Origin of the sequence: Phocaeicola faecalis (genome assembly GCF_021730445.1) — a bacterium.
Lineage (GTDB): Bacteria > Bacteroidota > Bacteroidia > Bacteroidales > Bacteroidaceae > Phocaeicola > Phocaeicola faecalis.
The window spans coordinates 1-115,126 of record NZ_JADNRM010000013.1 but is presented as its reverse complement, the minus strand read 5'-3'; the positions used below and the strand labels follow the sequence as shown (position 1 = coordinate 115,126).

The window sequence follows — 115,126 nt, the reverse complement described above, 5'->3', positions numbered from 1 at the left end:
ACCCCCTCGCGTGTGAGGAAGGAGCGGGAGCGGAGCGTCTGAAGCGAATAGTTCTTGCCGTAATATTTGGCTATCATACGCAGGCAGGTGGGGCCACAGTCCATCGCATCCAACTGGAGGTAGTGGGGGAAGGTCTTCATGCGTTTTTAGGGTTTTACATGACAAAGATTGGGCTTTCCTATTACCAACTCATAATTGGAGGGAGAAGGGCATAGATAACGAAATAGACAATCTTTGCATGGCGATACTTTATCACGTGTTAAAAACCATGCCTTTCCATTTTTCATTTCTTTAAAAACGAGTTCACTGATTTTTTCTTCACTATCTCCGATAGATTCCATGTTGGCATTAGAATATACTTTTCCGTCACAATCAATTTGTAAATGCCCAAAAAAATGAGTATTAATTTGCTGATTGGCAAAAATATTCTTTTTATTTCTATGTAGACCTGAAATATCTTCTTCCTCTTGATATACATACTCTTTGAAGAAAGATTGATTTGTATGAGTGTAAAAAGGTAAAATAGAACCCTTCAAGTGGAATTTTTCTATCATAGAACTAGCATAGTTGAAATCATTAATGGATGATACTGGAAAGCAGTAAGATATTTGTTCTTTTTCTATACTCCAAAGTAGGCTTTTTTCTATTTCCTCTTCTTTTGTGTTACAATTCGCAAGTAAACATATATGTAGTAGCTTATTTAGATGGAAATATTCCATGAATTTCGATAGGCTATTAATATGCTGTATGTTTACGTAGAATGTTATCTTGAAAGGAAAGCTATTGATTAATAATAATAATTCCTTTAAATGGGGATAAAGAGTGATATCGCCACCGATAAATTGAACATGTGTGACACCTGAATAAGTTAGTTGAGTTAAAATATCATCAATTCGTTCTATTGATAATATACCGTTTGCCTTTTTACTACACCAGTTAAATTGCTTTTCATAAGAAGTACAATATTTACATTGGTTCTTACATTCACTGTTAAGACGAATGGTCATCGTATGTAAATTGTTAGCAATATGTTTTCCGAAGAATTGGAAATCATTGGAATCTCCTGTAATAAGTTTTAAATTTTCATTGACATTGACAACTGGAACGATAACTAAAGGCTTTTGTGAGAATGCCGATTGTGGCAATAAGTCACATATAAATTCATTTCTTAGTTGATTGATAAATGAAGAAATTTCTTTCTGTATCAATTGCTGTTCTGTAATTTCTGTGCAGTAGAAATTATCTTTATCTATTAATTGATCAATAATCTCTTTTACTATTGGGGTGATATGGAAAAATGAACTTTTACCTGACAAAGTATTGTAAAACAGTGCATTATTTTCATTTGCCCAAAAGAATATATATGATTCTATGAATAGCCAATATTTTTTCATTATGCAAAAACCATTTTATTAATTTCAATATACGAATCGGGGTTCACCTCTAAATATGATATCATATCTGTTAGGTAATTTTGGAACTCCTCTTTACTCATCATAGAATTGCAGAAAGGAATTCCATCTTTTAACTCAAATTGCATAAAACAAGCTCCACAAGAATCGGCATTGTAACAATGCATACATTGTTTGGCTATAGCACTGTAGAAGCTATTGTATTTCTCAGCAACTTGTTCGTAGTTAATATTCATATTTTCCGTTACTTTTCCAAGAATATGTTTAAAACCTATTCGCTCACAGGGATAAATTCCACCACTTGGAGTGATAAAGACTTTCCTTGAAAAAGGCAAACAGGTTCCTGTCGGGAGTCTTGGTTGATTTTCATTTTTAGAGATTATTAAGTCAATGTAATGAGAGTAGGAATTTCCCATGTGATAATAGAAAAAAAAGCCGATATCTTTTAACTCACGAGAATTTCGTTTCCGATTTTGTTCAGTTTCGATAGGTAATATATAAGGGCGGTATAGCTCTTTAAACAGTTGTTTTTTTTCTTTTTTAATTCCGGCTGATGCAATCTGCTCGATGCCTGTATTTTTACCAAATTCATCAAAAATGAATTTTTGTACAGAAATAACATCTGAATTATTGTTTAGTACGGAGTTGAATTGTACTTGTTTCTCAAAGTATATAGGATATTTTTCTTTTAAGGATTTAATATTATGAAATACTTTATTAAATGATGGATTTCCCTGTTTATCTATACGATAGCTATTATGAACTTGGTTACCATCTAAACTTATTAATAAATTGACCTTGTATTTTTCTAAATAACTCATGTATTTGTCTAGTAGCATGGCATTGGTTGTCATGTTATACTTGAATATTGCACCGTTTTTAAGATGAAGTGATTGAGTATATTCGATTATCTGTTGGATGAGTGAGAAATTAGTTAAAGGTTCACCGCCATAAAAACCTATCATTATATCACTATTCTGAGAAATATTCATTTCAGAATTCCACCTTTCATATAAAAAGTCAAGGACCTTTTTTGCGCGTGAAAAATCCATCACATTGCAGCTAACGTCTCTGTCTGTATTTTCATACATATCTCCATAGCAGCAGTATGTACAGTTTAAATTGCACAAATTTGTGACTTGAAATACGACAACACTCACATTGGCAAGTTGAACTTTTACTGTTTCAGCAGAAATCTTACCACTCAAGTATTGTTCCATATCAATATCTGTAAATAATCCATTTGATTTAAAGAATTGATATTTTGAATAGTAATATTCAATATCATTGAAAGAAAACTCTGGATATCTATTCTTAATTTGTTGAAATAATTCCGTAGTGTCATTATTGTGCTGAGATAATTCAAATATAGTTTGAATTACCGGATGACAATTAATCATACACGAGTGTCTATTATCATAGAGATATCCGTTTCCTTTTTTTGTCTGAAGATAAATAGTGGAATCCATTGCTGTTATTTTTTTAAATATGCCATGATTAATACAGGGTTGTCGTCTTCTTTCAATCCGTCGGCAAACGCTACTAGTTTCTCGCTTACCCATTCGCCCTTTTCTTTCTGTTGGGCGATATACTCTTTCAGTTCATAAGGCCATATCCAGCTGACGATGGCACCATTGTGTACTCCCAGTCTTAACTCAAAAGGTTTTCCACCGTCAATGTCATCAGTCAGATGTTCTGATATGGCAAAAGTATTTCCGTTGGTCTTATCAAGGAAGGCTAATAAATAAGGGGAATGTTTTTTTCGTACGCCTTCATAGGCAATAATGTTCATCCATTGCATCACTACATAGCGTTCGGATTCGTATGCATTGAGTATCCTTTTTTTATTGTCTACCAGTTTGGCATACTCACTGTTTTCAGCAAGAAGTANATATAGTCATTCAGGAAAGCACGTTTATCCGGCCCTAAATCTTTCATATCAAATTTCCATCTCACTTTTAGTCCATTATCAGTTACTGTGTACATGCAATCGGTGAAGAAATTATAGAATAAGGTATGTCCGTCGTAGTCTGAAAACTCATATTGGATACCTTGAGCATAAACATTGGCCGGCTGATGCAAACAACTGTCTAACGGAATACGCCCTCTATACACAATGTCGAGATTCGTATTCATCCAATATACAGAATCGGGATAATTGACAAGCATATATAGGCTGTCGGCTGTAACCATACCTGCCAGACCCGTCAAGGAACCGCCACTAATCATGCCTCCGCTTGTATATTGTATCGTCTTTTCTACTCCTGTAAACTTGCCATTCCTGTCATATTGTATGATTTTGTTTCCCTGTGTATAGAATAAGCCACGCTTTTCGTCATAGGTAACCATATAGCCCCATGGACTGGTATCTTCTCCCGGTCCGCCTCCCAGTTTTCCTATTTGTTTGACATATTTTCCTTTAGCATCGAATAAGCGTCCGGGATAGGCACACCAATACGGCTTTACATACTGTAGTAATCCGTTGGTCAAATATACTTTTGTTTCCAAAGGTACATATACGATACTGTCCACCACTTCGGATAATTTCATGGAGGGCAGGGCCTTTTCAATGGCATCGCCGATTCTGATGGTGGAATCCAAGACAAATGCTGCCTCTTCACTTTCATCACTTTGTTTTTTCGACTGGCTTGTGCAACCTGACAATGCAAGTATACACAATATCAATATAATGTTTCTCATAATATTTAAGGTTATATTGTTATCATTCTGGATGAAATAAGAAGTAACGAAATTAACATGCTTTTGAACTGTGTTTTCAATACTATATTATTTCATCCAGAAAGGCTTTAGATAGTTTTCATATAAATTAAAGAAGCTGTATAAGAGTCTTTATTAATCTTACATAAAGTTCAGATTATTTTATCATAGAAAACTTTAGGATGACATTCCCAAATTTGTTTCATCGTTTAGAAGAATAATACAAAATTAATCTTCTTCATCCTTTTAATTCAGCAGCGTCTTTACTAAGTCCACTGGAGTAGTTGGAGGGATCGTCATATACACCACATGCGCATGAACATTTTTCAGCTTCATAATTTGCGTGAAAATTTCTGTTTCCAAACATACAGAAAGTACCACCTTTTAGTGCTTCTTCTTCCTTTTGCTTAAGGACTTGATGTTCAAGATTCCCTAGCTTTAAAACTTTAATCTTTTTCATGTCTTTATTATTTAAAATTAAACATATTTATATGGGCTTTAAATAACCCATAATTCCTGATTTATTTGATTCAAGGCAGACAACGAATATTTTTTTAAATATAATTCTCTGCTATGTTTCTTCATTTTGCTTATTTCCATATCAGACATTGTGATGAATGCCTTTAGCTTCTCGTAAATTTCTTCAATAAATTGTTGAGAACCGAATTGAGCGTATATTTTAGTTCCATTTTCTTTTTCATGTATCATTTCTGATAATCCTGAAGTATTTGTAGCAATTAATGGAATTCCATACATCATCATTTCTATCATAACGTAACTACATTGTTCATATATGGAGGGTAGAACACCAATATCTGTTATTTGATATAAATCATATAATCTATTCTGAGTTATTTTACCCGTGAATACTACTTTTGCTGCTATGTCACTAGCTTCACAAATACAGTCATCGTATTCTCCGCCTCCCACTATCACTAGTCTTATATTTTTAATATCGTTTAAAAGCTTACGAAAAGCTTTTAATAAAAAGATGATGCCTTTATTACTCTCTAGACGTCCAACAAACAATATTATTTTTTCATTGTCGTGAAAAAACATATTTTGCTTTTTCTTATTTCGTATTTCATTATTTGGAAAAACTGCATTATCGGGTAATTTGTTGTATGATAGATGTATCATCTCTTTGTTTAAATGATATAGATTTAGAAGAATATATTTGCAATATTCCGACAAACAGATTATTCGGTCTGCAAAGTGAAAAAAGGAACCATTAATTGTGAAGAGTCGTAAAATACCTTTTTCTTTAAGGGTGCATTCTGATATATTCTTATTAAGAATCTTTTCCATCTTTGATAAATCATTTCCTATGTCTAGTCCCCAATCAAAGTAATGTATAACAATTATGAACTTACACGATGGCATCATTTCTTTGATATTATTAAGAAACATAGAATGACGGAAGAAATTTATTTGAATAATGTTCTGTTCGGCTTCAGACATACAAGTAGTAAAAGCGGAAGCCAATTCTTTACAATATTCCTCATAATGTATTTCATTCTCTTCATCTTCTTTAGGAATCCAAAGAAAACGAATACCTTCCGACCAAGTCTCTATAATATCATTATCTGAACCATTCATTTTGACTACTGTTAATTTTCCTTGTGGAGAAGATTTCCATGAAGCAATAATCTGAGTTATGTATGTTTTTACACCATAACACGAAGCTTGAGCAATATTATCAATTATATACAGATGTTTCATAGTATCTCATCTAAAAATTTGAGATGTAGTAGAAATATAATAATATCTACCTTTTCCTGTTTTTATCATCGATAAATGCATATTTAGTTTTATTCTATATGAATAGAGCCAATAAGGTAATTGCTTGCTTCTATCATTTGTATAGTGTAATCTCCTTTTCCAAAGTCCGTAATGTCAATGGAATAGGTAGTGCATTCGGGGATGGTAGTAACATTATAATAAATAACATTGCCCAAAGAGTCTTTTATTATCACTTCCAAATCATTTAATTCCTTTTCGGAATAGATATAGATGTTCTGTCCGTCTATGGATAGTTGAGGGACAAATGAAATAGAACGATCATTTTCAATATTCCATCCATCTTCAATAGAGATTACTTTATTCTCCGCCATTAACTTATATGGAAAGAGAAGAAGAAAAGCTGCTAATACTAATACTGCGTTTTTCATATTTTGCATTTCGTTTTAAAGTTTAGGCAAATATGAAAAAAAGATTTTAATGTATCATCAAAAACTAGTACACTTTTAGTACACAGATGACTTCTTGTACTTTCTAAAGTACACAATTAGTACACTACAGGTTATAATCTACTGTAAATCAGAGATAAAAGTATCCAGTTTTTCGGTAGAGTTTTGTTCTCCCAGTAGTCTCTTTGCAAGGCGGATGCGAGCGTTACTTATGGCAGCTTTGGTGCGATTGGTGAAAATGGCAATATGGGTTGGTGGAATTGAAATCTTCATTAGATAGCATATTTGCAGTTCGACGACTGATAATTTGGGATATAACTCATATAGACATTTGCTGAAGTTGGGATAGGCAGTATCAACCTCTTTTTGTAGCTCTGACCACTTCTCTTCAGTTATTTTGCTGTCTGCCTTGGTACATGCCTGATGAAAAAAATGATAGATGGAAGTCTGACGCAGGGAGTCTTGTAAAACTCTTTGTGTTTTTAGGCTGGCGATAATTTCTTGGTTTTTAGCTTCCAGTTGCTCTTTTTGAGCAAGGAGCAAGTCTTGCTGGGCTTTTGCTTGCTCTAATTCTTCCTTTTGCGCATTCAATAGTGTATTCTTTTCTGCTATTTCTCTTTCTTGCTTGACTGATTTTTGCTCTAATTCTTTTACTCGTGGTTCTGTTTCTCTTTGTTTTTGCTCTAATTCTTTTATTTTGCGGATGTTTTCTTCATGGGCTTTCATGCTCATTGCTTCTTGTTCTTCTTGTAGTTTTCTATACTTGTACGTTTGTAAGCGAGTAGCTTGTACTTTCTTTCGGTAATAGAAATAGATGCCGACAGCTACCCCCGTGACGGCTAGGGATATACAGCCAAGTATCCAAGAGAGAGCATTCTTCTTTTCATTTTTCAGTAGGAGTGTATAGTTCTCTTTTTGAATATGTTGATAATTATACAATGAGTTTATTTGGGCAATCGCTTCTGTTCGGGTAATCTCCTTAATGGAGTCTGCCAACAGTTGAGCCCGCTGGATATAGGTTATGGCTTGAGGATAATTGTGTTTTTGAATCTCAATGGATGATAAATGTCGGTAGGCACTATGCTGTTTGTAAATATCACCATATTCAATGGCTTGATGCAGGTAATAACAGGCGGAGTCCCATCGGTTTTCACCCCGATAGACATCGCCTAACACCAATAGGGCGTTTGCCATGCCTGGTTGATGCTTGAGGGCGGTAATAAGCATTTGTTTGGCGGAATCGGCTTTTGTCAAGTTATAATAATAAAAGCTGCCTAATTCTCCTAAAATAACGTATGCTTTATGAGGACTGTGAACGGACAATGCAGTGCGGTATGCTTTTTGATAATAATGAAGCGCGCTGTCTTTTTGATGCTTGGCATCATACATGCGCGCAATATCTCTTAATGCATAGGAGATTTTGCCTTTTTTTCCTTGTGCCAGATAACAGTTTACCGATTCTCTGTTGGCCTGCAATGATTCATCGTAAAGCCCTTGATAAGCAAACAAGGTTCCCATTTGATTATAGGTTCGTGCCATTAAATCGGCGGATTGCTTCTTGCCGGCAGACGACAGTTCCTTGCTCCGGCTAATCACTTCATGAAAGGCGTCCAAAGCACTCGGGGCATCATTCATGTCGCGATATACACTGCCTTGATAATAGTATGCCTCTATCTGTTTGTTCTTATCGCCATACTTATTATAGAATTTCACAATAAGATTGATAAGCGAATCGGAGGTATGGCGGGTATATAATTTGTCTTTTGCCTTGATGGTGAGCAAATGATAGTACATTTGCGTTTCTTCGGGTTCACGCCGGATGCTGTCTTTCAGTAAAGAAAGGTAATGCAGGGCGCTGTCGGGAGCTGTTTCCATGCAGCTTTGGGCTTGCTCCATGAAAAGCGGATAAGGCCGGTGGCGCGAACACCCCAATGACAGACTTACCCCAATAAATAATATGAAAACTAAATGTGCTTTCATCAGGGGCAAAGATACGAAAGTTTTATTAAAAGCAATTTTTTTCTTCAAAAAACTTTATCTTTGTCCAAATGAAAATTCAATAGACTGAAATACATAAAATTATGGCAAAAGAATTAGAATTAAAGTATGGCTGCAATCCCAATCAAAAGCCGTCACGCATCTTTATGCAAGAAGGAGAATTGCCCATCGAAGTATTGAACGGACGCCCCGGATATATTAATTTTCTGGATGCATTCAATAGCTGGCAGTTAGTAAAGGAACTCAAAGAAGCCACCGGACTACCTTCGGCTGCATCTTTCAAACACGTCAGCCCCGCCGGAGCTGCTGTCGGAATAGAAATGAGTGAAACACTGAAGAAAATTTATTTTGTAGACGACCTTCCTCTCACCCCATTGGCAACAGCATACGCGCGTGCACGAGGCGCCGACCGTATGTCTTCTTACGGAGATTTCATTGCTTTAAGTGATACATGCGACGAAGCAACCGCACGGCTCATCAACCGTGAAGTATCGGATGGTGTCATTGCTCCCGACTATACGCCTAAAGCGCTCGAAATCTTGAAAAACAAACGTAAAGGTACTTATAACGTCATCAAGATTGACCCGTCTTACCGTCCTGCTCCCATTGAGCACAAGGATGTGTTTGGTATTACTTTTGAACAAGGACGTAACGAAATCAAACTGGACGAAAGCTTGCTGACTAATATTCCGACAAAGAGCCAACACTTCACGGAAGAGGCTAAACGCGACCTGATTATCGCCCTTATCACCTTAAAATATACACAAAGTAATTCTGTGTGTTATGTGAAAGACGGTCAAGCTATCGGTATCGGTGCCGGACAGCAAAGCCGTATCCATTGCACCCGACTGGCAGGCAACAAGGCTGACATCTGGTATCTGCGCCAACACCCGAAAGTAATGAATCTGCCATGGGTAGAGAAAATCCGCCGTGCCGACCGTGATAATACTATTGATGTGTATATCAGCGAAGACCACGATGACGTATTGGCTGACGGAGTTTGGCAACAATTCTTTACCGAAAAACCTGAAGTACTGACGCGTGAAGAAAAACGCGCATGGCTGGATACAATGAAAGGAGTTTCACTGGGTTCGGACGCTTTCTTCCCATTTGGCGACAACATAGAACGCGCGCATAAAAGCGGAGTGGAGTACATTGCACAGGCCGGAGGTTCCGTACGCGATGATCATGTTATCGATACTTGTGACAAATATGGAATTACCATGGCATTTACAGGTGTCCGCTTGTTCCACCATTAATAATTTATCGAAAAGCCGGTCGGAAGAGTTTCCCTTGAACATCCGGAAAGGCTAATGAAAGGGGCGTATCATTACTCAAAACGGAGTTTGATACGGCCCTTTTAAATGTTATAGTTACAATCTGTAACATCTAATAATTAACAAGACGCTAACTATTTTACTTCCCCTTATGGCGATTGGCACGTTTCTTACGAATATCTGCTTTCATCTTGGCCGAGCCCGAACCATGAAGTCCGGTGATATAACTTTTCTTCTTCGCCTTCGTTTTCACTTTTTCTTCATTCTTTCCATTGGGCGACTTTCCGCCTTTGAAAACGATTCCATCGGTAATTGCTTTTTCTATGTCCATCGTCTTATTGTTTATTTATCAATTTAGGTTTTACCGTTATTCTGTTGCCGAGCTTTGTACAGATGAGTTCATCTTTACGCAAGGTACGTTCTTTTAAATCAAGAACAAGATTGGGATTAAAGTGTTGGCCGTCTATCCGAAACTCCAGATGAAGATGTTCCGTGGTGGCTCTCCCTGTTCTGCCGGTAAGAGCAAGAGGTGTTCCGACTTTTACTACGTCTCCCGATTTCACCAGATTCTTTGCGTTATGACTATAAATACTTTCCAATCCGTTGGCATGGCGCACTACAATCACATTTCCATAAGCCGCATAGGGTTTTGCCATTCTTACAACCCCATCGAATATGCACCGAATCGTGTCATTCGCTTTTGTCTTGATATCAGTTCCACTGTGACCGCGACGTCCTCCGTAAGAAGAAATGACCTTCCCACCCGGAAGCGGAAAGCAGAATTCACTTCCTTGCAGGCTGTCCAAATGGAGACTAATGCTTTTCCGCCCAGAGAACAAACCCGGTGTCTTTACGCGTATATGGTTAATTTCCATAGCAGTAAAGTTCTTTGCAGGCTCCCCTCCCCAAGCCGCAATGGTTAGGATGAATAATAGTAGGATGAATGCGCCTCTTTTCATGGTTTATTTTAGTATTTAAAATTCAATCTGTTCGATATCTTCTGCCGATGCAAATTCTTTTAGCAACTCAACCATATAGTCGGCAGCATCCCGAAGTCCTTCCTTCCCGCTATAACCATTAATAATGGTAAGCAAATGAGTTGTACCCAATTCTAGTTTTGTACGTTCGTTATCACTGGTGGGTGTCCCGATTCCACCGGCAGCATCACGATAAACAGGCATCCCCTCTATGTTCAGTTCTCCACGTCCAATGCCCTCATAGGGTTCTCCGGCCTTACCGATGCCCAGAATAAGGGTATCGCCGACTATCTTATCCGCATCAAAACCTCCAATAGAATAGCCAAAACGAATAGATACCAAATTAATAAGGTCTACCAATGTATCTATCTGATATAGTGCGAGTCCGCGAAGTATCCTGCGACATAGCGCTTCTCCTGAAGGACGATAGCGGCTGGGATCTTTGCCACACTTCTTGTAAGCCTCGCGGGTGGCATGGATAGTCGTCATATCCTTGATGGAATCCGTCGTGTACATTTCACGATAACGGACAGTAAACTCATTTATCTTCTGCCACAGTTCTTCATTGTATGCCGTATTCACCACTTTAGCAGAGATGGCAACTCCGGCAAAAGCCGGACAAGCTGTTCTTATTTCAGATGATACTTCTATTTTCATAATCCATTTTCTTTTAGATTTCAATCTTCTGCCATATCAGCGATGCAACATGATGCCCGATAAAATTCGCCCGGAGTGAATCCCTAGGCGACGGGCTGAAAAGAAATCGCGGTAATTTTGATAGGTACAAATACCCGCTACCTCTATAGCCTCCTCTTTTACACCGTGGTCAAGCAACTGCAAACGGTTGGCTTCCCACAAATCAAGATGCCATTTTTCTTCTTTACGGGCGATGCGCTGCATATCAAAACCGGCAGCACAAAAGGCCTCATACACCTCATCGCCTACTTCAAAAGCGGCAAGTGAGATGCCCGGACCGATACAAGCCTTTATGTCCTGCCCTTCCGAAGCATACCGCTCCTTCATTGTCGCAAGAGTTTTTGCCACAATCTTGCCCACCGTGCCTCGCCAACCGGCATGGACAGCAGCAATAACCTTTTTTGTCGAGTCATAAAGCAACACAGGGATGCAATCGGCTGTCGAAATGCAAAGGCAATAGCCGGGAAGTTGCGTTACGACAGCATCAATATCTTCCAACGCCTCCTTTCCGTACATTCCGATACAAGTATCATCAATTACACAGATATTGGTGCTATGCGTTTGATGAGGAATGATTAATTTTAAAGGCTTCTGTGGCAAAAGTTCACACAATATGTCACGATTCCTCTGCACATGTCCTGCCTCATCCCCACAGTATCCGGTGCAATTAAAAGAGGCATAATTACCCTCACTACACCCTCCATGGCGTGTAGTAGAAAAACAAGAAATGTTGGGATATGCCTTCATCAGCTCATATCCCAACATTTTATTATCTGATGTCAGCCGTTTCATTTCTCTTCTTCGTCCCAGTCTTCTTCCTCATATTCATAGTCAAAGTCATCATCGTCATCGTCTTCATATTCGAACTCAAAGTCTTCGTCTTCACCCATAGCCTTTAACTCTTCTTGCAGTTTGGCCACATCTTTGGCACGATGGACAATCGTTTCGGTACGAACACCTTCCAAGCGGTTACTGTCCTTATTCAGTTCTGTCCACAGCATATCCTTCAGTTGTTGGATACCCATGCCTGTGACAGAAGATATAAAGATATGAGGAACGTTATCGGGAAGGGTCGGTTCAAGCATATTAATCAACTCCTCATCCAGCATATCGGATTTGGTGATAGCCAATACACGTTGCTTGTCCAGCATCTCGGGATTGAAGGTAGCCAACTCATTCAGCAATATATCATATTCTTTGCGGATATCGTCTGTATCTCCGGGCACCATGAAAAGCAATAACGAGTTACGCTCAATGTGTCGCAAGAAGCGAAGTCCCAACCCTTTACCTTCACTGGCTCCCTCAATAATACCGGGAATATCTGCCATAACGAAAGATTTTCCTTCGCGATAAGACACAATACCCAAATTGGGTTCAAGCGTAGTAAAGGGGTAATTGGCAATCTTGGGACGTGCAGCCGACACAGTGGAAAGCAATGTCGATTTACCTGCATTCGGAAAACCTACCAAACCGACATCCGCCAATAATTTTAATTCAAGAATGACCGTAAGTTCCTGCATCGGTTCTCCCGGCTGTGCAAAACGCGGCGCTTGACGGGTAGCTGTGCGGAAATGCCAGTTGCCCAGACCTCCTCGCCCGCCTTTCAGCAAAACAACTTCTTGTCCGTCTTCAGTAATATCGCAAATATACTCACCGGTCTCGGCATTGTAAACCACTGTACCACAAGGCACTTCAATGGTTTTGTCTTCACCATCCTTACCAAAGCTCTTATTTTTAGAACCGTTTCCACCGTGAGTGGCAAACACATGACGGTCATATTTCAAGTGAAGCAATGTCCAGTAATTGCGGTTACCCCGCAAAATAACATGACCTCCTCTACCACCATCGCCACCATCGGGGCCACCATTGGGCACGTATTTTTCACGACGCATGTGCGTAGAGCCTCGTCCGCCTTTTCCCGAACGGCAATATATCTTCACATAATCAACAAAATTCGATTCAGCCATTTTCTTCTACAGTTTGAGATAATGAGTGCAAAAATAGTGATTTCAGTCGATTTCCTCAAGTTTTTTAACAGAAACAAGTATTTATTCTTTTTCCATTTCTTGGCACACCTTATTTATATGCTCTACAAACGTATCGGAAAAGACATACGTATCTGCCTTAACTGCCGCTTCATTGTAACGACGGATAAAAGCAGGAAAATCACAGAAACAGTCGATGGCAGCCTGCAAACCCAATTGATCACGGATAAGAAAGACCATGAAATCTCCGGTAGTATGTCCACCAAAATGGGCACACTGACGAGCTTCTTTATATTGTTTTTCGGTAATTTTTCCGGCAAGGTAATCGCAAGTCAAATTGTCAAGCTGTTTTAATACTTCAGGGGAAGCATTATAATCATCATTATAAATCTTTACAATCATAGGCCCATAAAGTCCCATTTTTTCAACTGGCATTTTCTGCTTGTTAATGATGTCGGCAGTACCTTCCTGCTGGTTGACAATAATTGCCCAAAGAGCTGCATCTTTGGGATCTTTTTTGAACCGGTCCTCCAGCAAAGCCCCCATATAATGATGATGAAGTTCGTGTGCCATAACGTTTATCAAACCTTCTTCCCCATCTTCATAACAAGTATTTAAATCAAAATAAATGCCATTGCTCCATGTTCGGTCTTCAAAATCCCAAGAAAGAAAATAAAATTTTGTAAAGGTAGGATGCAGGTCATTGATGCGTGCGGGTAAGTATTGAAGAGCTTTTGCATGAGCTTTATGTAACAGCATACTGAAATCTGTATCATGAATGAAGGTATTCAGAACATCAAGCCGATTCTTCAAAGAATTAAAATTCACTATAAAGTTATTCAGAAAAGGGCCGTTTCCATTAAGAGGTTGACTAACGACACTGTCGAGTCGGGCTTGTTGTGACTTATCAAACACCACTTGAAACGCTGTCCTTATATTTTGTTGCCATTCTAATGAATCACGACAAGCCGAAAAGAAACAATGGTAACCTTCCGTAGCAAATAATTGCCTCCATGCTTCATCGTCAGGCAATATGCCGTTTTGCGCTTTTTCTGCCATTTCCATAAAGTGCACAGCAGACTCTATGGAATAGTTTTTGCAAGCAATCTGGATATTTTTATCTTGTTGGGCGAATAGAGTGTTCGAGAGGAATATCAAGAAGAAAAATTCCACTAACAATGATTTTGTTTTCATACGTATTTAAATTAAAGGTTCATAAAATAAAGAAGCTCAACAAAAGATATTTTCAATCTATTGTTGAGTCTCTTTTTATTCTATACGATAAGATATAACTTACTTCACTACATCAACAGCTTTACAAATATCCTGCGTAATTGTCTCCAAATCACCCAAGCCATTAATATGCTGGTATTTACCTTCCTTTTTATACCAGTCAATCAGCGGAGCTGTCTGAGAATGGTAAACAGTAAGGCGTTTCTTGATTGTCTCTTCATTATCGTCTGCACGGCCTGACTCCTGTCCACGTTTAATCAAGCGAGTCATCAGTTCGTCTTCGGGAACATCAAGATCCAACATAATAGAAACTTCCTGTCCGCGTTCCGACAACATCTGCTTCAACGCTTCTGCCTGAGCAATCGTTCTGGGAAAACCGTCGAAAATAACACCTTTGCTATCCTTGAAACCATCCAATGTGCTAGCCAGAATGTCGATAATCAGCTCATCAGGAAGTAACTGACCCTGGTCAATATAACCTTTAGCAGTTTTACCCAGCTCTGTACCATTCTTGATTTCTGCACGAAGCACATCTCCTGTTGAAATGTGATTAATACCGAATTTCTCTACAATACGTTCACTCTGAGTACCTTTACCTGAACCCGGAGCACCGAAAATTACAATGTTCAACATCTTGTTTTACCTTTTATTTTTATATTTAGTTGTATAATTCTTACTCTATTACAGTATAGATATCACGATAATTGCGTCCCAACCCATCATAATCAAGGCCATAACCGACAATAAAATCATTAGGAATACGCATAGCTATATAATGTATATCCAAATCTACCGTCAGCTTATCGGGCTTCAACAACAATGTGGCGATACGGATTTCCTTCGGGTTCTTTGCTTGAAGTGTCTCTAACAAATGCTTCATTGTCACTCCCGTATCTACAATATCTTCTACAATCACCACTGTACGGCCTTCGATATCATCATTCAAGCCAACCAATTCCTTCACTTTTCCGGTAGACGAAGTACCGGCATACGAAGCCAGTTTCACAAAAGATATCTCACTGGAAATGGTAAGGTTACGCATTAAATCGGCTGCAAACATAAACGAACCGTTGAGCACACTTAGAAACAGGGGATTCGTACCTTCTAAATCCCGGTTAATCTCACTCGCTACCCGTTCTACTTCTCTCAATATCCGTTCTTCTGGAATGAAAGTCGTGAAGCGCTTGTCTTTTATCTGAATGGTATCCATAACCGTATTTTTATTAAATTGGTGCAAAAATAGTGTTTTAATTCGATTTTATGAAATCTAACAGCCGTTTTGTGAGGAGGATTACGAGTCAGCGTATGAAGGGATTATGTTCTGTCAGCAAAGGTATGCCTCAATAAAAAAGAGGATGCCGGAAACCAATGTTCACGACATCCTCTTTTATTATTCAGAGGAATTCAAATGAAAGTCTTAGATTTTTTCAAAGACTTTCAGATATGAAACCTGACAAGTGTTATTCGATGTATTGGTTTCTGTTATTTCCAAACGAATATAACGGGCAACCACCGGTGAAGGCAATACAACTTCTTCATAAGCCGGAATCAACGGACTGGTAAAGCCGGTTACTACAGTTCCGTCGGGTGCAGTCCATGGCAATGAGAATGTAAATCCACCGACTTTTTCGAAGTTCTCATTATCGGTGCTGACATAAATATTCATATTCTTAACAGTACCGTAATTGTTACCATTTGAATAATATCTTCTACCAATATGGAACATAGCACATTCTTGTTCTTCTTTCATATCAATTTCCAAGATATAAGGAAGAGGAACTGAATAGCTGTACGGACTGTGCCAGAATGTTGCACGGTTTTCATTAAACAAGCTGGCATATCCACCACCGTCACCGGCTTCAACACCATTACCGGTAGCTGTCCAACGAGTCCAGTCATACTGCAAAAATTCTTGTCCGTCATATTTCTGCAATACAGTGAAAGTAGTCTGGCGATAGCCGGATCTTACACTGACAGTAGCAGTACGATAATTGCTGTCTGTATTGGCAGAAGTTGCAGTCACAGTAATCTCCTTACCGTTTACTGACACCTGACACCAATCTGCATCTACATTGTCAACGACAATGGCAGAAGAGATATCTGTATCTGCGGTTACAGTAGCACTGGAATTGGCAGCAGCGTCCAGCACGGCACGCTCTACAACGATATAACCGACATACGGTTGCTCATATTCGGAACATCCGCAAACAATGGCCGATAAAAAGAGCAAAAGTAAATATGATATTTTTTTCATTTGTATATCCATTTTAAATTAGTAAATCTGTTTTGTTAGGGGTTCTGTTCCAACTTGTAAGGATAAGCATCATACTGAAGCTGTGGAATGAACTCACATACCGATGGCGAGTTATACGGAATTTCATAGAATTTATCACCCTGAGCTATGGTATGTCCTCCCGGATATCTTCTATCCATAGTGTAGCGCCAACGGAATACGTCGAAACGGCGATGACCTTCCCATGCAAGTTCCAGCATGCGTTCTTCTTCAATAATCTTATGAACATCTTTCGGACTTCCATTTTCAGCAGTAGCTATGTTTGTCATTGTCCATTCAGGTATACCTGCTCTATCACGAAGAATATTGATATCATCCAACGTAGCTTGTACGGAACCACCCTTTTCATAATTAGCTTCGGCACGTATCAGATACATTTCGGCCAAACGAGAGATGATGGGCGACCACAAATGTTTGCTCTGTTCCTGATAAGAACATTTGTTGATAGCATAAACAAGGAAAAGAGAAGACTTACCACGCTTAGTGGAAGCATCAAACACTTTAGGTTCGATACGGCCTATATGCTTGTTACCGTCCTGACCTACGACATAGTAACGAGTACCTGTATTGTAGGCTTCTTCTTGGATGGTAGCACTTTGGAATTTAGAAGCGTCTTTGGTAATAAGGAATGTACCGTCAGCCTGCTTTTCTACATCCAACTGTTTGTATTCATAGTTGGCTGTGTTAGCTTGCTTAACAGCATAAGCAAATGTCCAGTCTTCGTATACATTGTTGGGATATCCAACTGGAGTATAGTCGCCTACGCCATCTTCTACATATCTCTTCACAATAAATTTGCTACGCAAGTCCTGAGGCATATTGTTATCATTCAAATGCAGCTCCAACAGTTCCAAATATCTTGAAGAAGGAGACATTTCTTCCCAACCGGAACCGTCGATGCGGATGTACATACTACCCATACGGCTGTATCCATCGTCATCTTTGTCAAGTGTACGACGTACTGCAAAAATGGTTTCCTTGTTGTCTTCAGGAATGAGTTGTGAATAAGTAGCAAAGCGGTTTCCTCTTTCCAACTCAAAACGTCCTGATGTAATTACATTGTTAGCCATTTCCCATGCACCGTCCCAATTCTCCATATAGAGATAGACTCTAGCCAACAGAGCTTCAGCAGCTTCTTTAGTAGCATAGATGTTTGATTTGGGAGTCTCTCCTTGCTGCAGTGTCAGATAAGTGATAGCATCCTTCAAGTCGAGAACCACCTGATCATAAACTTCGGCAACAGTAGAACGACTTTGAGGCAAATCATTCGGGTCACTTGTCAATTTCAAAGGCAAGCCGGGATTCTGTGTCGGATTATTAGAATAAGGCTGTGCAAACTCATTAACCAGCAAGAAGTAGCTCAATGCACGCAAATAATAGTTTTCACCCATCATGATGGTTTGCTCACGAGTGCTTTCATTACCCAATCCTTGAACAATTTCAATAATCTTATTACAGTTACCGATTACACGATAACCGAGCTCCCAAGTATATTCTGTGGTAGAGCTGGCAATGTTTCGGCTATAATCATACAATTTAAAAGTTGCACCGGTTGAAGTTCCGTTCCAAGTAACATCATCAGCACCGAAAGCCCAAAAATAGTATCCGTTGTCAATCAATCCACCGTCATTTTTCAACAAGCGATAACTTCCCTGAGACAGTTCAAGGAGGTTCTTATTGTCGAATTGTTCCTCCATCACACCATCATACATGGTAATGTCCAGGTTGCATCCGGTCATTCCGAACGCCATTCCCATGGCACCTAGTATATATTTTATTTTCATAATGTTTTCATTTAGATATTAGAAATTAGAATTGAACACTCAATCCTAAAGTAAAGCGTCTTACTGTAGGATAGCCGAAGCTTCCGGCACTACCATTATAATCTGAAGAGTACAGGATTTCCGGGTCTTGTCCTGAGAAGCTGGTAATGGTAAACAAGTTCTCACCACCGACACTCAAATTAGCAGACTTCACGCCCAATGGTTCCAACCAACGTTTCGGGAAGCTATAAGCTAAAGAAAGAGATTTCAATTTAAAATAGTCACCGTTTTCCAAATAGCGTGTAGATTCTCTATCGGCACCGTTATTACCACCATCAATCAACTGAGGATGTGTAGCGATATCACCCGGTTTTTCCCAACGGCTCCATCCGTCTTTCAATTTCATAGGCGGCTGAGAGTTACGTCCGCAGTCACGGTCAAGTGCACCGGCACGCTGTCCATTGTAAATCTTAGCTCCGGTAGCAAATGTAAAGTTAGCGTTCAAAGTGAAACCTTTCCATGTCAAGTTCGTGCTGATAGCACCATTAAATTTAGGAGTAGGCACTTCATCCAACAATACACGAGTTGCCTGGTTGTAATCACCGGTAACTGTCTTATTGCCTTCTTCATCTACCTTAAACCACAATGGAGTTCCCGTTTGTGAATCCACACCTGCCCATTCGCGCAAATACCAGTTTCTGTAAGGATAGCCCACAGCAGTTGCCTGTGATGTAAGTTCATCACCGTCAGGAAGGTAAGTAATCTCATTCTTATTATAGCCTAAGTTGAAGCTAACATCCCAATAAAGGTCTTTCGTTCTGATGATTTCAGGAGTAACAGTCACTTCAAAACCTTGATTCGTCATTTTACCATTATTGGCAGTCTGACGGTTATAACCTGTTACAGCAGGCAAGTGTTTCAAATAAATAAGATTCTTTACATCTTTGTGATAGTAGTCAAATACAATGCTTAAACGATCAAACAAACGTACATCCAAACCGAAGTCTAAAGTAGCTGTTTCTTCCCAAGAGAGGTCGGGATTTCCCAAGTAATTGGAATACAAACCCACTTTGCTACCATATTGTGTAGTACTAGCCAGCATGGTAGCCCATTCATAAGCACCATCAGGTAAGTTACCGGAAATACCATAAGAAATACGGGGTTTCAATTCATTCACCCATTTAAGATTACTCATGAATTCTTCCTTATGCATACTCCAACCACCACCGACAGACCAGAAAGGAGCCCAACGTTTGTTAGAACCAAACTGTGATGAACCGTCTACACGGAACATTACCTGAAAGAGGTATTTATTATCGTAAGAATAGTTACCGTTAAAATAATAAGCGGCATTTTTCTTCTCAACTTTAGTACCGCCCACTTTAGGATTAGCCACACCACCGTTCAGAATTTCATTACCTTGGAACATCTGTGAAGCCTGACCGGTCATGCTATAATAACGATATTCATCGTAGTCATAACCCAAATACGCGTTGATTTCGTGTACATCATTGAAAGTCTTTAAGAAACGAAGCAACTGGCTGGTATAAATGGTACGGACATTAGAATTACTGTTGTAGATAGTACCCTGGAGTGATTCTTGTCCCACTGCCATCGGGTCATAGTAATTCTCACCATAACTATTGCTCAATCCCACTTTGTTATTAGAAACAAAAGTCAACCAATCAAAAATCTTATAGTCGAAACCGACACCGATATCCATAGCGTTAGAACGTGACTTACCCCAGTTCAAACGATTGTTGTACAGCCAGTTGGAGCTTCCGTCAGAATACCAGTAATCACGTGGGTCTGCAGTTGCAGCATCTTCTTTACTCGGTCGGCCTTCTGTTCCGATTTTTACATTGCCCTGAGAGTCATAGGGAGTATCCCATGGAGTATAGCTAGTGTGAGACAAACCATACTGCTGATCGAATGTCTCCTTATAGCTGGTAGACAATTTGGCTCTCAATGTCAAACGGTCATTAACAATATAATCAGTGTTCACTCTCAACGTGAAACGGTCATAATCATATCCTTTGATAGCACCTTCTTCTGTATAATAGTCAGCAGAAATATAAGATTTTATTCGGTCATTACCATACTTATATCCGATGTTGTAGTTCTGTGTCAGAGCATTCTGTGTAGCAAAATCCCACCAGTCAAAATTCTGTTCCTTCAAATAAGGCTGAAGCCACTGTTGGTCTTGTAATGTTCCGGCATTGGTATAAGCGGTAACCAGATAATCATAATATTCGGCACCGTTCATCATTTCAAGGTTACCCTTTTGCAATTGAGAAATACCGAACTTCACAGAAGCATCAAAAGAAGAGCCACCGGTAGTGGCACGTTTAGTAACAACCTGTACTACACCGTTAGCACCACGAGAACCGTAAAGTGCCGTAGCCGAACCGTCTTTCAAAATAGAGATACTTTCAATATCATTCGGGTTCAAATCAGCCATGGCATCACCTACTACACCATCAATAACCCAAAGAGGCTCTGTATTACCACGAAGTGAACCGGTACCACGTACCCGGATACTTACACCGGCACCCGGTCGACCGGAAGTAGGTGTAACTACTACACCGGCAACTTTACCCTGCAACATATTGGCCACACTTGGAGTAGTAACCGTCTTCAATTTGTCTGATTTTACAGAAGCGATAGAACCGGTGATAGAACTTTTGCGTTGTACACCGTAACCTACTACCACTACCTCATCCAAAGTCTCGGTATCTTCTTTCAAAATCACTTTCATCGGCTTGCCGTCCCACACAATCTGCTGTTCTGCATAACCCACAAACGAGATAACGATTACATCGCCTTTCTTCACGTTAGAAATGATAAAATCTCCGTCTATACCAGTAATACCTCCATTGGTTGTTCCTTTTACAACGACTGAAGCTCCGATAACGGATTCACCATTTTGGTCCAATACAACACCTGTACAGGTATTGTCCTGCTGCACGATAGATACTCCTGTAGCTGCTGCGTGAGGCGCTGCCTGCATAAATCCGGTAGAAAAACCAGATAAAAGTAGTATCGCACTTACTAATTTAAGTTGCTCTCTTCTCATAGATTTTAATTTAAGGATGTGTTTACTGTTAATTGAATAGAATGCGTTTGTCCACGCCTGCCCTGTAGTAAGTTTTTGCCTTTACACATGTTTTAAAATTAATAAATTGATTATTTTTTAAGTACAATTATATTTTGGATGCAAATATACGAATACAAATACTAAATCCAGCACATTATTGATATTTTTTGTAAAAAGGTAATAACGAACATCTAAGGAAGAAGGCAATCATCACGTAGGTTCATTTTTATAACAAGCCGAAAGCAAAGGATATATGGATATTAAAAGAAAATATTTATCTTTGCCGAAATTAGAATGCTTGGTTCCAAGCAAAAGGACTAAAATAGTTATTATTAAAGCATTGATAACTAATGCTGTTTACAAACTTAGTATTTTTATTCTAAGTATCGAAGTTTTCTCACAACCTCTTTCTGTAAATAGTGTTATCTTTGCACATCCAAACAAAAGAGATTGAATATGAAAATTATTTCGAGTACCCATCTAAAAGAGCTGGACAAATACACTATAGCCAATGAACCCATAGCCTCCATTGACTTGATGGAACGAGCTGCCCATGAACTGACACGTGCCATTATGCGCCGTTGGAATAATTCTTTCCATATCGTCGTTTTTGCCGGCCCCGGAAACAATGGAGGAGATGCATTAGCCGTAGCACGACTGCTGTCACAACAGAACTATCGGGTAGAGGTTTTCCTGTTCAATACCAAAGGAGAATTATCCGAAGAGTGCCAAATCAACCTTGCCCGCCTGAAAGAATGTGGCTCTGTCTACTTTACAGAAGTAAGTACAAAATTTGATCCTCCTGTACTGACAGAAAAGCATCTGGTAGTAGACGGACTATTCGGTTCCGGCCTCAACAAGCCATTAAACGGAGGATTTGCCGCGGTAGTGAAGTATATAAATGCTTCCAAATCGCCGGTAGTAGCCATCGATATTCCCTCAGGATTAATGGGAGAAGACAACACCTATAATATAAGGCAAAGTATCATGCGTGCAGATGTGACGCTTAGTATCCAATTGCCCAAACTTTCGTTTTTCTTCCCTGAAAACGAAGATATTGTAGGCGAATGGGAATTATTGAATATCGGATTGAAGACTGAATTTATAGAAACGGTAGAAAGTTCTTTCTTCACCACGGAAGAAGCAGAGATACGTAACCTTATCAAACCGAGAAAGCGGTTCGCACACAAGGGAACATTCGGTCATGGACTATTAATTGCAGGTTCTTATGGCATGGCCGGAGCTTCTATCTTATCGGCCCGTGCATGTCTGCGATCAGGTATCGGACTGCTGACAGTGCATGTTCCTATCCATAACCATGATTTAATGCAATCTACTGTACCCGAAGCTATTGTACATACCGATATACATGAACGTTATTTTGCTGAACCGACCGATATTGACCGCTATCAAGCGATAGCCATCGGTCCCGGACTGGGGCAAGAAGAAGATACCGCCCTCGCTATGATGGAACAGATACAGAACTGCCCGCTACCGTTAGTACTGGATGCTGATGCCCTGAATATTCTAAGCACCCACCGCAGTTGGTTAAGCCGACTGCCGAAACGCTGTATCCTCACTCCCCATTTAGGTGAGTTGGAACGCCTTATCGGAAAGTGTATGGATACCTACGAACGCTTAGTCAAGACTAAAGAACTTGCCGCTTATCTGCAAAGCTACATCGTAGTAAAAGGTTCCTGGAGTGCCGTGGTAACCCCGGAAGGGAATTGCTATTTCAATCCGACCGGTAATCCCGGTATGGCAACAGCCGGAAGCGGTGATGTATTGACCGGTATCCTACTTTCACTATTGTCACAAGGATATTCGCAAGAAGACGCTTCCCGACTGGGTGTCTATGTACATGGCTTAGCAGGAGACATTGCCGCTCAGCAAAAAGGAGAAATAGGTATGACTTCAAGTGATATCGTAGAAGCACTTCCTGCTGCTTGGAAGAAATTAAGCGAAACAAAAGCCGGATTTACAAAAGAATAGCTATATTTGCCCTTACCTATATAAGAAAAGGAAATTATGAAAAGAGGATTAATAATTGCAGCAGGTATACTGATTTCATTGAGTAGTGCTGCACAGGATTTCAGTAAATATACTCCGGGAACCATGGGAGAAGGTGTCGTTTATTACTTGCCCAAAACCGAAATAGAACTGGAAGTACTGGCTACCAAAGTAACCTATACACCGGGAGAATTATGCCAGTATGCCAACAGGTATCTGCGCATGACGAACATCTCGGCCCAACCAGAAACCTACTGGGAAATAAAAAGTATCAAAGCGAAAGCTATCGGTGTCCCCGACCCGGATAATGCATATATAGTGAAACTGAAAGATAAAAGTGCCGCTTCGCAAGTGGAACTGACCAACGACGGTATTATCAAAGCTATCAATACGACTTCACCGATAGAAAAAGCGCCGGCAACTCCGATTGCAAATACAGCCAAAAGACGTATAGATCCGCGCAGCTTTATGACTGAAGAGATTCTCAGCACCGCTTCTACTGCAAAGATGGCCGAACTGGTAGCTAAAGAAATCTACAATATCCGAGAAAGCAAAAACAGCCTTACCCGCGGACAAGCAGATTATATGCCCAAAGACGGTGCGGCACTGAAACTGATGCTGGATAATCTGGACGAACAAGAACAAGCCATGACGCAAATGTTTGCGGGCATAACCGACCGTGAAGATAAAACCTTTACTATCCGCATAACTCCCACAGAAAGCATGAAAGATAAAATTGCTTTCCGATTTTCAAAGAAATTGGGTGTAGTAAGTGATGAAAACCTGGCAGGAGAACCTATCTATTTATCTGTCACCAACCAAGAAACGTTACCTCCGGCAGACGAAAAGGCAAAGGACAAAAAGAAAGTGGACGGTGTTATCTATAATATCCCGGGCAAGGCATCAGTCACTGTTACCAGCCCCACCAAACGATACTTTGAAGGTGAGCTCCTCATTACACAGTTTGGAACCACCGAAGTATTAGTGGATAATTTATTTAATAAGAAAATAAACACACGAGTACTTTTCGATCCCAATAACGGAAAAATTGTAAAAATAGACAAAGACTGACAGCTTCGATTTGCTCCAATCATACATACTGCCTTTATCCATTCACCGCATACTGCCCCATGGATAAAGGCAGTATTTTGTTCTATAGAAAAAGCCCCATATACACTTGTTAATAGTTGATATAAATAAGTTTAACGAGTTTTTTTTGAACAGTATAAAAGCCATTTAGGACAGTAAACTACCAGAATAATTGCTGATTTTTGCAATAACAAAACAACTGAAAAGATATTAGTTTTACTAACTTAATAAAATGAAAGTATGAATACAACTACTCAGACAGCAAGCCTTGGAAATGTGAAGAAGGTATTTATGATGGCCACAGCAGCCGAAGCCGTTTTTATTCTATTGTTGACTGCATTCTTTGCATAAGACCGACAGGCTGAAAAAAGAAGCTGCTGCAATCGATTGACAACACAATCCTTTGCAGCAGTTTTCTTTTGGGAGTTTTTAAATAATGAGGGAGAAACCCTATTTCTTTATGTTGGCTTCTTCCAATCCATATCCTTTTTTCTTATTTTCCGCTTTCAACCAAACCGCAAAGAGTAAAGCCGCTACACCAAAACAAGCAAAAATGCACATTGGCAACGTATAATCATAAGTCTGCATACCATCTACAACCGGGCCTTTGCAATATTCATTCAGCACATAGCCAATCAAAGCAGGAACACCCATCAATCCCCAATTCTGCACCCAGAAAATAAGAGCATAAGCAGTACCCAATTGTTTTTCGGGAATAATTTTAGGAACAGAAGGCCACATAGCCGACGGAACCAATGAGAAACCAATCCCCAATACAATCATCACAATAGTAGCAAACCACCAAACATTGAGTACCGGCAATGCAAACATGGTATGTACGAAAATTAAAAGAACAGAACCGATAATCATCAGGGTAGCCCCTTTGCCGATACGATCGTATATATTACCGAAGAATGGAGTCAAGAACAAAGTTCCCAAAGGCAAAAGACTTGGAATTGTTCCGGCAAGTTCTGGATCTACATGGTATTTCTGTACCATCAAATCAGTGGCATATTTCAAGAAGGGGAACACGGCAGAATAGAATAACACACAAAGCATGGCAATCAGCCAAAAGCCCTTATTAGTGATAATCAGCCAAATATCTTTCATACGGAAAGGCTCTTCCGGTTCTGCGCCCTCTTCTTCTAACGAAGCATCCAGTTTCTTATCATAAAAGGTGTAAATAAAGAAAGCTATCGTACCAATACAAAGCATGATGAGACAAAGTAGCAACGGAGCCGGAATATTGGGATGGAAAGTACCATCAGCATCAGTAATTCCAAAAAAAGTAGCAATAGGAACCGTAACGGCTAATGCCAACATGGTACCCAAACGAGCTGTAGCCATTTCCATTCCCATAGCCAAAGCCATTTCTTTACCTTTAAACCATTTTACTATGATTTTTGAGACAGTGATACCGGCAATTTCCACACCTACCCCGAAGATGGCATATCCTAAAGCGGCTAAACCAACCTGTGTCTTCATACCAAAAAATGTATCACCGACAGGGAAAGTAGTTGAAATGGCGTAATATTTTAATCCGCAACCCAGCACCATCAGAACACAGGCTCCCATTCCGGTGAAACGAACTCCCATCTTATCAAGGATAATACCTCCGATAATCAGCATGAAAGCGAAAACATTAAACCAGCCATACGCACTTGTAAAGATGCCGTAATCAAGGCTGTCCCATAATAGTTCTTTTTCAAGCATCGTTTTGAGAGGCGACATTACATCCGTCAGGAAATAACCGCATAACATGGTGAAAGCCACCAGCACCAACACACCCCACCGAAGTGCTTTAGAGTCGTTGAGCTTTTTTTGAATCTGTTCTTTCATTTCTTTTATAAGATTTTTGATTAATAGTTTTTCATATTCGAATGGACAAAGATACAGATTTTTAAGAAGAGAAGAACATTTCCATAAAAAAGTTCTATCTTTGCAAGATGAATAGTCCCGGATTATCATCGGGAAAAAGACTTTTATAAACTTAACTTATGTAATTATGAAAAGAAATAAAACATTGGTTGTTTGTGCCATGCTGGGTGGAAGCATCATGTTTTCATCATGCATCGGTTCTTTTGGATTATGGAATAATCTGAAGGATTGGAACCAAGGAGTCAGCAACAAGTTTGTAAACGAACTTATTTTCGTTGCTTTCCACATTGTGCCCGTTTACGAAATCGCTTACCTGGCGGACGTTTTGGTACTCAACTCCATCGAGTTCTGGAGTGGTTCCAACCCTACGGCTTCTATTGGTGAAGTGAAAGAAGTAAAAGGCGAAAACGGTGAATATTTGGTGAAGACAAACACAGATGGTTACACCATCACTAAAAAGGGAGAAGAAAAATCTGTTGATTTGGTTTACAACAAGGACAACAATACCTGGAATGCTGTAGCCGACGGACAAAGCTTCGAACTGGTAAAAATGAACGAAGACGGAACTGCAACTGTCAGTATGCAAAACGGTACCTCAATGACTGTCACTCCCGATGCTCAGGGTGTAGCAACTGTAAGAGTAGCAGCCGGAAGTTCTGTATTCTTTGCTGCCCGCTAATACAACTTTTTTTATAGTAAGAAGGGGTTGTGTCAAAACGTGGATAATGCTGTCGTTTCGTTCGTAGGGGCGAGGTTCGCTCGCCCGAAAACAGTTTACTTTGTGTCTTCGGGCAGGCAAACCCTGCCCCTACAGCTGACGATGGGATAGGCCGGTTTAGTTTTGACACACTTCTTTTTCTTTTTAGTTACCCCAAATACCATGAAAAAGCAAATTATCTTAAGTGCTGTGCTCCTGTTATTACTAGGTTCCTGTGCACAACCAAGTCAAACCAACGATTCAAAAGCCATTGACATCGCCGGCAGTATTGAACAGCTCACCGAATTAAAGGTGTCTCAATTAGGAAAAAACATCCGTTACGTACCGCTGGAAACGACTGATTCTTCTTTAATAGGAAACTCATACTCCATCAAACTCCTAAAAGATAAAATCTTGGTGACAACCGGCTCTCGCTGTCTCGCATTCGACAAACAGACAGGAAAATATTTGTGCAGTATAGGACACAGAGGAAATGACCCGGAAGGATACAGCAATGCAATGTACTACGTCCATCCCCAAACCGGAACTCTTTACTTTCATCGCCAACCAAATAAATTGCTCAAATACAGTCAAGAAGGCACATTCCTGGGAGAAGTCACACTGCCCAAGAACCTGGCACAAGGATTTTGCGCCACTTTTACCGATTCGCTTATTATCGGCCATTATGGGGAAGCCATTGGAATTCCCTCTTCCAACAATAAGTTGGTATGGTTTAACGAAAAAGGGGAAGCAAAAGACTCTATAAACAACAGCAACCCTTATGTTGAGCAAACTATCACTCCCAATGATATTGCATCCATCTCAGTTCTTCATGGAAAAACAGGGAAAAAAGCCTTCGGAATGTTAGGCTACAATGGGGTGATTATTTTAGAATCTAAAAATGGAAAGAAATACTATATGCCGGTAAATTACCCCACCGTATGGAATAGCGGAAATGATATCCATTTCAGAGAAGCATTGAAAGACACCATCTTTACGATAAAAGGGAATGAAATGCAACCCTATCTCACATTTAATATAGGCAAATGGACTTTGCCGACTGATAAGATTGGAGACAAAGAAGGTACGGAAGAATATATTACCGTTTCATATGTCATGGAGACTCCGCAAAATATCTTATTCCAATGCATACAAGGAATATATAGTCGGAACATACCTTTCACCGGAATCTATGATAAGACAACCGGAAAGACTTATATGAATAAAAACGAAGCCGGATTAACTGATGACTTGAGCCGGTTTATGCCTTTCTTTCCAGAAACACACTCGGAACAAGGAGAATACGCCTCTTTACAGGAAGTTGGAGATATCCAGAAATGGCTGGATGAACATCCTGAAACTGCCCAAGAAGGGAAACTGAGTTTTTTGAAGGATATAAATGAAGATTCCAATCCGGTTTGCATCATTGTAGAACCATAAATAAAATATAATAAGGCTGCCTATAAGTATCACTACTTCGGCAGCCTTTCTTTCTTCATCTCTATGAAGATTACAGTATGCTAAATTTTAATCACGTCCTCCACCTAATGCCTGATAGAGGTTTATCATACCTTGCATCTCTGTAAAGCGATTCGCCACTTGGCTCAATTGCGCACTGAGCAATGTTTGCTGAGCCGTCAATACTTCCAGATAAGTAGTATTCCCATGTTTCATCAACAGAGAAGTGCTCTCAAGAGCTTTATTCAGCGATATAATTTGTCTATCATAATAAGCCGACTTCTCCTGCGCTGTCTGATACTTCACCAATGCCTCATTGACTTCACTTCCCGCATTCAACAAAGCCTGTTGAAAACTTAACTTTGCTTCTTCCTGTTGGGCTCGGGCTATCTTCAGCTGTGCAATATTCGCACCTTTATTAAATAATGGTTGCGTCAATGAGCCAATAGCTGTTGCTATAAATTTGCCCGGATTAACAATCATACTTCCAGCAGAGTTTGTCCATCCGGCACTTCCACTCAACACAATAGAAGGATAGAATGCAGACCGTGCCTGATTAGTAGCATAGAAAGCCGCCTCCAGCGAACGTTCCGCACTACGTACATCGGGGCGGTTGGCAAGCATCTGTACAGGAATACCTACTGATAGGTTCTTCGGTAAACCCTTGGGACTATTCCATGTATCCGCCCCAACGAGTAAACCGCGCTGAATAGCATGAGGAGCTTCTGCCAATAACAGCGAAAGACTGTTTTCTACCTGATTAATCTGTTCTTTCAAGTCGAGAACAGAAGTGCATATAGTATAGTATGTAGCTTCCATTTGTGAAACGGCCGCCTCATTCGCCAGTCCCGCCTCCATCAAGGCACGGGTAGCATCTACGGTTTCTTTCCATGACTGTTCTGTCCGGATAGAGATTTCCAGTTGGTTGTCCAGCATCAGCAAAGTATAGTAAGTATTGGCTATACCGGCTATCAGCTGGGTCTGGACAGCCTGCTTGTAGTCACGACTCTGTTCGAGCAACGCCTTTGCCTGACGTTTCGCATTACGGATACGCCCGAAGATATCTATTTCCCAACTTGCCGTAACCGGTAAAGTATAGGTTTGCACAGCCTTTCCTTTATCAAAACTGCTAGCTGTTCCCTGTGGTGACAAAGCGAAAGAAGGCAGATAGGCCAATTTAGCTGAAAGCATGGTAGCTTCCGCCTCCTTCACACACCATTGTGCCGACTGCAAATCCGTATTGTTCTGCAATCCCTGCTCTATCAGCCCCTGAAGCTGCGGATCGGTAAAGACCTCCCTCCAGCTCAGATTGCCGATATTATCCAACGTATCAACAACCACAACCTCTTCCCCATACAAATTATCGGGCACCTCGGTTGCAGGTTTATAGTTGGTATATATGCCGCAGCTACTCAGTGTGAGGGCTGCGACAGTTGATATAATGATTTGTTTTTTCATTCTTATACTATTTAATTATGCACACATCCGGGCGGTGTCAAAGCTAAAACAACCTATCATATTGTCATTCTGAGCATCACCCTACGATGTTAATGCTTTCCTTTTTCTTCAATGTGGTGCTGTCTTTCTTCTCTTGCTTCTATACATTCTTCCTGAATCTGCCAATCGGACGCCGGCTGAAACTGAATAGGACGTACCTTTTCCTGCAAATATTGGAATACGATAAACAAAGAAGGTACAATAAACAGTAACGCCAGCGTACCAATCACCATACCGCCCACAGTACCTGTACCCAGTGAACTGTTACCATTAGCACCTACCCCACTGGCAACCATCAACGGGAACAAACCGAAAATCATGGTCAAAGCAGTCATCAAAATAGGACGCAAACGAGCCTTGGCGGCAGAAAGTGCGGCAGAAGTCAGACTCATACCTGCCTTGCGGCGCTCAGTAGCATACTCGGTCAGCAAGATGGCAGTCTTGGCAAGCAAACCAATCAACATAATCAAACCGGTCTGCAAATAAATATTGTTTTCCAGCCCCATCATCTTCGCAAACAGGAAGCTACCCATCAAACCGAACGGCACGGAAAGCAATACGGCAAACGGAATAAGGAAACTTTCATAAAGCGCACTCAAGATGAGATAGATCATCAGGAAGCAAATACCAAAGATGATAATAGTCGTGCCTCCCTGGTCGGTCTCTTCACGAGTAATACCACCGAAATCATATCCGAAACCTTTCGGAAGTGCTTGTACGGCAGTCTCCTGAACAGCATGGATAGCATCACCGGTACTATACCCTTCAGCAGGCATCGCGTTCACAGCAATGGAGTTGAACATATTGAAACGGCTCAATGATTCTGCGCCATAACTGCGGGTCAATGTCACAAACTGGCCGAGGGGAGCCATCTCGCCATTCGACATACGCACAAAGATATTGTTCAACGAGCTTTCGTCCACACGATATTTAGGATCAGCCTGAATCATTACCTTATATACTTTAGAGAAACGGTTGAAGTTGGAAACATACTGTCCGCCATAGTAGCCCGACAACGTACTTAACACCGCATCCGGAGTGATGCCGGCGCGTTTACATTTAGACGCGTCCACCTCCACCGTCCATTGCGGATAACGGATATCAAAGGTAGAATAGGCCATCGCAATTTCGGGACGCTGGTTCAAAACGCCCAGATATTGCTGGGTAGTATTGAAGAAAGTCCCCACATCACCACCTTGTTTATCCTGCATGTGGAGTTCCAACGCATTACCCATACCATAGCCCGGAATCATACCCGGAGAGATGGCAAACACACTGGCATCCTTGATGTCTGCGGTACGGCCATATACCTGCCCGATTACCGCCTGTACATCATTCTCTTTTCCTTCACGCTCATCCCAAGGTTTCAGCTTCAGGATCAGCATACCGAAAGAGTTACCCTGACCTGCCAGCAAACCATAACCGGCCACACGCTGCACATGCAATACCTGCGGAATATCCATCATACGCTTTTCGATACGCATCATTACGTCATTGGTCGTTTTCAATGAACTACCTGCCGCCGTACTGACATTGACAAACACAACCCCCTGGTCTTCATCGGGCACCAAACTGGTTTTGGTGGTATTCATCAAGAACGCCAACAATACTACCGAAGCCGTGAGAAGTGTCCATACCATCCATTTGCGTTTGATAAAGAACAACACCCCTTTCTTATATCTTTCAATCATCACATCAAAAGCCGCATTGAACGCTTTACGGAAACGTGCCGCAAAGTTGTTGTTCACCGTACCGTCTGCATTGATATACGGTTTCAGGAACAAAGCGCACAGTGCCGGACTCAGCGTCAACGCATTGACGGCAGATATACCTACAGCAACCGCCATTGTCAAACCAAACTGTGTATAGAAAGTACCGGAAGTTCCGCTCATGAACGAAACCGGAATAAACACCGCCATAAATACCAATGAAGAAGAGATAACCGCATTACTGATACCCTTCATGGCATCGATACTGGCCATATAAGAAGAGCGGTAGCCCACATCAAAACGTGCCTGCACCGCCTCGACGACGACTATGGCATCATCTACCACCGTACCGATTACCAATACCAAAGCAAACAGGGTAATCAGGTTGATACTGAATCCGGCTATCGACATAAAGGCGAAGGTACCAATCAAAGATACAATGATACCTACCAACGGAATAACGGTAGAACGGATATCCTGCAAGAATACATACACAATCAAGATGACCAAGAAGATAGCCTCAAACAAAGTCTTCACCACCTCATGAATAGATGCATAAAGGAAATCGTTGGAACTCATCACTTTGGTCAGCTCCACCCCTTTCGGCAAATCCTTGGCAGCTTCTTCCAGCAAAGCATCAATGTTATTGTTCACTTCCGTAGCATTAGAGCCGGCCGTCTGGAAAATCATACAAGAGATACCGGGGTGTCCGTCCATCGCACCATGATAGGCATAACTTTCTTCACCCATCTCAATATCGGCAATCTCTTTCAGTTTCAGCACCTCACCATCATCTGAAGACCGAATCACAATTTCACCGAATTCTTCCGGAGTAATCAAACGGCCTTTATACTTCATGGTATATTGGTAAGTCTCATCAGAGTTCTCACCGAATGAACCGGTAGCCGATTCTATATTCTGCTCTGCCAACACCTGAGTAACATCCGATGGAATCAGTTTATACTGAGCCATCACGTCAGGCTTCATCCAGATACGCATACTATAGTCTCCACCCATAATCATCATATCACCTACTCCCTGAATACGGAGAATAGAAGGTTTCAGGTTGATACTGATATAGTTGGAAAGGAATTTCTCATCATACGAATCATCCGGACTATAGAGTGAGAACATCTGCAAGATACTGGTCTGACGCTTTGAAGTGGTCACGCCCACCTGGGTTACTTCGGCAGGGAGCTGCCCGGTAGCCTTGGATACGCGGTTCTGCACATTGACCGCCGCCATATCGGGGTCTGTCCCCTGTTTGAAATACACAGTAATGTCTACCGTACCGGCATTGGTAGCGGTGGAAGTCATATAAGTCATGTTTTCCACACCATTAATCGCTTCTTCCAACGGAGCGATCACACTCTTTTGAAGCGTTTCCGCACTAGCGCCGAAATAAGAGGTGTTTACCTGGATGGTAGGCGGAGCAATATCCGGATATTGCTCGACGGGCAAAGTGAACAGCCCGATGATGCCCACTACGACTATCGAAATAGAGATAACTGCCGATAGGATGGGGCGTTCTATAAAGGTTCTTAAATTCATTTTCTTTCTTAGTTTTGTTTTACTTTAATCGGAGTACCTTCACGCAGCAAACCTACGCCTTCGGCAACAATGATATCTCCTTCTTTCAAACCATCGTTCACGATATATTCCTGACCGCCGTTGACACGGGTCACGCTGACGGGAGCCGATTGCGCCTTGCCATCTACTACCTTATATACGTATGTAATATCTTGAATTTCGAAAGCGGTTGCTTGAGGGATAACCAGACTTCCTTTCATAGTAACCGGAAGAACCACATTTCCCGATGTTCCGCTATACAGCAAACCATTCTTGTTCGGGAATACGGCACGAAGGCTGGCAGTACCGGTATTCCGGTCAACCACTCCACTGATTGTTTCAATACGTCCTTTCTCACCATACATGGACTTGTCATTCAATTGCAATTCCACTTCCGGCATATTCTTCAATGCCTCAGCCTTAGAACCATATTGGCGGGTCAAAGCCAACAATTGGTTTTCAGTCATCGAGAAGTACACATACATATCCGAATTATCGGAAACCGTGGTCAACGGTTGCGGCAGGCTGGCACTAACCAATGCGCCTACGCGGTAAGGCAAAGTACCGATCACCCCATCCGAGGGACTTTTCACTTCCGTATAAGACAGATTATTGCGGGCGCTTACTTCCTGAGCTTTAGCCTGAGCCAACTGGGCCTTGGCGGTGAGCCAGGAGTTTTCGGCCGTCTTCAGGTCAAATTCAGAAACTACTTTTTTGGCAAACAGTTCTTTCTTGCTGTCGTATGTCAACTGTGCAGTAGCCAGTCCGGCTTTTGCCGATTCCACATTGGCCACAGCCGTCTCCAAAGCTGCCTTATAGGGCACTTGGTCAATAATAAACAATACTTGTCCTTTGCGCACAGCCTGTCCTTCCTCTACACAAAGTTTAGTGAGGAAACCGGAAACCTGCGGATAAATATCAATATCCTGACGTCCGCGGATAGTCGCCGAATAAGTAGTAGATAAAACCTTATCCGAAGGCGATACCTTCAATACGGCATATTCCGCCTCCATCTGTGCAGCAGGCACCTGCTTACACGATGCCGCCAAAGCAGCACAACCAACTAATACCATTAGTCGCATCCATTTTCTGTTCATTGTTATCATATTCCAATCTTTTAAATTCGGATGCAAAGGTAGATGGAATTTCACAAGTCGGCGCATTCAATTATTAGCCGCCATTGTTCAATTTCGGAATATAAACCTCATTATTACAAATAAAACAGTTATTTTTGTGTCAAAATAAGAATAGATATGAAAAATCTGAATTTACCTAAAAGCGAACCATTTATAACCGGAATAGATGAAAAGATGGATATGTGCTCCAATCAGATTTTGAAGTTGGGAGATGCATCTATTTTCCATTGCCGTAGTGGAAGAGCACATATAGAAATTGATTTGCAAGCTTACGAGATGACAGAAAACACCCAACTCCTGCTTCTGCCCGGCAGCATTTTCAATTGTACTTATGCCAGTGAAGACTTCACTGTATCCTATATTATTTTCTCCGATACACTATTCAGAGAAATCACCTCACGCCTGGACCCTTCCTTCTTCCACTTTTTAAAGGAACATCCATGCATTGTTATTCCTGAAGAACGAGTCAAGCCATTTATCGGACTAAGTTTGGCGATGAAAGACCTCTATAACGACCGGGATAACAGTTTCCGCATTCAGATATTCAAGAACTTCGTCCAAAACTTCCTATTGGATTTCTATGACAAGACACAGCATTTGTTCTTGCAGAGAAAAGTGGAAAATATCAGCCGAAAAGAAGAAATATTCAAACGCTTCATCCAGCTGATTCATAAGCACTGCACCTCCCAACGAGAGGTTTCCTTTTATGCAACCGAACTGTTCATTACTCCTCGCTACCTTTCCACAATAGTACAGGTAGTGACCGGTCAAACAGCCAAAAGCATCATAGACCAACACGTGATACTCGAAATAAAAGCATTGCTGCAATCCACCAATCTCAGCATACAGGAAATTTCTAATCGGCTTCATTTTCCCGACCAGTCCTTCTTTGGCCGGTACTTCAAAAAGCATACAGGGATGTCGCCACTGCAATACAGAAGTAACTTCGAGTAAGGAGAAAGTACTACTTGATTAAAACGTTTCATGTATAGAATAAGGCAGAAATAATGATTTGAGCTGTTTGCATAGTCGAGAAAAATAACCATCTTTGTGATATCTAAATAAAAGGCCGTTGAGTATGACTATATCTGTATATAAAACCTTTTCATTGTCAATGATTTACACGGGATTCAAACGTGTAGGCAGTTGGTGGAACTATAAGAATGTAATCAGTCCCTTTTATCGGCTCTATTATATAGAAAAAGGATGTGGAAAAGTGTATATCAACAATGTTAGCTATGAGCTAACCCCAGAAACTTTATTCCTAATTCCCAAGTTTACTTTCCATAGCTATGAATGCAGTGACTCCATGGACCACTATTACATTTGCTTCTTCGATGATTTGGCGGGAAATGCCGGAATACCAAACCCTTCGAAGATGAATCTGAAGGTTGCCGCCCATACTACCGACCGAGACTTGGTGAAACGTTATTTAAAACTGAACCCTTGTAAAGCCTTGTCGGTGGTAGACCCTCAGCACTATGGTAATGACAAGGCTATCTACGAAGCGTGCGAGGGAAATCCGTCTTTCCGTATGGGTTCGATTATAGAAAGCGACGGCATTCTCTTGCAGTTGCTTTCCCGGTTTGTGAGCGATGAAAGCCTGAAGCAACCGTCGGCGAACGATTCTTATGGGAAATTCGAATTAGTAATCGGCTACGTGAGCAAGAATCTGGACAAGCGCATTTCCGTGAATGATTTAGCGGAATTAATGTGTCTTACTCCCGACCATTTTTCAAAAGTTTTCAAGAAAATTATAGGGATGTCTCCTTGCGAATACATTCAGGTAAAGCGCATAGAGCGTGCCCAAGCTTTGCTGCTGACAACCGATTTGACCATCATGCAGATTGCTGAGAAGGTGGGAATTCTCAGCCCGGCGCAATTCACCCGCCTCTTTGCAAAAATAGCCCAGTACTCGCCCAAGGAATATCGGGCGAAGCAACTGAGCATATAAATCCGTCTACATGGGCCGTCTTAAATCCCCAGCCGTGTACGCAGTTCTTTCAGAATGCGAATGTCTTCTGCCCGTATGCGGCCTTCCCTGTCGGGCGGGCAGTTCAGTATCAGGATATTATCGTTTTTAGTGCATTGCTTGTAAAGCCTTTCAAGTTCGTCAATGGACTTAAACTTCTTATCGTTGGTGTTGTAAAACCAACGTTCGCTGATGCATACAGTCGACTCCCAAGGCATATAGTAATCTTTGCCGTCATGGGTGAATATCTTAGGGTCGTTATCGGTTGGCAAATAAGGATCGCCCAAACGAAAGTCGCTAGGGAAGTAGCGGATGGGATAGCCCACCTTTTGGTTTTCGGGCAAGACCGGATGCGCATCCACGTTTTCAGGCGAACCGATACTCCAGTTAATACCGATTTGGCATTCGGGCTCTTTAGATTTGATGGTTTGGTAGATGTCCATAACCGGCCAGCGGTAGTTCTGCTTTTCCCAACCGCCGTCAAACCAAAATTCCACAATGTTTGTGTGTTTCTGAGCAATGGTTATCAGTTCTTTCAACTGCTTAATCATGTATTCATTGTAGGCAGCATCCTGAGTTTGGTCTTTCACGTCACCGTTGACTTTTCTGTCCCATAGCGAGTAGTAAAGTCCGAGGCCTATGTCATATTTCTTGCAAGCTTTAGCCACTGCTTCCACCACATTAGTCTTGTTGCCCGAGCTAGCCACGTCATATTCCGTGTATTTGCTGTCCCAAAGGCAGAACCCGTCATGGTGTTTGGCTATCAGTATGACATATTTCATGCCAGCATCTTTGGCTGTCTTTATCCATTGCTCCGCATCAACCCTGGTCGGACAATATGAAGAGGCGGGCTTGGAACCGTCAGTCCATTCCTCGTCGTGAAAGGTATTAATTCCAAAATGAATGAACATTCCGTACTTTCGAGCTATCTGTTTCTGTTGCTCTTTGCAGGGGACGGTGGAGGGAGAGGGCAATATCAGTTTTTGCCCGTAAGCGCCTTGAAGAGTCAGGGCGGCAAGGAAAAGGATAAATAATAGTTTTTTCATGTGTATAATAGAATTGTTGATTTTCTGCAAAAGTAGAAAAGATTCGTGGACGAGAATTGACAAAAACCGTTCCTCTTTTGATAAGAAAAGAGAAATAAAAAGGCCGCCTTCAATGAAGAAAGCAGCCTTTTCTTATTTATATAGGATGAAATTATTATTCAGCCAATTTATTGTCTGAACCCAGCACGTTGATAATTTTGTGCTTGTACAGTTTTTCCATGTTGTCACGAGCCGGACCTAAGTACTTACGCGGGTCGAATTCAGCCGGTTTTTCAGCAAATGTCTGACGGATAGCGGCAGTCATAGCCAAACGAGAGTCTGAGTCGATGTTGATTTTACAAACAGCAGACTTAGCAGCCTTGCGCAACCATTCTTCAGGAATACCGATAGCTGCCTTCAAAGCACCACCAAATTTGTTGATTGTTTCAACTTCTTCCTGAGGAACTGATGAAGATCCGTGAAGAACGATAGGGAATCCCGGAAGTTTTTCCATTACAGCATCCAATACTCCAAATGCCAAGGGAGGAGGAACCATGTGACCTGTTGCAGGATCAATAGTACACTGTTCGGGAGTAAATTTATAAGCACCGTGAGAAGTACCGATAGAAATAGCCAATGAATCGCAACCTGTACGAGTAGCGAAGTCGATTACTTCTTCAGGGTCAGTATAAGTGTGGTGGTCAGAAGAAACTTCATCTTCAACGCCGGCCAATACACCCAGTTCACCTTCTACAGTTACATCAAACTGGTGAGCATAGTCTACTACTTTCTTAGTTAAAGCAATGTTTTCTTCGTAAGGCAGGTGAGAACCATCGATCATTACAGAAGAGAAACCTGAGTCGATACAGCTCTTGCAAGTTTCGAAAGTATCTCCGTGGTCCAGGTGAAGAACGATTTCAGGATGTGCACAACCTAATTCTTTTGCATATTCTACAGCACCCTGAGCCATGTAACGCAACAGAGTAGCGTTAGCATACTGACGAGCCCCTTTTGAAACCTGCAAAATAACCGGAGATTTTGTTTCTACTGCAGCTTTGATGATAGCCTGCATCTGTTCCATATTGTTGAAGTTGAATGCAGGAATTGCATATCCACCTTTGATAGCCTTAGCAAACATATCTCTAGTGTTTACCAGACCTAAATCTTTGTAATTAACCATTGTTCTAATATTTATAATTGTTAGTGAATTAAATTCCACTGCAAAATTAAGCATAAATGTTCTAACTATGGCATTTTCGCTCTAAAATTATCTTATTAATTATGGTTTTATTAACTTATATCTATGCTAAACATCTCAAACAGATTATATTGTAATGTCGACCTTGCAATATGGGCAAACAATAAAATACAGATGAAAAACAAAAAAAATACGGCCGAAGTTTTTCTCTTTCAAAGAAATGACCTATCTTTGCAGTCCAAAATTGAACCATTACACATTGTTGTTACCAAAACAGTAAAATAATAACAATAAAAACATATATCAAAATGAAAAAAGGTCTTCATCCAGAAAACTATCGTCCCGTTGTATTTAAAGATATGTCAAACGGTGATATGTTCTTGTCTCGGTCAACTGTGGCAACTAAGGAAACCATCGAATTCGAAGGTGAAACTTATCCGCTGCTGAAAATTGAAATCTCCAGCACATCACACCCCTTCTACACCGGTAAGTCTAAATTGGTGGATACAGCAGGTCGTGTTGATAAGTTCATGAGCCGTTATGGTAACCGCATGAAAAAGTAATTTATAACTTCATTCAAGTTACAAAATAAACGCTGTGACTCCTCCGAGTTACAGCCTTTATTTGTGTCCACACATGTAATCCTTTCATCTTCCCCCGACAAACTTTCCACCTGCCCATTCATACACCACCGGCTCTTTCTTTATATAAGCAGCCAGTTTTTCTCTTTCTGATTTTGCCAGATAATCGGGAGTGGTATAGGTAAAACTCAAGGTGGTATTCTCCGGTGAGAGCGTAACTTTCAAAAGTTCCATGTCGGCTTTTTCACGCAACAAAGGAAAATCTCCATTCAAAGAATCAACTGGAAGATAAAACGCTTCAACGGGCGGCAACTGCACATAATCCTGTTTGGGAAGTTCTTGCCACTGAGTAGAGAAGAAGCGTATCTCACTATCGCAAGCGGATGCACACACAGTATTCACCATACACACGATTTTCACCGAATCATTCAACGGAAGCAATTTCATCTCCAGCGTGCTTCTTGAAGTCGTTTGCAGTTGCAGATAGTCATCTGTCAGTTTCTTCAGCTCCGCCGTCTTTCCGAAACGGTTTTTCACTTCCGCTTTCATGTTACTGGCAAGAAAGTCAATGCAATCTTCCCGGTTCACCTTCGTGAGCAATGGTGCAATAGAATCTGGCATCGAGACAAATAATGTCTTCATATCTTGCGCCTGCACGCCAACCACACTTGCTATACCAATCAATATACTTATCAGCTTTTTCATATTATCATCTTTCATTAAGTGTTCAAAGATACATATTTTCTCTCCCATTTGTCAACCGTATAAGATTTTTTTCTACTTTTGTGCAATTGATAACCAACTAAGCATGAAAGATACTATGTATTTACACCCGGAAATGGAGACGCTGACACGTCCCGAGATTGAGAAACTACAGTTGGAACGTTTGCAAAAGACCGTCCGCCACTGCATGAATTCTCCTTTTTACAAGAAACGCTTTGAAGAGAACCATCTGAAACCCGAAGATATCCGCTCACTAGATGACTTACGCAAGATTCCCTTTACAACCAAACAAGACCTGCGCGATACTTATCCTTTCGGAATGGCTGCCGTTCCTTTGGAAAAAGCAGTCCGCCTGCACTCGTCCAGTGGCACAACCGGTAACCCGACCGTGATTCTTCACACACAGAAAGACCTTGACGAATGGGCCAACGCCGTTGCACGCTGCCTCTACATGGTAGGCTTACGCCCCGGTGATATCTTCCAAAACTCCTCCGGCTATGGAATGTTTACCGGCGGACTTGGATTTCAATACGGAGCGGAACGTATGGGGATGCTTACCGTTCCTGCTGCTGCCGGCAATACCAAAAGACAATTAAAGTTCATTACTGACTTCGGAACCACCGCATTGCATGCCATTCCCAGCTATGCAGCCCGCCTGTACGAGGTGATGGAAGAAATGGGCATCGATCCGCGTCGGGATACCAAACTCAAGACATTAATTATCGGGGCAGAACCTCACTCTGAAGAACAACGCCGCCGCATCGAAAAGATGTTGGGAGTCAAAGCATATAACTCCTTCGGAATGTCCGAAATGTGCGGCCCCGGCGTAGCCTTTGAGTGTCAGGAACAAAACGGCCTGCACATTTGGGAAGACTATTATATCGTTGAAATCATTAACCCCGATACGCTGGAACCCGTGCCCGATGGTGAAGTAGGAGAACTGGTGTTGACCACCATCAACCGCGAAGCCATGCCGATGTTGAGATACCGTACTCGCGACCTCACTCGCATTCTTCCGGGAGAATGTCCGTGCGGACGCCATCATAAACGTCTGGACAGAATGAAAGGCCGCAGTGATGACATGATTATCCTGAAAGGGGTTAATATCTTCCCGATACAAATCGAAACAGTATTGTTGCAATTTAAGGAGCTGGGCAGCGACTATCTGATTACACTCGAAACAATGGAATCAAACGATGAAATGACTATCGAAGTGGAACTCAGCCAGTTGTTTACCGACGACTATGGCCGTTTGCAAGCCCTTACCCGCGAGATTACACGCCAGTTGAAAGATGAAATTCTGGTTACTCCGCGAGTAAAACTTGTCCCGAAAGGCTCTTTGCCCAAATCGGAAGGCAAGGCAGTGAGAGTAAAAGACTTACGTAAAACTTTTTAAAAAGATAAAATTATGACCGTCCAACAATTATCTGTCTTCATTGAAAACAAAGCGGGGACATTACAGAAAGTATTGAACTTATTGAAAGAAGCAGGCATACAACTGATTGCTTCCACCATTGCCGATACTGTGGAATATGGCATTTACCGTATCATCTGCTCGGAACCCAAACGCGCATACGAAACGCTGAAAGAGGCTGGAATATCCGTGGCGCTCTCTGATGTGTTCGCCATCACACTGGATAATCAGCCGGGACGGGCAGCAGACGCTATCACCATTTTCAGTGAAGCCAAAATAGGAATCACTTATCTGTATTCCTTCTTGTTAGGAAACAAAGGCATATTGATTTTCCGCACAGATAATCCCGACAGAGCAAGAGAAGTGATTATTCTGAATAATCTCTCTTTCGTAGCTGAGAAAGACTTGTCGACGCTGATTTAAATTATTTATCGTAAGGGCGGACCCATGTGTCCGCCCGATACATTTGCTGTACCATTCAGGCAGACACATGGGTCTGCCCCTACAATTTACCCTCTTCGTTTCAAGAAGTCCGTAGGACTTTCTCCAAAATACTCCTTATAACATTTTGTAAAATAAGAAGGAGAAGTAAAACCGACCTCATACGTTATCTCGGAGATGGTTTTCTCTGAAGAAGCCAACAAGGAAGCGGCTTTCTTTAATCGGGCAATACGCAACAACTCATTGGGAGAATAATTGGTAAGCGCCTTTATTTTACGATACAGCTGCACCCGGCCCAATCCCATCTTGCTGCCCAACTCCTCTACACTCAACTCAGAATCCGCCAAGTTTTCTTCTATCAACGCCCTAAAGCGATTGGCAAACCCTTTATCTACTTCACTTACCGATTCTTTAGACAAGGTAGTCTTATCTCCGAAGAATTGTTTCAACCGCTTATGGTTATCCATCAGATTACGAAGCCGTACCAGCAACAGTTTGGAGTTAAAAGGTTTGGAAATATAAGAGTCCGCCCCACACTCAAATCCCTGTATCCGCTGTTCATCCAGCGAACAAGCGGTGAGCAGCATCACCGGAATATGGGAAGTCTGCAATTCTGTTTTCAACTTTCTGCAACATTCCAGTCCGTCCATTACCGGCATCATTACATCACAGATTATGGCGTCGGGCACATATTTCATGGCTTTCTTCAGGCCGGCATGCCCATCAGGAGCCTCTATCACCGTATATTCTTCTTTCAACAATGACTTCACATAGTCACGCACATCCGCGTTGTCATCTATTATCAAGATACATTCCTTATTCTCGTCCGGAATCTGCTCTTCTGTTTCCATATCCTCCAGCTCCTCCACCACCGTCTGCTGTGTGATGCGCGGTTCCTGCACGAGGCCTGCCGACGGCTCTTCCACTACCGTCATAGGGATATCCACTGTAAATACAGTTCCTTTTCCTTCCACACTGTCCACCGTTATCTCTCCACCGTGCAGTTCGACAAAAGCCTTTGCCAAGGCAAGTCCGATGCCCGAACCTGCATGGTTTACGTCAATCTGATAAAAACGGTCGAAGATATGCCGGATATGTTGGACAGAGATTCCCGAACCGGTATCAGCAACCACCAGACGGGCATATCTTCCACCTCTCTCCTTCACCAAAGTAGAGAGTGTAACCGTAATAGTTCCATTCTCCGGTGTGAACTTAAACGCATTGGACAATAAGTTGAAATAGCCACGTTCCATTTTCTCGGCATCCAGTGCCATCAGATAATCTGCCTGGTCATCATTCACCTCCAATACAAAATGAATATGCTTTTTCAAAGCCAACGTTTGGAAAGAATGGCTCCATTCCTGCAACTGCACCCGTAGATTCATATTGGCTCTTACCAATTCCAATTTATCGTTTTCATACTTACGGAAATCAAGAATCTGATTAACAAGTCTCAGCAAGATATGTACATTCTTATGCACCACCTTTAATAAGGATAGCTGTTTCGGCGTCAACGACTTATCCTCTAAAAGCTGTTCCACCGGGTCGGCAACCAACGTAAGCGGAGTGCGGAAATCATGGGACACATTCGTAAAGAATACCAGTTTGGCATGCGTTGCCTCTTCCAATTGCTTTGAAAGACTGATAAGTTGGTCACGCTGCTCCTCCAGTTTCTTCTTCTGAAAAGAAAGTTCCGCATTCATCCGGTTCTTCATCCAATAGGCACGCACAATAATGGCCAGCAATGCCGCAAACAGAATCAGAATAACCAGACAAGCATACAGAAACATAGTCTGCGCCGAATAACGCGACCAGAATTCATCAATCTGCCCATTCAGTTTCTCTATCTTTCCGTCTTGTTCCAAAATATGGTCGGTCTGTAACTGCATCACGCGGGCATTCGTCTTGTCCACTAATGCCGTAGAAAGTATATTCTCTTTCTCAAAAGCCCTTTTCTCCAAAATGTCCATGGCAACCTGCATCACCTTATCCCCTCCGGTGGGATAAATAAAAGAGGCATCCAAAACACCGTTCATCACCTGCTCCAGTCCATAATCTTTTCCGGGCAGTGCATCCACTCCCACAAAAAGTATTCCTTTTTCCCTTCCCTGCTGCCTGGCCGCCAGATAAGCTCCGATTGCCATACGGTCATTCTGTGCAAAGAGCAAATCAATCTCTTTGCAGGCACGCAATACAGAGTCTGTCTTTTCGTTTGCCTGACTCTGCAACCAACCTCCATCCACACTTCCGATTCTCTTTATGCCCGGAGCCTCAGCCAATGCATCCATCAAACCCTTATGTCTCTCCATGGCAGGCGTAGACCCCTCCAACCCTGTCACCTCAAAGATATTCCCCTTCCCGTTCAAGCGACTGACAATGTAATGTCCCACGTCATTGCCAATCTTATAATTATCCGCCCCTACAAACGCCGTATAATTATCCGACAATGTCTTGCGGTCTACCACCACTACCGGGATTCCTCTTTTTATCGCCTTTTCCACCGAAGGAGTGATGGCCGCCGCTTCATTGGGAGCCACGATTAACAAATCGACCTTCTTGTCAATAAAATAATTGATATCATTTATTTGATATTGATTATTGTCTTTTGCCGTACGGAACTCCACCTCCACTCCATCATAAAAAAGTGCTTCACGCTGCATCTCATTATTCATCTTATGCCGCCATTCATCATCGCTGCATTGAGACACACCGATGTGATAACGCGTTGCCCTCCTGCTGCACGACGACACCAACAGGCTACCGATGCATACCAGTATACACATAACATAGTTTTTCATGCTTTCCACCGTTATTGTTTGAACAAAGATAAAAGGTAACAGTCAATAATACAAGTTTATAAAACAAAAAGAGGCTACCTTCACAGGCAACCTCTCCGGGCATTATAGTCTAAGATTGCCCGGCAGCTGGGGCATCGCCCCATTCTGTGTACATACATAAGCGGAAACATCCACTGCCAGCTTATGCGCTTCGGGCACACTCTTGCCCTTCAAGACAGCAGCCACAAAAGTAGCGGTGAAAGAGTCTCCTGCCCCCACCGTATCCGCCACTTCCACTCTCGGAGTCTCCACAAATGAAACCTCGCCGGGAGTAAACACATAGCTTCCGTTTACCCCACAAGTAAGAATCAGCATCTTCAAGTTGTACTTGGCAAGCAGAATCCAGCATTTATCCTGCAGGTCGATACCCGGATAACCAAACATACGGCTCACAGTCACCAATTCTTCATCATTAATCTTCAGGATATTGCACTTCTTCATCGAGCTGCAAAGTATCTCCTTCGTATAGAATCCCTGACGCAAATTCACATCAAATATCTTGCACTGTCCTTCCCCGTCGGGCATCACATCCAGAAACTTATGAATTGTTTCTCTGGAAACCACGCTGCGCTGTGCCAGCGAACCAAAACATACCGAACGCGTTTTTTTCGCCAGTTCTTCCAAAGCCGGGGTAAAAGGGATATTGTCCCATGCCACATTCTCTTTTATATCATACATCGGCACACCATTCGGGTCCAGCTCCACTTGTACCGTGCCGGTAGGATAAGGCACTCTTGCAATCTGATAACTTAAGTGCTTGCTGTCAAAATTGGCTAGAATCTCATCGCCCAACTTATCCTCTCCCACCGCACTCACCACACGGCTGTCAAAGCCAAATTGCGATACATGATAAGCAAAGTTTGCCGGAGCACCTCCTATTTTCTTTCCTTCGGGCAGCACATCCCAGAGTGCCTCACCCATTCCTACGATAATATCATTCATGGTCATTTCTTTATTTTTAAGGTATATATTAACAAGTAAATCACACCAACAGTCATCACTGCTACAGCTCCTGTCTGTCCCACCGCATCAGCGGCAATTCCCATTGCCAACGGAAACACGGTGCCACCGAACAGGCCCATTATCATCAGGCCGGACACCTCGTTCTTCTTTTCGGGTGCGGCAAACAATGCCTGCGAGAAGATGATGGAAAACACATTGGAGTTTCCAAAACCAATCATGGCGATACAAATATAAATAATAGTTTCGGTATGGAACATAAACAAGCCTGCCATAGCCAATAACATTAACACTACGCTGAAAGCAAAAAAGAACCTGGCAGAAGCTTTCTGCAGGATAAAAGCTCCCAAGAAACAACCGATTGTACGGAATATGAAGTAAAGGCTGGTAGCAAAACCTGCCTCTGCCAGTGTCATCCCCAGACGTTCCATCAATATTTTCGGGGCAGTGGTATTGGTACCGACATCAATACCCACATGACACATGATGCCGACGAAAGAGAGCAGGATGAACGGTTTTCCCAACAGAGCCAGACAAGCCTTGAAACCGGAAGCTTTGTCGGGCTGCTCTTCTTCAATGGGAGTGGAACCCAATAAAACGATGGCAAGCACCGCAATCACCATATAAATGGGAAACAATACCCTCCAGCCCAATCCGAAAGTGGGAATAGCCTGTGTAGCGCCCCACATGGCAATATAAGGAGCCAGAAAAGAAGCGATGGCTTTGACAAACTGTCCAAAAGTAAGTGTACTGGCCAATTTATCTCCCGCTATAATATTACTCAACAAAGGATTCAGAGAGGTCTGCATCAGTGCATTGCCGATGCCCAGCAAAGAGAAAGACAATAGCATAGTGACATAACTGTCTCCGAAAACAGGAATCAGCAAAGAGGCAAAAGTCACAGCAAGACTCAGAAGTACCGTTTTCTTACGCCCTATCTTATTCATCAGTATTCCTGTAGGAACCGAGAAGATAAGGAACCAAAAGAAAACCAGTGACGGAAAGATATTGGCCTGCGCATCCGTCAGGCTCAAGTCGGCCTTGACGTAATTGGAAGCGATGCCCACCAAGTCTACAAACCCCATGGCAAAGAAACAAAGCATCACCGGGATTAATTTGGCATATAGGTTTTTATTGTTGTTCATGGTTTTATTATCTATTGTTTTTTTGTACATTGTTCTTATTCATTCACCGTAGGGGCAGACCCATGTGTCTGCCCGAAAACAGTTCACTTTACGCATTCGGACGGACACATTCGGGAATACCTAACCTAAATCACAAACCTAATTTATATATCATGAAATCCGTCACTTTCATTTCCCCTCCTTCATTATAAAAACGAAGCGTGTTATAAGGTTCATCCGGAAAGACTAAATTAGTCATGGCAATGCGTCCGCCATCTACAAAAATCTCAATAGAACACTTATCCACAAAAACATCCAGATGATAAGTTCCGCCTTTGCACAAAGAGAGCGGCGCCCAAGTACCCAATGCAAAATCATTCTTATAATTCACAGAGAGTTTCATGCGGTGATTGTCCGTCTCCTTTTCGTGCACATTGAATTTGCTCGGCTCGCCCAAGTCGGTAATGCCGCTTTCCGTGCGGTCCATCACCAATCTGTGTTCTTTCATATCCAGATAAATGTTCACTTTCTCACCCTTACTGTTCAACAGCTCGAAACCTGCCCTCTGCGACGCACCCGGAGTAATATCCATCGAAAGTTCGTATGCTCCGTCTGTATCGGGAACCAGCTCCTCCAACCGGCTCTCGCCATTTACAGTCAGACGACCCACTTCGCGCACCTCTTTACGCAACGCCTCCGTTTCCTTCACCGCATTGGCAGCCATATATATCTGTCCGTCCTTTGTATAAAGGCTCAATTCGCGGGGCAGCGAGTTGGCACTGCGGTATTGTTTGGTAGGAAGGATATTGGCATACTGCCAATTGCTCATCCAGGGCACGGCAATCGTACGTTCTCCCGTATTCGAAAAACAAACGGTAGCATAATGGTCCTTACCAAAGTCCAACCATTTGGTCACTTCGGGCTTTGTGTCACACTTAAACTCTTTGCCGTCAAAGTCACCGATAAAATACTGTGTAGCGCTACCGCCAAACATGCACCCCGGATTGATATTGACAATCAATACCCACTTCATACGGTTCTTGTCACCGTCCACAGGCAATTGCACAAACTCGGGACACTCAAACTGGCTGGGCTGTACTCCGTAACCTTCGCCGAAGCCACTCATAAACTCCCAGTCCTTCAAGTTCTGCGAAGAATAGAAACGCATCTCCTTGTCGGCAGATACCACCATCACCCATTTTTGATTGGGTTCATACCAAAAGACCTTCGGATCACGGAAGTCCTTCAATCCGTCAAAAGGAGTCAGAATAGGATTCTTCTCGTATTTAGTATACGTACGTCCATTGTCTGTGCTGTATGCCATACACTGAATCTGGCCGTTCTTGTCACTGGCCGAAGTATAGAAAGCAACCATTGTATTTTCACCGTAGCCTGCGCTGTTCTTTGTATCCACCACTGCACTTCCCGAGAAGATATGCCCCAAGGTATCCCTTGCGATGGCAGGGTCAAGATGCTCCCAATGCACCAAGTCCTTGCTCACGGAATGTCCCCAATGCATATTTCCCCATACCGAGCCGTATGGATTATATTGGAAGTAAAGGTGATATTCACCGTCTTTATAAACCAGTCCGTTGGCATCATTCATCCAACCATAGAGCGGAGTGTGATGATAAACGGGACGGAACTTATCTCTGTTTGTTGTATCAAAAGTATCCGAGACCTTAATGCTGTCCCAGCATAGGGCATCGGCTGCCACATTGCGGATAGTCACCGTTGCGCCGCTTGCATCTTGCGATAAGGCAAAAGGCACATAATATTCTACATTGTCTGTGGCCAGACGGACATCCATTTCCGTATCTGCCGCACTTCCCATATCGAGTTTTACCTGTCCTTCATCGCTGCTTTCCTGAACGGGGAGCAACAGATATTTAGACGGATTTGCAATATGTACGATGGTCAAGGTATCCCCTTGATGTTCGAACGTCAGATTGTCTTTCGGTGACTGGCAAGACACTGCGCCTGCTGTAAAGGCCAAACCTAATGTAAGGTTAACGAAATTTGTTTTCATGGAGTATAGGGTATTAAAAGTTTATTATTAAAATCAGAATGTTATTTTCGCCGCAAATTCTACGGTGAACGGACGGATGTAGCTTCCTGCCATCCATGCACCGTTATAAGCGGCAGCATTTTCCTTATCCACCAGTTCCGCACCCGAAATGCTTCCCTTTGCACCGGTCTGATTCAAGAAGTTTATCACCGTTCCGCTTAAAGAAAGATGTCTGTTCACATTCCAGTTGATACCGCCGAATGTTTCCCAGCGTCCGTTAAAGTAATAAGCATTCTTAATATTGGCATACGTCTTGCTGAAGTAACGGAAGCTGGCCCATACCTTCAAGTCTTTGGTGATGTTGTAACTCGGGTCCAGTTCAATCAGCACCTTCGGAATTTCGGTTACAATATTACCGGTGGCGTTGATGCCCGAAGTCGTTCCGTCACTGAAAGTAACCCCCGTCTCATATTTCTTGTATTTCGGGCTCTGGTAAGTAAACAAGAAGTGGAAATCAAATCCTTTGAAAGGCTTCACAACCGCATCTGTTGTCCAACCGATGGTTTCAATATCATAGCTCAGTGCTGCGGCTTTGATATCCTTATCATTGTTGGGGTTAATCAGATTCAGTGTCGAGTTGTTATTTGTCTTGGCAATATAAGTGAACAAGGAAGTCAGGCTGAGCCAGTCATTATTGAAATAGATACCGGCACGTCCCAACGGAATGGTTATCTTATCTACATTCGGCATCTCGGCAGGTGCAAAGTTCGACATATTCGGACGCTGGGTATTGTAAGTGAAATCGGCAGTGAAACCAAACTGTTGCGTCATCTTATAAGTAGCGGCTGCCGTGAATGCCATATTGAGCCAATCATAACTATAACCGCGAGGGGCAATCTTGGTGCCGTCGGCTGCAATCGCCCCGATGTGATAATTGGCAAAACGGCCTACCGCTTTTCCGTCTGCATTGTACACAGCCAGATTCTTTCCTGCCAAACGCTGGTATTCAAAACGAGCGCCATAATACACATTCCATTTATCAGTAATATCCCAATCGTGAGTAGCATAAAGAGCCAGCTTATTTTCATGGCCTTTATAGTATTCCGAAGCATTCTGATTCAGATTATAATATGGAGTATCACCATAATGATGAATGTCTTTGGTATCGGCACTGTAAAGAATCTGAGGATATTCTTCTACCGTATGGTCGTACATCGTGGTGTTTGAAGCATAGTCCACATCATAATACCATTCGTTCAAGCCCACGCGCCAAGTCATGTTGTCATACTTCCGTGACAGTTCGGTGGTAAAGAAGAACTCATCGATGCTACCCCGGTTGAAACACGACATACGGCTCTGCACATACCCTTCGTAGGGGGTCAGCGTTCCGTCCAATGCCTTCCGGCTGTAGCCGTCCGCCACTGTTTTCTTCTCCATCGACATGGGAGTCTGGTAGAGATAAGAGCCCAGTGCATGGTCATACTTCATATTCACAGTCCACTCCAAGCCATTATCCCATTTGTAACGGTTCAGCAATGTGAATTGATTGCCTTTGCTGGCAGTAGCATCATAAAGGCTTGTCTTTTTCATCTCACCTGTGCGCATATCCATATAAACAATGTCCGAGACATTAGGAAGATAGGAAGAAGTGCCGAGTCCGAATCCGGGAATTTCCTTCACACTGCCGTCACCCACATAAATAAAGGGCGCACCGGTAGTGGCATTCGACAGCCAGTGACTATTGCTGTAATGATAGATGGCCGACAACTGTCCGCGACCTTCATGGTAGAACTTTGTCAAAGCAAACTTATAGATTTGTGTGCGGTCCTGATACTGTGCAAAGCGAAGTTTGAACGAACCCGGGTCAAAATTCTGATAGACACTTCCACTGTAGAACCAGTCCTTGCCGATGCTTCCGTTCAAGTTGAAATCAAACTGCTGTTTGCCAAAGTGATTGGTATTATAATTCAGCACGCCATTGAAATCCTTAGCCTTGTTCAGTCCCAATTCGGTAAAAGAGTTCACAGCATAACCGATGTTTCCGGTAGTAATGGCAGTTTCGGATATTTTAAGCAGTCCGGTATGCCCCAAGCTACTGTCTCCACGCCAGTGCGTGTTTACATTATGGGGATTTGAATTATAGACCACGGGCAAACCGTTTTCGAGTACATTCACATCGCCGCCGGGAAGACCGATGGAGATTTCACGTGGGCCATTGGCACTGGCCGCATTCAGCATGACATTTCGATTGCCTTCTTCCTTCGAGTTAGAGACGACTTTGGCTGAGTCTTGTTGTGCGTGGCTGTTCAAGCAAGCGGCTGCCCATATAATAAGGAGCGCGCCCATTCTGTTCATTCGCTGATTCTTGTTCATAGCATTAAATGTTTTTAGAAGTTTTTCTGAGGCAAAGGTAAGGGTTGTCTCACAACACTTTTGAAACATTTGTTGCATGGGATAGCACTCTTGTTTCCTTGTAACAAAAGTGCTCAATTATGTAACATTCTTAGTGAACAGAAGTCATTCCGAAAGTCCTTTCACGCTTCACGCGTCCAAAAACCGCCATTTCATCGAAGAAAATTGTGAAAGAAACTGTCGGGACTGAAGTTTCACCCCGATACAATCAGCATTTTATTTCTTCGCATTTCACCATATCCCAGCCCTTAAACTGAAGCAAGATGCAATGCAAGTCAGTTCCACTGCCGGCGAGCAACACTTTTTTGTCCCGACTATACTGTTCCAACTGCCGTCTTCCTTCGCAGGCTTGCTCCTCCAGCTCAGCCTCAGTAGCTGTACGCGACGCATACTTCAGCTCCATAATATAGCTGTGTTTCGTTTCGGGATAACGCTGCTTGTCGGGCAACAAGAAGAAATCACAATAACCATAATTCATTTCCAGTTCGGGATGCACCAAGTAATACGAGGCCAACGCCAAATATGCTTTAAAAAAGCCTTGCAGATTACGTTCCCCCTCTATGGCATCGCGGACAGCCGAATTATCACGGTAAGCCTTGGCAATGAACTCAAACAAAGGCTTCCAATCTCCGTCAAAAGCCATATCATCAATTAAATCTTTCAAACGAGGCAGATAAATTTCTCCATGCTGCTGGTAATACTCACGAAGGAAGCCGAAGTATTGTTCACGCACGCAGTTATTGGGAATACACATCACGATGCGGTCACCTCTGGTTCCACACATTGTAAGCAAACCATAATAATAAAGCAAACTCCGGAAATTATCGGTTTGGGTAATCTTCTCAGCGGGGAATGAGGTATGCAGGTTCACCAGAATTTCTCCTTTCGCCCCTATCTCCTCTATAGTGCTCATGCGGTCCTCCCCTTCCTGATTTTCATGGTCGAGCCGGGCAAGCATCTTGAGTTTACTATAATCCGTGCGAATATTCTTATCAACCATTTCTTCAGGAGAAGCTCCCAACATCACCCGATGACGCAGATAATACAATGTCATATCACAATTGAATATCTTCGGGTCGGTTCTTAAACTTTCCTCAGCAAAACAATAATTATCGTACCAAGGTTTCATCTCCCGAATCATTTCGTCGATATCCCCTTCCAACCTGCCTGCCTGCTGATAATACCGAAACATCTCGCGCACTTCCGTTTCACTGAATCCCATCATCATGTTGAACTGCGGAGCAGTACTGATATTCCAATCAATATTATATCCGCTGGAAAGGTCGTCCAACGTCACCGGACTCACTCCCATCATAAAAATACGTTCAAACATACCTTTAAATTGCTTGAAGTATTCCCGGTAAAAACCGCTGGCATGAGTCAAGTCACGGAAAAGGTTCTTGCCTTGTTCACTCAGTATGACATTGGTAAAGTTATCATATTCATCAATAATCAAATAAAGCAAATGTCCCAAACGCCGAGCCGTGGCCTCCAGCCAATGCAACTTGGTGGAAGCTTCGGTGGAAGCGACTATCCGGTCAAAATCCGTTTCATTCTGATAATACTCCGCATACGTACTGAAGAAATCATTCAACTGCACACTGCAATAATCATTGAAATTATCTTCCAATGTTCCCCTGCCCAGATTGGCTTTAGAGAAGTCAAAGTAAAGCACTTGATAAACGCCTTGCAGTTTGGTGGGATGCTTGCCTATCCACAGATTGCCGAACCGTTGTTCAAAACGGTCTTTTTGCGACATATCATAATAAGCACGCATCATGGTAAGGAATACACTTTTCCCAAAACGACGCGGACGAACCCAAAGGAGATAGTTTGCCATATCTTCTATCAGAGGTAGAAAATGCGTTTTATCTACATAATAATAATCCTGGCCTACCAATCGGCTGAAATCCGACACTCCATAAGGTATTCCTTTTGCCATAATCCATCTGTTTTTGTTCAAGACAAAGTTAGTTCTTCTTTTTCTCTTTAACAACCCCTAAACTCTTTTTCTCGGCAGATTAATAGGTTTTTACGGTATGATTAAGTACTTTTGTACTGAATACTAAGACAGACTCCGCCAACAGACTGTACAGTCCGTTACAGTAGACCGTACAGTCCATTACAGCAGACTATACAATCCATTGCAGCAGATTATAAAAGCCCTTAGGAAGAAAACCCTTAGCCTTCAGGAATAAACAACTTAATTCTCCTATTAAAAAGCATTAGCATGGCAGCAAAGTATGATTTCAAGACGTCTCCCGACATACAGGGGGACAAGGAGCAGCCCACCCTGTATCCACAAATTGTAGTATCGGGCACAAAAGACCTGACAGATTTAGCTAAGGACGTAGCCCGACGCTCCACCATCAAGGAAGGAACGGTTCTAGGCCTGTTCTGTGATTTGGAAAGTATTATCGCCAATTATCTGGCGGACGGTTATAACGTGAGACTGGGGGAGCTGGGCACTTTCTCCGCCACCCTGACCTGTCGCAAGGTGACAGACAAGCACGAGATACGCGCCGCATCGGTACACTTTGACAACGTGAAGTTCAAACCTACCCGGCAGTTCCGCAAAGAGATACGTGCCAAAGGCGAATTAGAACGCGCGGAATATGGTTTCCGGATTTCTTCCTCCCAATATTCGGAAGAAGAACGCTTTGCATTACTGACGGCCTATCTGAAGGAACATTCCGTCATTAACTGCAAGGAGTATTGTAAACTTACGGGACTGCTGAAGACAAAGGCGGGCATCGAACTGCGCCGATGGTACAACGACAAGAGGATAACAAGAGAGGGACGGACTCCGCACGTGATGTACAGGGCAATGCCGGAGGCTTAACCAATACACCGCCATACCTCTTTCCGCACGTTTGATTTTTATGAAAACAAGGAGGATGTGTCGAAACTTCCCTTTTATCGAAGAGAGTGTGTCAAAACGTAATTTGATGAAAGGACAACTTTTAATCTGAAACTTGACTTCCTAAATCAATGATGAAAAGAGCCATATCATTACTTGAAAACAGAGTTTGATATGGTTCCTTTATAATTGTTAGTTACAATCTGTAACTTTGTAGAGTGGTGATGTTAGTTTTGACACCTCTTTTAGTTTATGAGCGTTTCGATACACCCTCCTCGCAAGAAGGTTATCCCCCCTCTTATTTGGTCGGCGTTTTATACCAATCTTGATGTGAATTTCTATGAGCTCCCCACGCGCCAAAGTCTTCATATTTCTCATTAATCATCTGGCGCTCTGCCGGATATGCCCAATCTGTAGGAATACATAAAGCAAAAGGCACACCCCCCTTTATAAATTCAGGGTCATCCTGTGAAATATAAACCCTTAAATCCGGATTATTCTTTTCATAAATATAAAAGACTACGTCAGCGAGACTTTCTATGTTTTTTATAGTTTGCTTAGGCATCTCTTCCCATGTAGAAGGACCGGGATTGACTATTGTACCTGCCGATACCCCTAAAGCTTCATGCACACTGCCCCACAACACATTATCCTGACCGTTTACCTTACAACCGACAGACAGTTCTTTGGTTGCTCCGGCAGCCGCCAATGCAACTGTGATGTCCCCATCTTTCACAACCGTTACTTTCAGCACCACATCATTAAAATCATAGTCGCCGACAGTAGTGGTAATATCTTCAAATGCATAAGTCACAATGGCCAGGTCCGGTTCTACATCCGGTGCTCCATTCTCATACTCCGGATTACAACCCTGCGCATTGTCCACTGTTGCATTCACCAATAATGCATAACCGGAGGCAGACCATGGTTCAAAAAAGCCATTTCCACATGTCACATTGGTAACTCCGCTCATTGTAAGTTCCCCCTTACCATCATCGTAAGAGGCTCCTTCAACACACAGCAGCAAAGGCTTGTCCTTATCCTGTGCGCTTGCATCACTGTGCAGCAGAACACTCTTCTCAAATTCCAGACTTTGAGTTTTAAAGATACTTTTACCGGCCATATTTAAAGTTGCATTTTTTAATTTAGCAGTTCCTTCACTAAAAATAAACCCACTATTATTAAAGATAACATCCTTGCCATTATTGCCTTCCAGTTCAAAGCTTTCACCAAGATATAAATTACAATTATTCTGAAGTTGATACCCTGAAGAGACTTCAAACTCATAACAAGTATAATAGCCGTCATTTACCCATGTAGCACTTGATTTGTGCTCATTGGCGCCATCAGTACTATTACTATCTATCGATGTTTCATCGACCGAAAACCGTCCATCCTCTCCATTATAGAACTCGCCTGCTTTAAATTCAAAATCAGCTTCTACCTTCATTGGTCCATAGTTAATAAGCCTGGCTTCTTTATTCTGCATGCAAAACTTATCTGCTTGAATAGAGACAGTTCCTTTATTATAGATAGAGCCTTTTAAAGTAAAGGCTTCATCGTCATCATCACCGTCATCATCTTTGTCATCATTTTTTTTGGTTCCTTTGATATTCAATCTACCGCCGGCACATACTATGATTGTTCCTTTGTCAAGTTTATCAATGTTGAGACTCAAAGTAATATCAGGGTTAACATACAATTTAACACCGTCCTCAAAATTTATCTTATCTGTAGTCACATCCTCTGAGATGAAATAAGAACCAGCTTTCAAATGTTTGCCAATATCGCCTTTTGTCACTCCCTTAGCACCACTCGGACAAATAAAGTCCTTATCATTATCAGGCAAATTATCAATTGTAATATTAGTAGCACGTGCAGAAGCCGCACGCTGGGCTGTAGAACGTCCGAAAGCAGCTACAAACTTATCATTTTTAAGGGTTGCAACGGTCACCACAAAATCCTTATCCCCCATTTGGCGCATCACGTAAGCATATTGCATTGCTGATGGGGCATCAAATTTCAAACTCACTGTAGTACCGTCTTTCACCTCTGCCTCAGCAAGTATCCGCGCATCGTTGTCTGCCTTAAAAGGATTATCAGTCAATACTTTTACAGTATAACTAGCTCCGGTGTTCGTATCCATAGTGACATCCAAGGTGCGTACTGCCATCATGTTCCAATCTTGGTTTGGGTCAATGTCCTTCACCGGAAAGTTTTCTTTTGCTTCTTCCTTTATCCGTTCTGAATCGAACAAACTTTTATGGTCTGTGCACGAAGCAAATGCAGCAAGTACCATCCCTAGAATCAATAATTTCTTCATATCATAATAAGTGTTAGAGTGAACAAAAGTAAATATTATATTATTATAAAACAAAAATGAAGAAGGTATTTCACTGATTCTTAAGTTTTTGATTGATTTACCAATACTTTTGAATGAAATCATCCCATCTCGACACAGACCATCAACTTAAAAGGGCTAAAAGTTGTCAACATGACCGCTTTTAGCCCTTTTCTTCGAAATGGTAGTTTTTTATTAAATCAGCCAAATATATTCATTATCTATGCAGACTTATGTTTAGTTTTAAAATCACTTATCAGCATAAGGGTATTCGCCATTAGCAGCATCCCAGGCTGATTTGAACTCCTGCATATGTTCTTCATACCATCTGGTACAAACAGTATAATCTTGCACCCAGTTTTCAAAGTAACGATAAAGACCGGTTATCTTATTGCGTTCTTTCGGGAACTCCCAGTCACCGGGAATACAGAGGCCATAAGGAGGATAAGTAGATTCCGGACTTACCATAGAAGCAATATGTATTTCTATCTTATTTTCATCATATATATAAAAATCTCCATTCTGTTTTAATGTACCGGCGATAGTGATTTCCTTTTCTACAGGAGCGACATTGAGACCACTGCCGGTATTTATTAAAGTTCCGGGTTCACATCCCATAGCTGTATGAACCTCTCCAAACAAATCGTTATTTTTATATCCTACCCACAAATTCTTAGTTGCACCGGCCGCAAACAAGGTCACTGTTGCCTTACCGGACTCATCGGGAACCGTTACTTTCAACACCACATCATTAAAGTCAAAGTCACCGGCTTCACGGGTCATATCTTCAAAAACGTATGTATAGACTTGTCTTGCAACAGGAGTTGGAGGAACAACTTCCTGATGATGACCATCACTGCATTCTGTAGTAGGCAGCTCTATTTTGATTGAGTTCGAACCCGCAATAGGTTTATTAATAGGAAGAGGTAAATCTGCTTTAGAATTACTAAAATAATTATCACATACAATTGTCAAATTACCTTTATACTCATTATTAGAACCGCTACTTTCTTTATATTTTGCCTGCTCCATTATTAAATAAGCATCCTTCCCTGTAGTTGGTCCCTCTATTGTAAAATTAGAATAATATTCAGCCTTTCCGCTAACTTTAAAGATAGCGCCGGAGGTCATTAAGATACGACCTTGTCCCCACTCTGCCTCTTTACATTCCACATAACCGGAGTTTTCAAACGTCACAGAAGAGTTTAATTCAAACTCGCCATCACCTTGATGGTCAATTCCGACCAATAATTTACAATTATTCTGAATTTTAGCAGAACTACCTGTTATATCCATTTCCGTTGTCTTGTATTCGCCCTCATTAAGCCAAACACCTCCGCTGATTTCCGTATCATCAACTGCAACAAATGCATCTTCCTGATTATGGAACTCACCTTTTGAGGTAACTTTTAAATCAAGATCATTATCCATAGTACTGATTTTACCGCCTGCTGCATTAATAAATTGTCCACCACTGATAGAAATATCTTCTTTTTTCACATCGATACTACCTTCATTATAAACACTTCCTGAGCTCATAATGATACCACTGGTTGGAGCGTAATTATCTATTTTTCCATTTATAACTTTTAGTTCACCTTGATTATATAGATTTCCACCGGAAAGGTCTATACCACGATGCGTTTTACAAATTAAAGAGCCACCGGCTAATATACTAATAGATTCAGTCGATTTTAAAGCAAGAAAGTCATTATAGTAATATATCTGCTTAGAATTGCCTTTAGAGACTTCAACTGTTAAACTTCCGCCTGCTTTTATATAAAGATGAGAATTAGGTTCCATGGTTATCCTTTCGCAAGTCATCGGCGAATCTATAAAACAATTCCCGGTTACAGTTAACGTCATAATTTCCCAAGCATCTTTTGCTGGTGAAATCTGTTTTGCATTGTCAGGACAATTAAAGGCATCGTTGCTCAATGAATAATTTATAGAAAGAGCTTTGGGTTGAGCATCGGAAAAACCTCGAAGACTTCTTGTTCCACTACCTATATTGACAGTAAATTTACCATTCTCAAGCACTGTAGGAATAACCACTCTTGAATAATCTGCAGATTCTTTTACCACAAACAAATAATCTTGTGCTAAAGGCATGTCAAAAGAAAAAGATTTGCTTTCACCATCCTTGATTGTCTGTTCAGATAATAATCGTGCACTATTATCAATATTTAAAGGATTATCGGTACAAACCTGTATTTTATAGGTTTCCCCCGTACCATCTTTTATAGAGACAGTCATATTGCCTACACCTGCCATTTCCCAATTATGATTAGGGTCAATGTTCTCCACCGGAAAATTCTCTTTTGCTTCTTCGTCGATGTGATGAGGGTCAAAGAAGTCTTCTTTCTTTGTACAAGAAAACAATACAGAGATACATAATAATAAAAAGATGCTTTTTTTCATAATAGCCTGTTTCAAGTTAATCATATTTCGTACAAAGATATGAAATATAAAAATGATTAAGCAAAGAAAAAGCCTTTAAATTAGTACATAAGCATCTAGTTTTCAAGCATTTATTTCCACTTGAATAATTCACCTATACTTTTGATTAATCTACCGACATCTACGCTTTGGCCGTTTTACTTTTATAGATGAGATACGCTCCCAATAATATCAAAGGTACGCTCAGCCACTGCCCGATATTCAAAGTCATATTTGTTTCTTCCACCACTTGCGGGTTCTTCATAAACTCCAACGCAAAACGTGAGCCAAAGAAAATGAGCAGACTCACCCCGGTAATCAGTCCCACACGATTCTGCAAATGGTATTTATGATACATCACCCATGCAGTGACGCCCGCCACCAAGCAATAGAGCATTTCATAAATCTGGGTTGGATGACAGGGCAAGCCTTCATATAACTGGTGCCATTCACGCGAACGCACAAACTCAAAGCCCCATGGTAAAGTAGTGGGATATCCATAAATTTCGGAATTCATCAAATTGCCAAAACGGATGCAGAAGCACACCACCGCAACTGCCGGAATCATTCGGTCGAACAACCACCAGACACTTTTCTTCGTCACCTTCTTAGAGTACCAAACGAGAGCGAGAATAATGGCAAAGACTCCTCCGTGGCTTGCCAGCCCGCCTTTCCAAATTTTTAATATCTCAACCGGATGCACCGAATAGTAATCCCATTCATAGAATAAACAATGTCCCAACCGGGCACCTATCACCGTGCTGACAATGCAATAAACAAAAAGTTTGTCTACCCAGTCATCGGGATACTTTTCTTTCTTGAAAAGCCGACCTACAATCTCATAAGCCAAGACAAATCCCAGCCCCCACATCAAGCCATACCAACGCACTTCCCAGCTGCCAACCTTAAACCATACGGGATCTACATCCCACAGAATACTAGCTATCATTGTTTTATTTCTTTGTTTATTATATAAGCGCAAAGGAAATAAAAAAATCCCTTCCCCGAAATAAATCGGAGAAGAGATTTTGAATTATATGCATTAATATCACATTCAAGACATGGAAGCACTATTTTTGAAGGGCCAACACCCTACAAATAACAGCCATATCTAATCATCTGCTTTTATTCTGTAACCACCTTTCCGGCATTTGGCGTTTTATACCAATCGGGGTTAGCAGACTGATTAGCCACCCAATCGGTAAAGCCTGTGTAAGCATCCGCTATACTGGTCCGTTCTGTGGGCCATGCCCAAGTACCCATTACACAAATGGCCTGTGGAACTGCCCCTTTTTGGGGGAATGAGACATTTGTCTTCCCATTTACTACAATGCTGAATTTATTAGCATCGTTGGTCAGAGAAAAGTTCGGATCGACATTTTCAATATGCGCCAATGAGACATAGTCCTTAGTCAGACCGGTCGTGTTGACCATTGTCCCTGTGGACACTCCGAAAGCCTGATGGACTTCATTACAAATCGTTTTCCCATCATATTGCACTGAAGCAGGCAACATACCCCCCGCCGCACAAAGATATACTTCAAGTGCCGAAGAAGTGATAACTTTTGTTCCATCAGAAAATATTTGTCCTTTCTTCAAATGCTTGACTCCCAGCACCACATCATTGAAGTCAAAATCATCCGTATCTCCCAAATCTTCGAAAACAACCGTCCAGTCAAACTCTTCCTGGAATCTTTTGAATGACTTGAAAGGACCGTTTAACATAAATGCAAAGTCGTTCCAATCCACCATTCCACCTCGCGGCCAATCTTCAAAAGACAAAATATTCACGCCATCTTCCAGTCCGGAACCAAAAGTAGAGAAATTAGCCAGAACTGACACTTCCTTAAATCCGCCTTTCCCAGAAGCCACCGTATTCAATTCACCAGACGAATATAATTGATAAAGACCATTTATTTCATATCGACTGGGTTTCTCATTCTTATTACCCGGTATTAGCAAGTCATTGTTGCCGGCCCCCCGCAACAAGAAAAAGTGGACATACAAATCTTTTGGGAAAGTAAATGTCGGTGTCTCATCGCCATTCATACCATAATAGGTGAGATTAAGGGTCGCTCCTTTACCAAACTGTTTTATCCCCGGCATTAAAATATACTTGGGGGCAGCCTTCATAGCTGCTTCTGTATTTTCTGATGTATAAAAATACCCGACTGCCGTATTTGCCGAAGTTTGCAGTGACAATACGACCAACGAGATTTCGCCAGAATTGGTAGTCTTTGCCGAAAAATCATTTGCATATTTAGACAACACAGATTCCTTACCCTCAGCTTTATTCAACTCTTCAAGAATAGCCTGAGTATAGGGATACCCGCTCAAGTCCGTTTGTAAATAATCAACTTGGGCGCTCCCTATGTTTCCAAGGATTTTCCATTCATTAGCTGCATAATACGCATCAGCAAACCCTGTATAATCCGCGGCATTCAGCAAGTTAACTTTCTGCCTTGGTTGCGGACTTAAAGACTCAACCAAGCCTCTAGGATTCGCAACAGTCCGGAATACAACATCAATCCGACCATCATCTCCCACCGGAACAGCCAGTTCCCGATTGTTTCTGCCTCCACTCTTCACAGCGTAAACGGTTTTTATACCTTGAGGAACATCCATAGAAAAAGAAGAAATCCCTACCTTCAACTCATAGTGAGCCAGATTATAATTCTTGACTCCATCAATATAGAAGAAATCGACCGATGCGTCTTCGTCCAGATGGACACTGACATCAGCCAGTGTAGCAACATTCCAAGTGTGATTCAAATCTATATCGCCAAACTTCTTCGTCCAATTCTCCTCATACTGCTTGTTAGAATTATCAGGATTATAGATATCCTTGTGGTCAGAACATGACGAAAACACCGATGCACACATAAAAAAATAAAAAACACGCCCTTTCATTGTCATTATTATTAAGTTATTTGTACTTTGTTTACAAAAATACGCTATTTATATACAACTGAAAGGGGGTGTTTCATTCAAAGATGATAGGTATTTTATTCATCCTTGAACATTATACTGAATATTATACCAAATGTGCAATCAGTTCCTCACGGTCGCCATACATCAAATCGATAACCGGAACTTCAATCATTGTATAGCATCCCGGTTGCTGTCTCATCGTGGCACGTGCTACACATACCAGTACCTGAGCTGTCAGGGCCGGGTTATTAATCTTCATATCAAACTCAAACAACTGATTGTGAGTTTTGCCCGATACACCTTTACGAACCAGATTAACGCCATGACCTACATCATTCAAGTCATCTACACAAGGTACTTGGATGACATGTGTCTCATCATTGACAAAATAGGGGTCGTTCTTGACAGCCGCTTCAACAGTCTTGAAATCCGCTCCTTCTTCCAGTTCCACATAAACCATGCGGCGGTGAATGCCTGTACCTACAGGAATAGTCATAGACAGCGCATCTTTCACACCTGCAATGGCACGAACGGCTACAGAGTGTCCCATGCTGCGGCCCGGACCAAAATTGGTATAAGTAATGCCTTTCGGAGCAATGGCTTCCAACAGAGTGCGTACCACCGAGTCACTTCCCGGATCCCATCCTGCCGAAATGATGGCAACGGCATTGCCTGCTTTGGCCGATTCGTCCAGCGAACGGCGAAGTGCGGTAATCTGTGTATGGATATCAAAACTATCTACCGTATTGATGCCCATAGCGAGAATCTCTTTCGCATATTTTTCTACGCTGCGAGTCGGAGTAGCCAGAATAGCAACATTTACATCTTTCAATTCTTTTATATCTTTAACTACAGCGTATGCTTCCAGTTCTGCCGGTTTGTTTTCGGCTCCATTACGACGAACAATACCTGCGATTTCGAAATCAGGAGCTGCTTCCAAAGCTTCCACTACATATTTACCAATGTTTCCGTATCCAACGACGGCTGCTCTAATTTTATTCATCTTTTATTGGTTTTAGTTTACTATTATCTTTTATTTAGGTGCAAAAATAAACATTTTGCCTCACTCTTTTGTTCTTCCAAACCTAATAATTTAAAAATATTCTTGCCTAACTTATAATTTAAAAGATAGATATCCTATTTTTGCAAAGAACTGTAAACTACAAACAAAAAAATCATGATAGAATATATTAAAGGAGACATTGCAGAGGTTACTCCGGCAATGGCTGTGATAGATTGTAACGGGGTGGGCTATGGAATCAATATCTCGCTGAACACTTACTCGGCCATTCAAAACCAGACACGTACCAAACTATATATTTATGAAGCTATCCGTGAAGACGCATACGTGCTTTACGGATTCTCTACCAAACAGGAAAGGGAATTGTTTTTATTGCTAATCTCGGTATCGGGAATTGGAGGAAATACGGCAAGAATGATTTTGTCGGCTCTTTCTCCTTCCGAGTTATGCGGGGTAATCAGTTCAGGAAACGACAAGCTGTTGAAGACAGTCAAGGGTATCGGACTGAAAACGGCCCAACGCATCATTGTCGATTTAAAAGACAAGATAGCCTCCTCCGGCATGGAAACAGTCAACAGTGAAATGTTTGCGAGTGCTGCCAATTCCGAAATTCATGACGAGGCCGTGGCTGCGCTGACTATGCTGGGATTTGCACAGGCTGCTTCACAAAAGGTAGTGGCAGCTATATTGAAGGAAGAACCAAGCGCCCCAGTCGAGAAAGTGATTAAGCTGGCTCTGAAAAGATTATAAAAGGGATAGTGCGACAAAGCATTTTGCTGCATCGGAAACCTCATGTGTTTATCGCTGCAGCAAAATACTTGAACTGCCTATTTATTTTCTTCCGGTTTGTCTTCCTGCATTTTGCGGGTGACAAACTCTATTTTCAGCATGGCTTCTTTTTTATCTTTCCGTATCTGTTCCATACCCGACAAGATACGCGCCAAACCGGTCAACTCGGCAATCGCTTTACGGTCATTAGGTTGCATGGCTGTTTTATAAGTCTTGTCACCAATAAACTGAAGTTGGATATTCTTGTCTTTATTGGCAACAATGAACCCGATAACACCGCCGTCATCCCCCATTTTATAATCAGCTTTTTCAATGGCACGCCCCAAATCCGTGGTCTCATAACTATCCTTAGAAACAGGAGTCTCGGCAAAAGTATCGCCCACACTAACTTTCACAGCAGCATGATGTAACTTTCCACCGGCACAATAAATAGAGGTAATAGACATCTCACCCTGTTCATTCACTTGTCCGCGAAGGAAAGAACGGCCGATATTCTTTTCTACCGTCTGTGTAGGATAGAAATAATTGCCTACTTCCTGATAGGCCGTATCTTTCTCCAATACAAAGTTACCTTTGACAGAATCCAACTGAGCCTGCTTCACCTGCATCATACTGTCCAGATAAACCAGACTCTTCTGCTGTTCCTTCAAGTCGACTTGCTGCATCAACTTGATTCCCTGCTTTCTAGCTTCAAAAGCTTTCGGATATAAAATGCGGATACTATCTATCTGCAACTTGGCTTCATTAAAGTTCTCTTGCTTCAATGCCGTTTCCGCATTTTGCAAATGCACTTGAGCCTTCTTTTCGCCGCCATCATCACAAGCCGCCAGTAATAAGGCAAATAATGCCACTAATCCTATCTTTTTCATGTATTTAAACGTTTTATATGAGGACAAAAATACAATTTAATTGCTTTACTTTCTCCTATCATGGACAAAAAATCGTATTTTTGCAGCTCTTTAAGATGAATATGGAATTGAAAGAACATTTTAATAGCAAAATATTTGCTCTAATTTCCGAAACAGCTGATGAATTGGGATTGGAATGCTACGTGGTAGGCGGCTATGTACGAGATATATTTTTAAATCGCCCTTCTAAAGATATAGATGTAGTAGTGGTGGGCAGTGGTATAGAGATTGCCCAGGCTTTCGGCAAGAAACTGGGACGTGGCGCACATGTCTCTGTTTTCAAGAATTTCGGAACGGCACAGGTGAAGTTCAGAGATACGGAAGTGGAGTTTGTCGGTGCCAGAAAAGAATCGTACAGTCATGACAGCCGTAAGCCGATAGTAGAAGACGGCACGTTGGAAGATGACCAAAACCGACGCGACTTCACCATCAACGCAATGGCGGTATGCCTCAACAAAGAGCGTTTCGGCGAACTGGTAGACCCATTCGGCGGAATGGATGATTTGAAAGAACGTACCATCCGTACACCACTCGACCCGGACATCACTTTCAGCGATGACCCGCTTCGCATGATGAGGTGTATCCGTTTTGCCACCCAACTCAATTTTTATATTGACGACGAAACCTTTGAGGCGCTGTCGCGTAACAAGGAACGTATCAATATCATCTCGAAAGAACGTATCGCCGACGAACTGAACAAGATTTTGCTTGCCCCCATCCCGTCTAAAGGCTTCATTGAGCTGGACCGTTGCGGACTATTGCCACTCATATTTCCCGAATTTTCGGCATTGCAAGGCGTAGAAGTAAGAAATGGCCGTGCACACAAAGACAATTTCTATCATACGCTGGAGGTGGTGGATAATATAGCCAAACATACCGACAACTTATGGCTGCGCTGGGCTACCCTGCTGCATGACATCGGCAAGCCCAAGACCAAGCGATGGGAACCCCGCATCGGATGGACTTTCCATAATCATAATTTCATCGGCGAAAAGATGATTCCCGATATTTTCCGCAAAATGAAATTGCCGATGAACGAAAAGATGAAGTATGTACAGAAACTGGTCAGCCTGCACATGCGTCCTATCGTGATTGCCGATGATGTGGTGACCGACTCGGCCGTACGCCGTCTGTTGTTCGAAGCCGGAGACGACATTGACGATCTTATGATGCTCTGCGAAGCAGATATCACCTCAAAAAATGAAGCGCGGAAACAGAAGTTTCTGGATAACTTCAAGCTAGTGCGTCAGAAACTAAAAGACTTGGAAGAGAAAGACCGCATACGTAATTTCCAACCGCCGGTAGACGGAGAAGAAATCATGCGCATATTTGACATGAAGCCTTGCCGTGAAATCGGCAGTCTGAAAAGTGCCATCAAAGATGCTATTTTGGATGGCGTGATTCCAAACGAACACGATGCCGCTTTTGAATTCATGCTGGAAAAAGCAAAACAGATGAAGCTGACACCTAAAAACTTATAAATAAATTGGCAATACACTACACTAAAGGGGAAGAATGGGCGAATGCCGTGTCACATGGCATTGGTATATTGATAGGTATCATGGGCGGAGGGTATTTGCTGCATACTGCCTTGCAAAGTGGAGACGTATGGGCAGTGAGAGGAATGTGGCTCTATCTGTTCGGCATGCTTGCCTCGTATATCACTTCCACCTGGTATCATTCCAGCCGGCCGGGTACCCGACACAGAGAAGTATTGCGCAAATTCGACCACGCCGCCATCTATCTGCACATTGCAGGCAGTTATTCTCCTATCATGCTGGTCAGTTTGCGCGAAGCAGGTTATTGGGGATGGGGAATATTCTGTTTTGTGTGGCTGTGTGCACTCGTCGGAACCACGCTCTGCTTTTGCAGACTGAAGGAACACAGTTATCTGGAAACAATCTGTTATGTAGCGATGGGATGCAGCATCTTTGTTGCCTTCAAGCCTTTATGTGACCATGTACCTTCCTTATTTATATATTGGCTCATTGCCGAAGGTATCTCATACATCACCGGTGCTGTATTTTATTCTTTCCACAAACTGCCCTATATGCATTCTGTTTTCCATCTCTTTGTATTAGGTGGAACCATCTGCCACATGATAGCATTGTGGTACATTCTATAACGTCCCTATCATCAAGAAGTTATCCATTTCGGGAAACTTATTTTCGTTTTTTAAGAGAGAAGTTTTCCAAAATGTTATATCTTTGCAGTCGTCCAATGAAGGTGAAGTTAACCGCTCCGAAAAGGGAATGCTGTGAAAATCGGCGACAGTACCCGCTGCTGTAATTCTCGTAGAACCGAAACAAGATGCCACTGCAAAGCATTGCGGGAAGGCGTTTCAGGGGAGAGATAAGTCAGAAAACCTGCCTCATGGGACAACTAGTTCTTTTATTCAAAACAATTAAATTTTCAAACAATGAATTACGCTGAGATTTGTATCATCAAAAGAGACGGGAAGCGGGAAGACTTCTCTATCAGTAAAATTAAAAATGCAATCGGCAAAGCATTCCATGCAACCGGAATAGACAATGAAGAGAAACTTATTGCTGATATCACTATGCGGGTAATCAGCAATTTCACCTCTCCTACCATCAGTGTCGAAGAGATTCAAGACCTAGTGGAAAAGGAACTGATGAAGGTACGCCCTGAAGTGGCCAAGAAATATATTATTTACCGCGAATGGAGAAATACGGAGCGTGACCGTAAAACCCAAATGAAACATATCATGGACGGTATTGTGGCTATTGACAAAAACGATGTCAACCTCAGCAATGCCAACATGTCCAGCCATACTCCGGCAGGGCAGATGATGACCTTTGCATCGGAAGTAACCAAAGACTATACATATAAATATCTATTGCCGAAGAAATTTGCCGAGGCGCACCAATTAGGTGATATACATATTCATGACCTGGATTATTATCCGACCAAGACCACCACTTGCATCCAATATGACCTGGAAGACTTGTTCGAACGCGGATTCCGCACCAAGAACGGCAGCATCCGCACCCCCCAGTCTATCCAGAGCTACGCAACATTGGCAACCATCATATTCCAGACTAACCAAAACGAACAGCACGGAGGTCAGGCTATACCGGCTTTCGATTTCTTTATGGCAAAAGGGGTACGCAAGACTCATCTCAAACATCTGCAGACCCTGACGGATTTCTACCGCGAAGTGGAAGGCAAAGAGCCCAATGAGGATGCACTGAAAAAAATAGAAGAGAAAGCATTGGCCATGACCCGCAAAGACACTCATCAGGCAATGGAGGGATTCATCCATAACCTGAATACGATGCACTCCCGTGGCGGAAATCAAGTGGTGTTCAGTTCTATCAATTATGGGACAGACACTTCGGCAGAAGGGCGTATGGTAATAGAAGAACTATTGAAAGCTACAATTGAAGGCCTCGGCAGCCGGGGAGAAGTGCCGGTATTCCCCATCCAGATTTTTAAGATAAAGGATGGCGTTTCTTATTCGGAAGAAGATTACAAAAAGGCAATGGCCAACTTCGACGATGCCATAGCCGGCAACATCCAATTCGAGGCACCTAACTTCGACTTATTTCTAAAGGCTTGCCGCACCACGGCAAAAGCACTCTTCCCGAACTTCATGTTTTTGGATGCCCCTTATAATCAGAATGAGAAATGGGACGCCAATGACCCGAAACGCTATCGCTATGAGCTCGCAACCATGGGATGCCGCACACGCGTATATGAAAATGTAGCCGGAGAGAAAACATCTTTGGGACGCGGAAACCTGTCGTTTACAACGATGAACATGCCCCGATTGGCTATCGAAGCGCGTATCAAAGCAGAAAGCATGGAAGAATCCGGAAAGAAAGAAGCCATCGAACGTACGGCTAAAGAACTGTTTATACAAAGCGTTCACCAAATGGCCGAGCTTATCGCCGAACAACTTTACAGTCGTTACCAATACCAGCGCACCGCCCTGGCACGTCAATTCCCATTTATGATGGGCAACGATGTGTGGAAAGGAGGAGGAAAACTCGCTCCCAACGACCAAGTGGGCGATGTATTGCGACAAGGTACATTAGGCATTGGATTTATCGGCGGACACAATGCAATGATGGCTCTTTACGGTGAAAGTCACGGGCACAGCCAACAAGCATGGGATACACTATACGAAGCTGTATCGGAAATTAACAAAGTGGCTGACGCCTATAAAGCAAAGTACCAACTGAACTTTTCTGTTCTTGCAACTCCGGCCGAAGGGCTTTCCGGACGCTTCACCCGCATGGACAGACGCAAATACGGTAATATCCCCGGCGTAACAGACAATGATTATTACGTAAACTCTTTCCACGTAGACGTAAAAGAGCCCATTACCATTGTTGATAAAATCAAGCGGGAAGCTCCGTTCCATGCCATCACACGCGGCGGCCATATCACCTATGTAGAGTTGGACGGTGAAGCACAGAAAAATATCAAAGCCATTACCAAGATAGTAAAAGTAATGCATGACGAAGGCATCGGCTATGGCTCTATCAACCATCCGGTAGATACTTGTCATGCCTGCGGCTACAAAGGAGTGATTTATGACAAATGTCCGGTTTGCCAAAGCGAAAACATTCTGCGTATGCGCCGCATTACCGGATACCTGACGGGCGACCTCAGCACTTGGAACTCAGCCAAACGCGCAGAGGAACGTGACCGCGTGAAACACGGATAACCTGATATGAATTTGCTATTTACTTACCCCGAAACCATAGTCGACGGTGAAGGCATCCGCTACTCCATTTATTTGGCCGGATGCCGGCACCGCTGTCCGGGATGCCAAAACCCAGAATCATGGGCTCCAGAAGCCGGCACCCCATTGACCCAGGAAAAGATAGAAGCAATCATCTGCGAGATTAATGCCAACCCATTGTTGGACGGCGTTACATTTTCGGGAGGCGACCCCCTCTATTCTCCAAAAGAATTCCGTGCTTTGTCCCAACAAATAAAAGAAGCTACCGGATTAAACATTTGGTGCTACACAGGCTACACGATTGAACAAATAGAAGCCTCACCTTTGTTAAAATCAGCAATAGACTTTATCGATGTATTGGTAGACGGGCGTTTCGAGCAGGATTTATACTCTCCTTACTTAGAATTCAGGGGCAGCAGCAACCAACGTATCATCTGTGTACGATAACACAAAAGAAACCTAAATGGCCCATTTTCTTGATTTATATCATGAAAATGGGCCGTTTTATGTTTTTCGGCATGCGTATGCTTGCTATTTTCAAGAAAAGCCGTACCTTTGCAATGTGGTTGTGAAACTACCAGTTAAGTTAATAATGAATTCTTTTAAGGTATTAAGTAATAAGGTAAAGATTAGAAAAGGTATTAGATTTAGGTAAATAAAAAGAGATTGTTTTAAACAAGGATACTAAAAAAGGTATTAGAGATTAATTTAAGGTTTGAAAGAATTGCAAGTTTTCAGGAATTTAGTTTTATAGGTATTAAAAGAGTTGTTTTTTAAGTAAAAGAGCAGAGGGATAACAACAACGACAACGACGAGAAAGATGAAAAGAACCCCATATTTTATGAGGGGGGTTCTTCAAGACGTGGGCGGGTTCGAAATAAAGAACTATCGCTCTTTTTTTATTTTATCCCCTCTTCCATTTCCTCCTCCTTTCGGGTCAATCCGCCCCCTGTGGGCATGTCAAATCCAAGCAGATAGTTTGCATAATCTAAAAATAAAGAATGGAAGATTCCTGACTCCTCTGAACGCTTTGATTTTGACGTTGAATGATTCTGCAAATGCATTAGTCCCGACTCAAGTCAAAAAGTGTGTGGGCTCCATATTGTGAGAAAATTCCAATATTACAATGTAAAAATACAGATTCTTTCAAGGCATTATAAATGAAGTATATCAGGCGACCACTTGACCTGGTACCGGCATTGTAACTCATAATTCACGCTTATCACCCACAGGGCTTTCAGGTTGATTCACAATCCCTTAACAATCATATTAAAACAAAGGGAAGAGTAAGCCGTGTCATAGGCTCAGCCAAGGCCTTTTAAACGGAAGATTATTACAGACTGCGGCAATGGACTGTACAGTCCACTGTAGCAGACTGTACGGTCCACTGCAACGGACTGTACGGTCCGCTGACGGAGTCTGTAGTAATCCGACGGACAGACAGGCATAACCGAAAGGACGAAAAGGCTTAGCCGGGCTAATGAAACGACCTAGGGAGTTCGAAACGTATGCGGAGATTGAAAACCGGAGGAGACAACATCCGGGGACAGGCGCTTGCTTGACATGCTAAATCCCCCAAGAAAACAAGGTGCCCCTTACATGGCCCTTCTATCGGGACAAAAATAATCCCCCGGCCGTCAGGTTAAACCCAACCACCGGGGGATGTATGAGGAAAGTCTTCGCCCTGTTTAAAACACGAAGCGCATGATGTCATTGAAGTTAGCCCAGATAAGCAATGCAAATAACAAGAACATACCCACCATCTGTGCATATTCCATAAACTTATCACTCGGCTTGCGACGTGCCACTATCTCATAAAGCAAGAACAAAACGTGCCCGCCGTCCAAAGCCGGAATAGGAAGGATGTTCATAAAAGCCAGAATGATAGACAAGAAAGCTGTCATCTCCCAAAAACGATGCCAATCCCATACCGTGGGAAAGATACTTCCAATCGTTCCGAAACCACCTACACTCTTCGCACCTTCCTTGGTGAAGACATATTTCATGTCGTTCACATAACCTTTCAACGTATTCACTCCCAATTTGACTCCTGCCGGGAAGGACTCAAAGAAATTAAACTGACGGGTAGTGACCTTATAATCAAGCGGCGTGGAAATTGCTCTTACCATAAACAAAGAATCCGTACGGACTGCAGCTGTATCACGCACCCCTCCGTGCGAATAAACCAAGGAAAACTCGGCATATTCCGCTCCGCTGGTTTCGGCATCCGAACGGAAGCCTTCCAATTTTTCAGTAAATTCATTCCAGCTGCCGACAGGCATATTATCAACAGCTAAAATGGTGTCTCCTTTCTGCACTCCAGCCATCGCCAACGGACCACCGGCAATCACAGAATCCACCACATTCGGTCGCAATATATCAAGAAACATCGGTTCTTCTTTAGCAATATCCAAAAGGCTGATTTCGGGCATATAGATTTCTTTTTCCTGCCCGTCACGAAGCACAGTCACCGTACGCGCTTCGGCCACACTACGCAACATATCCATACCGAAGCGTTCTAATGGCTGTTCGTCGGCACGCAGCAAGATATCGCCATCGCGGAAGCCGATTTCCTGAGCGCGTTCGTTAAACTTCATACCATAAGTCATATCCTGTAATGAAATATAAGAGTCTCCCCAATGGAACAGAATCATAGAATAAATGAAGATAGCCAAGAGGAAGTTCATCAGCACCCCGCCAATCATAATAAGCAAACGCTGCCATGCCGGTTTGGAACGGAATTCCCACGGTTGTGCCGGTTGCTTCATCTGTTCGGTATCCATAGACTCGTCTATCATACCTGAAATTTTCACATAACCGCCCAAAGGTACCCATCCGATACCATATTCGGTATCACTGTTCTTGGGTTTAAACTTAAACAAAGAGAACCACGGGTCAAAGAATATGTAGAACTTCTCTACTCTTACTTTAAAAAGGCGCGAAAAAAGGAAATGTCCCCCCTCGTGGATAATGACCAGTAACGACAAACTCATTACCAGTTGGAGAGCACGAATTAAAAATGTTTCCATCTAGTTTTATTTATTGTTTTATTATTTACTATTTATAATCAGTTCTTCGGCTATGCAGCGTGCCTCTGCATCGGTTGCCACATAGTCCTCATAAGAAGGTTCCTTGATATAAGCCACTCTTCCCATTGTCTTCTCGATAACATCACTCATGCCCAAGAAAGAAATATTATCTTTCAGGAATGCAGCCACCACCACTTCATTTGCCGCATTAACGATACAGGGCATATTTCCTGCCTGATGCAGAGCCTCATACGCCAAGGCCAAATTGCGGAAGCGTTTGGTATCGGGCTGTTCAAATGTCAAGTCGGTAACTTTGGCAAAGTCCAGACGTTCAAAAGACGACTTCACACGCTCCGGATATGAAAAAGCATACTGAATGGGCAGGCGCATATCAGGCATACCCAGTTGGGCTTTCACTGCGCCATCTTCAAACTGTACCATAGAGTGGATAACCGACTGTGGATGAACCACTACTTCTATTTGTTCCGGACGGACTCCAAAGAGCCATTTCGCTTCAATCACTTCGAAACCTTTGTTCATCATCGAAGCAGAGTCAATGGTTATTTTCGCCCCCATTTCCCAGTTGGGGTGCTTCAGGGCCTGCACTTTAGTCACTTGTTGTAACTGCTCCATCGTATAAGTGCGGAACGGTCCTCCGGAAGCGGTCAATATCACCTTCTCCACCGGAGTATTCATTTCCAGACATTGGAAAATGGCCGAATGCTCTGAATCGACAGGAAGAATCGGTGTCCTGTATTGATTGGCCAATGCATTAATCAGTTCACCGGCCACAACCAAAGTTTCCTTATTGGCCAAAGCGATGGTCTTCCCCGACTTTATGGCGTTCATGGTAGGCCGCAAACCCGCATACCCCACCATCGAAACCAGAACGATGTCAATAGGTTGCGACTCTACTATCTGGCAAAGCGCATCTGCACCGGCATATACCTTGATAGGCAAATCGCTTAATGCCTCTTTCAGTTGGGTATATTTTTCCTCATTGGCTATCACTACTGCTTCCGGCAGAAACTTACGGGCCTGTTCGACGAGCAAGTCTACCCGGTTATTGGCTGTCAAAGCATAAGCTTCGTATAAATCGGGATGTTCCTCTATCACTTGCAAAGCCTGCGTACCGATAGAGCCCGTTGAGCCTAATATAGCTATTTGTTTTTTCATAATCTGTTAAAATACAATGTATTTCGAAGGGTCGACGGCACGCCCTTTGTTCCACAATTCGAAATGAAGATGCGGGCCGGTTGTTTTTTCACCTGTATTGCCTACCAAAGCAATGGCTTCGCCCCCTTTCACCGTATCCCCCTCTTTCTTCAGTAACGAACCGCAATGTTTATACACGGATACAAAATCCTGTCCGTGCTGTATTTGTATCACATAACCCGTCTCTGCCGTATAGGTCGAGAGAATCACCGTTCCGTCTAATGTGGCAAGCACACTTTCATCGGGATTGGCCGCTATGTCTACTCCATAATGTTTGTTATCGGGGTCAAAGTTGGAAGACATCATACCGCGTGTAGGACGATAGAATATCAAGCCCGAAGCTGTGGGGTTATTATTGACAGCCGTCAGGTTATAACGTTCCGATTCTTCATATTGCTTACGGAATTCCTCTTCCTGGCGGGTACGTTCCATCAATGAGTCCGAACGGATAGCTGTCAGCGAATCAATGGATTGCACCGTGTCCACCTGTACCTTTCCGCTAAAGATATCCTGAATATTCATGATATACAACTGCTGCCGTTCCAGCATCTTCTGTAAAGAATCGGCGCGCAAGGCATTGCTTACTATCTGGGCTCGCACCTCACTGTTCATATATCCGGGCAGGTAGTTACGCAGCGGGGTAAAGGCAATAATAATGGCGGCAACCAGAAAGATAACCGTCACGGCAGAAAGCAACCATGACAAACCATTCAGCTTGGAAACGTGGATACCCACCACTTCCTCCAGCGTATTTTCATTGGTAATAGTCAGTTTATACTTAAACTTAATATTATGCCAAAATGCTTTTCTTCTCTTTTTCTTCATTATTACGCGCGCGTACCTTAATATATATTATAGAAGTCCGTCGGGTACATCCACCGTCAGGAGTCTTTTCTTCTTATCCAGTTTGCGAATAAATTCTTCGTGGGCAGGAAGCAGAATTTCCTCTCCATCCTTTTCTATCGCAAAAAGCACATTCATTGTACTGTCATCCACCGCCACAATCTCACCCAAATCGCCATGACGGACATCCTTCACCTTAAATCCGATAAAGAAGTTCCAAGTGGGGATATCGTCCGTTTCATCGTCCTCCTCCACATATTTCTTGGGAAAATAAACTTCCACATTCGTAAACATACGGGCCTTTTCGGATGTATCCACTCCCTCCAGTTTCACCAAAGCGGTAGTGTCGGAGCGGAAACGGTATTCTTCGATAAAGAACGGAACGAAAATGCCATCAAGCAGGCATACCAGATATTCACAATCCACACGGTCGAATATATCGTCCGTAAAGGTAAAAGAAAGTTCTCCCTTTACTCCGTGAGGTTTATTAAAAAGCCCTATCTTAAAAACTTCGTTTTTCTTAATCATAACTTTAAATTCTTGTGATTCGCGCTCCCAAGGCATTCAATCGCTGTTCTATATTCTGATATCCCCGGTCTATCTGTTCTATATTGTGAATGCGACTGATACCGTCGGCACTCATTGCCGCAATCAACAAAGCGATACCCGCACGTATATCAGGCGAAGTCATGTTTCCGCCGCGCAACTGAAAACCACGGTCATGGCCGATAACCACTGCACGGTGAGGGTCACACAATATAATCTGAGCCCCCATATCTATCAGTTTATCTACAAAGAACAATCGGCTTTCGAACATCTTCTGGTGAATCAGCACACTGCCTTTTGCCTGCGTAGCCACTACCAGCATCACACTCAGCAAGTCGGGTGTCAGTCCGGGCCAAGTAGCATCGGCAATCGTCATGATGGAACCGTCGATAAACGACTCTATCTGATAGTGCTCCTGTTCGGGAATAAACAAATCATCCCCACGCTGCTCTACCCTAATACCCAAACGGCGGAAACTCTCGGGAATGATACCCAGGTTTTCATGAGATACATTCTTTATGGTAAGTTCACTGCTGGTCATGGCTGCCATACCAATAAAACTGCCTACTTCAATCATATCAGGCAACACCGTATGACTGCATCCATGCAATGATTCCACTCCCTCGATGGTGAGCAAATTAGAAGCGATGCCCGTTATCTTTGCCCCCATGCAGTTCAGCATACGGCAAAGTTGTTGCACATAAGGTTCACAAGCGGCATTATAGATGGTAGTCTTGCCTTTTGCCAGAACCGCTGCCATCACAATATTGGCAGTACCGGTCACCGAAGCCTCATCCAGCAGCATAGACGCCCCTTTCAGTTCTTTAGCTCCGATAGTAAAAATGCTGCGTTCGTCGTCATAATCAAAGCAGGCCCCCAACTTCTGAATGCCGATAAAGTGAGTATCCAGACGGCGGCGGCCTATCTTATCCCCTCCGGGTTTTGATATCAGTGCTTTGCCGAAACGCGCCACCAACGGGCCAACCAGCATGACCGATCCACGCAAGCTGGAGCACTTTTTCAGAAAGTCATCGCTCTCCAGATAGTTCAAATCCACCGAGTCGGCCTTGAAAGTATAAGAATCAATCCCTGTTTTCGATACCTTGACCCCCATTTCACGCAATAACTGAATCAAGTTATTCACGTCCAGAATGTCGGGAATGTTATTCACTGTAACTTCTTCAGAAGTCAATAATGTGGCACAAAGAATTTGCAGAACCTCATTCTTAGCACCTTGCGGATGAATTTCGCCGTGTAGCTTATGTCCACCTTCTATTACAAACGAAGCCATGATATCGAAGTTTTAAGAATTAATATTTTCTTCTCTGATTATTATTCTGTTGCATTCTGCGCTGTCCGTTGTTTTGCTGTGGCCTGCGCTGAACATACGTGCGTTGTCCGCACAGCTGCAAGTCATCGGGAGACAGGTTGATAGCTCCCTGGGAATATTCACGGAGGTCGTCCAGTATCTTCTGGTCTTCCACACTATCTTTATTCCAGTTGACAAAGCACTTTTTCATTTGATTGGCAATCAATGAAATCAGATGCTTTCTATCTTCCCCTTCGGGATACTCCACCGCTTTTTTCACCATATTCTCCAATATGTGTCCATAATGGCGGTAACGGATGCGTTTCTGCGGATAAGCCAACACCTCCGGTTTCACTTCAAGGCTTTCTTTCTTCACTATTTCGTAAGGATAATCAATATCCAGTTTGAAATCGGACATGATAGCCAAATGGTCCCACAGCTTATGTTTAAAATCGGGCACATCGCGCAGATGCGGAAACATACCGCCCATGATATTAATAATTGTATTGGCGCAACGCTGGCGTTCAGCTTTATTTTCGATGGTAAGAGCATGGTCTACCATGTTCTGCACACTTCTTCCATATTCGGGAAGGGGTAATCTTCGTTGTTGGGTATTATACTCCATGTATATAAATATATGATTTTGATTTATAAATTATAAAAGCTTCTTGGGTTTAGAAGCAACAAACTCTTTCAAATAGAAAGGTTCAAAGTATGCCACATCCTCGAAGTCCTGTTTCGCAATCGCTTTCTCAGCCAATGGGAACATCCATTTTGCCAATGGGTAGATTTCATCGATAAAGTGTGCATTGGGGTGTGTAATCTTCTCACGGCACTTGGCGGCTCCGCTGCCGAAGAAATAAACAGGATGTTCATCCAGGAACTCCAGATAGGAATTCTCATCTACTATGTCGGCCGCTATTTCACGCTTCACTTCCAGTGCACGGTCATAAACGGCGGCATACACTTCCATGCGGCGTGCGTCTATCATCGGACAAAGCAATGCGTCTTCGGGCAAGTCATGATACAACAAGACCGGTACACACAACACCTCCAACGTATGAAGCCCTATGAGTGGCAGATTACGTCCGTAACAAACACCCTTCGCCATAGAGACGCCGATGCGCAGACCGGTGTATGAACCGGGACCGCAACTGACGGCTACTGCATCCAACGGCAGACCGCGGCTGTCCACAAACGATAACGCCTCATCTACAAACACGCCCAACTGAACAGCATGTGAAGGTCCCTTCAAGTCCTCTTTGGAGAACACCGCCAGCCCATCTTCGCTAACGGCAACAGAGCAGGCCTCTGTTGATGTTTCAATATGCAAAATACACGACATAATGCTATACTTATATAATATAATGTGCAAATATACACTTTTATTTATACTTCATTTCCATAAAAACACTACTTTTGCAAAAAAACACATTAGTTATGATACAATCAATGACCGGATACGGCAAAGCAACCGTCGCATTCGGAGATAAAAAAATTAACGTAGAGATTAAATCACTGAATAGCAAGGCTATGGATTTATCAACACGCATTGCACCACTGTACCGCGAAAAGGAAATAGAAATTCGCAACATGATTTCCAAATCACTGGAACGGGGAAAGGTGGATTTCAGTTTATGGATAGAGAAAGAGGTGTCCGATACAGCTGCACAAATCAATATCGGACTGGCACAGAGCTATGACAAACAGATGAGAACCTTAGCCGAAGCACTCGGATACACATACCCGCCGACAGATTACATGTCTACCTTGCTCCGTATGCCGGACATCATGAGCAAAGACGATGCACAGGAACTGTCTGAAGAAGAATGGGAAGCGGTGCGCAAGGTGGTGGAAGAAGCTATCGCTCATCTGGTAGATTTCCGCAAGCAGGAAGGTGCGGCACTCGAAAAGAAATTCAATGAGAAAATCGACAACATCGAACGTTTGTTGAAGTCTATCGAGCCGTATGAAACGGAGCGTGTGACAAAAATCCGTGAGCGCATTACGGAGGCACTCGAAAAGACCATCAACGTGGACTATGACAAGAACCGCCTGGAACAAGAGTTGATTTACTATATTGAGAAACTTGATATCAACGAAGAGAAACAGCGTCTGTCCAACCACCTGAATTATTTCCGCGAGACAATGGCAGGCGGCCACGGACAAGGCAAAAAGCTCGGTTTCATCGCCCAAGAAATGGGACGTGAAATAAATACCACGGGCAGCAAGTCCAACCATGCAGAGATGCAGAACATCGTAGTGCAGATGAAGGACGAGTTGGAACAAATCAAAGAACAAGTATTAAACGTTATGTAAATGAAAAAAGGTAAGCTTATCATATTTTCAGCCCCTTCCGGTTCCGGCAAATCGACGATTATCAATTATTTGCTGACACAGGACCTGAATCTGGCATTTTCTATCTCTGCCACCAGCCGTCCGCCCCGCGGCACAGAGCAGCACGGAGTGGAGTACTTTTTCCTCACCCCCGAAGAGTTCAAGCAGCGCATTGCCAACAATGAGTTTCTGGAATACGAAGAAGTGTACGAGAACCGTTTTTACGGCACACTGAAAGCGCAGGTGGAGAAGCAGTTGGAAGCCGGACAAAATGTGGTTTTCGATGTAGATGTAGTAGGCGGTTGCAACATTAAAAAGTTTTACGGTGAACAGGCTTTATCACTTTTCATCCAACCTCCCGGCATAGAAGAACTTCGCAACAGACTGGTAGACCGGGGGACAGACGCACCGGAAGTGATTGAAAGCCGCATTGCCAAAGCAGAGTTTGAATTGAGCTTTGCCGACAAGTTTGATGTGGTAATCGTAAACGACGAGTTGGAGAAAGCCAAAGCGGAGACCTTGAAAGTAATTCAAGACTTTATTGCAAAATAAACAGATGATAATCAAAGACCCCAAAAGATTAGCCCTACGGATGATAATACTCTGTGTCATTATCGGGCTGACCGCCTTGGCGGTGGCTGTAATGGCCATCTCCATGCAGAAATATATCATTGCCGGCATTATGGTTATCGTTGCCATCATACAGATTTGGAACTTTAAAGTATGGCAAAAGAGAACAAAATAAGAACAGGAATATTCGGCGGTTCATTCAATCCTATTCACATCGGGCATTTAGCTTTGGCCAATTACCTTTGTGAATATGGTGAACTGGACGAAATATGGTTTCTGGTTTCTCCACACAATCCTTTAAAGGAGCAAACGGATTTATGGGATGACAGTCTGCGGCTGGAGTTAGTGCAACTTGCCATCGCAGATTATCCCAAATTCCGCGCTTCTGATTTTGAGTTCCATCTTCCCCGCCCTTCTTATATGATACATACGCTCGATGCTTTGCAGTCCGCCCATCCCGAGCGTGAGTTTACGCTTATTATCGGGGCTGACAATTGGGCTATCTTTCCGCGTTGGTATCACTCCGACGAAATAGTACAACGCCATCGGATTATGATTTATCCGCGCCCCGGATACACGATTGATTCCTCCCTGCTTCCTCCCTCGGTACAGCTGGTCGATACTCCTTTATTGGAAATAAGTTCTACTTTTATCCGCCGGGCTTTGACGGAAGGGAAAGATGTAAGGTATTTCCTGCATCCGGCGGTCAATGAACGGATTACGAACCATCAAAAACCTCAAGAGAACTTTCTAAAACAGTAGTGACAGTTTCTTCAAACTGTAGTAACAACTTTCGCAAACAATGGGCATTGTTTGGGGTTACCCTCCCCACCTATTCTTCGGATGACCTAAATGCTCGAAAACCAATCCTTGAATTCTTGCACTCTGGCTTTGCTTACCAACACCCTCTCTTCCGAAACGTTGCAACGCAGATTGAGAGACAGACGATTGTTAAACCATAAATCAATATCCTTTATTGCCTCACGCGAAACAAGAAACTGACGGTTCACCCGAAAGAATAAAGAAGGATTGACACACTCCGCCACTTCATCCAGCGTTTGGGGAAAATTGTACTCCTTGCCGTCCGCCAACACCACTTTCACCTTACAGTCCTGAATATAGAATAGCAGAATCATATCAATGGATATGGGCAGCAATTTATCACCCTTTATCGGAACAAGGAAATGGGTTTTATAACTTTCCTGTCTTTTCAACGAACGGATTAACTGCAACAAGGAACTCTCTCCGGTTGCACTTCCATGTTCGGGGGTATGCAGATGTTCCAACTTATGGAGAGCTTGCTCCACATCGTTTTTACCGATAGGTTTCAACAAGTAATCCACACTGTTTACTTTAAAAGCACGTAGCGCATATTCGTCATACGCTGTGGTAAAGATGATGGGACAAGTAATCTCGATACGGTCGAATATCTCGAAAGCCGAACCATCGGCCAAATGGATGTCCATAAACAGTAAGTCGGGCATGGGGTGAGTATGAAACCAGTCCAATGACGATGCAATACTGTCGAGCGAAGTCTCCACCTCTATCCCGGGATTCACCTCCTGCAGCAGTGCTTTCAGGTTTCGGACTGCCGCTTTTTCGTCTTCGATAATGATAGCTCTCATAAAGCATTCGGAATTAAGGGAATACGCACTGTGAAATATTCATTCTCCGTGATTTGTATTTCGCATTTATAAAGCAGATGATAGCGTTTTGCCAGATTAGCCAGCCCGACACCTGTTCCGGCAGTGGCGGTCAGTTTGGGCTGCACCGGATTGGTAACGACTAATTCCTCTCCTTCGGTATATACATGAATGGCCAAAGGACGACGGTCGCTTATCTCGTTATGCTTCACGGCATTTTCTATCAGCATTTGCACCGCCATGGGAGGGAGCCGGTGATTATCATATTGTCTGTCGATACGGATATCGAAAGAAAGATTGTCTTCAAAACGCATTTTCAACAAGAAGATATAAGCGGAAACAAACTCCATTTCATCTCTCAGACTTACACTCTTCGATTCATTGCCCTGCAGTGTATAACGCAGGACACGGGAAAGTTCCTGGATATATTCCTGTGCTTTGTTCTGATCCTCACGCACCAGCGAACGAAGCGTGTTGAGTGAGTTGAAGAGCATGTGCGGATTCAACTGGTTCTTCAGAACTTCGTATTGATTGAGGATATTCTCTGCCTGCAACTGTTGGTTCTCGACCACTACTTCTTGTTGGCGGCGAATGAGATAAGCAATATAGCAACTGCCCGACACTGTACAGGTCATCATGAAATCGCGCAACGGATGAAGATAGTGATGCACCATGGCATCGATGGCAGGAATATCGAACGTGTGATGCAGAAAGACAAAGCATTTGCCCAACAGACTGCTCAGTATCCAAGTAAGTACAAGCGAAAAAAGCATTTTCTGCCATGTAATCTTTATCGCCGGCTGGTTAAAGTGGAAAAGCAATGTATTTACTTCAAACAGAATAATGAGGGAGATGAAAGTGAAACACACTTCACTCGCCACATCAATGGGTTCCATTTCCGGGAACAGCGTTGCCCCTTCAAGAATATCAAGAAGGGAAACCAACTCCGGGAAGTGGATAAGGACTGCCACGGAGACGGACACCACAATTATAAATAATGTATAGCGATTCTTCATTCTTTCTGCCTTTATACTGCAAAGATACAAGTTAATTCATTCATTTCATAATCCTTGCCGTCACATACATACCCGGCCGGAACTGACTGTTCACCGTATCTACCCGCGCATAGACTTCCACCGAACGCGTATCCTCGTCCACTTTCTGACCGATAGAAATCAAAGTGGCTTTAAAGACTGTCTTTCCCATGCCGTTGACACGGAACTGGACGGGACTTCCGATTTTCATATCCGCCAAATCTTTCTCATAAGTAGTCAGCCTCAACAGCGTATGGCTCTTATCGACTATCTCGCACAGAGCATCGCCGGCATTCATATACTTGCCCACATTCATTTCCACATCTGCCACATAGCCGGCAATGGGAGCCTTGACTTGTAGATAAGGACGGATACCGCCATCCAACAACGTTGAGGGGCTCACACCCAATAATTCCAACTGGGCCGCAGCAGCTTCCATCCGGCTCTTCATAGACAAATAATCGGCCTTACTCTGTTGAAACTTCTTTTGAGAAGCCGCTTGTTCGGCCGAAAGAGCTTTCTGACGGCGGTATTCGGCTTCCAGATACTCAGTCTGGGCATGACTGTCCAAATAAGTCTGCTGTAAGGCTATGAATTCCGGGTTCTCCAAAGTGGCGAGAACTGTCCCCTTACCCACCGACTCACCCGGCAATAAAGAAGTGCTTTTCACTACTCCGCCCATTGTAAGCGAAACCGTGGCCATGCGTTGCGGAGGAATAACCATCGTGCCGTTGAAGGAGACTTGATTGGGCTTGGAAGTGGCAGAAGTGACCGCATCCACCTGCACAGTGTCGGGCACCACTTCATCGGCAGTTACCACCGTGGTAAGCGTTTCTTCCACTTGCCGGGATTCATTGTTTGAACTACATGCCGCCAGCAAAACCAGCATGATGGGAAATGTTATCTTTTTCATTGTTATCTCTTATTTAAATAGTTCGTATTCCAAAGCTGCTATATTATATTGATAGACCGTTTCAATATATCCGCGACGAATGTCCCGCGCCACATTGACGGCCTGAATAAATTCCGTGATATCCGTTTCGCTGTGGCGGAGCTGCAAGCTTGCCACTTTCATCAGTTCATCCGCCTCCTTTAAAGCAGAAGAAGTATAATAACGGAGACTCTCGGACTGGCGGCGCAGGTTAGCTATCGCCTCAGATACCTTATTATATAGGTTACGCGTATTTGCCTCCGCCTCCGTCCGGGCAATGAAAGCAGCCGCCTTTGCCTGCTTCACCTTGCTGTGATGAGGTAAAAAATAAATGGGAAACGACACACCGACCATCCATGAGTTCAACCCCTTCAAAGGCAAGATATCCTGACGCACATATCCCAAAGAAAGTTCGGGGAAGAAACGGCTGCGCTCTATATTGAGTTGTGCTTTCGCTTCACCTGCCTGACTCTGAAAATATCTCAAATGCGCCTCCGAGTAAGTCGGAGCCTCAATATCTGCCGGGAATTGTACCAAAGCGGTATCTGCCGGCACAATGGACGAATCGGCATAACATGCCCAATTCAAACGTGCCAAAGCCAACTTTTCTTCTTCCTGAGACTGAAAAAGCCGGTTCTTTAAATCGGCAGCCATCGTGGTGGCCATATTCTTTTCCAGCAACGTAATTTCGCCCTGTTGATAACGCAACTCGCCGATGCGCTGCAACTGTTCAGCCCATTTATTCTGGTCATTGTACAAGGAACGAAGATTATAGGCATAAAGATAATAGGCCCACGCACGCTTCACTTCAGCCACTACTTCCTTCTCTACAATCCGGCGATAAAAAGTGCCTGTCGCTATTTGTCGGTTGACTAATACATTCTTATAAAAGGGTGTCAGCAATGAACCCAGATTCTGACTTACCTCCCACTGCTTGTCTTTTTTAATCTCTCCATTCAGTTGTCCCCAAGAATAACTGAACTCGGTAGGAGCCAGTTCCAGCACTTCGCCCCTCCCTGCCTTGGCCTGACGGACAGCCGCGGCAGCCGTCTTCAACCGGGGATGATTCTGCTTAGCCAATTCGATGGCTTGCTCCAAAGTGACCACTTGCTGCGCTCTCATCGGAATGGGAAGCAGAGCCAGTAACAGCAGGAAAAAGAAAAACTTCTTGCCGGCACAAGCGCGTTTCCAGGCGGCGGCACTTCCTACAATCTTATAAAAGACCGGAATGACAAGCAACGTCAATACCGTAGAGACAATCAGCCCGCCAATGACAACCGTCGCCAACGGCCGCTGTACTTCCGCACCGGCCGAAGTAGCAACCGCCATCGGTACAAAACCCAACGAAGCCACCAAGCCCGTCAGAAAAACAGGTCTCAGCAAATGAGGCGTGCCCCGAGCAATGACTCTGTTGGTAGATAAAGGATACATGGTCTGTTTGTGTATATCATTAAAATGGTTAATCATCAATATACCATTCAGCACGGCAACACCGAACAAGGCAATAAAGCCCACTCCTGCCGAAATGCTGAAAGGCAGTCCGCGTAGCCACAAGGCCAATATGCCGCCAATCAACGAAAGAGGAACCGTAGAAAAGACCACCAGCGTATAAGTTACACTCTTGAAAGCAAAGAACAAAAGCAGCAGGATAAGCATTAATGCCACCGGAACCACTATTAACAGGGTGTTAATAGCATTCTGCAAGTTCTCAAACTGTCCGCCATAATCAAAATAATATCCCGGCTTCAACTTGATATTCCGGTCCAACGTCTTTTGTATCTCCTGCACCACCTGCTGGATATCAGCACCGCGCACATTGACCCCGATGACAATACGTCGTTTGGTCGCATCCCTGTTTATCTGTAACGGCCCGTTTACCAAATCGATGGTAGCCACTTCACTGACCGGTATCTGGATGCCCTCACCCGAACGCACAAACAGTTTATCCAAGTTCAAATCAGCCACCTTCTCCTGATCCAGCCGGACAACCAAGTCAAAACGCCTCTCATTTTCAAATACCACCCCACTCGCTTCTCCGGCATACGCCGTACGGATAATGGTATTCAGTTCTTCTATATTGATGCCGTAACGGGCTATCTTTCCGCGATTATACTTCACAACCAACTGCGGAAGTCCCATTGTTTGCTCCACAATGACATCAGACGCTCCGGGCACTTGTTCCACATACTTCGCCGCTTCCTTGGCCTTCTCATAAAGTTCATGTGTATCCTCGCCATACAGTTTCACTGCAATATCAGCCTTCGCCCCCGTCATCAATTCATTGAAACGAAGTTGGATGGGTTGTGAGAAATTAAATTCGGCCCGTTCTGACAAAGGTTCCAACGCCTCCTTCATCTTTTCCACCATCTCGGCACGGCTCGAAGCACTTGTCCATTCCTTGAACGGCTTCATGATAATCATCACATCGGCATCTTCAACCGCCATCGGGTCGGTAGGCACTTCGGCCGTACCAATCTTTGCCACCACATGTTTTATTTCGGGAAACTTTTCCTTCAAAACTTTCTCTGCCTCATCGGATACGGTAATACTTTCGCTCAACGAGCTGCCTGCTGGCAAGGTCATCTGCATCGCAAAATCCCCTTCATCCAAAGTAGGAATGAATTCCGCCCCCAACCGGGTAAACAGGAACAATGAAAAAGCCAATGCCGCAAAAGCAGCCGCCACCGTCCCCCATTTAAACTTCAGACAAACATGCAAAGCCCGGGAATAGAGCTTATTCAGCCTCTCAAAGAAACGGTCGGCAAAAGTCGATTTCGTTACAATATGATGTTTCAGAAACAAAGAAGCCATCATAGGCACATAAGTAAGCGACAGCAACAATGCACCGATAATACAGAATACCAATGTCTTAGCCATCGGAGTGAAATATTTGCCCTCGATACCGGTCAGCGTCAATAAAGGGAAGAATACGATAAGGATGATAAACACGGCAAAAGTAGCCGAACGCACTACACCCGAGGCCCCCCTCTCCACCTCTGTATCCATTTCTTCGGCGGACAAGGTACGCCCACGGAACTTCCGTCCGTATAGATGGGCCAAGATACCTTCGAGTATCACAATGGAGCCGTCGACAACAATACCAAAGTCTATCGCTCCCAGACTCATCAGATTGGCAGAGACATTGAACAGCCGCATCATAATAAAGGCAAACAGCATGGCCAACGGAATGACAGAAGCGACAATAAGCCCCGCACGCACATTGCCCAAGAATATAATCAGTACGATAAATACGATAATAGCCCCCTCTATCAGATTATGTATGACAGTCGAGATATTTCGATTGACCAAAGCCGAACGGTTCAAATAAGGTTCAATACTGACACCTTCCGGCAATATCTTCTGTATTTTCTCCACCCTTTTCTCCAACTCTCCGGTCACTACATTGGCATTGGCCCCTTTAAGCATCATGGCAATGCCGCCCACACACTCTCCTTCACCGTCCATCGTCATGGCACCGAAGCGCTTGGGCGCGCCAAACCGCACTGCTCCGATATCACTTATATGAATGGGAATCCCGTTACGGTTGGCTACGACTACCTGTTCAATATCCTTAATACGGTTTATCATACCCTCGGAACGAATATAATAAGCACGGTTCACCTTTTCTATATAGCTGCCTCCGGTGTTCTGATTATTCTTGTTCAGAGCTTCAAAAACCTCTCCGATTGTGATATTCAAAGAGAAAAGGACATCCGGGTCTACCGCTACCTCATATTGTTTCAGATAGCCGCCGAAACTATTGATTTCCACAATGCCCGGAATGCCGGACAATTGCCGCTTCACAATCCAATCCTGAATGGTGCGAAGCTCCATCGCATCATACTTGTCTTCATATCCCGGAGCCACTTTCAGCACATACTGATAAATTTCGCCAAGCCCCGTAGTAATGGGCATCAGCTCGGGTGCACCCAGTTCGGATGGAATCTCTCCCGACACAGTCTGTATCTGTTCATTGACCAACTGCCGGGCATCCAGTGTAGGCACATTTTCTTTAAAGACGACCGTAACCACAGAAAGTCCGAAACGCGATACAGAACGGATTTCCGTCACATTCATAATGTTACTCATGGCAATTTCCACGGGCATCGTGATGAGTTGCTCCACTTCCTGAGGTGCCAAAGTGGGCGACACCGTCACTATCTGCACCTGATTATTGGTAATATCGGGCACTGCATCTATGGGAAGCGTCAACATGGAATAAATTCCACCAATCAGAAGAAACAAAGTGGTCAGCCCCACAAAGAGTTTCTTTTTTACTGAGAATCGAAGGATAGCGTTGAACATGTTTTATACTTTTTATTGGGAGACAAATGTAATCGATTCTCCCATTTCCTCCAGATGAGCCGCCTTGAACCGGACAATTCAGTGGTTAAACAGTCCGTTTAGCCGCTTAAACGGAAAAACCCCGCAAGGATATTACACTGTAATACCTTACGGGGAAACACACAATTCTCGGTATAATAACTAATTTCAAATACGATAAGTCATTCTAAAAGACACTATGCAAGGAACTTGCCGGCTTCCTCAAGTCCGTAAACATACTTCTCTGTCGGTTGAAAGTGCTGGGACTTTTTATCCCACATGGAATATTGGATATGCGCTTCGGCATCCGTATACGTCACGGTGATGCAATAATAATTCATCCATTTCGAGCCATCCCATTTCAAGGCCTTCTTTTCGATAATCTGATTCTTGTCATTATAAGCATACTCAAAGCGGAAATCAGGAGTCAGATAGTTGCCTTCCTGCTGATACACCACCTTCGCACTTATTCGACCATTGTCCATCTCCACATTAGTAATCTTCTCAGATTCCGCCGCATTCATTGTCAATACACTTGCCATGGCAAATACAATAACCATCATTACTTTAAAAAATCCTGTAGTTTTCATACTGTTTTATTTTTAATGTTTGTACTTCGTGTTTTACTTGTGTTCGTTTTTCGCGTTCTATTTTGTGTTTGCTTTCGCGTTCTATCTTGTGTTCTTTATCTATTAGACGCAAACACCCCTCAAAACGTTGCATCGGAATCTGTCTTTTTTCATATTATTTTTTCTCTACCCGATGAAGTACCACCACAACCACCTCACTGGGGGTAAACAGACGAACATTCACTCTCGAAGTACCCAGTCCGTTCGTTATAATAATAGGAACACCGGCGCTATTTTCTTTCCGGCCGGTCAGAAAACGGTTACCATAAATGGAATGCTTTACCGGAGAGAACTTCTTAAACAGACTCACTTGACCGCCATGGGTATGTCCGGCCAAAACCAAGTTGGCGTTAGATACGTCCGTATCTTCAGCATAATCGGGAGTATGCGTCAGCAAGAGGATAAAATCATCGGCAGAAAAGTGTTGTGAAGGTGAATCACCATTCTTTTTCAGGTCAAAAGGATTGCGCACACCACTGATGATAATGTGTTGCCCGTCCTTCAGTAACTTATAGCTTTTATGCTCCATTAAGTGCACATTGTTCTTTTTCATGGCCTCCGCCACCTCCGCATAGCAATAACTGTAATCATGGTTTCCCATCACACCATAGGTGCCATACGGTGTAAGCACTTTTCCCAATGCGGTGAATAACGTGTCCAGATTTCCCCCTTTCGGACTACCGTAGTCTCCGCCCAATAATAATACATCGGCATTTAAAGATTGTAATGCACGTATCGCATTGTCAAGACGCTTGCGTGTGAAGCGGCTTTCATAATGGAAATCCGATGCAAAACCAATACGGAATCCGTCGAATGCCGACGGAACGTCATAACTATAAAAATCATACTGCTTGACGCGCCCCACTCCACGATACTTTGACAGAGAAGCAGTGGCGCAGGAAGTAAACAGAGCTGCGGCAAGCAACAAATAGAGAACGGCTTTCTTCATGTCTTTTTCTTTTTAATGAGAAGTAAAGATAGAAAATTAATTGTTTATCTTTGCACATCTTTAATATGAAATGGATGGAAACTGTTAAAACAAATTCTATAAAAGCATGGCTATTGGCTGCACGCCCCAAGACATTGGCAGGTGCCGCTGTTCCCGTCATGCTGGGATGTGCCTTGGCAGCATCAGACGGATGGTTTCAAATCATACCTGCCACGCTCTGTTTTCTCTTTGCTTTTCTGATGCAGATAGATGCCAACTTTATCAATGACTTTTTTGACTATTTAAAAGGAAGTGACCGCGAAGACCGGTTGGGTCCCGAACGGGCATGTGCACAGGGATGGATTACATTGGAAGCCATGAAACGGGGTATCGCGCTGACCACCATGTTGGCATGTGCGGTTGGAGTCCTTCTGCTTTTCTACAGTGGAGCAGAGATGATTCCGGTCGGACTGCTGTGTATTCTGTTCGCCTTTTTATATACTGCCGGTCCCTATCCTTTGGCTTATCATGGCTGGGGAGATGTGTTGGTCATAGTATTCTTCGGTTTTGTGCCTGTGGGATGCACTTATTATGTAATGTGCCATGACTGGACATGGAATGTCACTATCGCCTCTGTGGTATGTGGCATGATTATCGATACCTTGTTAATGGTAAACAATTATCGCGACCGGGAACAGGATGCGTTAAGCGGCAAGAAAACGCTGGTCGTAAGATGGGGCGCGGCAACAGGGCGTATGCTCTATCTGTTTTTAGGATTGGCAGCCGCATGGTTATGCCTCTTGTTTGTCGTCAGCGGACATATATGGGCAGCAATACTGCCACAAATCTATATTCTTCCCCATTTCCTGACTTGGCAACGGATGGTGAGAATCAACAAAGGCAAAGAACTGAACAGCATATTGGGAGAGACCTCACGCAATATGCTATTATTCGGGATATTACTGACTTTAGGATTGAGTTTATAAGACAAAGAAAAACACGTTAGTATGCATCGCCTCACACGTACGTCAGTATAGGCTCATACATATATCCGCATAAGGCTACACGTACGTATGTATAACGGCACACGTACGTACGTGTGAAAATCACTTTTCTATCAGTACGGTGGCATAAGCCGAAATACCCTCTTCGCGCCCCGTAAAGCCCAGCTTCTCCGTCGTAGTTGCTTTGATGGAAACATCGTCCGTATCTATTTTCATCAGATGTGCCAAGACTTCCTGCATCTCGGGTATACGCGCTTTCAGTTTCGGGCGTTCAGCACAGACGGTCGCGTCTATGTTGCCTACCTTATAGCCTTTGGCCGCAATCAAATCAACTGTTTTGGCCAACAGAATCTTGCTGTCTATATTCTTAAACTCACCTGCCGTGTCGGGAAAATGATAGCCGATGTCACGCATATTGGCCGCTCCGAGCAATGCATCGCAAATGGCATGAATCAGCACGTCGGCATCCGAATGTCCCAACAGGCCCAATTCATGTTCAAACTTTATTCCTCCCAGCCACAACTCACGGCCTGCCACCAACTGATGTACGTCAAATCCAAATCCTACTCTTATTTTCATCTTACATAGAAATCTAATAGTTTTTCTTCTTCCAGGTAGCCTTGCAAATGCTGGCCGACGCTGACCGGTCCTACTCCCACCGGTGTGCCGGTAAACAGTAAATCTCCTATTTTTAACGTAAAGAAACGGCTGACATAAGCAATGATTTCGTCTACCTTAAAAAGCATATCTGCCGTATTGCCCTGCTGAACCGTGTTACCGTCAATATCCAAATGGAACTTCAAATTCTGAATATCCTTGAACTTATCCACCGATACAAAGTCTCCGATAACAGCCGAATTATCAAACCCCTTGCATAACTCCCACGGTTTGCCCTCTTCGCGAAACCGGCGCTGAAGATCGCGTGCCGTAAAGTCAATCCCCACCGTCACCGCATCATAATAACGATGTGCAAACCGTTCGGCTATGTTTTTTCCCAGACGGTTGATACGAACCACCAGTTCTGTTTCATAATCTACCTGTTGAGAGAAATCCGGGATAAAGAAAGGCTTGCTATCTTTAAGCAACGCAGAATCGGGCTTCATAAAAATGACCGGTTCCTTCGGTAAGTTTTCATCGGCATGCAACTCGTGGCAATGAGCCACATAATTCATACCTACGGCTAATATCTTCATATAATTTTAGTCCTGATTTACATTTAAACGGTTAAACATCACAGCCAGATGAGCATACAGTGAAGTATTCTGCACTACAATATCTTCGGGAACACGAATACGGAACGGAGTAAAGTTCCAAACAGCTTTAATTCCACCCGCCACCATCTTATCCGTTATCTCCTGTGCTATATTGATAGGCACAGTCAATACTCCTATATTGACATTACATTCCTCCATCATCTGTTCAAAGGCATCGGAATGATAGATGGGGATACCATTAATTTCAGTTCCCACAATGTCAGGGTTCACATCAAAAGCACCTACTATCTCCAACCCGAAATGGTGAAGACCCGAATCGCGCAGCAACGCTCCTCCCAGGCTACCTACCCCAAACAGGAATGCTTTATGCATGTGCGTAAAGCCCAGAAAACGTTCCAGCACTTCGATGAGCGCATCTATTTCATAGCCCACACGAGTACGACCGGATATATTGACATACGAAAGGTCTTTCGCTATCTGAGACGCATCTATATTAATCTGCTTGGATATCTGGGTAGAAGACACATACGTTTCTCCTCTCTCTTTCATCAGCTTTACATTAGAAAGATACCAAGGGAGTCTGCGCAAAGTAGGCTCAGGCACTTTATCTGAGAATTTATGCATACGTATATCCATCTGTTTCTATTGGCATTATCATTAGGTAATGTGCAAAAGTACACTTTTATTTGTTACCACTGCCTTTTGAGAATAAAAAATGTAGTATCTTTGAGTACTCATTTAAGCAAAATTCACATGAAAAATAACGATTGGAAAGAGCGTCTGAATGTGGTGTACTCGACGAATCCCGATTTCAACTATGAGCAGGAGGAAGAAGAAGAGACAGCCACTCCGGATAAAAAGCAGCAAAAATTGCGCGTCAGTATAGAGAAGAAAGGCCGGGGCGGTAAAACTGTCACCCTTGTCAATGGATTTATCGGTTCCGAAGATGACCGGAAGGAATTGGGCAAGTTGCTCAAAACCAAATGCGGTGTGGGCGGTTCTGTGAAGGATGGAGAAATCATCATTCAAGGAGAGTTCAAACAGCGGGTTATCGAGTTGTTGAAGGCGGAAGGATATACACAGACGAAATAAAAAAAAGGAAAGAGGGTGCGCACCCTCTTTCCTACCATATAACCCTCATCACAGAGACCTGAGCCAAGGGCTTTCTCATAAATATTACTCAGCACGCAAAGTGAAACGTTTGAAATCAACAATCTGCAATTCAGGATCGATTTCTTTCAACACTTCTCTTACAGTCTTCTTGCCATCCATGATATCTTCCTGATTCAACAAGCAAACTTCCTTCAAGAACTTGCCCAAACGACCTTTAGCAATGTTCTGAATCATAGCTTCGGGCAGGTTAGCAGCCTTCTCTGCAGAAACAGTAGCAATGATTTCCTTAGCCTTGGCAATGTCTTCGTCAGTAATCCATCCCTTAGCCTTGTTGCTTTCCATGTGATCTTCACTGTCTACATGTGCAGGGTTGATGCCGGCTTTCTTCAAAGCAGCTTCCACAGCCTTGTCCACTTGTTCTTTCTTAGTCTTATCGATAGCTACCTGAATTTCAGCTTCCTTCACTGATTCAGGAACACCGGCTTCGTCAATTGCGATAGGGTTCATAGCTGCAATCTGCATAGCTACTCCGTGAGCTGCAGCCTCAGCTTCCTTGTTCATAGCCACAATAGTACAAAGTTGGTTGTTTCCCTGGTGGTTATAGATAGAAGTATAAGCTCCTTCAACTACATTGTAGCCGTCCAACTCCATTTTCTCACCGGTGATACCGCTACGGTCAGTTACTGCATCCTGTACAGTACCGTTGCCCAACGGCAATGCCTTTACTTCGTCCAAAGTCTTACATTTGTTAGCCACAGCAGCGTCCAGAATAGCCTGAGTCAAAGCAACGAAATCAGCATTCTTGGCAACAAAGTCTGTTTCACACTTCAATGCAATGATTGCAGCGAATTCACCTGTTGATTTAGCCAATACACAACCTTCTGATGCTTCACGGTCAGAACGTTTTGCAGCAACAGCCTGTCCTTTTTTACGGATAATTTCCATTGCTTTATCGATATCGCCATTAGCTTCAGTCAAAGCGTTTTTGCAGTCCATCATACCAGCTCCACTGATTTTACGAAGCTTGGTAATTTCAGCCATAGTTACAGCCATAATATTCCTTTATTTTAATTTGTTAATAATGTCTTTAAAAGCAGTTGAGAGTTGAGAACAGAGAGTTGAGAATTGCATATCGTAACTCTCAACTTTCAACTCTCAACTCTCAACTATAGTATATTAAGCTTCTTCTTCGTCTTTCATGAAAGCGGCAGCCTTAGCAGCGTTGATAGCTTCTTCTTCGGCTTTGTCCATGCGAGCTTTAGTAGCTTTCTTCTTACCGGCAGCATTCTTAGGCGCATTTTCACCGGCAGCTTCCATATCTACTTTTTCAGCTTTTCTTTCTTCCAATCCTTCTGCCATAGCAGCGCAACAAGCATCCAAGATAACTTCGATAGACTTAGTAGCGTCATCATTAGCAGGGATTACGAAATCTACATTTGAAGGATCTGAGTTTGTATCAACGATAGCAAATACAGGAATACCCAAACGGTTAGCTTCGCGGATTGCAATGTTTTCTTTCAATACATCGATAACAAACAATGCAGACGGCAGACGAGTAAGGTCAGAAATAGAACCTAAGTTCTTTTCCAATTTAGCACGCTGACGAGAAATCTGCAGAACTTCTCTCTTTGAAAGATTTGAATAGGTACCATCGTTAGTCAACTTATCGATAGTAGCCATTTTCTTCACAGCCTTACGGATAGTCGGGAAGTTGGTCAACATACCACCCGGCCAGCGCTCGATTACATAAGGCATATTTACAGAAGCAGCTTTCTCAGCTACTACCTGCTTAGCTTGTTTCTTAGTAGCAACGAACAGGACTTTCTTTCCTGATTTTGCAATTTGTTTCAGTGCGTCGGCAGCTTCGTCTACTTTAGCAACTGTTTTGTGGAGGTCAATGATATGGATACCATTGCGTTCCATGAAGATATAAGGAGCCATTGCAGGGTTCCACTTTCTCTTAAGGTGTCCGAAGTGGCAACCGGCTTCCAATAATGTATCGAAATTAGTTCTAGACATTTTTGTTATTCTTTAAAATCGTTTACTTTCTTTTTTGTTTATCTCAACCAACCATCGGGTAGTCTGCTACAAAGTAGAGTCCCGGCAGTTTAGATACTAAACGCTTCTTAACCAGTTCTAAGTAAAACCGGATATTAACGTTTACTGAACTGGAATCTGCGACGTGCTTTCGGACGACCCGGTTTCTTACGTTCAACAGAACGGGGATCACGTGTCATGAAGCCTTCTGCACGGAGTGCCTTCTTATCTTCAGGATTAATTTTCACCAAAGCACGAGCGATAGCCAAACGCAAAGCCTGTGACTGACCGGTGAAACCACCACCACAAAGATTTACTTTAATATCATATTTTTCAGCAGCTTCGACCTTAGTCAGAGGCTGTTTTACAACGTACTGAAGAATAGTTGATGGAAAGTACTCTGCAAGGTCTCTCTTGTTAATAGTAATCTTTCCAGTACCTTCGCTTACGAATACGCGTGCGATTGCGCGTTTACGTCTGCCTAATGCATTTACTACTTCCATTCTTTATTATTTAAGTGAGTTTATATCAATTGTTTTCGGGCTCTGAGCTTCGTGCTTGTGTTCGCTACCAGCGTAAACATACAAGTTGCCCAGCAACTGTGCTCCCAGACGGTTTTTGGGAAGCATTCCTTTTACTACTCTCTTCAACAGTTTTTCTTCACCGTTAGGTTTCTTCATCAGCTCGGCAGGAGTCATTTCTCTCTGTCCACCGGGATAACCTGTATATCTCAAGTAAACTTTGTCGTTCCACTTGTTTCCGGTAAATTTTACTTTGTCTGCGTTAATGATAATTACGTTATCACCGCAGTCAACATGAGGGGTAAAGCTAGCTTTGTACTTTCCTCTCAACAGTTTCGCAACTTTCGAACCGAGACGGCCTACGACCTGATCGGTAGCGTCGATAACAACCCATTCTTTTTGAGCTGTTTCTTTGTTTGCAGAAATGGTCTTGTAACTTAAAGTGTCCACTCTTAAAATCTTTTTAAATGTTAACTACTAAAAAACAATTTCTTCCCAGCGTCTCTAACCGTTCCCGGACAAAGAACCATTAACACGCTAAGAATTAATTCTTTATAAACTTTTGATAATAATCGGCTTGCAAAGGTACGGCTTTTCTTTGAACTGACAAACAAATTAAGTAATTTTTTGGTTGATTTTCAGGGGGGAGAGCTCACATACGGCAGTAAAAAAGGGAAGATTAATTCATCTCCCCAACTTATCTTTTCTTAAAAATACTCTTTTAATGCCTCCATCCCGAATCGGATTCACAAACCGGGCAACCATATCCGGCAGACTGACGAAGCTTCAAAAGTTCCGTTGCAGATACCCGCACTACTTTTCCATCAGGACGACCATAGCACAATGTTCCTTCACGACGGGCTGTTTCTTCTATCAATCGCTGCTCGGCCAGTTCTAAACCATAACGCAATTTCTCGCTCAGTTCCTTATATTCTTCTTCAGTTGACATAACTTCTGATTTTATTAAAGAGTTCATGATTATAAATGTGTGGCTCTTCCCGCAAACGAAAAGCATCAGCCACAATGACACGCGGTGTAGAGCTATTGTCTGCCAGCATCCAATAGTCCACACATGACATATAAATATGGAAAAAGTTATCCAATCCCGCACGGTAACGACGGCGAATGATAGGTGCCGGCACATCATGCCCTCCATTGGCAACACGTTGCTTTACTCGTTCAATGGCCAACTCAGGCGAATTCAACCAGAAATAAATCAGGCTGACGCTATAGCCCTGGCTCTGCGCCTGATGAATGAGATTAATATAAGAACGGGTAGAGAGCGTTGTTTCAACAGAAAAACTGACTCCGGCAGAAAGCAATTCGCCAATGCGTTTAAGCATTAGCCGACCGGCTTCAATAGCTACACTTGAGGGATTAAAAGGAGAAAGGCCTTTTGCGATTTCGTCAGCATTGACGAACTCGCGACAGTCCAATATTTCGGGAAGCACTGTATAGGATGCCGTCGTTTTTCCGGCCCCATTGCAACCTGCTATTATATAAAGCTTAGACATTAATCTCCTTTTCTATTTTATGTTATTGGTGACAAAGTTAACGATTATTTCTAATCTTTGTTCTTCCAAAGCCATAAAAGTGACGAAGAATAGCACATTTTTTGAAGATTTGTGCAAATTACAAGAAAAGGCGGGTGAGAACCCGCCTTATATTCTATATTTTCTGTTTATTATCTTACCAAATCCTTTGGATAAGCAGCCGGCATCTTCACCCGTTTCCAAGTTTCATAATACCATGAATTAATATCATTGCCATCCTTATCAGTTTTCACGAAGAACTTCAGCACCATTACATCACCACCTTTCATCTCGAACTCCAATATATTGTCCGTACCTACCAATTGAGGTAAATGCAGATTCTTCTCAACATGCTCTGTATATGCATTCTCTGCGGTCTGTTTATAGGTTCCCGCACCAATGATAATAGCTCCATGGTTAGGAATTACCGTCATATTTGTAAACTTTCCGTCGTCAGACAAGATTTTGAATGAATTACTCGGTTTCAATTCTCCAGGAGTATTCGGAACACCGGACACATAAAAACACATCTGCCAAATGCCTTTTAAATCAGCAGGGGCAATAGCGGATTTATTTTGTCCCATTACATGAGAGGTACCGATTAGCATAAATGCCACCAGCAGTAAAAATAAAGAATGTCGTTTCATAGTCGTATAATATTTAGTTAACAAATTGCGTAATGTGGATACACAAAATTAGAAATAATTTTCATATATCCACGTTTTTAAATGACTTTTTTACAGGTAAATACAAAAAAAATCCTGCTCTATGTTATAGGGCAGGATTTTATTACTAAAAGCTTATATCACGTAACAAACCTGTTTTTACTTTAGACAAATAATTTAAAACCAGATTTTCAAAATTAGCATTAGGGACAAAAGATGAAATAACTCGACATTCATTATTAATCACTAAATAGAGTGGGCTGTCAAATTCATTATGAACAGTAATAAACATGCTGTCTTCTTGAAGGAAATATACTTTTTTATTAATAATCCTCTCCTTTAAATCAGGATTATACGCCTGTGAAACAATCCCGATATCTGTTCTATATTCAAAATCAGCAAATACTTTTTTCACTGCTTCAATAGCATAATCAACACATCCCATACAAATATTATCTGTTTCAGGTATATATATTAAAAGGCATGGAAAGGAAACAATCTCTGATAATGCAAGAGAATCCTGTCCCCTCACCAATAAAGCAGAAGAAGACACCGATTGATTCATGTCATTAATCATTGACTTAACTAATGATTCAAGATATCTTCTATCACCAACTATATTTGCGTTATTCATACGACACACTTCATACTGTTTATCTAATTGACTCTTTGTGAATAAAAACGTACCAATAATAGCACATACCACAACAACCAATGGAATAAAATACCGTTTCATCATCTTTTTAATTTATAACACACGATAACAGGGTTATCATCTTCTCGTATTGATTGGACTTTGTTAATATCATCAGAAGACATCAATTTAAAATCTAAAACATAGTCAAGCGCCCGAGGTTCACAAATATAATATAACACATCATTTAAATATAGATTAGGAATCATCAATTGATGAAAAGATTTTGCCTCATTGTAATATATCCCATAAAATCCGTTATTCTTATTATGGATAGCAAAATACATCTTTTTGTCATAGATAAAAAAACACATTTGCACAGTAGAGGAAGCCAATTTATCTGCAACAAATGCCACCCCATCATTAGCCATTACATAGTTTTGATAAAATGAAAGAGACAATCCATCAGGTAATTCTCCTAAATTAAAATTATATTGCCCAAAGTCAAAAGCATAATAGGGCTGCAAGTTCATTTTCTCAATATCGACTTTAAACAATATTCGCTCCGGAGTTCGCAATGAATAATAAATTTCGCCATTCAACTTTTTCAATCCTGAATTTCGTGTTATACTTGGCAACCCCTTCTTATGAGGCAAGGAAATCATTTTTAAAACCCTCCCCTCTTTTGACGAATAAAATTTCAAAGAATTCACATCTTCAATAATACAAATATCCTTCGAAACTCTTAGAAAATTAGAGGCCGGAAGAACATCTTCCGGCAACTCAGAAGATGACACATAGTTCAAATTCGAATCATACTCCCAAAGTCGATGTTTCAGACCATCAAAAATCTCCCAATTACCATTTTCCAATATATTAAAATCAATACAAGCAAAATACTCATTAGGGCCACTACCACGCAGTTTTGCAGTAGAGCACAAAAAATTGCCTTCACAGTCAAAGGATAATATATTCGTTTGGTTATCATTAATATAGAAAATACTATCTACAAATGACAAGCCAACCACATTCTTTATAAGCGAACTATCATTCGTAGCCAGCGGTATAACAGAAATACTATCCACGAACTCCGACAAATTCATCTTTACAGCTTTCCCTAAATCAAAATGAATAGTATATTCCGCCATTTCGCCCCCTCTATCACAGCATTCTGTCACTACAAACAAAAGGGGAATAAATAATAATACTTTCAATACTCTCAACATGGAACGCCATCACTACAAAAATCATTTTGATTACCTGTTGCCCGGTTACAATCCCACGCTTTATACCATCCAAATGGTGTCCATGTAGTTTGGCACTCGCCATCCCAGCAACGTCCCCTATTTTCAGGGCTGCCACAAGTAATTATAACATCTGGTAAATCTTCGCCATAAGCCATAGTCTCTATCCCTAACATATCCAAAGCCACATTTCGTTCCCCTTCACCCTTTGAGAGTAACAATGTGAAGGCAATAAAAGAGAACACACCTGCAAGTATCCATTGAGCATTTTTCATATCGTAATATTTAAAAGATTAAGCACCTGAAAATTTATTGAATACAAAGAAAGAGATAAATAATGAAAAAAAAAATCCTGCTCTATGTTATAGGGCAGGATTCTTCATCATTATTTATATCTTTTAGAATTCAGCATTGCGCGGAGTACGCGGGAACGGAATCACGTCACGGATATTGGTCATACCTGTCACGAACAACAACAGACGTTCAAAACCAAGTCCAAAACCGGAGTGAGGACATGAACCGAACTTACGAGTATCCAGATACCACCACATATCTTTCATCGGAATGTTTAATTCCTCAATGCGGCTCATCAGTTTATTATAGTCCGCTTCACGTTCAGAACCGCCAATAATTTCACCAATCTTCGGGAACAACACATCCATAGCGCGGACTGTCTTTCCGTCTTCATTCTGCTTCATATAGAATGCTTTGATTTCTTTCGGATAGTCAGTCAGGATAACCGGACGTTTAAAGTGTTCTTCTACCAAGAAGCGTTCGTGCTCTGATGCCAAGTCCACTCCCCAATAAACCGGGAATTCAAACTTATGGCCTTTCGCTATCGCTTCTTCCAATATTTTGACACCTTCTGTATAAGGCAAACGGACGAAAGTTTCGTTCAATACCCCTTGCAAACGTTCTATCAAGCCCTTGTCGAACATATCATTCAAGAACTTCACATCGTCATAGCAGTTATCCAGTGCCCACTGAACACAGTATTTAATGAAATCTTCAGCCAAATCCATATTGTCAATGATGTCATTGAAAGCCACTTCCGGTTCAATCATCCAAAACTCTGCCAAGTGACGCGGAGTATTCGAATTCTCGGCACGGAAAGTCGGGCCGAAAGTATAGATAGCGCCCAATGCTGTGGCAGCCAACTCACCTTCCAATTGACCGGAAACAGTCAAACTTGCCTGTTTGCCAAAGAAGTCATCATCATAAATAATAGAACCGTTTTCATCCTTCTTCAGGTCATAAAGGTTCTTGGTAGTAACCTGAAACATCTGACCGGCTCCTTCACAGTCTGATGCTGTAATAATAGGAGTATGGAAGTAGAAAAAGCCACGTTCATGGAAAAACTTATGGATAGCAATCGCCATATTGTGACGAATGCGGAACACTGCGCCGAAAGTATTGGTACGCGGACGCAAGTGAGCAATCTCACGAAGGAATTCCATCGTATGACCTTTTTTCTGCAACGGATAGGTGTTATCGCAAGCACCCAGCACCTCTATTTCACGTGCCTGAATCTCGGCTGCCTGACCCGAACCGATAGATTCGGTCAGTTCACCGTTCACGCTGATACATGCACCTGTAGTGATAAGCTTCAACATTTCTTCGTCGAAGTTTGACAAATCAACTACTATCTGCACATTATTTATTGTAGAACCGTCATTCAGGGCGATAAAATTTACCTGTTTGCTACCACGGCGGGTACGAACCCAACCTTTTACATTGACCGTTGCACCAAAATCACGACGCTTCAACAGGTCAACTACCTTTGTTCTACTAATTTTTTCCATTGTTTTGTCTCTTAATTATTATTTTACTTGATTATTCGAATGAGCCCATGCGAAGCATATTCACTTCCTGTTCTGTCAGGTAACGCCAGTCACCGCGACGAAGCCCTTTCTTGGTCAGACCTGCAAAATACACACGGTCCAATTTCACAACCTTATAACCCAGTGATTCAAAAATACGGCGCACGATACGGTTCTTTCCGGAGTGGATTTCGATACCTACCTGTGACTTATCTGTATCCGAAGCATAGCTGATAGCATCTGCATGGATTTCACCGTCATCCAAAGTAACGCCGGCCGCTATCTGGTCAAGATCTGCCTTAGCTACATTTTTATCACAATATACATGATAAATCTTCTTCTTCAGATATTTCGGATGAGTCAGTTTAGAAGCCAAATCACCGTCATTGGTCAACAACAGAACGCCGGTCGTGTTACGGTCCAGACGGCCTACAGGATAGATACGTTCCTTGCAGGCATCCTTCACGAAGTCCATTACCGTCTTACGTTCCTGAGGATCATCGGAAGTAGTCACACAATCTTTCGGCTTATTCAGCAACACATAAGCTTTGCGTTCAATACTAACCGGTTCGTCGTGAAACTTCACCTCGTCCGTACGCTTGATTTTAGTACCCAGTTCTGTCACTACCACACCGTTTACGCTTACCACTCCGGCTGTGATGAATTCATCAGCCTCACGACGAGAGCAAACACCGGCATTTGCCAGGAACTTATTCAAGCGAATCGGTTCGTTCGGATCAGTCAGAATATCCTTATATTCTATCTGTTTCTTCAAGCTATATTTAGCATTCGGATTATAGTCACCGGTGCGCGGACGGTAAGGACGGTTGTATCCGCCACCCTGATTGTAACCTCCGGTACGCGGACGATACGGACGGTCGCCGCCTTCACGGTTATATCCACCGCCCTGATTATAACCTCCTATGCGGGGACGCGGAGTATAGGGACGCTGTTCACCGCCTTCGCCGCTATTGAAACGCGGACGCGGAGTGTACGGACGCTGTTCGCCGCCTTCACGGTTATAATTGGTACGCGGGCGCGGAGAGTAGGGACGCTGCTCACCACCTTCGCGGTTATAGTTGGTACGCGGACGATACGGACGTTCGCCTCCCTCTTCACCGCTGTTAAAGCGGGGACGCGGAGTGTACGGACGTTGTTCGCCGCCTTCACGGTTATAATTAGTACGCGGACGATACGGGCGTTCACCGCCTTCTTCACTGTTAGGATTAAAACGAGGACGTTGCGGGCGTTCGCCGTTATTGTTATAACGATTGTAAGAAGGACGCTCACCATTATTATATGAAGAGCGATAAGGACGTTCTCCTCCCTCGCGGTTATAGCTGGTGCGGGGACGATACTGACGCTGTTCGCCGTCGTTGTTGTATCTGTTGTAATTATTGTCTCTGTTATAAGACTTATAACCACCATCACGGCTGACATTCTGGTTTTCTTCGTTTACAGAACCTTCTTGTCTGTTTTCATTTTCTGTACTCATGATTTCTCCTTAATTTAATTAATGTATAACGCCCTCTCGGGCTCTGTTTCTTTTTTTAGTTTGAATAAATAACGTTTCAAATGCCTGTATAGTTGTGCGGCGTAATCTCACGCAGCTCTTTTTTTATTTCTTCACTGACATTCAATGTTTCGATAAATTCTTTGATAGACGATTCGGTAATAGCCTGATTAGTACGTGTCAACGCTTTCAGAGCCTCATACGGGTGCGGATAAGCTTCCCGACGAAGAATGGTTTGAATAGCTTCTGCCACTACACTCCAACAGTTATCCAAATCCTCATAAATCTTATGTTCATTCAGCAGCAGTTTACGCAACCCCTTCAATGAACTTTGAATGGCAATGATGATATGTCCGAAGGGTACACCTACATTGCGCAGCACAGTAGAGTCTGTCAAGTCACGCTGCAAGCGCGAAACCGGCAGTTTAGAAGAAAGGTGCTCCAATATAGCATTGGCCATACCCAAGTTTCCTTCCGCATTTTCAAAGTCGATAGGGTTCACTTTATGCGGCATTGCGCTCGAACCGACTTCACCCGCCTTGATTTTCTGCTTGAAATATTCCATAGAGATATACTGCCAGAAGTCGCGGTTCATGTCAATCATAATGGTATTGATGCGTTTCATTGCATCAAAGACAGTTCCCAGATTGTCATAATTTGAAATCTGAGTGGTGTATTCCTCACGTTCCAGACCAAGCTTTTCAGACACAAACTTATTGCCGAATGCTTTCCAGTCATATTGCGGATATGCCACATGATGTGCATTATAGTTACCTGTGGCTCCACCGAATTTGGCAGTGAGAGGACACGCCTTTAACACAGCCAGCTGACGGTTAAGACGATAAACGAACACCATGATTTCCTTTCCCAAACGGGTGGGAGACGCAGGCTGTCCGTGAGTTTTGGCCAACATCGGAATATTTGCCCATTCTTCTGCATAAGCGGTCAGCTGCGCAATCAGTTCTTCAATCTGCGGATAATATACTTGTTCCAATGCTTCTTTGACAGACAAAGGCACTGACGTATTATTAATGTCCTGAGAGGTAAGGCCGAAGTGGATAAACTCCTTGTACTCTTCCATTCCGCCCAACTTGTCGAATTGTTCCTTAATGAAATATTCTACAGCTTTAACATCGTGGTTTGTAACACTTTCTATTTCCTTAATGCGCCCGGCATCGGCTTCCGAAAAGTTTTGGTAGATAGCACGAAGCGATGCAAAACGTGCATGGTCAAAGCTTGTCAGCTGCGGTAACGGTAGCTCACATAAAGTGATGAAATATTCTATTTCTACCTGCACACGGTACTTAATGAGTGCAAATTCAGAAAAATAAGAGGCCAAAGCTCCCGCTTTTCCTCTGTATCGACCGTCAATAGGTGATATTGCCGTGAGTAAATCGAGCTCCATAATATATTTTAGATAATTATCAGGCTGCAAAATTAATTCTTTTTATTGAGTTTAACCGCCTCAATCACTATAAAGTTTGCGAAAATCACATTTATTATTTCACAAATCCTTTCTTTGCCCACTTCATACTATTCCAACGCCGCACAAAAATGATGCCGCGAATGTTCTCGTCCAATAAGAAAGCACACCACATACCGACCAGTCCCCACCCCCAATAGAGTCCGAACAGATAGCCGCAGCCCACTGCTATGCCCCATTGTACGACTACCCCTACATAAAAAGGATAGTTCACATCTCCGGTTGCACGAAGGGCATTGGTGGCATAAATGTTGATGGCACGCCCCACTTCGAGCACCACATCGACAAAAAGGATGACAGTACCCAAACGGACAATCTCTGCATTGTTTGTCAACCAACTGAAGAGCGTGTGCCCCATCAAAGCCCAAATACAGGAAAGTACCAGCGACACTAAAATAGAAATACGCATCACATACTTGCCCAACAGATAGGCAGCCCTTATTTTCTTCTCTCCCACCAAATGTCCGATGCAGATAGCCCCGCCTTGTGCCATGGCTATTGCGAAGAGGTAGACAAACATCACAATATTAACCACATAAGTACGTGTGGTCAGAGCTTCATTGCCCAGCATATTGATAAAATAAGTCAGCACCACCTGCGAAAAGCTATAAGACATATTCTCTCCTGCCGACGGAAGACCGATTTTCAACAGATTCTTCAGTTCCACAAAGGGGAAAGGGCGAAAATAGTCAACCGGAAACTTGGGTATATATTTACGAAACAGAATGATAAAGAGGATAACCATCGACACGCCCCGGGCGAAAGCTGTCGAAACGGCAGCCCCTTCCACTCCCAATGCCGGCATTCCAAACTTACCGAAGATTAAGGAGTAATTGCCTACGATATTCAGAATATTCACTACAACAATGACCATCATAGGGTAGACAGCCTTGTTAGCACTACGCAAAGAAGCAGAAACCGTCAGTGAAAGTGCCTGAAAGAAGGCGAACGCCCCCACTATCTCCATATACCCCACTCCATAGGCCATCAACTCGGGGCGCAGCCCCATCAGCGTCAATAATGACGGCGCTCCATAATGCAGAACAGCGCTTACCACTAATCCGAGCACAAGATTGAGCAGGATAGCCACGCCTACCACCTGAACCACATTCTTCTGTTTCTTTGCCCCCAAATATTGCGAACAAAGCACAGAGGTACCCAAGTTTATCACCTCAAAGATAAGAAAGGCAAACATAATCAGCTGGTTCACCACTCCGACGGCGGCAACCGCATTGTCCGAATACTGGCTCAGCATGATAGTGTCAACTGCCCCCAGCATCATAATCAATAAAGTTTCTATAAAGATAGGTACGACCAGCTTAGACAAATTCCGGCGCACACTTCTCGGTTCTTTTATTTCATTCACTTGTTACCCTGTTTTTTTCGAGGTGCAAAGTTACTGAGTTTTCGGATGGTAACTGTTTGACTTATATCAAGAAATAGAGAGATTCAGACAAACATTCACCAACAAAGGGAAGAGTAAGCCGTTTCGTAGGGTCAGCCAAGGCTTTTTAAACGGAAGATTATTACAGTCTCCGGCAGCGGACTGTACGGTCCGTTACAGTGGACTGTACGGTCTACCGCAATGGACTATACAGTCCATTGCCGGAGTCTGTAGTAATCCGACTGACAGACAGGCATAATCGAAAGGACGAAAACGCTTAGTCCGACTAATGAAACGACTTAGGGAGTTCTAGACGTATGCAGAGGTTGGAAACCGGAGGAGACAACATCCGGAAACAGGTGTTGGGCCGCTAGCTTTGTAAGCTGAGCCATAGAAATGCACTTTTCATTTCAAGAACAAGTGCTTTCATTTTAATCTGCCAATGAATGAGGGATAACTTTAAATGACTTCTATATAAATTAAAATAATTATGCAGTATACAATAAAAACTTTTCTATCGTTTAGACATATTTAACCCCTTATCAAAATAGTCAATGCCTGTTCTACGGACGGTAAAACAGGCAAGACCCAAAAAGCAAGACCGATGCTGTGTTTGCATTGCTATAAATATAATCCGTATTTATGCTGTCGTGTGCTGAAAAATGTGTTTGTGTTACTATTGCTGTTTCAAATACGCTTTATACATCTTGTCTATCTCATTCAGGGGAATCTCCAATGTCTTCAGTTGTCTGAAAAACTCCGGCAAGTCCTCATGCAAGAAAATATCTTTGCGAAGAGTGATGATACGCTCTTTTGCTCCTGTCGATACAAAATAGCCAATGCCTCGTTTATTGTATATGATTTCCAACCCTTGCAAATAATCATAAGTGCGGACTACCGTATTGGCATTCACTTCCACTGTGCCGGCATATTCCCTGACCGAAGGAATCCGCTCTTCTTCGGGATATTGCCCTTGCAGAATCTCGTCGCATATTCGGTCGGCTATCTGCAAATAAATAGATTTACTTTCCTTAAATTTCATAGCAAACGGAATTTAGGGTTAATAACCTGTGAACGGGTAAAGAGCTTATAGCCCAGCCGCCAGTTAAGTGCGGTCAGCAAGAAGAAAAATAGAGCACCGGCTCCGGACATAAAGTTCTCTGTCAACCAACTTGAATTATGCTGCATCATATCATACAGCCAATTCCAATGAAGGGAGCCTGCATTAACCACAACATAGGCAAGCACCAGGCTGACAGCAATTATGATTCCTGTAGTTTTAACAAACGCAGACTTATACCAGATATTTCCTCCTAAAATATATAATGAATGAAACCACAACAGGATAGAGAACACACACAGCCAATTATAAAACATAGTTTGTTCGATAATTCGAGAACTTTCACCATCCCATACTTGTACCGGGTAAGTCACAAAAGGATTGAATACATTACATGACATTTCCCACACCTGAGGCAGTACAAAAGTATTCACAGCATCAGGTAAATCAAAAAGGGGTACAAACAGAAAGTGAGTCAGTTCCGCCAAAACAGAAGCTCCGATTAAAAGGATAACCGTTCCCACCGTCACATAACATGCGCATGCTACAAACTTTTCAATAGAAGTAGCAGGAACCATCAAATAGGCTATACGAAGCTCCTTAGTACGCATATTTTCCATAATACGAGAAGCGAAATAAAGGAAAGCAACAACCGTTATCACTATGAATGTCTGAAAATGCCCTTGTGTAAAATCAGAAGAAGTTCTTTCGGTGATACGAGCTATTTCATATCCATCATACTTTGCCATAATACCTAAATAGGTAAGTAAAAAAGCGGAATACAAACCCAAAAAGCCAAACAGGTTCTTTTTCCAGTTTCCCATAATCTCGCGTTTCATCACCATGGCGATACGCGACAAACAAAAGAAGTTATTAGTATACATAATGTGCCTGTGTCTTTATTTGTTCAACATTGTATATGATTTCCAACCCTTGCAAATAATCATAAGTACGGACTACCGTATTGGCATTCATCTCCACTAAGCTTGCAAATTCTCTGACCGAAGGAATCCGCTCTTCTCCGGGATATTGCCCTTGCAGAATCTCGTCGCATGCTCCGGTTATCTGCCGATAGATGAATTGACTCTCTTCATATTTCATATCAACCGGAATTTGGGTTTAATCACTTGCGAATGGGTAAAGAACTTATAGCCCAGCCACCAGTTGAACATTGTGAAGGCACTGAAGAAAGCACCGCCAAATGCAAGCAGTTTGTTCAGAGTCATCCATTGGAAATTCTCTTCCAACCAGTCGTGAAGCCCCATCATGCCTTCTTTTCCTATCCACTCCACAATCTGTACCGTAATAATAGAGCCAAGAATAGAAATCACAATCAGTGTCCCCAAAGTCTTGAGAAAAGCTCTCTTGTACCAAAAACTTCCTCCCAAAACATAGAGTGAGTGTGACCAAATCAGAAAGCTCCATCCACAAGCCTCACCCAGCCAAGGCATATACTCCATATTAAAAGCATTAGAACCTCTGAATGACTGTTCACCGTCTACAGCAATCATAGAAAACACCTTGAACAGCGCAGAATGATGAAATATATCAGGCAAATTAAACAAAGGGAGCAAAATATAACGGGTAATCTCCGCCAAAAGCAGTCCGACAGTAACCACTACCACAAATCCCAGCGTAGCCATCAGGAAGCGTGCCACATATTTCTCTACCATCGTTGCAGGAAGCATCAAAAAAGAGATGCGCATTTCCTTATTCTTCATATTATCCAAAATGCCGGAAGCATAAATCAAACTCCCCAACATGAAGATAAAGATGAAAGAACCCATGACATTCGTACAATAACGCGTAAAGAACAGAACCGGATTAGCAAATGTATTTTCTGCATTTACGCTCATTCCCCACATATTGCCTACCATTACTATTGCAAAAGCGGCATAAAGTCCGATTAAACTATACAGGTTCTTTTTCCAGTTTTCCATAATCTCGCATTTCATCACCATGGCGATACGCGAAAAGCTAAAGAAATGATTAGTATCCATAATGTGTCTGTGTCTTTACTTGTTAAATATTGATTGCATTTTTTCTCTTTCTGCCAACATTGCGTTGAACAGCACTTCCAGATTCAGCTTGGTTTCTTCGTTATAAACATTGGGAAGAATCACGCTGTTGCCCTGAACCGAAGGCTGTACATACAGTGCGGCTTCTGTCGGCTCATTCATTCCTTGTTCTGCAAAATACAGTTTCCCACAAATATCCTTAACTGATTCATTCAGTAATACATGGGTACCGTCGATTATCACCACATGATCCAACAGACTGTCAATATCCCTCACTTGATGGGTAGAAATAACCACTGACTTGTCGTCTGTCATGCCCGATGCAATCACCTTGCGGAACTGACTTTTGGAAGGAATGTCCAGTCCGTTACTGGGTTCATCCATGACCAGCAAAGAAGTATTGGCAGCCAATGCAAAACACATGAAAGCCTTTTTCTTCTGCCCCATAGACAGTTCTCCCAAATGAATGTCCTCATTCATATCAAAATCATGGAGGCAGGCTTTTAACTGTTCATTGCTGAAAGCCGGATAAAAGGGAGCATTCAGTTTTACGTATTGTTTCAAGCTGACGGATGGTAATGCAAATTCCTCGGGAACCAAAAACATATCCTGCAATGTCAAAGGATAACGCAACGAAACGTCCACTCCTTTGTAGAGCACTTTACCTCCTTGCGGACGGAGTAACCCTGTCATTAAATAGAGCAAAGTAGATTTACCGGTACCATTCTTACCCAAAAGACCATAAACCGAACCTTTATCTAGTGTCAGCGAAAAGTCATTAAAGACTTTTTGTTTCCTCTTTCCATAACTGAAAGATAAGTTCTTTACTTCAATCATCATTGTGTTTATGTATTTAATTAGTTATTTAGTGTATTAGTTTATTAGTACACTGCAAATGTATAGATATTATTGGAATAAGCAAGAAGGGAAGGGGCTATTTAACCTCTATTAACCACCTAAGTTACATACAAACGAATCAAGCGGGCAATCACTCAGTACTGTCCGCTCGAAGTCAGGATAAATAAATGAAAAAAAGAAAGACTACTTAATTCCTTCCAAAGCTTTCGTAGCCGTCTCATTTCCAGGATCTATCTCCAATATTTTATTCCAATAAATCTTGGACTGGGGATAATCGGAGTTCACAAAATAATAATATCCCAAGTAACTGTTACATTCCACCAATAGAGATTTAGATGCATCCGGTTTCTGCTCTAAAATAGAGAGTGCCGCTTCATAATAGGGTTTTGCCAATCCCTGAGTAGTTTCAGGATCACGCAAAGAATTGACGCGGGCCCGCCAAAAGTTACCTAAATAATTATCGGGAACCTTTTCTGCTACCTGAGCAAAGACAGTATCGGCTTCTGCCAGATACTCCTGCTGCTTATCTTTATAGGTAGAATCGGTCGCAGCATAATAGTTCAGACGACCGTATAAAAACAGGTCGCTCACTTCAGATTTATCTTTCAACGCATCCAGATACTCTTTATAGGCAATAATAGCATTCGGATAGTTTCCTTGTTTTTCGTATATCTCTGATATTTCTTTATGAATGTCGGGATGTTGGTTATCCATAGACAAGGCCTTATGAAACTGGGCAATTGCTTCATCATATTGCTTCGTCCCGGCAAGCAGACGTGCGAAATAAATATAGTCCAAATACACGAAATCAGGATTATCAGGGTTGGCAAAGAAAGTTGCTGCATCTTCCAGTCCGGCCTGATAAGCTTTCAGTTCCATGTCGTTATACATGGCCAGACGCTTCAATACGTGACTGTCGGGAGATGACGCCAAGCCTTTCTTTACAATATCTAAAGATTTATCATAATCTTTGTTCAGATAGAGTAACATGGCATAGCGTGTATAGTCTTGTTCGGCGGGAACACCTGTCTTCATATAAACCTCATAGGCTGCTTTTGCTTTGCCATATTGTCCCATGGTGTAATATACATCCCCCAATTCTTTATTGATACGGTTGTCATCGGGTGTCTTAGCCTGTAAACGCATCAACATATCTATAGAGAGCTGTGGGTCGACTCCCTTATAAACTTCGGCGTACTTTAAATAGGCATCGCTACAGTTTTCATCCAAATAAATAGCTTGATTATAATCGCTGCTGGCTTTATTGGCATCATTCAGTGCCAAAGCGACATCACCGCTCAGCAGGTAGGCGAGGGCACATTTCCCATTGACATCCTTCGCACGTTGGGCGTATTCGGCGGCTATATCATTCTTGCCTTGCTTTAAATAAGCACGTCCAATCTCAACCAAAAGGTCTGTATTCTTCTTGTTTTTTCCTTTCAGCAAATTATCAAAAGCATCGGCCGCTGCGGTCGGATTATCTTTTATCAATGCGGCGGCCTGTTGCACTTGTTGCGTCCATTCGCTGCCGGCAGGCTTCTGCCCCCATAATGTGGCAACGAAGCATAAGCTCATTACGGTTAATAAATATTTCTTCATGACTTTCTTTTTTTCTATTCATTTAATACCTATTCATCTTGCACGTTAACAATTCTCACAGCAGCCGTAGCCGGTACCAAACCCGACTTCAGGATAATGCGCTGTCCACGGAAGTCTGTCAAGAAAGACGACAAGCCGGAAGGAAGGCCGCTTTTGGGATCATTGAGCAAAATGTACACATTGCGGGTTAATGGATATTGATTCAAAGCCAGATAAGCCTGATAAGGTTTGAAACTATTTTCCACTGTAGCCGAATCCGCACGGCTTACCGCCATCACCCGGATGGCTTTATGAAAAGAGAGACGAGTGCTGTCTGCATCATTGCCAACCCAATTCACACCAATAACGCCAAGTGCATCGGGATGACGGGCTACATAAGAAATGACTTCGGGATTCGTCTTTTGTGCTTTCAGGTTGTCGGAAAGCGCTTGTCCGCCACAGATTGAGTCAATCGCATAGTGTACCGTACTCGAATTCGGATTATCAAACACAAGTTGCAATTTCCCTAAACGTGACTTCGGATAGAGTTGTTTCCAGTCGCTAACCTTCCCTGTCAGAATCTTCTTGAATTGGTTGACTGTAATCAGCGAATCTTTATTTTGTTCATTGACGATGAGTGCCAGGCCATCAGTAGCCATCTTGACAGAAACCGGAAAGAATTTCTTATCATTGAAATAATTCACTTCTTTATCGGTCAATTGCCGCGTGGTGATGGCCAGGCGTACGCTGTCTTTCAGCAACAAGTTCATTGCTTCTACTTCACTGCAATATATAGGTCGTATTGTAGCTTCAGGATTTAATGCCTGAAAAACTTGCAGTTCTTCTTCTATAATAGGACGAAAAGTTTCATCCACCGCTATTTGAATGTTACCTGAAGTCAGCGTATCATCCTCTCCCGGTTTGGGCTTGCTGCCGCAACTGCCAAGCAGCAGCAACAAACCCGCCAGTAATGTAATAAACAGTTTCACCATCTTCTTCGGATTATTGTAACTTGAACGTGATAGGAACATTATAGTACACAGGAACGTTGCGTCCATTCTGCCGTCCCGGAATCCATTTAGGCAAAGACTGTATGACACGTACCGCCTCCTTGTCACAATAGGGATCAAGTGAACGCACCACTTTTACGTCCTTTACTTCTCCTGTGGCCGAAACGACAAATCGAACAAAAACTTTTCCCTGAATACCGTTTTCGGCTGCAATAGTGGGATAATGCAGATTCTTACTTATATAAGAAAGCAATTCCTTATCGCCTCCGGGAAACTGCGGCATCTGCTCCACCATCGTATAAGGCTTTTCTTCCGGTTCCGGAGCTTTCGTTATCACCTCCTTCAACTCGGCAATATCCTTGCCATTCAGTTCATCATTCCCCTTTACATCGGCAATGGAGATAGCGACTTTAGTTTGTGTCAACTCGTTCTGGCTCTTTATTTCATCATCTTCATGCACCTCTTCATCCTTTTTAATGACAGGGGCGGTAAATTTGATAGAACTTTTCAGAGCAGGGGGTGGAGCAACCGGTTCCACCTTTTTGAACTCTTCCTGCTTCACTTCCGGCTCTTCCAACTGTGAGAGAGTAGTTACTTCGGTCATTACCTCTTGTTGTTTCGGTGTGGCCAACTTAACCAACGTCGGTATACTGAAACCAATCGCAGCAATTACTACCACCAATACCATCGCTAGCGTATGACGCTTGGGCGAATTGGCACGCATCTTATAAGCACCGTACGCCTTGTTCTTATCTTGGAATACCAATTCACACCATTCGGGTGAGGTTAAATCTATTTTTGACATGTTATTTCCTCCGTTTAGGTGTTTATACTATTCCGCGATGTGATTGGTCAAATCGCCTTTCGTATCAAAATTCTTCATTAAGAACTGATCGGCATCCGCCATATCCGTTATCACATACTTACCTATATTGCATATCTGCATTTCATCAAGGGCATCTATCAGATTTTTATAAGAAGAATCGTCTGTAGCTTTGATAATCACGGTGGGGGTATCCTTTCCGCTTTTTATCTCAGCCAGTTGCTTCTTATAGTCATCTTCCGATATTTTAAGTTCGGCTTTTTGCTTCTTCAGCTCGTTTACTTCACGAACTGCCGCCGAGTTCTTCTTCAATAAGACAGACCGCAGACCGTCAGCGTTATAAGTTGTCTCCTTCAGCGAGGTGTAATCTTTGTAGTTCGGTTCACCTTCGTAATAATACAGCTTATCGTTTCCAGCCAACAAAAGTGTGATGGCCTGAGAAGCTTTCACCTTGCTTTGTTGTTCTTCGGTAATGTTCTTATCGTTGCTCGGCATACTTATTTCCATCGTCTGAGGTTTGCTCAGCGTGGTACACAGCATAAAGAAAGTAATCAGCAACATATTCATATCCACCATCGGTGTGAAATCCACGCGAACGGTCATTTTTTTCTGCTTCGTGCCTTTCCCTTTTTTGCTGCTTTCTTGTACTTCAGCACTCATAATTCGTCATTTTATTTTTCAGAAGTAGTTTTCAGAGAGGTAATCAGATTATACCGGTTCTCTCTGAGATCCTGAAGTGAGTTCATTACTTTTTTAATAACAGCGTAAGGGGTATTGGCATCCGCTTTAATAGCAATACGTAAATCAGAATTCACCGCCCGGGCATTACGCACCCAGGACTTAAACTGATTGTCGGTGCTGTCACAAGGAATACCTTCATTCTTCAATATCCGGTCTTGCTTTTCCGTCGGCAAATCCAGAAACTTCGGCATACTTTTCATCGGTACACCAAAAGTAGAAGCAACGATAAATTTCTGCTCCTGTTCGGGAGTGAACTTTACCCCATACTCTTCACCCATTTTCTCCAATACAGCTTTCATGTCCGGCTGCTTGTCGAGGCTCATAAATATCTTTCCAGCCGGATCAACCAAAATCTGGAGAATATTCGTTTCCGGTATTTTAATCTCGGATACGGACGCGGGAGTGAACACCTCTACCGGCTCTTTCTTTACAAATGTTGAAGTCAACATAAAGAAGGTCAATAGCAATACAGTGACATCACTCATAGCCGTCATGTCTATGAACGTACTTTTCTTTTTAATCTTTGCTCTACCCATAGTAGTTTGATTTTAAGGGTTAGCACGATTATTTATGAGAAGCCGCAAAGGTCTGTACAATAGAGAAACCTACTTCATCGAGGCTGTAAGTCAGTTTATCAATCTTGTTAGTATAGTAGTTATAAGAAATAACTGCCAAGGCACCGGTCAAGATACCAAAAGCCGTATTAATCAATGCTTCCGAGATACCTTGAGACAAAGCCATTGAGTCTGTACCGCCACCGGCAGACAAAGCTGCGAATGAACGAATCATACCAATTACCGTACCCAGCGACCCCATTAATGTTCCCAATGTAGTAATTGTACCGATAATAGGCAGATTCTGCTCCATCATAGGCAGTTCCAGAGCAGTAGCTTCGTCCAGTTCTTTTTGGATGGCAAGTACTTTTTGATCTTTAGAGAGCGTCGTATCATTTTCTACTTCAGCATACTTTTTTAAAGTAGAAGTAACAACATTGGCCACAGACCCACCTTGTTTATCGCAGAGCTCTTGTGCTTTGTTCATATCACCGGCAGCTAAAGCGGATTTAATATGGGCTACAAATTTTACCAACGACCCTTTACCAAAAGCGGAACGGATAGCAAAATAACGTTCAATACTCAATGCGATAACAGTGAGTAGCAAAGTCTGGATAATAGGTACCACAATACCACCTTTGTATATTGTACCCAGAAAGTGCCCGGGCAACGGATGGTTATTCGGATCATTATTCATAAAGTTGGCAGGATTGCCAAGTATGAAGTGGTATATACAAACTGCTATGATGAAGCAGCATATAATTACCCAACCTGCATTTTTAATGCCTACAATCTTATTAGTAGTTTTTGTTTGAATAGCTTCCATAATTTCATTTATTTAATTAATCGTTTTTATGAAAACCGAAGTTTCCATCTTATAATAAAGTCAGAAATAGAGATAAAACACCATTCCCCGACACTCTCACCAGGGCATCGGAGTATGGAAAACAACTAAATTTATAACGATTAATTAAATCAGAATGCGTCTCAGCGTGAACACAAAATAATGGCATGCCGGAGACACACAATGAATGGGATTTGAAGGGAATATCTTAGCCTTGCCTAACGCCAAGCTATCTTCCCTGAGTGAGAAATAATCTATGAGAATTTTTAAGAAGTCCTGTTGATGTTCCTCAGCACGACGAATACGCGCATCATCAGGAATGAGTTTTATCACAACCTGTTGGTTGCCACTTACTAAATCGTTTGAATAAGAAACGGTATCATTATTGAGGTGATGATTGGCAACCGATTGTTCACACTGCCCAATAGTAGATGAAGATTTATCGATGGAAGAAGAAAAGGCTTCTGCATCGATACTCTGGTATTTAAAGAGAAATAGAAGAGTCAATAATACTATTTTAAGTATTAACTTCATTTTGTTGAGCTTTAAAAGATTTCCGGTTCGTATTGTATCAACAAGCAAAAAGTTTTTTTGTTCACGAAAAGAACATATTTCTTTTAATTTAATCACAAATACATCTACTGTAGCAATCCCCACTCACTCATAGACATACAAAAGAAGCCTCCGAATCATTTGACTGACTCGGAGGCTTTCATTAAAACGGCAGCTACCTACTCTCCCACTGTTACGCAGTACCATC

General features: G+C 42.6%; 103 protein-coding genes, 2 pseudogenes and 1 riboswitch. Of the genes and pseudogenes, 23 read left to right on the top strand and 82 right to left on the bottom strand.

Annotation, left to right across the window (positions count from 1 at the left end; translation table 11 throughout):
• The 9 genes from IR173_RS12735 to IR173_RS12695 all read right to left on the bottom strand — a co-directional run.
• A partial coding sequence (locus IR173_RS12735; RefSeq protein ID WP_237039980.1) for a cysteine peptidase family C39 domain-containing protein occupies positions 1-140 on the bottom strand: 140 nt, incomplete at its 3' end.
• A 6-nt stretch (positions 141-146) separates the two neighbouring features.
• Entirely contained in the window at positions 147-1,394 is a 1,248-nt protein-coding gene (locus IR173_RS12730; protein WP_237039978.1) for a TIGR04150 pseudo-rSAM protein, read from the bottom strand.
• Positions 1,394-2,881 carry a radical SAM peptide maturase gene (locus tag IR173_RS12725; RefSeq protein WP_237039977.1) on the bottom strand — a complete coding sequence of 496 codons (1,488 nt, stop codon included), beginning with the start codon at positions 2,879-2,881 and terminating at the stop codon, positions 1,394-1,396. The genes IR173_RS12730 and IR173_RS12725 overlap by 1 nt, the downstream gene beginning before the upstream one ends.
• A gap of 5 nt (positions 2,882-2,886) precedes the next feature.
• Entirely contained in the window at positions 2,887-3,204 is a 318-nt protein-coding gene (locus IR173_RS12720) for a hypothetical protein (RefSeq protein ID WP_237039976.1), read from the bottom strand.
• A gap of 59 nt (positions 3,205-3,263) precedes the next feature.
• Positions 3,264-3,962, bottom strand: coding sequence for a 6-bladed beta-propeller (locus tag IR173_RS12715; protein WP_449580340.1), 699 nt, complete (start codon positions 3,960-3,962; stop codon positions 3,264-3,266).
• A gap of 406 nt (positions 3,963-4,368) precedes the next feature.
• Positions 4,369-4,590, bottom strand: coding sequence for a TIGR04149 family rSAM-modified RiPP (locus tag IR173_RS12710; RefSeq protein WP_237039974.1), 222 nt, complete (start codon positions 4,588-4,590; stop codon positions 4,369-4,371).
• Positions 4,591-4,628: 38 nt separating this feature from the next.
• The gene (locus IR173_RS12705; protein ID WP_237039973.1) at positions 4,629-5,852 is read right to left on the bottom strand and encodes a glycosyltransferase; all 1,224 of its coding nucleotides are present in this window, start codon (positions 5,850-5,852) and stop codon (positions 4,629-4,631) included.
• A gap of 89 nt (positions 5,853-5,941) precedes the next feature.
• Positions 5,942-6,301 (bottom strand): DUF3244 domain-containing protein, encoded by a 360-nt coding sequence (locus IR173_RS12700; RefSeq protein ID WP_237039972.1) that lies wholly within the window; start codon positions 6,299-6,301, stop codon positions 5,942-5,944.
• A gap of 138 nt (positions 6,302-6,439) precedes the next feature.
• The gene (locus tag IR173_RS12695) at positions 6,440-8,347 is read right to left on the bottom strand and encodes a tetratricopeptide repeat protein (protein ID WP_237039971.1); all 1,908 of its coding nucleotides are present in this window, start codon (positions 8,345-8,347) and stop codon (positions 6,440-6,442) included.
• Between the two features lie 53 nt (positions 8,348-8,400).
• Here IR173_RS12695 and IR173_RS12690 point away from each other — a divergent pair, with 53 nt between their 5' ends.
• Complete coding sequence (locus IR173_RS12690; RefSeq protein ID WP_237039970.1) at positions 8,401-9,576, top strand: phosphoribosylaminoimidazolecarboxamide formyltransferase; 1,176 nt, start codon at positions 8,401-8,403, stop codon at positions 9,574-9,576.
• Between the two features lie 157 nt (positions 9,577-9,733).
• On the opposite strand, the gene IR173_RS12685 is transcribed toward IR173_RS12690, so the two are convergent.
• The 11 genes from IR173_RS12685 to IR173_RS12635 form a co-directional block, all read right to left on the bottom strand.
• Positions 9,734-9,925 (bottom strand): hypothetical protein, encoded by a 192-nt coding sequence (locus IR173_RS12685; RefSeq protein WP_237039969.1) that lies wholly within the window; start codon positions 9,923-9,925, stop codon positions 9,734-9,736.
• A 4-nt stretch (positions 9,926-9,929) separates the two neighbouring features.
• Positions 9,930-10,553, bottom strand: coding sequence for a M23 family metallopeptidase (locus IR173_RS12680; protein WP_237039968.1), 624 nt, complete (start codon positions 10,551-10,553; stop codon positions 9,930-9,932).
• Positions 10,554-10,568: 15 nt separating this feature from the next.
• The gene (locus tag IR173_RS12675; protein ID WP_237039967.1) at positions 10,569-11,228 is read right to left on the bottom strand and encodes a B3/B4 domain-containing protein; all 660 of its coding nucleotides are present in this window, start codon (positions 11,226-11,228) and stop codon (positions 10,569-10,571) included.
• A 36-nt stretch (positions 11,229-11,264) separates the two neighbouring features.
• Positions 11,265-12,059, bottom strand: coding sequence for a peptidoglycan editing factor PgeF (gene pgeF / locus IR173_RS12670; protein WP_237039966.1), 795 nt, complete (start codon positions 12,057-12,059; stop codon positions 11,265-11,267).
• Positions 12,056-13,234: a GTPase ObgE gene (gene obgE, locus IR173_RS12665; protein WP_237039965.1), complete on the bottom strand. Its 1,179-nt coding sequence runs from the start codon at positions 13,232-13,234 to the stop codon at positions 12,056-12,058. Before obgE ends, pgeF begins: the two co-directional genes overlap by 4 nt.
• 81 nt (positions 13,235-13,315) lie before the next feature.
• Entirely contained in the window at positions 13,316-14,446 is a 1,131-nt protein-coding gene (locus IR173_RS12660; RefSeq protein ID WP_237039964.1) for a DUF5700 domain-containing putative Zn-dependent protease, read from the bottom strand.
• A gap of 99 nt (positions 14,447-14,545) precedes the next feature.
• A complete protein-coding gene (locus IR173_RS12655) occupies positions 14,546-15,118 on the bottom strand; it encodes an adenylate kinase (RefSeq protein ID WP_237039963.1) in 573 nt (190 codons plus the stop codon).
• Positions 15,119-15,158: 40 nt separating this feature from the next.
• The gene (gene hpt, locus IR173_RS12650; RefSeq protein ID WP_237039962.1) at positions 15,159-15,695 is read right to left on the bottom strand and encodes a hypoxanthine phosphoribosyltransferase; all 537 of its coding nucleotides are present in this window, start codon (positions 15,693-15,695) and stop codon (positions 15,159-15,161) included.
• A 207-nt stretch (positions 15,696-15,902) separates the two neighbouring features.
• On the bottom strand, positions 15,903-16,739 hold the full coding sequence (locus tag IR173_RS12645; RefSeq protein WP_237039961.1) for a discoidin domain-containing protein: 837 nt from the start codon (positions 16,737-16,739) through the stop codon (positions 15,903-15,905).
• A gap of 35 nt (positions 16,740-16,774) precedes the next feature.
• Entirely contained in the window at positions 16,775-18,562 is a 1,788-nt protein-coding gene (locus tag IR173_RS12640) for a RagB/SusD family nutrient uptake outer membrane protein (RefSeq protein WP_237039960.1), read from the bottom strand.
• A gap of 25 nt (positions 18,563-18,587) precedes the next feature.
• Positions 18,588-21,617, bottom strand: coding sequence for a SusC/RagA family TonB-linked outer membrane protein (locus IR173_RS12635; RefSeq protein WP_237039959.1), 3,030 nt, complete (start codon positions 21,615-21,617; stop codon positions 18,588-18,590).
• A gap of 274 nt (positions 21,618-21,891) precedes the next feature.
• On the opposite strand from IR173_RS12635, the gene IR173_RS12630 reads away from it, so the two are divergent.
• The 3 genes from IR173_RS12630 to IR173_RS12620 are packed head-to-tail and all read left to right on the top strand — an operon-like array spanning position 21,892 to position 24,719.
• Complete coding sequence (locus tag IR173_RS12630) at positions 21,892-22,092, top strand: hypothetical protein (RefSeq protein WP_237039958.1); 201 nt, start codon at positions 21,892-21,894, stop codon at positions 22,090-22,092.
• Between the two features lie 2 nt (positions 22,093-22,094).
• Complete coding sequence (locus IR173_RS12625) at positions 22,095-23,630, top strand: NAD(P)H-hydrate dehydratase (RefSeq protein ID WP_237039957.1); 1,536 nt, start codon at positions 22,095-22,097, stop codon at positions 23,628-23,630.
• 36 nt (positions 23,631-23,666) lie between these two features.
• Positions 23,667-24,719 (top strand): DUF4831 family protein, encoded by a 1,053-nt coding sequence (locus IR173_RS12620; RefSeq protein ID WP_237039956.1) that lies wholly within the window; start codon positions 23,667-23,669, stop codon positions 24,717-24,719.
• 468 nt (positions 24,720-25,187) lie between these two features.
• On the opposite strand, the gene IR173_RS12615 is transcribed toward IR173_RS12620, so the two are convergent.
• Positions 25,188-26,576, bottom strand: coding sequence for an MFS transporter (locus IR173_RS12615; protein ID WP_237039955.1), 1,389 nt, complete (start codon positions 26,574-26,576; stop codon positions 25,188-25,190).
• Positions 26,577-26,742: 166 nt separating this feature from the next.
• Here IR173_RS12615 and IR173_RS12610 point away from each other — a divergent pair, with 166 nt between their 5' ends.
• Entirely contained in the window at positions 26,743-27,294 is a 552-nt protein-coding gene (locus IR173_RS12610) for a DUF3332 domain-containing protein (RefSeq protein WP_237039954.1), read from the top strand.
• Between the two features lie 201 nt (positions 27,295-27,495).
• Entirely contained in the window at positions 27,496-28,752 is a 1,257-nt protein-coding gene (locus tag IR173_RS12605; RefSeq protein WP_237039953.1) for a DUF4934 domain-containing protein, read from the top strand.
• Positions 28,753-28,839: 87 nt separating this feature from the next.
• Here the strand turns inward: IR173_RS12605 and IR173_RS12600 are convergent, their stop codons facing one another.
• From IR173_RS12600 to IR173_RS12590, 3 genes are all read right to left on the bottom strand, one after another.
• Positions 28,840-30,228 (bottom strand): TolC family protein, encoded by a 1,389-nt coding sequence (locus tag IR173_RS12600; RefSeq protein ID WP_237039952.1) that lies wholly within the window; start codon positions 30,226-30,228, stop codon positions 28,840-28,842.
• 89 nt (positions 30,229-30,317) lie between these two features.
• On the bottom strand, positions 30,318-33,527 hold the full coding sequence (locus IR173_RS12595) for an efflux RND transporter permease subunit (RefSeq protein ID WP_237039951.1): 3,210 nt from the start codon (positions 33,525-33,527) through the stop codon (positions 30,318-30,320).
• 8 nt (positions 33,528-33,535) lie between these two features.
• The gene (locus tag IR173_RS12590) at positions 33,536-34,651 is read right to left on the bottom strand and encodes an efflux RND transporter periplasmic adaptor subunit (RefSeq protein WP_237039950.1); all 1,116 of its coding nucleotides are present in this window, start codon (positions 34,649-34,651) and stop codon (positions 33,536-33,538) included.
• Between the two features lie 147 nt (positions 34,652-34,798).
• Here IR173_RS12590 and IR173_RS12585 point away from each other — a divergent pair, with 147 nt between their 5' ends.
• Positions 34,799-35,635, top strand: a complete 837-nt coding sequence (locus IR173_RS12585) for a helix-turn-helix domain-containing protein (RefSeq protein ID WP_237039949.1) — start codon at positions 34,799-34,801, stop codon at positions 35,633-35,635.
• Between the two features lie 124 nt (positions 35,636-35,759).
• On the top strand, positions 35,760-36,635 hold the full coding sequence (locus IR173_RS12580) for an AraC family transcriptional regulator (RefSeq protein WP_237039948.1): 876 nt from the start codon (positions 35,760-35,762) through the stop codon (positions 36,633-36,635).
• A gap of 20 nt (positions 36,636-36,655) precedes the next feature.
• On the opposite strand, the gene IR173_RS12575 is transcribed toward IR173_RS12580, so the two are convergent.
• Both IR173_RS12575 and IR173_RS12570 read right to left on the bottom strand, forming a co-directional pair.
• Positions 36,656-37,699 carry an alpha-L-fucosidase gene (locus IR173_RS12575; protein WP_237039947.1) on the bottom strand — a complete coding sequence of 348 codons (1,044 nt, stop codon included), beginning with the start codon at positions 37,697-37,699 and terminating at the stop codon, positions 36,656-36,658.
• Between the two features lie 154 nt (positions 37,700-37,853).
• Positions 37,854-38,858 (bottom strand): class II fructose-bisphosphate aldolase, encoded by a 1,005-nt coding sequence (locus tag IR173_RS12570; protein ID WP_237039946.1) that lies wholly within the window; start codon positions 38,856-38,858, stop codon positions 37,854-37,856.
• A gap of 326 nt (positions 38,859-39,184) precedes the next feature.
• Here IR173_RS12570 and IR173_RS12565 point away from each other — a divergent pair, with 326 nt between their 5' ends.
• Positions 39,185-39,439, top strand: coding sequence for a type B 50S ribosomal protein L31 (locus IR173_RS12565; RefSeq protein ID WP_005943009.1), 255 nt, complete (start codon positions 39,185-39,187; stop codon positions 39,437-39,439).
• An 84-nt stretch (positions 39,440-39,523) separates the two neighbouring features.
• Here the strand turns inward: IR173_RS12565 and IR173_RS12560 are convergent, their stop codons facing one another.
• Positions 39,524-40,162, bottom strand: coding sequence for a DUF3256 family protein (locus IR173_RS12560; protein ID WP_237039945.1), 639 nt, complete (start codon positions 40,160-40,162; stop codon positions 39,524-39,526).
• A 115-nt stretch (positions 40,163-40,277) separates the two neighbouring features.
• On the opposite strand from IR173_RS12560, the gene IR173_RS12555 reads away from it, so the two are divergent.
• Complete coding sequence (locus tag IR173_RS12555; protein WP_237039979.1) at positions 40,278-41,576, top strand: phenylacetate--CoA ligase family protein; 1,299 nt, start codon at positions 40,278-40,280, stop codon at positions 41,574-41,576.
• Positions 41,577-41,588: 12 nt separating this feature from the next.
• Positions 41,589-42,017, top strand: coding sequence for an amino acid-binding protein (locus tag IR173_RS12550; RefSeq protein ID WP_237039944.1), 429 nt, complete (start codon positions 41,589-41,591; stop codon positions 42,015-42,017).
• Between the two features lie 86 nt (positions 42,018-42,103).
• Here IR173_RS12550 and IR173_RS12545 read toward each other — a convergent pair whose 3' ends face one another.
• The 6 genes from IR173_RS12545 to IR173_RS12520 form a co-directional block, all read right to left on the bottom strand.
• Positions 42,104-44,818 (bottom strand): hybrid sensor histidine kinase/response regulator transcription factor, encoded by a 2,715-nt coding sequence (locus tag IR173_RS12545; RefSeq protein ID WP_394800672.1) that lies wholly within the window; start codon positions 44,816-44,818, stop codon positions 42,104-42,106.
• Between the two features lie 117 nt (positions 44,819-44,935).
• The gene (locus IR173_RS12540) at positions 44,936-45,814 is read right to left on the bottom strand and encodes a carbohydrate kinase family protein (protein WP_237039942.1); all 879 of its coding nucleotides are present in this window, start codon (positions 45,812-45,814) and stop codon (positions 44,936-44,938) included.
• 2 nt (positions 45,815-45,816) lie between these two features.
• Positions 45,817-46,977, bottom strand: a complete 1,161-nt coding sequence (locus IR173_RS12535) for an MFS transporter (protein WP_237039941.1) — start codon at positions 46,975-46,977, stop codon at positions 45,817-45,819.
• Positions 46,978-47,107: 130 nt separating this feature from the next.
• Entirely contained in the window at positions 47,108-48,985 is a 1,878-nt protein-coding gene (locus IR173_RS12530; RefSeq protein ID WP_237039940.1) for a GH32 C-terminal domain-containing protein, read from the bottom strand.
• Positions 48,986-49,018: 33 nt separating this feature from the next.
• Positions 49,019-51,337 carry a TonB-dependent receptor gene (locus IR173_RS12525; RefSeq protein WP_237039939.1) on the bottom strand — a complete coding sequence of 773 codons (2,319 nt, stop codon included), beginning with the start codon at positions 51,335-51,337 and terminating at the stop codon, positions 49,019-49,021.
• Positions 51,338-51,584: 247 nt separating this feature from the next.
• On the bottom strand, positions 51,585-53,318 hold the full coding sequence (locus IR173_RS12520) for an ATP-binding protein (RefSeq protein ID WP_237039938.1): 1,734 nt from the start codon (positions 53,316-53,318) through the stop codon (positions 51,585-51,587).
• A gap of 288 nt (positions 53,319-53,606) precedes the next feature.
• On the opposite strand from IR173_RS12520, the gene IR173_RS12515 reads away from it, so the two are divergent.
• Positions 53,607-54,218 carry an HU family DNA-binding protein gene (locus IR173_RS12515; protein ID WP_237039937.1) on the top strand — a complete coding sequence of 204 codons (612 nt, stop codon included), beginning with the start codon at positions 53,607-53,609 and terminating at the stop codon, positions 54,216-54,218.
• A gap of 316 nt (positions 54,219-54,534) precedes the next feature.
• On the opposite strand, the gene IR173_RS12510 is transcribed toward IR173_RS12515, so the two are convergent.
• The 5 genes from IR173_RS12510 to IR173_RS12490 all read right to left on the bottom strand — a co-directional run bounded on the left by IR173_RS12510 (position 54,535) and on the right by IR173_RS12490 (position 62,950).
• Positions 54,535-56,559, bottom strand: a complete 2,025-nt coding sequence (locus IR173_RS12510) for a DUF4842 domain-containing protein (RefSeq protein ID WP_237039936.1) — start codon at positions 56,557-56,559, stop codon at positions 54,535-54,537.
• 267 nt (positions 56,560-56,826) lie between these two features.
• Entirely contained in the window at positions 56,827-58,998 is a 2,172-nt protein-coding gene (locus tag IR173_RS12505; RefSeq protein WP_237039935.1) for an LruC domain-containing protein, read from the bottom strand.
• 160 nt (positions 58,999-59,158) lie between these two features.
• A complete protein-coding gene (lgt, locus tag IR173_RS12500; RefSeq protein WP_237039934.1) occupies positions 59,159-59,965 on the bottom strand; it encodes a prolipoprotein diacylglyceryl transferase in 807 nt (268 codons plus the stop codon).
• A 176-nt stretch (positions 59,966-60,141) separates the two neighbouring features.
• Entirely contained in the window at positions 60,142-61,926 is a 1,785-nt protein-coding gene (locus tag IR173_RS12495; protein ID WP_237039933.1) for a DUF4842 domain-containing protein, read from the bottom strand.
• Between the two features lie 124 nt (positions 61,927-62,050).
• The gene (locus IR173_RS12490) at positions 62,051-62,950 is read right to left on the bottom strand and encodes a diaminopimelate dehydrogenase (RefSeq protein WP_237039932.1); all 900 of its coding nucleotides are present in this window, start codon (positions 62,948-62,950) and stop codon (positions 62,051-62,053) included.
• 174 nt (positions 62,951-63,124) lie between these two features.
• Between IR173_RS12490 and ruvA the strand changes: the two genes are divergently transcribed.
• Positions 63,125-63,718, top strand: a complete 594-nt coding sequence (gene ruvA, locus IR173_RS12485; RefSeq protein WP_237039931.1) for a Holliday junction branch migration protein RuvA — start codon at positions 63,125-63,127, stop codon at positions 63,716-63,718.
• A 77-nt stretch (positions 63,719-63,795) separates the two neighbouring features.
• On the opposite strand, the gene IR173_RS12480 is transcribed toward ruvA, so the two are convergent.
• A complete protein-coding gene (locus tag IR173_RS12480) occupies positions 63,796-64,626 on the bottom strand; it encodes a hypothetical protein (protein ID WP_237039930.1) in 831 nt (276 codons plus the stop codon).
• 17 nt (positions 64,627-64,643) lie between these two features.
• On the opposite strand from IR173_RS12480, the gene IR173_RS12475 reads away from it, so the two are divergent.
• The 4 genes from IR173_RS12475 to nrdG all read left to right on the top strand — a co-directional run bounded on the left by IR173_RS12475 (position 64,644) and on the right by nrdG (position 69,826).
• Positions 64,644-66,146 carry a CCA tRNA nucleotidyltransferase gene (locus IR173_RS12475; RefSeq protein ID WP_237039929.1) on the top strand — a complete coding sequence of 501 codons (1,503 nt, stop codon included), beginning with the start codon at positions 64,644-64,646 and terminating at the stop codon, positions 66,144-66,146.
• A gap of 5 nt (positions 66,147-66,151) precedes the next feature.
• Positions 66,152-66,790 (top strand): PAQR family membrane homeostasis protein TrhA, encoded by a 639-nt coding sequence (trhA, locus tag IR173_RS12470; RefSeq protein ID WP_237039928.1) that lies wholly within the window; start codon positions 66,152-66,154, stop codon positions 66,788-66,790.
• Between the two features lie 82 nt (positions 66,791-66,872).
• Positions 66,873-67,052: riboswitch (cobalamin riboswitch) on the top strand.
• 32 nt (positions 67,053-67,084) lie between these two features.
• Positions 67,085-69,361, top strand: a complete 2,277-nt coding sequence (locus tag IR173_RS12465; RefSeq protein WP_237039927.1) for an anaerobic ribonucleoside triphosphate reductase — start codon at positions 67,085-67,087, stop codon at positions 69,359-69,361.
• Between the two features lie 6 nt (positions 69,362-69,367).
• On the top strand, positions 69,368-69,826 hold the full coding sequence (gene nrdG, locus IR173_RS12460) for an anaerobic ribonucleoside-triphosphate reductase activating protein (protein ID WP_237039926.1): 459 nt from the start codon (positions 69,368-69,370) through the stop codon (positions 69,824-69,826).
• Positions 69,827-70,339: 513 nt separating this feature from the next.
• Here the strand turns inward: nrdG and IR173_RS12455 are convergent.
• The 8 genes and pseudogenes from IR173_RS12455 to tsaB all read right to left on the bottom strand — a co-directional run.
• A pseudogene (locus IR173_RS12455) lies at positions 70,340-70,447 on the bottom strand (ISAon1 family transposase); the annotation flags it as partial.
• Between the two features lie 620 nt (positions 70,448-71,067).
• Positions 71,068-72,408: an RIP metalloprotease RseP gene (gene rseP / locus IR173_RS12450; RefSeq protein WP_237039925.1), complete on the bottom strand. Its 1,341-nt coding sequence runs from the start codon at positions 72,406-72,408 to the stop codon at positions 71,068-71,070.
• Between the two features lie 21 nt (positions 72,409-72,429).
• The gene (locus IR173_RS12445; protein WP_237039924.1) at positions 72,430-73,584 is read right to left on the bottom strand and encodes a 1-deoxy-D-xylulose-5-phosphate reductoisomerase; all 1,155 of its coding nucleotides are present in this window, start codon (positions 73,582-73,584) and stop codon (positions 72,430-72,432) included.
• 6 nt (positions 73,585-73,590) lie between these two features.
• Positions 73,591-74,448, bottom strand: coding sequence for a M23 family metallopeptidase (locus IR173_RS12440; RefSeq protein WP_237039923.1), 858 nt, complete (start codon positions 74,446-74,448; stop codon positions 73,591-73,593).
• A gap of 27 nt (positions 74,449-74,475) precedes the next feature.
• Positions 74,476-74,994 carry a ribosome maturation factor RimM gene (gene rimM, locus IR173_RS12435; RefSeq protein ID WP_237039922.1) on the bottom strand — a complete coding sequence of 173 codons (519 nt, stop codon included), beginning with the start codon at positions 74,992-74,994 and terminating at the stop codon, positions 74,476-74,478.
• 4 nt (positions 74,995-74,998) lie between these two features.
• On the bottom strand, positions 74,999-76,303 hold the full coding sequence (gene murA / locus IR173_RS12430) for a UDP-N-acetylglucosamine 1-carboxyvinyltransferase (RefSeq protein WP_237039921.1): 1,305 nt from the start codon (positions 76,301-76,303) through the stop codon (positions 74,999-75,001).
• 19 nt (positions 76,304-76,322) lie between these two features.
• A complete protein-coding gene (locus IR173_RS12425) occupies positions 76,323-76,946 on the bottom strand; it encodes a DUF4290 domain-containing protein (protein WP_237039920.1) in 624 nt (207 codons plus the stop codon).
• Positions 76,947-76,976: 30 nt separating this feature from the next.
• Positions 76,977-77,666 carry a tRNA (adenosine(37)-N6)-threonylcarbamoyltransferase complex dimerization subunit type 1 TsaB gene (tsaB, locus tag IR173_RS12420; protein ID WP_237039919.1) on the bottom strand — a complete coding sequence of 230 codons (690 nt, stop codon included), beginning with the start codon at positions 77,664-77,666 and terminating at the stop codon, positions 76,977-76,979.
• Between the two features lie 95 nt (positions 77,667-77,761).
• On the opposite strand from tsaB, the gene IR173_RS12415 reads away from it, so the two are divergent.
• Genes IR173_RS12415 through nadD form a run of 4 tightly spaced genes read left to right on the top strand, consistent with a single transcriptional unit; the run spans position 77,762 to position 79,990 of the window.
• A complete protein-coding gene (locus tag IR173_RS12415; RefSeq protein WP_237039918.1) occupies positions 77,762-78,640 on the top strand; it encodes a YicC/YloC family endoribonuclease in 879 nt (292 codons plus the stop codon).
• Positions 78,641-79,210 carry a guanylate kinase gene (gmk, locus tag IR173_RS12410; RefSeq protein ID WP_237039917.1) on the top strand — a complete coding sequence of 190 codons (570 nt, stop codon included), beginning with the start codon at positions 78,641-78,643 and terminating at the stop codon, positions 79,208-79,210.
• Between the two features lie 40 nt (positions 79,211-79,250).
• Positions 79,251-79,403: a hypothetical protein gene (locus tag IR173_RS12405; protein ID WP_237039916.1), complete on the top strand. Its 153-nt coding sequence runs from the start codon at positions 79,251-79,253 to the stop codon at positions 79,401-79,403.
• Complete coding sequence (gene nadD, locus IR173_RS12400; RefSeq protein WP_237039915.1) at positions 79,382-79,990, top strand: nicotinate (nicotinamide) nucleotide adenylyltransferase; 609 nt, start codon at positions 79,382-79,384, stop codon at positions 79,988-79,990. The genes IR173_RS12405 and nadD overlap by 22 nt, the downstream gene beginning before the upstream one ends.
• A gap of 86 nt (positions 79,991-80,076) precedes the next feature.
• On the opposite strand, the gene IR173_RS12395 is transcribed toward nadD, so the two are convergent.
• From IR173_RS12395 to IR173_RS12370, 6 genes are all read right to left on the bottom strand, one after another.
• Positions 80,077-80,853, bottom strand: a complete 777-nt coding sequence (locus tag IR173_RS12395) for a LytR/AlgR family response regulator transcription factor (RefSeq protein WP_237039914.1) — start codon at positions 80,851-80,853, stop codon at positions 80,077-80,079.
• Positions 80,850-81,887, bottom strand: coding sequence for a sensor histidine kinase (locus tag IR173_RS12390; RefSeq protein ID WP_237039913.1), 1,038 nt, complete (start codon positions 81,885-81,887; stop codon positions 80,850-80,852). The genes IR173_RS12395 and IR173_RS12390 overlap by 4 nt, the downstream gene beginning before the upstream one ends.
• Before the next feature lie 40 nt (positions 81,888-81,927).
• Positions 81,928-82,818 (bottom strand): efflux RND transporter periplasmic adaptor subunit, encoded by an 891-nt coding sequence (locus tag IR173_RS12385; RefSeq protein ID WP_237039912.1) that lies wholly within the window; start codon positions 82,816-82,818, stop codon positions 81,928-81,930.
• A 9-nt stretch (positions 82,819-82,827) separates the two neighbouring features.
• Positions 82,828-87,141 carry a CusA/CzcA family heavy metal efflux RND transporter gene (locus tag IR173_RS12380; RefSeq protein WP_237039911.1) on the bottom strand — a complete coding sequence of 1,438 codons (4,314 nt, stop codon included), beginning with the start codon at positions 87,139-87,141 and terminating at the stop codon, positions 82,828-82,830.
• A 215-nt stretch (positions 87,142-87,356) separates the two neighbouring features.
• Entirely contained in the window at positions 87,357-87,749 is a 393-nt protein-coding gene (locus IR173_RS12375) for a DUF3836 domain-containing protein (protein ID WP_237039910.1), read from the bottom strand.
• A 154-nt stretch (positions 87,750-87,903) separates the two neighbouring features.
• The gene (locus tag IR173_RS12370) at positions 87,904-88,737 is read right to left on the bottom strand and encodes a metallophosphoesterase (RefSeq protein WP_237039909.1); all 834 of its coding nucleotides are present in this window, start codon (positions 88,735-88,737) and stop codon (positions 87,904-87,906) included.
• A gap of 74 nt (positions 88,738-88,811) precedes the next feature.
• Here IR173_RS12370 and IR173_RS12365 point away from each other — a divergent pair, with 74 nt between their 5' ends.
• On the top strand, positions 88,812-89,702 hold the full coding sequence (locus IR173_RS12365; RefSeq protein ID WP_237039908.1) for a 1,4-dihydroxy-2-naphthoate polyprenyltransferase: 891 nt from the start codon (positions 88,812-88,814) through the stop codon (positions 89,700-89,702).
• Positions 89,703-89,822: 120 nt separating this feature from the next.
• On the opposite strand, the gene ispF is transcribed toward IR173_RS12365, so the two are convergent.
• The 3 genes from ispF to IR173_RS12350 are packed head-to-tail and all read right to left on the bottom strand — an operon-like array spanning position 89,823 to position 91,570.
• A complete protein-coding gene (ispF, locus tag IR173_RS12360) occupies positions 89,823-90,299 on the bottom strand; it encodes a 2-C-methyl-D-erythritol 2,4-cyclodiphosphate synthase (protein WP_237039907.1) in 477 nt (158 codons plus the stop codon).
• Complete coding sequence (locus IR173_RS12355) at positions 90,296-90,913, bottom strand: fumarylacetoacetate hydrolase family protein (protein ID WP_237039906.1); 618 nt, start codon at positions 90,911-90,913, stop codon at positions 90,296-90,298. Before IR173_RS12355 ends, ispF begins: the two co-directional genes overlap by 4 nt.
• Positions 90,914-90,919: 6 nt before the next feature.
• Complete coding sequence (locus IR173_RS12350) at positions 90,920-91,570, bottom strand: redox-sensing transcriptional repressor Rex (protein ID WP_237039905.1); 651 nt, start codon at positions 91,568-91,570, stop codon at positions 90,920-90,922.
• A gap of 117 nt (positions 91,571-91,687) precedes the next feature.
• Here IR173_RS12350 and IR173_RS12345 point away from each other — a divergent pair, with 117 nt between their 5' ends.
• Positions 91,688-92,026 (top strand): translation initiation factor, encoded by a 339-nt coding sequence (locus tag IR173_RS12345; protein ID WP_237039904.1) that lies wholly within the window; start codon positions 91,688-91,690, stop codon positions 92,024-92,026.
• An 84-nt stretch (positions 92,027-92,110) separates the two neighbouring features.
• On the opposite strand, the gene tsf is transcribed toward IR173_RS12345, so the two are convergent.
• From tsf to IR173_RS12215, 26 genes and pseudogenes are all read right to left on the bottom strand, one after another.
• Entirely contained in the window at positions 92,111-93,100 is a 990-nt protein-coding gene (gene tsf, locus IR173_RS12340; RefSeq protein WP_237039903.1) for a translation elongation factor Ts, read from the bottom strand.
• 123 nt (positions 93,101-93,223) lie between these two features.
• A complete protein-coding gene (gene rpsB / locus IR173_RS12335; RefSeq protein ID WP_237039902.1) occupies positions 93,224-94,066 on the bottom strand; it encodes a 30S ribosomal protein S2 in 843 nt (280 codons plus the stop codon).
• 134 nt (positions 94,067-94,200) lie between these two features.
• Positions 94,201-94,587, bottom strand: coding sequence for a 30S ribosomal protein S9 (gene rpsI / locus IR173_RS12330; protein ID WP_237039901.1), 387 nt, complete (start codon positions 94,585-94,587; stop codon positions 94,201-94,203).
• A gap of 6 nt (positions 94,588-94,593) precedes the next feature.
• Positions 94,594-95,055 (bottom strand): 50S ribosomal protein L13, encoded by a 462-nt coding sequence (gene rplM, locus IR173_RS12325; RefSeq protein WP_237039900.1) that lies wholly within the window; start codon positions 95,053-95,055, stop codon positions 94,594-94,596.
• Positions 95,056-95,326: 271 nt separating this feature from the next.
• Positions 95,327-95,554: a hypothetical protein gene (locus tag IR173_RS12320; protein ID WP_237039899.1), complete on the bottom strand. Its 228-nt coding sequence runs from the start codon at positions 95,552-95,554 to the stop codon at positions 95,327-95,329.
• A complete protein-coding gene (locus tag IR173_RS12315) occupies positions 95,544-96,119 on the bottom strand; it encodes a zeta toxin family protein (RefSeq protein ID WP_005942901.1) in 576 nt (191 codons plus the stop codon). The genes IR173_RS12320 and IR173_RS12315 overlap by 11 nt, the downstream gene beginning before the upstream one ends.
• A gap of 170 nt (positions 96,120-96,289) precedes the next feature.
• The gene (locus IR173_RS12310; protein WP_237039898.1) at positions 96,290-96,784 is read right to left on the bottom strand and encodes a DUF4488 domain-containing protein; all 495 of its coding nucleotides are present in this window, start codon (positions 96,782-96,784) and stop codon (positions 96,290-96,292) included.
• 145 nt (positions 96,785-96,929) lie between these two features.
• Positions 96,930-97,541, bottom strand: coding sequence for a hypothetical protein (locus IR173_RS12305; RefSeq protein ID WP_237039897.1), 612 nt, complete (start codon positions 97,539-97,541; stop codon positions 96,930-96,932).
• On the bottom strand, positions 97,538-98,584 hold the full coding sequence (locus IR173_RS12300; RefSeq protein ID WP_237039896.1) for a 6-bladed beta-propeller: 1,047 nt from the start codon (positions 98,582-98,584) through the stop codon (positions 97,538-97,540). Before IR173_RS12300 ends, IR173_RS12305 begins: the two co-directional genes overlap by 4 nt.
• A 71-nt stretch (positions 98,585-98,655) precedes the next feature.
• Positions 98,656-98,955, bottom strand: a complete 300-nt coding sequence (locus IR173_RS12295) for a hypothetical protein (protein ID WP_237039895.1) — start codon at positions 98,953-98,955, stop codon at positions 98,656-98,658.
• A gap of 123 nt (positions 98,956-99,078) precedes the next feature.
• A complete protein-coding gene (gene asnS, locus IR173_RS12290) occupies positions 99,079-100,482 on the bottom strand; it encodes an asparagine--tRNA ligase (protein WP_237039894.1) in 1,404 nt (467 codons plus the stop codon).
• Between the two features lie 31 nt (positions 100,483-100,513).
• Positions 100,514-101,995, bottom strand: a complete 1,482-nt coding sequence (locus IR173_RS12285) for a pseudouridine synthase (RefSeq protein WP_237039893.1) — start codon at positions 101,993-101,995, stop codon at positions 100,514-100,516.
• A gap of 76 nt (positions 101,996-102,071) precedes the next feature.
• Entirely contained in the window at positions 102,072-103,418 is a 1,347-nt protein-coding gene (gene purB / locus IR173_RS12280) for an adenylosuccinate lyase (protein ID WP_237039892.1), read from the bottom strand.
• Between the two features lie 94 nt (positions 103,419-103,512).
• The gene (locus IR173_RS12275) at positions 103,513-104,862 is read right to left on the bottom strand and encodes an MATE family efflux transporter (protein ID WP_237039891.1); all 1,350 of its coding nucleotides are present in this window, start codon (positions 104,860-104,862) and stop codon (positions 103,513-103,515) included.
• Positions 104,863-105,556: 694 nt separating this feature from the next.
• Complete coding sequence (locus tag IR173_RS12270; protein WP_237039890.1) at positions 105,557-105,922, bottom strand: GntR family transcriptional regulator; 366 nt, start codon at positions 105,920-105,922, stop codon at positions 105,557-105,559.
• Positions 105,919-106,824 (bottom strand): hypothetical protein, encoded by a 906-nt coding sequence (locus IR173_RS12265; protein WP_237039889.1) that lies wholly within the window; start codon positions 106,822-106,824, stop codon positions 105,919-105,921. The genes IR173_RS12270 and IR173_RS12265 overlap by 4 nt, the downstream gene beginning before the upstream one ends.
• Positions 106,825-106,852: 28 nt before the next feature.
• Positions 106,853-107,041: pseudogene (locus IR173_RS12260) on the bottom strand (GntR family transcriptional regulator); the annotation flags it as partial.
• Entirely contained in the window at positions 107,038-107,940 is a 903-nt protein-coding gene (locus IR173_RS12255) for a hypothetical protein (protein WP_237039888.1), read from the bottom strand. The gene IR173_RS12255 and the pseudogene IR173_RS12260, both read right to left, overlap by 4 nt.
• 15 nt (positions 107,941-107,955) lie before the next feature.
• The gene (locus IR173_RS12250) at positions 107,956-108,798 is read right to left on the bottom strand and encodes an ABC transporter ATP-binding protein (protein ID WP_237039887.1); all 843 of its coding nucleotides are present in this window, start codon (positions 108,796-108,798) and stop codon (positions 107,956-107,958) included.
• A gap of 201 nt (positions 108,799-108,999) precedes the next feature.
• Positions 109,000-110,415, bottom strand: coding sequence for a tetratricopeptide repeat protein (locus IR173_RS12245; RefSeq protein ID WP_237039886.1), 1,416 nt, complete (start codon positions 110,413-110,415; stop codon positions 109,000-109,002).
• Between the two features lie 29 nt (positions 110,416-110,444).
• Positions 110,445-111,386: a PstS family phosphate ABC transporter substrate-binding protein gene (locus IR173_RS12240; RefSeq protein WP_237039885.1), complete on the bottom strand. Its 942-nt coding sequence runs from the start codon at positions 111,384-111,386 to the stop codon at positions 110,445-110,447.
• Between the two features lie 10 nt (positions 111,387-111,396).
• Positions 111,397-112,209 carry an energy transducer TonB gene (locus IR173_RS12235; protein WP_237039884.1) on the bottom strand — a complete coding sequence of 271 codons (813 nt, stop codon included), beginning with the start codon at positions 112,207-112,209 and terminating at the stop codon, positions 111,397-111,399.
• Positions 112,210-112,236: 27 nt separating this feature from the next.
• Entirely contained in the window at positions 112,237-112,887 is a 651-nt protein-coding gene (locus IR173_RS12230; protein WP_237039883.1) for an ExbD/TolR family protein, read from the bottom strand.
• Between the two features lie 11 nt (positions 112,888-112,898).
• Positions 112,899-113,504, bottom strand: coding sequence for an ExbD/TolR family protein (locus tag IR173_RS12225; RefSeq protein ID WP_237039882.1), 606 nt, complete (start codon positions 113,502-113,504; stop codon positions 112,899-112,901).
• Between the two features lie 28 nt (positions 113,505-113,532).
• A complete protein-coding gene (locus IR173_RS12220; RefSeq protein WP_237039881.1) occupies positions 113,533-114,348 on the bottom strand; it encodes a MotA/TolQ/ExbB proton channel family protein in 816 nt (271 codons plus the stop codon).
• 144 nt (positions 114,349-114,492) lie between these two features.
• On the bottom strand, positions 114,493-114,996 hold the full coding sequence (locus IR173_RS12215; protein WP_237039880.1) for a hypothetical protein: 504 nt from the start codon (positions 114,994-114,996) through the stop codon (positions 114,493-114,495).
• Positions 114,997-115,126: the final 130 nt, after the last annotated feature.

Bases quoted from the DNA above. Each gene is read 5' to 3' on its own strand.
- IR173_RS12730 (WP_237039978.1), bottom strand. From the start codon at position 1,394: ATGAAAAAATATTGGCTATTCATAGAATCATATATATTCTTTTGGGCA.
- IR173_RS12725 (WP_237039977.1), bottom strand. From the start codon at position 2,881: ATGGATTCCACTATTTATCTTCAGACAAAAAAAGGAAACGGATATCTC.
- IR173_RS12720 (WP_237039976.1), bottom strand. From the start codon at position 3,204: ATGAACATTATTGCCTATGAAGGCGTACGAAAAAAACATTCCCCTTAT.
- IR173_RS12710 (WP_237039974.1), bottom strand. From the start codon at position 4,590: ATGAAAAAGATTAAAGTTTTAAAGCTAGGGAATCTTGAACATCAAGTC.
- IR173_RS12705 (WP_237039973.1), bottom strand. From the start codon at position 5,852: ATGAAACATCTGTATATAATTGATAATATTGCTCAAGCTTCGTGTTAT.
- IR173_RS12700 (WP_237039972.1), bottom strand. From the start codon at position 6,301: ATGAAAAACGCAGTATTAGTATTAGCAGCTTTTCTTCTTCTCTTTCCA.
- IR173_RS12690 (WP_237039970.1), top strand. From the start codon at position 8,401: ATGGCAAAAGAATTAGAATTAAAGTATGGCTGCAATCCCAATCAAAAG.
- IR173_RS12685 (WP_237039969.1), bottom strand. From the start codon at position 9,925: ATGGACATAGAAAAAGCAATTACCGATGGAATCGTTTTCAAAGGCGGA.
- IR173_RS12680 (WP_237039968.1), bottom strand. From the start codon at position 10,553: ATGAAAAGAGGCGCATTCATCCTACTATTATTCATCCTAACCATTGCG.
- IR173_RS12675 (WP_237039967.1), bottom strand. From the start codon at position 11,228: ATGAAAATAGAAGTATCATCTGAAATAAGAACAGCTTGTCCGGCTTTT.
- pgeF (WP_237039966.1), bottom strand. From the start codon at position 12,059: ATGAAACGGCTGACATCAGATAATAAAATGTTGGGATATGAGCTGATG.
- obgE (WP_237039965.1), bottom strand. From the start codon at position 13,234: ATGGCTGAATCGAATTTTGTTGATTATGTGAAGATATATTGCCGTTCG.
- IR173_RS12660 (WP_237039964.1), bottom strand. From the start codon at position 14,446: ATGAAAACAAAATCATTGTTAGTGGAATTTTTCTTCTTGATATTCCTC.
- IR173_RS12655 (WP_237039963.1), bottom strand. From the start codon at position 15,118: ATGTTGAACATTGTAATTTTCGGTGCTCCGGGTTCAGGTAAAGGTACT.
- hpt (WP_237039962.1), bottom strand. From the start codon at position 15,695: ATGGATACCATTCAGATAAAAGACAAGCGCTTCACGACTTTCATTCCA.
- IR173_RS12645 (WP_237039961.1), bottom strand. From the start codon at position 16,739: ATGAAAAAAATATCATATTTACTTTTGCTCTTTTTATCGGCCATTGTT.
- IR173_RS12640 (WP_237039960.1), bottom strand. From the start codon at position 18,562: ATGAAAATAAAATATATACTAGGTGCCATGGGAATGGCGTTCGGAATG.
- IR173_RS12635 (WP_237039959.1), bottom strand. From the start codon at position 21,617: ATGAGAAGAGAGCAACTTAAATTAGTAAGTGCGATACTACTTTTATCT.
- IR173_RS12630 (WP_237039958.1), top strand. From the start codon at position 21,892: ATGGATATTAAAAGAAAATATTTATCTTTGCCGAAATTAGAATGCTTG.
- IR173_RS12625 (WP_237039957.1), top strand. From the start codon at position 22,095: ATGAAAATTATTTCGAGTACCCATCTAAAAGAGCTGGACAAATACACT.
- IR173_RS12620 (WP_237039956.1), top strand. From the start codon at position 23,667: ATGAAAAGAGGATTAATAATTGCAGCAGGTATACTGATTTCATTGAGT.
- IR173_RS12615 (WP_237039955.1), bottom strand. From the start codon at position 26,576: ATGAAAGAACAGATTCAAAAAAAGCTCAACGACTCTAAAGCACTTCGG.
- IR173_RS12610 (WP_237039954.1), top strand. From the start codon at position 26,743: ATGAAAAGAAATAAAACATTGGTTGTTTGTGCCATGCTGGGTGGAAGC.
- IR173_RS12605 (WP_237039953.1), top strand. From the start codon at position 27,496: ATGAAAAAGCAAATTATCTTAAGTGCTGTGCTCCTGTTATTACTAGGT.
- IR173_RS12600 (WP_237039952.1), bottom strand. From the start codon at position 30,228: ATGAAAAAACAAATCATTATATCAACTGTCGCAGCCCTCACACTGAGT.
- IR173_RS12595 (WP_237039951.1), bottom strand. From the start codon at position 33,527: ATGAATTTAAGAACCTTTATAGAACGCCCCATCCTATCGGCAGTTATC.
- IR173_RS12590 (WP_237039950.1), bottom strand. From the start codon at position 34,651: ATGATAACAATGAACAGAAAATGGATGCGACTAATGGTATTAGTTGGT.
- IR173_RS12585 (WP_237039949.1), top strand. From the start codon at position 34,799: ATGAAAAATCTGAATTTACCTAAAAGCGAACCATTTATAACCGGAATA.
- IR173_RS12580 (WP_237039948.1), top strand. From the start codon at position 35,760: ATGACTATATCTGTATATAAAACCTTTTCATTGTCAATGATTTACACG.
- IR173_RS12575 (WP_237039947.1), bottom strand. From the start codon at position 37,699: ATGAAAAAACTATTATTTATCCTTTTCCTTGCCGCCCTGACTCTTCAA.
- IR173_RS12570 (WP_237039946.1), bottom strand. From the start codon at position 38,858: ATGGTTAATTACAAAGATTTAGGTCTGGTAAACACTAGAGATATGTTT.
- IR173_RS12565 (WP_005943009.1), top strand. From the start codon at position 39,185: ATGAAAAAAGGTCTTCATCCAGAAAACTATCGTCCCGTTGTATTTAAA.
- IR173_RS12560 (WP_237039945.1), bottom strand. From the start codon at position 40,162: ATGAAAAAGCTGATAAGTATATTGATTGGTATAGCAAGTGTGGTTGGC.
- IR173_RS12555 (WP_237039979.1), top strand. From the start codon at position 40,278: ATGTATTTACACCCGGAAATGGAGACGCTGACACGTCCCGAGATTGAG.
- IR173_RS12550 (WP_237039944.1), top strand. From the start codon at position 41,589: ATGACCGTCCAACAATTATCTGTCTTCATTGAAAACAAAGCGGGGACA.
- IR173_RS12545 (WP_394800672.1), bottom strand. From the start codon at position 44,818: ATGTGTATACTGGTATGCATCGGTAGCCTGTTGGTGTCGTCGTGCAGC.
- IR173_RS12540 (WP_237039942.1), bottom strand. From the start codon at position 45,814: ATGAATGATATTATCGTAGGAATGGGTGAGGCACTCTGGGATGTGCTG.
- IR173_RS12535 (WP_237039941.1), bottom strand. From the start codon at position 46,977: ATGAACAACAATAAAAACCTATATGCCAAATTAATCCCGGTGATGCTT.
- IR173_RS12530 (WP_237039940.1), bottom strand. From the start codon at position 48,985: ATGAAAACAAATTTCGTTAACCTTACATTAGGTTTGGCCTTTACAGCA.
- IR173_RS12525 (WP_237039939.1), bottom strand. From the start codon at position 51,337: ATGAACAAGAATCAGCGAATGAACAGAATGGGCGCGCTCCTTATTATA.
- IR173_RS12520 (WP_237039938.1), bottom strand. From the start codon at position 53,318: ATGGCAAAAGGAATACCTTATGGAGTGTCGGATTTCAGCCGATTGGTA.
- IR173_RS12515 (WP_237039937.1), top strand. From the start codon at position 53,607: ATGGCAGCAAAGTATGATTTCAAGACGTCTCCCGACATACAGGGGGAC.
- IR173_RS12510 (WP_237039936.1), bottom strand. From the start codon at position 56,559: ATGAAGAAATTATTGATTCTAGGGATGGTACTTGCTGCATTTGCTTCG.
- IR173_RS12505 (WP_237039935.1), bottom strand. From the start codon at position 58,998: ATGAAAAAAAGCATCTTTTTATTATTATGTATCTCTGTATTGTTTTCT.
- lgt (WP_237039934.1), bottom strand. From the start codon at position 59,965: ATGATAGCTAGTATTCTGTGGGATGTAGATCCCGTATGGTTTAAGGTT.
- IR173_RS12495 (WP_237039933.1), bottom strand. From the start codon at position 61,926: ATGAAAGGGCGTGTTTTTTATTTTTTTATGTGTGCATCGGTGTTTTCG.
- IR173_RS12490 (WP_237039932.1), bottom strand. From the start codon at position 62,950: ATGAATAAAATTAGAGCAGCCGTCGTTGGATACGGAAACATTGGTAAA.
- ruvA (WP_237039931.1), top strand. From the start codon at position 63,125: ATGATAGAATATATTAAAGGAGACATTGCAGAGGTTACTCCGGCAATG.
- IR173_RS12480 (WP_237039930.1), bottom strand. From the start codon at position 64,626: ATGAAAAAGATAGGATTAGTGGCATTATTTGCCTTATTACTGGCGGCT.
- IR173_RS12475 (WP_237039929.1), top strand. From the start codon at position 64,644: ATGAGGACAAAAATACAATTTAATTGCTTTACTTTCTCCTATCATGGA.
- IR173_RS12465 (WP_237039927.1), top strand. From the start codon at position 67,085: ATGAATTACGCTGAGATTTGTATCATCAAAAGAGACGGGAAGCGGGAA.
- nrdG (WP_237039926.1), top strand. From the start codon at position 69,368: ATGAATTTGCTATTTACTTACCCCGAAACCATAGTCGACGGTGAAGGC.
- rseP (WP_237039925.1), bottom strand. From the start codon at position 72,408: ATGGAAACATTTTTAATTCGTGCTCTCCAACTGGTAATGAGTTTGTCG.
- IR173_RS12445 (WP_237039924.1), bottom strand. From the start codon at position 73,584: ATGAAAAAACAAATAGCTATATTAGGCTCAACGGGCTCTATCGGTACG.
- IR173_RS12440 (WP_237039923.1), bottom strand. From the start codon at position 74,448: ATGAAGAAAAAGAGAAGAAAAGCATTTTGGCATAATATTAAGTTTAAG.
- rimM (WP_237039922.1), bottom strand. From the start codon at position 74,994: ATGATTAAGAAAAACGAAGTTTTTAAGATAGGGCTTTTTAATAAACCT.
- murA (WP_237039921.1), bottom strand. From the start codon at position 76,303: ATGGCTTCGTTTGTAATAGAAGGTGGACATAAGCTACACGGCGAAATT.
- IR173_RS12425 (WP_237039920.1), bottom strand. From the start codon at position 76,946: ATGGAGTATAATACCCAACAACGAAGATTACCCCTTCCCGAATATGGA.
- tsaB (WP_237039919.1), bottom strand. From the start codon at position 77,666: ATGTCGTGTATTTTGCATATTGAAACATCAACAGAGGCCTGCTCTGTT.
- IR173_RS12415 (WP_237039918.1), top strand. From the start codon at position 77,762: ATGATACAATCAATGACCGGATACGGCAAAGCAACCGTCGCATTCGGA.
- gmk (WP_237039917.1), top strand. From the start codon at position 78,641: ATGAAAAAAGGTAAGCTTATCATATTTTCAGCCCCTTCCGGTTCCGGC.
- IR173_RS12405 (WP_237039916.1), top strand. From the start codon at position 79,251: ATGATAATACTCTGTGTCATTATCGGGCTGACCGCCTTGGCGGTGGCT.
- nadD (WP_237039915.1), top strand. From the start codon at position 79,382: ATGGCAAAAGAGAACAAAATAAGAACAGGAATATTCGGCGGTTCATTC.
- IR173_RS12395 (WP_237039914.1), bottom strand. From the start codon at position 80,853: ATGAGAGCTATCATTATCGAAGACGAAAAAGCGGCAGTCCGAAACCTG.
- IR173_RS12390 (WP_237039913.1), bottom strand. From the start codon at position 81,887: ATGAAGAATCGCTATACATTATTTATAATTGTGGTGTCCGTCTCCGTG.
- IR173_RS12385 (WP_237039912.1), bottom strand. From the start codon at position 82,818: ATGAAAAAGATAACATTTCCCATCATGCTGGTTTTGCTGGCGGCATGT.
- IR173_RS12380 (WP_237039911.1), bottom strand. From the start codon at position 87,141: ATGTTCAACGCTATCCTTCGATTCTCAGTAAAAAAGAAACTCTTTGTG.
- IR173_RS12375 (WP_237039910.1), bottom strand. From the start codon at position 87,749: ATGAAAACTACAGGATTTTTTAAAGTAATGATGGTTATTGTATTTGCC.
- IR173_RS12370 (WP_237039909.1), bottom strand. From the start codon at position 88,737: ATGAAGAAAGCCGTTCTCTATTTGTTGCTTGCCGCAGCTCTGTTTACT.
- IR173_RS12365 (WP_237039908.1), top strand. From the start codon at position 88,812: ATGGAAACTGTTAAAACAAATTCTATAAAAGCATGGCTATTGGCTGCA.
- ispF (WP_237039907.1), bottom strand. From the start codon at position 90,299: ATGAAAATAAGAGTAGGATTTGGATTTGACGTACATCAGTTGGTGGCA.
- IR173_RS12355 (WP_237039906.1), bottom strand. From the start codon at position 90,913: ATGAAGATATTAGCCGTAGGTATGAATTATGTGGCTCATTGCCACGAG.
- IR173_RS12350 (WP_237039905.1), bottom strand. From the start codon at position 91,570: ATGGATATACGTATGCATAAATTCTCAGATAAAGTGCCTGAGCCTACT.
- IR173_RS12345 (WP_237039904.1), top strand. From the start codon at position 91,688: ATGAAAAATAACGATTGGAAAGAGCGTCTGAATGTGGTGTACTCGACG.
- tsf (WP_237039903.1), bottom strand. From the start codon at position 93,100: ATGGCTGTAACTATGGCTGAAATTACCAAGCTTCGTAAAATCAGTGGA.
- rpsB (WP_237039902.1), bottom strand. From the start codon at position 94,066: ATGTCTAGAACTAATTTCGATACATTATTGGAAGCCGGTTGCCACTTC.
- rpsI (WP_237039901.1), bottom strand. From the start codon at position 94,587: ATGGAAGTAGTAAATGCATTAGGCAGACGTAAACGCGCAATCGCACGC.
- IR173_RS12320 (WP_237039899.1), bottom strand. From the start codon at position 95,554: ATGTCAACTGAAGAAGAATATAAGGAACTGAGCGAGAAATTGCGTTAT.
- IR173_RS12315 (WP_005942901.1), bottom strand. From the start codon at position 96,119: ATGTCTAAGCTTTATATAATAGCAGGTTGCAATGGGGCCGGAAAAACG.
- IR173_RS12310 (WP_237039898.1), bottom strand. From the start codon at position 96,784: ATGAAACGACATTCTTTATTTTTACTGCTGGTGGCATTTATGCTAATC.
- IR173_RS12305 (WP_237039897.1), bottom strand. From the start codon at position 97,541: ATGATGAAACGGTATTTTATTCCATTGGTTGTTGTGGTATGTGCTATT.
- IR173_RS12300 (WP_237039896.1), bottom strand. From the start codon at position 98,584: ATGGCGGAATATACTATTCATTTTGATTTAGGGAAAGCTGTAAAGATG.
- IR173_RS12295 (WP_237039895.1), bottom strand. From the start codon at position 98,955: ATGAAAAATGCTCAATGGATACTTGCAGGTGTGTTCTCTTTTATTGCC.
- asnS (WP_237039894.1), bottom strand. From the start codon at position 100,482: ATGGAAAAAATTAGTAGAACAAAGGTAGTTGACCTGTTGAAGCGTCGT.
- IR173_RS12285 (WP_237039893.1), bottom strand. From the start codon at position 101,995: ATGAGTACAGAAAATGAAAACAGACAAGAAGGTTCTGTAAACGAAGAA.
- purB (WP_237039892.1), bottom strand. From the start codon at position 103,418: ATGGAGCTCGATTTACTCACGGCAATATCACCTATTGACGGTCGATAC.
- IR173_RS12270 (WP_237039890.1), bottom strand. From the start codon at position 105,922: ATGAAATTTAAGGAAAGTAAATCTATTTATTTGCAGATAGCCGACCGA.
- IR173_RS12265 (WP_237039889.1), bottom strand. From the start codon at position 106,824: ATGTATACTAATAACTTCTTTTGTTTGTCGCGTATCGCCATGGTGATG.
- IR173_RS12255 (WP_237039888.1), bottom strand. From the start codon at position 107,940: ATGGATACTAATCATTTCTTTAGCTTTTCGCGTATCGCCATGGTGATG.
- IR173_RS12250 (WP_237039887.1), bottom strand. From the start codon at position 108,798: ATGATGATTGAAGTAAAGAACTTATCTTTCAGTTATGGAAAGAGGAAA.
- IR173_RS12245 (WP_237039886.1), bottom strand. From the start codon at position 110,415: ATGAAGAAATATTTATTAACCGTAATGAGCTTATGCTTCGTTGCCACA.
- IR173_RS12240 (WP_237039885.1), bottom strand. From the start codon at position 111,386: ATGGTGAAACTGTTTATTACATTACTGGCGGGTTTGTTGCTGCTGCTT.
- IR173_RS12235 (WP_237039884.1), bottom strand. From the start codon at position 112,209: ATGTCAAAAATAGATTTAACCTCACCCGAATGGTGTGAATTGGTATTC.
- IR173_RS12230 (WP_237039883.1), bottom strand. From the start codon at position 112,887: ATGAGTGCTGAAGTACAAGAAAGCAGCAAAAAAGGGAAAGGCACGAAG.
- IR173_RS12225 (WP_237039882.1), bottom strand. From the start codon at position 113,504: ATGGGTAGAGCAAAGATTAAAAAGAAAAGTACGTTCATAGACATGACG.
- IR173_RS12220 (WP_237039881.1), bottom strand. From the start codon at position 114,348: ATGGAAGCTATTCAAACAAAAACTACTAATAAGATTGTAGGCATTAAA.